Source organism: Chitinophaga niabensis, from assembly GCF_900129465.1.
Classification (GTDB): Bacteria; Bacteroidota; Bacteroidia; order Chitinophagales; family Chitinophagaceae; genus Chitinophaga; species Chitinophaga niabensis.
Map to the genome: position 1 here is coordinate 634385 of NZ_FSRA01000002.1, position 115343 is coordinate 749727.

101 protein-coding genes (2 of these 101 running past the window's edge) are annotated in these 115343 nt (G+C 45.4%); 38 read left to right on the plus strand and 63 right to left on the minus strand.

All coding sequences use genetic code 11. The features are described from left to right. The 7 genes from BUR42_RS19495 to BUR42_RS19525 form a co-directional block, all read right to left on the minus strand. Positions 1-344: the 5' portion of a YceI family protein gene (locus BUR42_RS19495; RefSeq protein WP_074241166.1), read on the minus strand. It extends 184 nt beyond the left edge of the window; 344 of the gene's 528 nt are visible here — the first part of the coding sequence; the start codon lies at positions 342-344; its stop codon lies off the left edge, out of view. Between the two features lie 46 nt (positions 345-390). Then, on the minus strand, positions 391-1266 hold the full coding sequence (locus BUR42_RS19500; protein ID WP_074241168.1) for a pirin family protein: 876 nt from the start codon (positions 1264-1266) through the stop codon (positions 391-393). Positions 1267-1372: 106 nt separating this feature from the next. Then, the gene (locus BUR42_RS19505; protein ID WP_074241170.1) at positions 1373-2287 is read right to left on the minus strand and encodes a helix-turn-helix domain-containing protein; all 915 of its coding nucleotides are present in this window, start codon (positions 2285-2287) and stop codon (positions 1373-1375) included. 5 nt (positions 2288-2292) lie between these two features. Further along, positions 2293-3084, minus strand: a complete 792-nt coding sequence (locus BUR42_RS19510) for a segregation and condensation protein A (protein WP_074241172.1) — start codon at positions 3082-3084, stop codon at positions 2293-2295. A gap of 66 nt (positions 3085-3150) precedes the next feature. Next, positions 3151-4095: a DUF3078 domain-containing protein gene (locus BUR42_RS19515; protein ID WP_084185713.1), complete on the minus strand. Its 945-nt coding sequence runs from the start codon at positions 4093-4095 to the stop codon at positions 3151-3153. Positions 4096-4173: 78 nt separating this feature from the next. Then, on the minus strand, positions 4174-4548 hold the full coding sequence (gene mscL, locus BUR42_RS19520) for a large-conductance mechanosensitive channel protein MscL (RefSeq protein ID WP_074241174.1): 375 nt from the start codon (positions 4546-4548) through the stop codon (positions 4174-4176). 62 nt (positions 4549-4610) lie between these two features. Beyond that, the gene (locus BUR42_RS19525) at positions 4611-5384 is read right to left on the minus strand and encodes a PPK2 family polyphosphate kinase (RefSeq protein WP_074241176.1); all 774 of its coding nucleotides are present in this window, start codon (positions 5382-5384) and stop codon (positions 4611-4613) included. 70 nt (positions 5385-5454) lie between these two features. On the opposite strand from BUR42_RS19525, the gene BUR42_RS19530 reads away from it, so the two are divergent. Continuing rightward, positions 5455-6321: a DMT family transporter gene (locus BUR42_RS19530; RefSeq protein ID WP_074241178.1), complete on the plus strand. Its 867-nt coding sequence runs from the start codon at positions 5455-5457 to the stop codon at positions 6319-6321. Positions 6322-6373: 52 nt separating this feature from the next. Here the strand turns inward: BUR42_RS19530 and frr are convergent, their stop codons facing one another. Continuing rightward, a complete protein-coding gene (frr, locus tag BUR42_RS19535; RefSeq protein ID WP_074241180.1) occupies positions 6374-6937 on the minus strand; it encodes a ribosome recycling factor in 564 nt (187 codons plus the stop codon). Between the two features lie 104 nt (positions 6938-7041). Further along, the gene (locus tag BUR42_RS19540; RefSeq protein WP_074241182.1) at positions 7042-8184 is read right to left on the minus strand and encodes a glycosyltransferase family 4 protein; all 1143 of its coding nucleotides are present in this window, start codon (positions 8182-8184) and stop codon (positions 7042-7044) included. A gap of 158 nt (positions 8185-8342) precedes the next feature. Between BUR42_RS19540 and BUR42_RS19545 the strand changes: the two genes are divergently transcribed. Then, positions 8343-9182, plus strand: coding sequence for a transketolase (locus BUR42_RS19545; RefSeq protein WP_084185714.1), 840 nt, complete (start codon positions 8343-8345; stop codon positions 9180-9182). 55 nt (positions 9183-9237) lie between these two features. Here BUR42_RS19545 and BUR42_RS19550 read toward each other — a convergent pair whose 3' ends face one another. Both BUR42_RS19550 and rbfA read right to left on the minus strand, forming a co-directional pair. Continuing rightward, complete coding sequence (locus BUR42_RS19550; protein WP_074241186.1) at positions 9238-10470, minus strand: ABC transporter permease; 1233 nt, start codon at positions 10468-10470, stop codon at positions 9238-9240. Between the two features lie 8 nt (positions 10471-10478). Then, a complete protein-coding gene (gene rbfA, locus BUR42_RS19555) occupies positions 10479-10844 on the minus strand; it encodes a 30S ribosome-binding factor RbfA (protein ID WP_074241188.1) in 366 nt (121 codons plus the stop codon). 113 nt (positions 10845-10957) lie between these two features. Here rbfA and BUR42_RS19560 point away from each other — a divergent pair, with 113 nt between their 5' ends. The 3 genes from BUR42_RS19560 to BUR42_RS19570 all read left to right on the plus strand — a co-directional run bounded on the left by BUR42_RS19560 (position 10958) and on the right by BUR42_RS19570 (position 14884). Continuing rightward, complete coding sequence (locus BUR42_RS19560) at positions 10958-12781, plus strand: ABC transporter ATP-binding protein (RefSeq protein ID WP_074241190.1); 1824 nt, start codon at positions 10958-10960, stop codon at positions 12779-12781. A 119-nt stretch (positions 12782-12900) separates the two neighbouring features. Further along, complete coding sequence (locus tag BUR42_RS19565) at positions 12901-14448, plus strand: glycosyltransferase (RefSeq protein ID WP_074241192.1); 1548 nt, start codon at positions 12901-12903, stop codon at positions 14446-14448. A 160-nt stretch (positions 14449-14608) separates the two neighbouring features. Beyond that, on the plus strand, positions 14609-14884 hold the full coding sequence (locus tag BUR42_RS19570) for a hypothetical protein (RefSeq protein ID WP_143197523.1): 276 nt from the start codon (positions 14609-14611) through the stop codon (positions 14882-14884). A gap of 183 nt (positions 14885-15067) precedes the next feature. On the opposite strand, the gene BUR42_RS29595 is transcribed toward BUR42_RS19570, so the two are convergent. Continuing rightward, a complete protein-coding gene (locus tag BUR42_RS29595; RefSeq protein ID WP_143197524.1) occupies positions 15068-16084 on the minus strand; it encodes a TraR/DksA family transcriptional regulator in 1017 nt (338 codons plus the stop codon). A 5-nt stretch (positions 16085-16089) separates the two neighbouring features. Then, positions 16090-19416 carry an isoleucine--tRNA ligase gene (gene ileS, locus BUR42_RS19585; protein WP_074241196.1) on the minus strand — a complete coding sequence of 1109 codons (3327 nt, stop codon included), beginning with the start codon at positions 19414-19416 and terminating at the stop codon, positions 16090-16092. A 230-nt stretch (positions 19417-19646) separates the two neighbouring features. On the opposite strand from ileS, the gene BUR42_RS19590 reads away from it, so the two are divergent. Beyond that, entirely contained in the window at positions 19647-20120 is a 474-nt protein-coding gene (locus BUR42_RS19590) for a PepSY-like domain-containing protein (RefSeq protein ID WP_074241198.1), read from the plus strand. A gap of 486 nt (positions 20121-20606) precedes the next feature. On the opposite strand, the gene BUR42_RS19595 is transcribed toward BUR42_RS19590, so the two are convergent. After that, on the minus strand, positions 20607-21533 hold the full coding sequence (locus tag BUR42_RS19595) for a helix-turn-helix domain-containing protein (protein WP_074241200.1): 927 nt from the start codon (positions 21531-21533) through the stop codon (positions 20607-20609). A 104-nt stretch (positions 21534-21637) separates the two neighbouring features. Between BUR42_RS19595 and BUR42_RS19600 the strand changes: the two genes are divergently transcribed. From BUR42_RS19600 to BUR42_RS19615, 4 genes are all read left to right on the plus strand, one after another. After that, a complete protein-coding gene (locus BUR42_RS19600) occupies positions 21638-23320 on the plus strand; it encodes an AsmA family protein (RefSeq protein ID WP_074241202.1) in 1683 nt (560 codons plus the stop codon). Positions 23321-23464: 144 nt separating this feature from the next. Continuing rightward, positions 23465-25444 (plus strand): DNA topoisomerase (ATP-hydrolyzing) subunit B, encoded by a 1980-nt coding sequence (gyrB, locus tag BUR42_RS19605; protein WP_074241204.1) that lies wholly within the window; start codon positions 23465-23467, stop codon positions 25442-25444. 71 nt (positions 25445-25515) lie between these two features. Further along, positions 25516-26172: a hypothetical protein gene (locus tag BUR42_RS19610; RefSeq protein WP_074241206.1), complete on the plus strand. Its 657-nt coding sequence runs from the start codon at positions 25516-25518 to the stop codon at positions 26170-26172. 137 nt (positions 26173-26309) lie between these two features. Next, positions 26310-26666 carry a hypothetical protein gene (locus BUR42_RS19615; RefSeq protein WP_143197525.1) on the plus strand — a complete coding sequence of 119 codons (357 nt, stop codon included), beginning with the start codon at positions 26310-26312 and terminating at the stop codon, positions 26664-26666. Here BUR42_RS19615 and BUR42_RS19620 read toward each other — a convergent pair. Next, the gene (locus BUR42_RS19620; protein ID WP_074241211.1) at positions 26663-27112 is read right to left on the minus strand and encodes a DUF6756 family protein; all 450 of its coding nucleotides are present in this window, start codon (positions 27110-27112) and stop codon (positions 26663-26665) included. The two genes, BUR42_RS19615 and BUR42_RS19620, sit on opposite strands and share 4 nt — an antisense overlap. A gap of 37 nt (positions 27113-27149) precedes the next feature. Between BUR42_RS19620 and BUR42_RS19625 the strand changes: the two genes are divergently transcribed. From BUR42_RS19625 to BUR42_RS19630, 3 genes are all read left to right on the plus strand, one after another. Continuing rightward, the gene (locus BUR42_RS19625) at positions 27150-27530 is read left to right on the plus strand and encodes a hypothetical protein (RefSeq protein WP_074241213.1); all 381 of its coding nucleotides are present in this window, start codon (positions 27150-27152) and stop codon (positions 27528-27530) included. A 21-nt stretch (positions 27531-27551) separates the two neighbouring features. Further along, complete coding sequence (locus BUR42_RS29600) at positions 27552-27902, plus strand: hypothetical protein (RefSeq protein WP_143197526.1); 351 nt, start codon at positions 27552-27554, stop codon at positions 27900-27902. A gap of 270 nt (positions 27903-28172) precedes the next feature. Further along, the gene (locus BUR42_RS19630; RefSeq protein ID WP_074241215.1) at positions 28173-28673 is read left to right on the plus strand and encodes a hypothetical protein; all 501 of its coding nucleotides are present in this window, start codon (positions 28173-28175) and stop codon (positions 28671-28673) included. A gap of 242 nt (positions 28674-28915) precedes the next feature. Here the strand turns inward: BUR42_RS19630 and BUR42_RS19635 are convergent, their stop codons facing one another. Both BUR42_RS19635 and mfd read right to left on the minus strand, forming a co-directional pair. Then, complete coding sequence (locus tag BUR42_RS19635; protein WP_074241217.1) at positions 28916-29638, minus strand: SIMPL domain-containing protein; 723 nt, start codon at positions 29636-29638, stop codon at positions 28916-28918. Between the two features lie 152 nt (positions 29639-29790). Continuing rightward, on the minus strand, positions 29791-33162 hold the full coding sequence (mfd, locus tag BUR42_RS19640) for a transcription-repair coupling factor (protein ID WP_074241220.1): 3372 nt from the start codon (positions 33160-33162) through the stop codon (positions 29791-29793). 129 nt (positions 33163-33291) lie between these two features. Between mfd and BUR42_RS19645 the strand changes: the two genes are divergently transcribed. Then, on the plus strand, positions 33292-34008 hold the full coding sequence (locus tag BUR42_RS19645) for a ferredoxin--NADP reductase (RefSeq protein ID WP_074241222.1): 717 nt from the start codon (positions 33292-33294) through the stop codon (positions 34006-34008). On the opposite strand, the gene BUR42_RS19650 is transcribed toward BUR42_RS19645, so the two are convergent. The 4 genes from BUR42_RS19650 to dtd all read right to left on the minus strand — a co-directional run bounded on the left by BUR42_RS19650 (position 34005) and on the right by dtd (position 36806). Further along, positions 34005-34412: a hypothetical protein gene (locus tag BUR42_RS19650; protein ID WP_074241224.1), complete on the minus strand. Its 408-nt coding sequence runs from the start codon at positions 34410-34412 to the stop codon at positions 34005-34007. The genes BUR42_RS19645 and BUR42_RS19650 overlap by 4 nt on opposite strands. Positions 34413-34525: 113 nt before the next feature. Beyond that, positions 34526-35956 (minus strand): glycine--tRNA ligase, encoded by a 1431-nt coding sequence (locus BUR42_RS19655; RefSeq protein WP_074241226.1) that lies wholly within the window; start codon positions 35954-35956, stop codon positions 34526-34528. 69 nt (positions 35957-36025) lie between these two features. Next, on the minus strand, positions 36026-36352 hold the full coding sequence (locus BUR42_RS19660; protein WP_074241228.1) for a nucleotide pyrophosphohydrolase: 327 nt from the start codon (positions 36350-36352) through the stop codon (positions 36026-36028). A gap of 1 nt (position 36353) precedes the next feature. Next, positions 36354-36806 carry a D-aminoacyl-tRNA deacylase gene (dtd, locus tag BUR42_RS19665; RefSeq protein WP_074241229.1) on the minus strand — a complete coding sequence of 151 codons (453 nt, stop codon included), beginning with the start codon at positions 36804-36806 and terminating at the stop codon, positions 36354-36356. Positions 36807-36856: 50 nt separating this feature from the next. Between dtd and arfB the strand changes: the two genes are divergently transcribed. Both arfB and BUR42_RS19675 read left to right on the plus strand, forming a co-directional pair. Continuing rightward, on the plus strand, positions 36857-37258 hold the full coding sequence (gene arfB, locus BUR42_RS19670) for an alternative ribosome rescue aminoacyl-tRNA hydrolase ArfB (RefSeq protein WP_074241231.1): 402 nt from the start codon (positions 36857-36859) through the stop codon (positions 37256-37258). A 33-nt stretch (positions 37259-37291) separates the two neighbouring features. Continuing rightward, a complete protein-coding gene (locus BUR42_RS19675) occupies positions 37292-38779 on the plus strand; it encodes a lipopolysaccharide biosynthesis protein (RefSeq protein WP_084185715.1) in 1488 nt (495 codons plus the stop codon). Here BUR42_RS19675 and BUR42_RS19680 read toward each other — a convergent pair. Further along, positions 38762-39424 (minus strand): MBL fold metallo-hydrolase, encoded by a 663-nt coding sequence (locus tag BUR42_RS19680; RefSeq protein WP_074241233.1) that lies wholly within the window; start codon positions 39422-39424, stop codon positions 38762-38764. The two genes, BUR42_RS19675 and BUR42_RS19680, sit on opposite strands and share 18 nt — an antisense overlap. A gap of 57 nt (positions 39425-39481) precedes the next feature. On the opposite strand from BUR42_RS19680, the gene BUR42_RS19685 reads away from it, so the two are divergent. Continuing rightward, positions 39482-42844 (plus strand): TolB-like translocation protein, encoded by a 3363-nt coding sequence (locus BUR42_RS19685; protein WP_074241236.1) that lies wholly within the window; start codon positions 39482-39484, stop codon positions 42842-42844. Between the two features lie 54 nt (positions 42845-42898). Here the strand turns inward: BUR42_RS19685 and BUR42_RS19690 are convergent, their stop codons facing one another. The 3 genes from BUR42_RS19690 to BUR42_RS19700 are packed head-to-tail and all read right to left on the minus strand — an operon-like array spanning position 42899 to position 44211. Beyond that, on the minus strand, positions 42899-43249 hold the full coding sequence (locus tag BUR42_RS19690; RefSeq protein WP_074241238.1) for a diacylglycerol kinase family protein: 351 nt from the start codon (positions 43247-43249) through the stop codon (positions 42899-42901). 3 nt (positions 43250-43252) lie between these two features. Continuing rightward, a complete protein-coding gene (locus tag BUR42_RS19695; RefSeq protein WP_074241239.1) occupies positions 43253-43549 on the minus strand; it encodes a winged helix-turn-helix domain-containing protein in 297 nt (98 codons plus the stop codon). Positions 43550-43578: 29 nt separating this feature from the next. Then, positions 43579-44211: a hypothetical protein gene (locus BUR42_RS19700; RefSeq protein WP_074241241.1), complete on the minus strand. Its 633-nt coding sequence runs from the start codon at positions 44209-44211 to the stop codon at positions 43579-43581. A gap of 207 nt (positions 44212-44418) precedes the next feature. Here BUR42_RS19700 and BUR42_RS19705 point away from each other — a divergent pair, with 207 nt between their 5' ends. Next, positions 44419-46926, plus strand: a complete 2508-nt coding sequence (locus BUR42_RS19705; protein WP_074241243.1) for a DUF5686 family protein — start codon at positions 44419-44421, stop codon at positions 46924-46926. 99 nt (positions 46927-47025) lie between these two features. Here BUR42_RS19705 and BUR42_RS19710 read toward each other — a convergent pair whose 3' ends face one another. The 5 genes from BUR42_RS19710 to BUR42_RS19730 all read right to left on the minus strand — a co-directional run bounded on the left by BUR42_RS19710 (position 47026) and on the right by BUR42_RS19730 (position 49539). Then, entirely contained in the window at positions 47026-47460 is a 435-nt protein-coding gene (locus BUR42_RS19710; RefSeq protein WP_074241245.1) for a helix-turn-helix domain-containing protein, read from the minus strand. Between the two features lie 190 nt (positions 47461-47650). After that, the gene (locus BUR42_RS19715) at positions 47651-48031 is read right to left on the minus strand and encodes a VanZ family protein (RefSeq protein WP_159442308.1); all 381 of its coding nucleotides are present in this window, start codon (positions 48029-48031) and stop codon (positions 47651-47653) included. A 35-nt stretch (positions 48032-48066) separates the two neighbouring features. After that, positions 48067-48447 (minus strand): glycine cleavage system protein GcvH, encoded by a 381-nt coding sequence (gene gcvH / locus BUR42_RS19720; RefSeq protein WP_074241249.1) that lies wholly within the window; start codon positions 48445-48447, stop codon positions 48067-48069. Positions 48448-48534: 87 nt separating this feature from the next. After that, complete coding sequence (locus tag BUR42_RS19725) at positions 48535-49197, minus strand: peptidylprolyl isomerase (RefSeq protein WP_074241251.1); 663 nt, start codon at positions 49195-49197, stop codon at positions 48535-48537. Between the two features lie 9 nt (positions 49198-49206). Then, on the minus strand, positions 49207-49539 hold the full coding sequence (locus BUR42_RS19730) for a hypothetical protein (RefSeq protein ID WP_074241252.1): 333 nt from the start codon (positions 49537-49539) through the stop codon (positions 49207-49209). Between the two features lie 270 nt (positions 49540-49809). On the opposite strand from BUR42_RS19730, the gene BUR42_RS19735 reads away from it, so the two are divergent. Genes BUR42_RS19735 through rsgA form a run of 5 tightly spaced genes read left to right on the plus strand, consistent with a single transcriptional unit; the run spans position 49810 to position 54696 of the window. Continuing rightward, positions 49810-50811, plus strand: a complete 1002-nt coding sequence (locus BUR42_RS19735) for an AAA family ATPase (RefSeq protein WP_074241254.1) — start codon at positions 49810-49812, stop codon at positions 50809-50811. A 24-nt stretch (positions 50812-50835) separates the two neighbouring features. Beyond that, on the plus strand, positions 50836-51708 hold the full coding sequence (locus BUR42_RS19740; protein ID WP_074241256.1) for a DUF58 domain-containing protein: 873 nt from the start codon (positions 50836-50838) through the stop codon (positions 51706-51708). A gap of 44 nt (positions 51709-51752) precedes the next feature. Continuing rightward, positions 51753-52727: a hypothetical protein gene (locus BUR42_RS19745; protein WP_234979724.1), complete on the plus strand. Its 975-nt coding sequence runs from the start codon at positions 51753-51755 to the stop codon at positions 52725-52727. A gap of 10 nt (positions 52728-52737) precedes the next feature. Next, a complete protein-coding gene (locus tag BUR42_RS19750; RefSeq protein ID WP_074241260.1) occupies positions 52738-53748 on the plus strand; it encodes a vWA domain-containing protein in 1011 nt (336 codons plus the stop codon). 18 nt (positions 53749-53766) lie between these two features. Then, positions 53767-54696: a ribosome small subunit-dependent GTPase A gene (gene rsgA / locus BUR42_RS19755; protein WP_074241262.1), complete on the plus strand. Its 930-nt coding sequence runs from the start codon at positions 53767-53769 to the stop codon at positions 54694-54696. Here the strand turns inward: rsgA and BUR42_RS29800 are convergent. The 3 genes from BUR42_RS29800 to BUR42_RS19760 are packed head-to-tail and all read right to left on the minus strand — an operon-like array spanning position 54693 to position 55595. After that, positions 54693-54860 (minus strand): hypothetical protein, encoded by a 168-nt coding sequence (locus BUR42_RS29800; protein ID WP_159442309.1) that lies wholly within the window; start codon positions 54858-54860, stop codon positions 54693-54695. The two genes, rsgA and BUR42_RS29800, sit on opposite strands and share 4 nt — an antisense overlap. Positions 54861-54873: 13 nt before the next feature. Next, positions 54874-55023, minus strand: coding sequence for a hypothetical protein (locus BUR42_RS29805; RefSeq protein WP_159442310.1), 150 nt, complete (start codon positions 55021-55023; stop codon positions 54874-54876). Between the two features lie 50 nt (positions 55024-55073). Then, entirely contained in the window at positions 55074-55595 is a 522-nt protein-coding gene (locus BUR42_RS19760) for a gamma carbonic anhydrase family protein (RefSeq protein WP_074241264.1), read from the minus strand. A gap of 34 nt (positions 55596-55629) precedes the next feature. On the opposite strand from BUR42_RS19760, the gene BUR42_RS19765 reads away from it, so the two are divergent. After that, entirely contained in the window at positions 55630-56811 is a 1182-nt protein-coding gene (locus BUR42_RS19765) for an aspartate aminotransferase family protein (RefSeq protein ID WP_074241266.1), read from the plus strand. Positions 56812-56880: 69 nt separating this feature from the next. Here the strand turns inward: BUR42_RS19765 and BUR42_RS19770 are convergent, their stop codons facing one another. The 3 genes from BUR42_RS19770 to prfA all read right to left on the minus strand — a co-directional run bounded on the left by BUR42_RS19770 (position 56881) and on the right by prfA (position 59461). Continuing rightward, on the minus strand, positions 56881-57582 hold the full coding sequence (locus BUR42_RS19770; protein WP_234979726.1) for a YiaD family glycine zipper/OmpA-like lipoprotein: 702 nt from the start codon (positions 57580-57582) through the stop codon (positions 56881-56883). Positions 57583-57737: 155 nt separating this feature from the next. Then, positions 57738-58313: a hypothetical protein gene (locus tag BUR42_RS19775; RefSeq protein WP_074243105.1), complete on the minus strand. Its 576-nt coding sequence runs from the start codon at positions 58311-58313 to the stop codon at positions 57738-57740. 77 nt (positions 58314-58390) lie between these two features. Further along, positions 58391-59461: a peptide chain release factor 1 gene (prfA, locus tag BUR42_RS19780; protein WP_074241268.1), complete on the minus strand. Its 1071-nt coding sequence runs from the start codon at positions 59459-59461 to the stop codon at positions 58391-58393. 96 nt (positions 59462-59557) lie between these two features. Here prfA and BUR42_RS19785 point away from each other — a divergent pair, with 96 nt between their 5' ends. Next, positions 59558-60703, plus strand: coding sequence for an amidohydrolase family protein (locus tag BUR42_RS19785; protein ID WP_074241270.1), 1146 nt, complete (start codon positions 59558-59560; stop codon positions 60701-60703). Positions 60704-60749: 46 nt separating this feature from the next. After that, positions 60750-61853, plus strand: a complete 1104-nt coding sequence (locus tag BUR42_RS19790) for a mechanosensitive ion channel family protein (RefSeq protein WP_074241271.1) — start codon at positions 60750-60752, stop codon at positions 61851-61853. A 134-nt stretch (positions 61854-61987) separates the two neighbouring features. On the opposite strand, the gene BUR42_RS19795 is transcribed toward BUR42_RS19790, so the two are convergent. From BUR42_RS19795 to BUR42_RS19805, 3 genes are all read right to left on the minus strand, one after another. Next, on the minus strand, positions 61988-62488 hold the full coding sequence (locus tag BUR42_RS19795; RefSeq protein ID WP_143197527.1) for a thioredoxin domain-containing protein: 501 nt from the start codon (positions 62486-62488) through the stop codon (positions 61988-61990). A 10-nt stretch (positions 62489-62498) separates the two neighbouring features. Then, entirely contained in the window at positions 62499-63038 is a 540-nt protein-coding gene (locus BUR42_RS29460) for a MerR family transcriptional regulator (RefSeq protein WP_234979728.1), read from the minus strand. A 120-nt stretch (positions 63039-63158) separates the two neighbouring features. Beyond that, entirely contained in the window at positions 63159-64133 is a 975-nt protein-coding gene (locus tag BUR42_RS19805; protein WP_074241275.1) for a M23 family metallopeptidase, read from the minus strand. A gap of 322 nt (positions 64134-64455) precedes the next feature. On the opposite strand from BUR42_RS19805, the gene alaS reads away from it, so the two are divergent. Both alaS and BUR42_RS19815 read left to right on the plus strand, forming a co-directional pair. Then, positions 64456-67071, plus strand: a complete 2616-nt coding sequence (gene alaS / locus BUR42_RS19810; RefSeq protein WP_074241277.1) for an alanine--tRNA ligase — start codon at positions 64456-64458, stop codon at positions 67069-67071. A gap of 126 nt (positions 67072-67197) precedes the next feature. After that, the gene (locus tag BUR42_RS19815) at positions 67198-68178 is read left to right on the plus strand and encodes a PDZ domain-containing protein (RefSeq protein ID WP_074241278.1); all 981 of its coding nucleotides are present in this window, start codon (positions 67198-67200) and stop codon (positions 68176-68178) included. Between the two features lie 181 nt (positions 68179-68359). On the opposite strand, the gene BUR42_RS19820 is transcribed toward BUR42_RS19815, so the two are convergent. Beyond that, positions 68360-69733, minus strand: a complete 1374-nt coding sequence (locus BUR42_RS19820) for an aldehyde dehydrogenase (protein ID WP_074241280.1) — start codon at positions 69731-69733, stop codon at positions 68360-68362. Between the two features lie 99 nt (positions 69734-69832). Here BUR42_RS19820 and gatB point away from each other — a divergent pair, with 99 nt between their 5' ends. Together gatB and BUR42_RS19830 are read left to right on the plus strand one after the other, a co-directional pair. After that, on the plus strand, positions 69833-71290 hold the full coding sequence (gene gatB / locus BUR42_RS19825; protein ID WP_074241282.1) for an Asp-tRNA(Asn)/Glu-tRNA(Gln) amidotransferase subunit GatB: 1458 nt from the start codon (positions 69833-69835) through the stop codon (positions 71288-71290). A 212-nt stretch (positions 71291-71502) separates the two neighbouring features. Then, positions 71503-72648, plus strand: a complete 1146-nt coding sequence (locus BUR42_RS19830; RefSeq protein WP_074241284.1) for a TlpA disulfide reductase family protein — start codon at positions 71503-71505, stop codon at positions 72646-72648. Positions 72649-72686: 38 nt separating this feature from the next. On the opposite strand, the gene BUR42_RS19835 is transcribed toward BUR42_RS19830, so the two are convergent. From BUR42_RS19835 to BUR42_RS19870, 8 genes are all read right to left on the minus strand, one after another. Then, entirely contained in the window at positions 72687-74111 is a 1425-nt protein-coding gene (locus BUR42_RS19835) for a RagB/SusD family nutrient uptake outer membrane protein (protein WP_159442311.1), read from the minus strand. A 23-nt stretch (positions 74112-74134) separates the two neighbouring features. Beyond that, on the minus strand, positions 74135-77269 hold the full coding sequence (locus tag BUR42_RS19840; RefSeq protein WP_084185719.1) for a SusC/RagA family TonB-linked outer membrane protein: 3135 nt from the start codon (positions 77267-77269) through the stop codon (positions 74135-74137). Positions 77270-77626: 357 nt separating this feature from the next. Further along, complete coding sequence (locus BUR42_RS19845) at positions 77627-79009, minus strand: RagB/SusD family nutrient uptake outer membrane protein (RefSeq protein ID WP_074241290.1); 1383 nt, start codon at positions 79007-79009, stop codon at positions 77627-77629. 4 nt (positions 79010-79013) lie between these two features. Next, positions 79014-81854: a SusC/RagA family TonB-linked outer membrane protein gene (locus tag BUR42_RS19850; protein ID WP_074241292.1), complete on the minus strand. Its 2841-nt coding sequence runs from the start codon at positions 81852-81854 to the stop codon at positions 79014-79016. A gap of 231 nt (positions 81855-82085) precedes the next feature. Beyond that, the gene (locus BUR42_RS19855) at positions 82086-83552 is read right to left on the minus strand and encodes a SusD/RagB family nutrient-binding outer membrane lipoprotein (protein WP_074241294.1); all 1467 of its coding nucleotides are present in this window, start codon (positions 83550-83552) and stop codon (positions 82086-82088) included. 24 nt (positions 83553-83576) lie between these two features. Continuing rightward, a complete protein-coding gene (locus BUR42_RS19860; protein WP_074241296.1) occupies positions 83577-86834 on the minus strand; it encodes a SusC/RagA family TonB-linked outer membrane protein in 3258 nt (1085 codons plus the stop codon). Between the two features lie 503 nt (positions 86835-87337). Further along, complete coding sequence (locus BUR42_RS19865; protein WP_074241298.1) at positions 87338-88039, minus strand: hypothetical protein; 702 nt, start codon at positions 88037-88039, stop codon at positions 87338-87340. A gap of 243 nt (positions 88040-88282) precedes the next feature. Further along, complete coding sequence (locus BUR42_RS19870; RefSeq protein ID WP_074241300.1) at positions 88283-90685, minus strand: efflux RND transporter permease subunit; 2403 nt, start codon at positions 90683-90685, stop codon at positions 88283-88285. A 120-nt stretch (positions 90686-90805) separates the two neighbouring features. On the opposite strand from BUR42_RS19870, the gene porZ reads away from it, so the two are divergent. Both porZ and recO read left to right on the plus strand, forming a co-directional pair. Continuing rightward, positions 90806-92977 carry a type IX secretion system anionic LPS delivery protein PorZ gene (gene porZ / locus BUR42_RS19875; protein WP_074241302.1) on the plus strand — a complete coding sequence of 724 codons (2172 nt, stop codon included), beginning with the start codon at positions 90806-90808 and terminating at the stop codon, positions 92975-92977. 18 nt (positions 92978-92995) lie between these two features. Beyond that, positions 92996-93730: a DNA repair protein RecO gene (gene recO, locus BUR42_RS19880; RefSeq protein ID WP_074241304.1), complete on the plus strand. Its 735-nt coding sequence runs from the start codon at positions 92996-92998 to the stop codon at positions 93728-93730. Here recO and BUR42_RS19885 read toward each other — a convergent pair. From BUR42_RS19885 to rsfS, 4 genes are all read right to left on the minus strand, one after another. Continuing rightward, positions 93727-94491 carry a UDP-2,3-diacylglucosamine diphosphatase gene (locus BUR42_RS19885; RefSeq protein ID WP_200798340.1) on the minus strand — a complete coding sequence of 255 codons (765 nt, stop codon included), beginning with the start codon at positions 94489-94491 and terminating at the stop codon, positions 93727-93729. The genes recO and BUR42_RS19885 overlap by 4 nt on opposite strands. Before the next feature lie 76 nt (positions 94492-94567). Next, positions 94568-95203 carry a LutC/YkgG family protein gene (locus tag BUR42_RS19890; RefSeq protein ID WP_074241307.1) on the minus strand — a complete coding sequence of 212 codons (636 nt, stop codon included), beginning with the start codon at positions 95201-95203 and terminating at the stop codon, positions 94568-94570. A gap of 1 nt (position 95204) precedes the next feature. Continuing rightward, a complete protein-coding gene (gene ftsH, locus BUR42_RS19895) occupies positions 95205-97241 on the minus strand; it encodes an ATP-dependent zinc metalloprotease FtsH (protein ID WP_074241309.1) in 2037 nt (678 codons plus the stop codon). A gap of 71 nt (positions 97242-97312) precedes the next feature. Continuing rightward, a complete protein-coding gene (gene rsfS, locus BUR42_RS19900; RefSeq protein ID WP_074241311.1) occupies positions 97313-97717 on the minus strand; it encodes a ribosome silencing factor in 405 nt (134 codons plus the stop codon). A gap of 160 nt (positions 97718-97877) precedes the next feature. Between rsfS and BUR42_RS19905 the strand changes: the two genes are divergently transcribed. Both BUR42_RS19905 and BUR42_RS19910 read left to right on the plus strand, forming a co-directional pair. After that, on the plus strand, positions 97878-98618 hold the full coding sequence (locus tag BUR42_RS19905) for a biotin--[acetyl-CoA-carboxylase] ligase (protein ID WP_074241313.1): 741 nt from the start codon (positions 97878-97880) through the stop codon (positions 98616-98618). 340 nt (positions 98619-98958) lie between these two features. Continuing rightward, complete coding sequence (locus BUR42_RS19910; protein ID WP_074241315.1) at positions 98959-99942, plus strand: aldo/keto reductase; 984 nt, start codon at positions 98959-98961, stop codon at positions 99940-99942. A gap of 91 nt (positions 99943-100033) precedes the next feature. Here the strand turns inward: BUR42_RS19910 and BUR42_RS19915 are convergent, their stop codons facing one another. The 4 genes from BUR42_RS19915 to BUR42_RS19930 form a co-directional block, all read right to left on the minus strand. Beyond that, on the minus strand, positions 100034-100366 hold the full coding sequence (locus BUR42_RS19915) for a translation initiation factor (protein ID WP_074241317.1): 333 nt from the start codon (positions 100364-100366) through the stop codon (positions 100034-100036). Positions 100367-100377: 11 nt separating this feature from the next. Continuing rightward, positions 100378-101262 (minus strand): diacylglycerol/lipid kinase family protein, encoded by an 885-nt coding sequence (locus tag BUR42_RS19920; RefSeq protein ID WP_074241319.1) that lies wholly within the window; start codon positions 101260-101262, stop codon positions 100378-100380. Further along, on the minus strand, positions 101259-102119 hold the full coding sequence (nadC, locus tag BUR42_RS19925) for a carboxylating nicotinate-nucleotide diphosphorylase (RefSeq protein WP_074241321.1): 861 nt from the start codon (positions 102117-102119) through the stop codon (positions 101259-101261). The genes BUR42_RS19920 and nadC overlap by 4 nt, the downstream gene beginning before the upstream one ends. A gap of 121 nt (positions 102120-102240) precedes the next feature. After that, positions 102241-102636 carry a DUF4783 domain-containing protein gene (locus BUR42_RS19930; protein WP_084185720.1) on the minus strand — a complete coding sequence of 132 codons (396 nt, stop codon included), beginning with the start codon at positions 102634-102636 and terminating at the stop codon, positions 102241-102243. 235 nt (positions 102637-102871) lie between these two features. Between BUR42_RS19930 and gpmI the strand changes: the two genes are divergently transcribed. The 4 genes from gpmI to uvrC all read left to right on the plus strand — a co-directional run bounded on the left by gpmI (position 102872) and on the right by uvrC (position 108276). Beyond that, complete coding sequence (gpmI, locus tag BUR42_RS19935) at positions 102872-104395, plus strand: 2,3-bisphosphoglycerate-independent phosphoglycerate mutase (protein ID WP_074241325.1); 1524 nt, start codon at positions 102872-102874, stop codon at positions 104393-104395. A gap of 237 nt (positions 104396-104632) precedes the next feature. Beyond that, positions 104633-105784 carry an LVIVD repeat-containing protein gene (locus BUR42_RS19940; RefSeq protein ID WP_234979746.1) on the plus strand — a complete coding sequence of 384 codons (1152 nt, stop codon included), beginning with the start codon at positions 104633-104635 and terminating at the stop codon, positions 105782-105784. A 120-nt stretch (positions 105785-105904) separates the two neighbouring features. Then, complete coding sequence (locus tag BUR42_RS19945) at positions 105905-106468, plus strand: hypothetical protein (protein WP_143197528.1); 564 nt, start codon at positions 105905-105907, stop codon at positions 106466-106468. Further along, the gene (gene uvrC, locus BUR42_RS19950) at positions 106465-108276 is read left to right on the plus strand and encodes an excinuclease ABC subunit UvrC (protein WP_074241331.1); all 1812 of its coding nucleotides are present in this window, start codon (positions 106465-106467) and stop codon (positions 108274-108276) included. The genes BUR42_RS19945 and uvrC overlap by 4 nt, the downstream gene beginning before the upstream one ends. A gap of 261 nt (positions 108277-108537) precedes the next feature. Here uvrC and BUR42_RS19955 read toward each other — a convergent pair whose 3' ends face one another. The 7 genes from BUR42_RS19955 to BUR42_RS19985 form a co-directional block, all read right to left on the minus strand. Beyond that, a complete protein-coding gene (locus tag BUR42_RS19955) occupies positions 108538-109164 on the minus strand; it encodes a DinB family protein (protein ID WP_074241333.1) in 627 nt (208 codons plus the stop codon). A gap of 70 nt (positions 109165-109234) precedes the next feature. Beyond that, positions 109235-109807 (minus strand): Crp/Fnr family transcriptional regulator, encoded by a 573-nt coding sequence (locus BUR42_RS19960; protein WP_074241334.1) that lies wholly within the window; start codon positions 109805-109807, stop codon positions 109235-109237. Positions 109808-109896: 89 nt separating this feature from the next. After that, positions 109897-110928, minus strand: coding sequence for a type IX secretion system ring subunit PorN/GldN (gene porN / locus BUR42_RS19965; RefSeq protein WP_084185721.1), 1032 nt, complete (start codon positions 110926-110928; stop codon positions 109897-109899). A 23-nt stretch (positions 110929-110951) separates the two neighbouring features. Then, positions 110952-112490: a type IX secretion system motor protein PorM/GldM gene (gene porM, locus BUR42_RS19970; RefSeq protein WP_074241338.1), complete on the minus strand. Its 1539-nt coding sequence runs from the start codon at positions 112488-112490 to the stop codon at positions 110952-110954. Between the two features lie 54 nt (positions 112491-112544). Next, the gene (gene porL, locus BUR42_RS19975; protein ID WP_234979757.1) at positions 112545-113276 is read right to left on the minus strand and encodes a type IX secretion system motor protein PorL/GldL; all 732 of its coding nucleotides are present in this window, start codon (positions 113274-113276) and stop codon (positions 112545-112547) included. 97 nt (positions 113277-113373) lie between these two features. Then, on the minus strand, positions 113374-114654 hold the full coding sequence (porK, locus tag BUR42_RS19980; RefSeq protein WP_074241342.1) for a T9SS ring complex lipoprotein PorK/GldK: 1281 nt from the start codon (positions 114652-114654) through the stop codon (positions 113374-113376). A gap of 407 nt (positions 114655-115061) precedes the next feature. After that, on the minus strand, positions 115062-115343 hold the 3' end of the coding sequence (locus tag BUR42_RS19985) for a thioredoxin domain-containing protein (RefSeq protein ID WP_074241343.1). It continues 1737 nt past the right edge of the window; 282 of the gene's 2019 nt are visible here — the last part of the coding sequence; the start codon falls outside the window, past its right edge; it ends in the stop codon at positions 115062-115064.

Below are 115343 nucleotides of genomic sequence, written 5' to 3' on the forward strand. Positions count from 1 at the left end.
TTCAGCTCAACAGGGCGGGTATTGCCACGGATCGTCAGATCACCTTTCAGTACAAAGTTTTCAGCATCTTTCTTCTTTACTTCGGTAGAAGCAAAAGTAATTTTAGGGTGGTTCGCCGCATCAAAGAAATCTTCGCTTTTCAGGTGTTCATCACGTTGTGCATTCTTGGTGCTGATGCTGCTTACGTTTGATTCGAAAGTGATCTTTGCATCACTGAAATCCTCTTTATCTCCACTGAGGGTAGCGTCGTACTCTCCGAAGTAACCGGTTACGTTAGTGATCATCAGGTGTTTTACTTTAAATTCTATTTCGCTATGTAAAGCGTCAATTTTCCAGGTTGCCATTTGTTTGCAGTTTTAATTTTTTATGAATGATTAGTGTTTATTGGTCTTAGTTCAGTGAGCCCATTTTGCCGTTGTTGTAATCTTCAACAGCCTGTATGATCTCTTCTTTCGTATTCATTACAAAGGGCCCATATGCGAAGATGGCTTCGTTCAAGGGTTCGCCGTTCAGCACCAGCAGGCTGGTATCTGTGAGTGCTGTGATGGTAATGGTTTCGCCGGCTGTTTCAAATACAGCGATCTCCACTCCCTTTGCATGATGTGTATCATTAAACCGGGCTTCACCTTTCAGGGCAACAATGCCCGTGGTATAACCCTCAGGTAAATGCAGTGTGATGGTTTTACCCTCCTTTAATTGTATATCGAACAAATTCACCGGGCTAAAAGTTTTTGCCGCGCCCTTTTGTCCATTATAATCTCCGGCAATAATGCGCAGGTAACTTCCTTCACCAAGGTCCACTACCGGAATATCTTTCTTCTCGAGGTTCTGGTAACGGGGCGGGTCCATTTTATGTGCTTTGGGAAGGTTCACCCAGAGCTGTACCATTTCAAGGATACCGCCGTTCTTTGTGAATTCCGTTTCATGCTTTTCTTCATGCACCACACCGGAAGCAGCAGTCATCCATTGCACATCTCCTGCCGCAATCTTACCTGCATTTCCACCGGAATCGCGATGTTCCAGCGCGCCCTGATAGGCAATCGTTACTGTTTCAAATCCACGGTGCGGATGTTCTTCCACACCACGGGGTTTGTCAGATGGAGGAAAGTAGTTAGGGGCTGCATAGTCCAGCAGGAAGAAAGGGCTTAACTGCTTTTCGAGGCTGCGATTGCCATTCGGAAAGAGGTTCTGCACTTTAAATCCGTCGCCAACCATATGTGATTGTGCGCCCTGGTAAATACGTGCTACTTTTTTGAAGGTTGTCATTTGTGTGTTCTCCTTTTAAAGACAACACAAAATTACATGTTGCAACATCTAACTGAAATGGATAGAACACTTTAAAAGGTGGACATTTTTACCCCTTCATGTTAAATTATTGATTTACAGGAACTTTTGCCAACTCTTTAAACTCTGAGGGCGACTGGCTGGTGTATTTCTTAAAGAACCGGGAGAAATAGTGGGGATCGTCAAAACCCAGTTTATAGGCGATCTCCTTAGCGGTGAGGTCTGTATTATATAACAGGCGCTGGGCTTCCAGGATCACGCGGTTGCGGATATGCTCTCCGGCTGTGATGCCGGACAGTTGTTTGCTGATCTCATTGAGCAGTACGGGCTTAATATGCAGCAGTGCGGCATAGTCAGATACGTTCTTCAACTGCTGGTATTTTTCCTCTATAAGTGATTTGAAGCTGATGAACAGGGCACTGTTATGTTTAGCGTGGTATTCCGGAATTACGGAAATAGGTTGTGGTGCGTTACGGGAGGCCACTACCAGGAAGTATTGTAACAGGTTCTGGAAGGCCACTTCGTAGTTAGGTTGTTTATTTTCCACTTCCTGCATCATACGCCCAACCATCCATTCCAGTTCTGATTCATCAGATTTGCTGGCGATATGGATCACGGAGCTGAAATGATCGTTTACAAAAAGGCGGTTCCTCACTATGGACATCTTCGACTGATCGCTGGGGCACATGAGGGAATCGTGAAAAGCGATCATATAACCATCCACTTTCTCAGAGAAGTTCATCTGGTGTACCTGGCCAGGGGCCAGGAAAAACAGGGTATTGTCCTTTACCACATGCGTAACAGTATCGATGGTATGTGTAAGCTGCCCGTTTTTGATCCAGTAAATGGTATAAAAGTTATGGCGGTGGGGAGCTTCCTGGTGTTCAAAGAAATTAGGTCCCATACCGCAAAGGGTGGATACACTGAAATCCGCAGCTTCTTCTGCACTTTGTGCATATTCCGGTAGAGAAACGATCTCTATATGTTCTTTCTTTTCTGCCATTTTATTTATTCTTCGAATACTACTGGTTCTCCTTCCGGTCTTTCAGAAGGATCAACATAATCGATGATAAAGTTATTCCGTCCTTCGCCTACCATAATACTGAGGAACCTGGCCTGCACCAGTTCCAGCATACCCAGGAACAGGAAGATCGCATGCACACGGTCCTTACAATGATCGAAGATCTTTTCAAAGGCCATGGTCCTTTCCGTGCGCGCCAGGTCCAGCATATATTCCCGGGAGCCTTCCATGGTATAATCATATTTATATACCACGTGCTGGGGTTTATTGTTGCGTTCCTTGACCCGCTGCATGATCTTTTCAAAGGTTTTGGTGAGTTTGAAAAGCGTAAGGGTCTGTACCTCAGTGCCTTCGCTGGTCACCTCTCCGATAATGGCCAATTCCCGGGCAATATTACCCCGTTTCATCTGCAACATACGGTCTGCCTCTTTCTCCGCCAGTTCTGCCGCTGCCTGTTTGAAACGCTTGTATTCCAGGATCTTATCTACCAGTTCCATCCGTGGGTCAATTTCATTACCTGCTTCGTCCAGCTCTTTGCGGGGGATCAGCATTTTTGCCTTGATCCGCATGAGGGTGGAGATGAAGAGGATGAATTCGCTGGCCAGCTCAATGTTCAGTGTTTCAAGGTGGTGGATATAATCCAGGAAGTCGTTAGTAATACTGGTGATGGGGATATTATAAATATCCAGCTCATCTCTTTCAATAAAGAAAAGCAACAGATCGAACGGCCCCTCGAACTGGGCTAATTTGATCTTGTATATCTCTTGGTCGTTAGCCATAATTAAATAATAAAAACCTGCCGGTAGGCCCGACAGGTTTATCAAAAATAAGGAAAATCCCCTGAATCAGAATTTAGCGGTAAGACCTATGCCCAGCACCTGTTTTATTTGTAGCCGGGGGCCTTTAACACCGGTTTTGGTGTTTTCAAACTCCTTCACATCGTCGTCATAGATCATATCTACGTTCACATTGGCACTGATCCATTTATTCACTTTCAGGGCCAGGGTATTGGTCCAGAATACGTCTATATTCTGCGGATTATGCTTGTAATTGGAAAAAAGCTCCAGTTTTGAACGGAATGTGATGTTCTTCACTATTTCCTTGTTCCAGGTGGCGGCCAGGTAAGCACCGAATTCTCCTTTTACATGTTTCCCGGTATCTACTCCATACGCTCCATGGGCAGATAAGGTATCGTCCATTACTACAACCCAGCGGGCTGTGATGGGAGACATGAATAATGAAAACTCCTTATTGGGCATATAATCAATACCCGGAGATAATACTATATATGCGGGAGCAAAGAATTTAGATGTGAGTTGTTTGGTAGTGTCAGTAGGATACAGGTAACCATTGGCAAACTGGGTACGGAGGTTGAATAAAGCACCCAGGTACCAGCTTTTCCCTATTTCGTACCCATATTTGGAGGTCATATCTATCCGGTCGTCGCTTTTACGGCTGCCAAGGCTGGTAGTGTTCACATAACCGTAAGCGAGGTCAATATTATTATCCCAGGAATGTTTCCCCTTTTTGTAATTCGCGAAACCATTGAGGGTACCCAGGAGGGAAAGTGATAATTTATCACCACCCGCAGCCCAGTTCGTTAAAGATCCCTGGTTGAACATAAGGCCAAAATTGCCTCCTTTCTTCCATAATCTGCCAGTGGTATCTTTCTCTGCATTCTTAATTTTGGCAGCCGCTTCTTCCCTTATCTTCTTCATGCTGTTGTCTTGCGCCTGCACAGTAAAAAAGGTCAGCAGGCATACAGTGACTGCTACATAAAACTTCTTCATTCTCAAATTGGTTATATAGATTAAATAGTGAACGGTTGGCCGTTGCCCGGCCAACCGTCTATCTTAAACAAGGTTGAATTATTTTTGTTTAATGGCATCACGGATCTCCATCAGCAACTTCTCTTCAGTGGTAGGTCCTGCAGGGGCAACGGGGGCTTCTGGTTTTTTCAGACGATTGATGGCCCTTACCAGGAGGAAGATAGCGAAGGCTACTATGATAAATTCTACCGTTGCCTGGAGAAACATGCCGTACTTCACTTCGGCGGTCCCTACTTTAATCATCAGGTCTTTGAAGTCAAAACCACCGATCAGGATTCCTACCAATGGCATAATGATCGCATCTACAAGAGAACCTACAATCTTTCCAAAAGCAGCGCCGATCACAACACCTACTGCGAGATCGATCACATTGCCTTTCATGGCAAAGGCTTTAAATTCACTGAGAAAAGACATACGCTGAAATTTTAGTGTTAAAGAAATAATGAATGGTCTATAATGACCGCTATATTAAGAATTTACGACTTGTTATCCTCATTATTTTTTGGCGCCGGCAATTTAGGAAACTTCATTTTCAATGATTTTAGTGTATCCCTTACCGTTTTAGCAATCACATATTCCTTATACCAGTTCTGATCTGCAGGCACTATGATCCAGGGCACTTTGTTACAATTCTCAAATACATCTTCATATGCTTTCCAGTATGTTTTAAAGAGCTTGGCCTCCGCAAAATCCTTTTCGTTGTACTTCCACATTTTCGTGGGGTCCTGCGTACGTTCTTCCAGCCGTTGTTTTTGTTCTTCCGGTGAAACGTGTAAATAGAATTTCAGGATGTGGGTGTCATTATGCTCCGTCAACAGTTTCTCAAAATCATTGATGGCATCAAATCTTCTTTTGATCGTTTTCTCATCTACCCATTTATGCACGCGTTGTACGAGCACATCTTCGTAATGAGAACGGTTGAATACCTGGATCATTCCCTTAGCCGGCGCATGCTGATGGATCCGCCACAGGAAATCATGGTCCATCTGTTCTTCCGTAGGTGCTTTAAAAGGTTGCACCTGTACACCCATAGGGTTCATCATACCAAACACATTGCGGATCACGCCGTCTTTACCGCTGGCATCCATTCCCTGTAATACAACCAATAAACTATGTTTATGTTCAGCATAGAGGAGATTTTGCAGATCGTCCAGTTCATCCTGGATCCTTCTGAACTGCTCTTTGGTTTGCTCCTTCCCGAACTTCTGTGGGGCCGTAGTGGCTAATGATGACAGTTTTACAGTAGGCATACGCGTAAGATCTTTATTAAATTTAAGCAAATTTATTTAGCATACAGGGATTCGGTATCTTTACGGCCCTATGGACCAACGCTTATTAAACTGGGGGATCTTCCTTCTCTTGTCCCTTACCTGGGGCAGTTCTTTCATACTGATGAAGCTGGGTTTGGAGTCCTTTAACCCTTACCAGGTAGCTAGCCTGAGGCTTATTTCAGGTGGTCTGGCATTACTCCCTTTTTTCCTGAAAGCGATACGTGAAGTACCTAAAAGTAAACTTCCCCTGATCATTGTTTCCGGCCTGCTGGGTAATGGTATCCCCGCTTACCTGTTCTGCATTGCGGAAACCAGGATAGACAGTTCGCTCGCAGGTATGCTTAATTCTTTCACGCCGGTATTTGCTTTATTCTTTGGGCTGGTGATCTTTCGCGCCCCTGTAGCTAAAAGGCAACTGATAGGCCTCGCGATAGGTTTCGTTGGCGTGATCTGCTTGTTCCTTGCCAAAGGGATCAATACAAATGAGTACTGGTACTATGGCTTTTTTGTAGTGCTGGCTACGGCCTGTTACGGGTTGAACATTACCATTGTACATCATTACCTGAAGGGTCATGCTTCTATGCACCTGGTAGCCATCTCTCTTTTCTTTATGGCCGTGTTTGCCTTGCCTATCTTATTATCCGGCAATTTCTTCTCTTTATTCCAGGGAGATGATAAACCCTGGATGAGCCTTGGTGCAAGTGTATTATTAGGTGTGATGGGAACAGGTATTGCTTCTATACTTTTCTATCAGCTGATCAGGTCTGCCGGAACTATTTTCGCTTCCATGGTCACTTACGGTTTACCTATAGTGGCCATTGGCTGGGGCTTATTAGCCGGTGAGGTTATCAATATGCTGCAGGTATTGTGTTTGTTTGGGATCATGGGAGGCGTTTACCTGGTGAATCGTAAATAAAAAGAGGCTGTTCCTTAACGGAACAGCCTCCTGAAGATCTTTATCCCCGGGCTTAAATAGCCATAATCTCTTTGTCTTTAGCTGCGCAATGCTTGTCTATTATCTGGATGAATTTATCCGTCAGCTCCTGTACATCAGCTTCTGCGTCCTTCGCAGTATCTTCACTCAGTCCGTCTTTCTGTAATTTCTTGATAGATTCGATAGCGTCCCTACGGATATTCCGGATAGCTACTTTTCCATGTTCTCCTTCACCATTCACTTTCTTCACGAGTTCTTTACGGCGTTCTTCTGTAAGCGGTGGCAGGAAGAGGCGTATAATGATACCATCGTTCTGTGGATTGAGACCAATATTGGAAGCAATGATAGCACGTTCAATAGGTTGAAGCATGTTCTTTTCCCATGGTTGGATAGTGAGGGTACGGGCATCGGCCACACTTACGTTTGCAACCTGGTTCAAAGCAGTGGGGGCACCATAGTAATCAACATAAATACCATCCAGGATCTGCGTATTCGCTTTACCTGCCCTTATTTTGGTGAGCTCGGTTTCCAGATGCGAAATTGAATGCTGCATGGTTTCCTTTGCATCCTCCAGGATTAAATTAAGTTCGTCTTGCATAAGAAATAATACTTAAAGTGCATGCAAACCTACATGAAATCTTTTAATCATCAAAGGATGAGCCAGGATAGAAAAAGTAAATGGAGTTTGTGCAGGTTGCAATATTATTTATCCTGCAACATTCCTTCCGTATTGATACGCAGGATCTTAGGTTTGGTAATGGCAGGCGCCACTTCTACTTCTTCCGCTAATGCCACTGCCGGTTTGGGCGTTTCTTGCCGTTTCTTCAACACGAAAAGTATAGCGGTGAATCCTAAGGCCAGGGTGCCGATCAGGCCCATGAGGTAAGTTGTACCTATATTTTGTAATGAAAAGGCTAAAGTGATAAATCCTACATTGAATGCCACGGCCACCAATGTTGCCTGACGGTGTGAAAGCCCCAGCGCCAGCATATAATGGTGAATATGATGCCTGTCTGCTGTAAAAGGAGACCTGCCGCGACTCATCCGGATAGCAAATACCCTTAAGGTATCAAACAAGGGAATGATCAGAATGGCAAATGCGATGGCAGGAACTGCCTGTAACGGCATTTTGCCTATCGGGTTACCCGCTACTTCAATGAATTTAACGATCAGGGTTGCGTTCACTAGTCCTACCAAAAGTGAACCGGTATCTCCCATGAATATTTTAGCGGGGGTGATATTAAAGATCAAAAATGCGGCAAGGCCTGCGGCAAGACTGAACCCCATTACGGCAAAAGTAACTTCATTCACATAAAGGAAGTAAGCACCCAGCACTGCTGAAACCAACATACCGATGCTACCTGCCAGCCCGTCGATACCATCGATCAGGTTGAAGGCGTTGATCACTACTATGAAAGTAAAGTAAGTAAGTAAAAGGCTGAAATGGTATGGCAAAGTTTCGATGCCGAACATTCCATACATATTGCGGATCTGGAGATTACCCAGGTAAATAATAGCAAAAGCAGCTACCAGCTGTCCTACCAGTTTCTTAACAGGGGAAAGGCCGGTAATGTCGTCTTTCATACCTACGATGAATATGACAAAGAAAGCCGCAACAAGGTATTGAAGAGGAAAAGTTTGCTGCGAAGGGGCGCAAACCAGTGTTGCCAGCACAAAGCCGGCAAAGAAACCCAATCCACCGAGCGTGGGGATACGGGATTTATGCGATTTGCGCTCGTCTGGTTCGTCATATAGATGTTTCAATTTGGCCACCCGGATCAAAACGGGTATGGCAAAATAGGTTATAACGAAACTCAGGACAGTCGCGATAATTACATTCTCCATACGGGGGGTTGTGGTGCAAAGATATTAAATTCAGTGATATGCGTATCAACATTTTATAAAAACTATGGTTTTTAACCATTCTTCTAAAAAAAGGCGGAATACGCTGAGAATCTGGGCAATTTCTTATTACTTTTGCGGCTTATAAAATGCCAATTATCATGCCAGAACTGAAAGATATAGCCACGCAGATCAGGCGGGACATTGTACGGATGGTACATGCTGTGCAAAGCGGACATCCCGGAGGATCCCTGGGCTGTACGGATTATTTTACGGCCTTGTTCTTCAAGGTGATGGAACATCGCCCCGAACCATTTGATATGGACGGTAAGGATCAGGACCTTTTCTTCCTCTCCAATGGTCACATTTCCCCTGTGTATTACAGTGCACTGGCGCATTCCGGCTATTTCCCCAAAGCGGAACTGGCTACTTTCCGGAAACTCAATTCCCGCCTCCAGGGGCACCCCACTACGCATGAGCATCTTCCCGGTGTTCGTATTGCCAGTGGCTCCCTCGGCCAGGGTATGAGCGTTGCACTGGGTGCGGCCCTCTCTAAAAAACTCAATAAAGATAGCAAACTGGTATATTCCCTTCACGGAGATGGTGAACTGGAAGAAGGTCAGAACTGGGAAGCCATTATGTTTGCGGCGCATCATAAAGTGGACAACCTGATCGCTACAGTGGATTATAATGGTCAACAGATCGACGGCCCTACAGATAAAGTAATGAGCCTGGGTGATCTTGGTGCTAAATTCACCTCTTTTGGCTGGGTTGTGCTGAATCTTGATAAAGGTAATGATGTGGATGAAGTGGTAGCCACCCTGGAAAAGGCCAAAAGCCTTACCGGTAAAGGCCAACCTATTGTAATCATCATGAAGACCGGTATGGGTAAGGGAGTTGATTTCATGGAAGGTTCCCATGAATGGCATGGCATTGCTCCTAATGATGAGCAATTAGCAAAGGCCCTGGCACAATTGCCGGAAACACTGGGAGATTACTAAACTTAAAGTAAGTATAAAAAAGGCGCCGTGTCAATTGATACGGCGCCTTTATATTTTAAGTGGCTTTCAGTGCTATTTCCTGGCTGGCGGCCCTTTTGGCGGGATACCAACTGGCCAGGACCCCAATAACGAGGATGGTTACACTCACCAGGATAAAGTCATCTAAGTGCATCTCCACGGGGAAAGCATCTATCAGGAAAGAACCGCCTCCCAGCTTTACCAGGCCAAAATGCTGCTGTAATAAACAAATGGTGATGGCCAGGCTGAACCCTATGACACTCCCGGTCCCTGCTATGATCAGTCCTTCCGTGAGAAAGATCCGCTGAACAAGGCTATTGCGGCTGCCCATGGCTTTCAGGATGGTGATGTCTTTCTGCTTTTCTATCACCAGCATAGACAATGAGCCGATCATATTAAAAGCAGCAATTACCAAGATAAAGCTCAGGAACACATACACCACCCACTTTTCAGTTTGCATAACATTATATATGGTAGCATTCTGTTCCACCCGGGTGAGCACTTTCACGGTATCTCCCAGTAGTTCCTGCACCTTCCGTTTCACCTTCTTTTCCGAATATCCCGGCTTCACGGATAGTTCCAGGGAAGACATTTCCCCGGGGCTCATATTCAATAGGTTCCGGAGGAAGCTGATATCTGTGAGGATATATTTACTGTCAAACTCCTGCTGGATGGCAAAAGTGCCTACAGGATAGATCACCCCGGTATTCAGGGCCTGTTCCGGAAGCGCTGCATTCAGGTTACTATTCGCATCCCTTTTAGGCATGTATACGTTCACCGGCACCAGGCTATGTTCCACATCCACACCCAGCGCAGTTTCTATTCCCATTCCAAATATTGCCTGGTAGCCATTTTCGTGGCTAAGGTCAAACCGGCCCCGTACGATCTTGTCCTGCAAACCTGCTACAGATCTGAACGCAGTGTCTACTCCTTTCAGTACGGCAATTGTCTGCTCATTACCAAAACGCAGCACGGCCTTTTCCTCGATGGACTGTGAATAATGCGCCACGCCCGGGATAGCTGCTATCTCTTTGAGCTGGCTGGCAGTTAGTATAATGGTTTTGCCGGTAGCCGGCGCTACTTTGAGGGTGGGGTAAAAGGAAGAATACAGTGATTTAACAAGACCGGTAAATCCATTGAAAACACTCAAAACGGTGATCAAAGCGGCAGTACCTACTGCGATTGCGCCCACGCTAACCCATGCAATGATATTGATGGCACTGGTGGATTTGCGGGCCCGGAAATAACGAAGTGCGAACTGCCAGATCATGTTGTAATTTACTTCTTGTCTTTATCCTCGTTGATCTTCTTAAAGAGTTCCTCCATCTTGAACACATGGTCCAGCGTATCGTCCAGGAAAAAGTTGATGTAAGGCACACGACGTAATTGTTTGGCGACCCTGTTGCCCAGTGCGCCCCTGATCTCGCCCATCCGCTCATTGATCTTTTCCAGCATCTCCTCGGGGGATTTGATCTGGAACATGCTTAAATATACCCTTGCTTCCAGCAGGTCCGGTGTCATTTTCACGGAAGAGATGGAGATCATGCCTCCTTCTGTAACGTTGAACCCCATACGCATAAATATATCACTCAATTCCTCCTGCACAAGTTGCCCTACCTGCTTTTGCCTTTTAGTTTCTTGCATTTTACTTAATTTAAGCCGAACTCCCCTCCATGGGAATCCGCCCAAAATTAACCATTTTATATGGTTATCCGCCCCGCTTTTAATGTACTTTTGCAGATCATCAATTTACAGGAATGAAGACTTTTAAGCGTTTGCTGACATTTGTGAAGCCCTTGCACCATTATTTCCCGGAATACATCATCTATTCCATCATCGGGATCATATTTGGGCTGGTGAATTTTGCTATGCTGATTCCTTTGCTGAATGTGCTGTTTGGTGCGGAAAAGCCAGCAGTGCCCACTATGCCTGAATTTGCTTTTACTATCAGCTATTTTAAAGATCTGTTCCAATATCACTTCCTGCGGATCAGTGAAACAAGTGGTGAGTTAAAAGCCCTGGGATTTGTATGTATAATTATTGGAGTGGCTACAGTAGTTGCTAATGCTGCCCGTTATCTCGGTATGAGAGTAATGATCCGGCTGCGGATGAATATACTGGAAAGGATAAGGAACAAATTATACGACCGGGCCACCACTCAGTCCCTTTCATTTTTCAATAAGCGCCACAAAGGAGATATTTTATCTGTTATGACGAATGATGTTTCTGAAGTAGAATACATCATCGCTAACTCTATCCAGGTATTACTACGCGATCCGCTGATCATCATCTCTACTTTCATCGTATTGTTTTATATATCTGTGAAGCTTACATTGTTCACACTGATATTCTTTCCCTTGTCCGGCCTGCTGGTCTCTTATATTTCGAAACAACTCCGCAAGAAAGGTTATTACAGCCAGGAAATGTTAGGTAAAATGCTCAACGTATCTGAAGAAACATTGGGTGGCGTACGGATCATTCAGAGCTTTACAGCGGAAAAGTATATGCAGCAGAAATTTGGTGCCATCACCCGTGCATTTACCCGTTTAAGTAAAGCTATTTACAACCAGCGGGAAATGTCTTCTCCTATTTCAGAGGCATTAGGTGTGATCTTAGTGATAGTCCTCGTGATGGTGGGTGGCTATATGGTATTGGGTGAAAACAAAGAACTTGAAGCGGCCGCATTTATCACATACCTTACCTTTTACTTCACCATCCTTCAACCCGCAAAGAACATATCCGCTGCATTCACTTCCATGCAAAGAGGCCTGGTTGCAGGTGAACGGATCTTTGCTATATTGGATGAACCGGTGGAGATCGAAGAAAAGCCTGATGCAATAGCTGTGTCTGCCTTTAAGGATAAGATCTTTTACCAGGACCTTTCTTTCAAATATGAAGAACAATATGTATTAAAGAATATCAATCTCATTATCGAAAAAGGAAAGATGATTGCATTGGTAGGAAAAAGCGGTGCAGGAAAATCCACCATGGCTGATCTGCTCCCCCGTTTCTATGATGCGAGTGAAGGAAAGATCACCATAGATGGAAAAGATGTGCGTGATCTGAAGTTGCATGATCTGCGGCAATTGATGGGTATTGTTTCGCAGGAGGCCATATTGTTCAACGACAGTGTTTTCAACAACATCGCATTCGGGCAAACAGATGCAGATCCGGCTAAGGTAATAGAAGCAGCGAAGATTGCCAATGCACATGAATTCATTACACAACTGGAAAATGGTTATGATACACCTATCGGGGACAGGGGTAGCAAACTCAGTGGAGGACAGCGTCAACGCCTCACCATTGCGCGTGCCATTTTTAAAAATCCTCCGATTCTGATCCTGGATGAAGCTACCTCTGCATTGGATACGGAATCTGAAAAGCTGGTACAGGAGGCGCTGGACAAGCTGATGCAGAACCGCACCACTATTGTGATCGCACACCGGCTTTCCACTATTCAGCATGCCCATGAAATAATTGTTATGGATAAAGGTGAGATCATGGAAAGAGGGCAGCACGATCAACTGCTGGCCAACAACGGTATCTACAAAAAGCTGGTAGAAATGCAGGAATTTAAATAGTATAAAAAAATACACAACATTAAAAAGGCATTCCTGTTGCGAGCGGAATGCCTTTTTTTATGGTATCATTTTTGGAGCTAGGAGGTACCTTATTTCTTCATTAAAAATCATTGAGACCTATGATTTCCGTAATTATACCAGTACTCAACGAAGGGGCTACTATCAGACAGGTGATCAAGGTGATCAAAAAAACCGCCCGTGTTATTGAGATCATTGTAGTGGATGATAATTCAACAGATAATACCGTTGAGGAAGCGCTGAAAGAGAAAGTGCGTGTGATCACAAGCAGTCAGCGCGGTAAGGGCATTTCAATGCGGGAAGGCATGATGGCCGCCAAACATGATATTATTATGTATGTGGACGGGGACATCCTCACGTATCCTGAAAACCTGGTGGAATTACTTACAGATGCGATCGTCAACGATGAAGCAGATTTTACCAAGTCGTATTTTGAACGGCAGGCAGGCAGGGTAACGCAGTTAGTGGCTAAACCGCTGCTGAGCATCTTGTTTCCCGATCTTGCACATTTCGAGCAACCGCTGAGTGGCATGATCGCTGCGCGGAAATCTTTGCTGAAGCAGGTGCATTTTGAAAATGATTATGGTGTGGATATAGGCCTGCTGATAGACATGCATCTATTACAGGCACGTATCCGTGAAGTGAATATCGGCAAGCTGGAAAACGCGATGCAAACATGGGAACAGCTGAGTAAAATGAGCCGGGAAGTTTCCCGTACCATTTTACGAAAAGCAGAAAGCATTCCGGTGCAGAACCTGGAAACGCTGGGTAATATCAATATCATCCGTGAGCAGATGGAGTTCTCCATCCTGGAGTCCATAGACAAGTTGCAGAAGATGGTGATCTTTAACCTGGATGAAACAGTATTCACGCAAAACTACACCTACCTCGCCGCATTGGCATTTGATAAAGAGGATGCGCTGTACCAGATCCTTGAGCATTATTCAGATCCTGTTATCAGGCTGGAACGTTCTGCAGCCCTTTTCCAGGGCCGCAACCTGGCTGAACTGCTGGAAGTGGCAGACAGTATTCCGGTAACGCCAGACATCCGGCATGTGATCCGTGAATTAAAGAAACGTGGTTATGTGTGCGGTTTTATCACAGATGGCTTTGAGTGTGTGGCAAATCATATGAAGAATAAACTGGGGGCTGATTTTGCATTTGCCAACAGACTGCACCTCATCCACAGCGTATCTACCGGTGAACTAACCATCCCTGAATATTTCATGGACGGGAATAATCCATCCGCTACTTACGATAAGAGCAATATCCTGAAATATATTTCAGACAAATACCACATCTCCCCACAGAATGTGATCTATGTGGGGAATGGTGAAAGCGACCGCGTTATGTTGCAGGAAGCGGGTGTTGGTGTGGCGTACCATCCACAATTTGTGGAAGTGGAAACCATGGCGGATAAGGTCATAGAAGATATATGCATGGCCCCTTTGCTGGATATTGCACAGGCCGGAAGCGCGGTACGGAAGAATAACCGCTGGCCGAGTAAAAAGGTGATGCGGAATATCGGGATAGGAAGCCTGGCCGCAGTAGCAACAGCGGGACTTATTTATTTAGCAGCGAAACAAATTAAAAAGGCTTTTGAAGCGGATCGTGATGATGTAGATGTGAAAGCATTAAAGCCTGCATAAAGATTATCATCCGGAAATACCCTAAGTGCTTGCCGCGTTTTGCGGGAAGCACTTTTTTTTGTTTTAAACCCTGAGAAAGTATCGGTTTCACTTAACAAAGTGTTGCCGTGTTTTCATGGCGTTTCTCGTTTAGACTTCTACATTCGTAAAAATGAAAATCATGAAAGTAAAGACTATGCGGGAGCGATTGCATGAAGCAATTGACCTGGCCAATGACGAGAAGATCATTGCCACCTTCAGATCTATTCCATTAGAGATCAGCAGGAGTAAACATTTGTCCTTATCAGAAATACGGGAGCTGATAAAGGATGCGGAGAAAGAATTCAGTGGATCTTCTTCATCGGAAGATCTGGAGGATATGCTTAAAGATGCGCACAGGTCCTTTTTTGCGCTGTTGAGAAAGAAGCATGAAAATAGTGAAGGGGCATCTGCCTGAGCAAAGATTTCCATTGTAGATTGATCATCTCCCTATATCTCGTTGAGGGGTTTTTTGCTTTACGAATGATCAATTTTACATTTCATTTAAAAGGGCCGGGGTCTCCCGGCCTTATAGAATTGAGGGAATAAAAAAATGGCCGCCCGGTTATCGGACAGCCATTTACAATTATATAGTTGTTCACTATTTGCTTTTGGACAGCTTTGCCTCGATGCTTAAGGTAGCATGTGGCACAGCTTTCAGGCGCGCTTTATCGATCAGCTTACCTGTAACACGGCAGATACCGTAAGTTTTATTCTCGATCCGCACAATTGCTTTCTCCAGGTGATCAACGAACTGGATCTGACGGCTGGCCATTTGGTTCAGTTGCTCACGCTCCTGGGAACCGCCACCATCTTCCATACTCATGTATTTATTTTCAGTATCGTCAGTACCTGCTTCATCCTTGCGGGTGATCAGGCCCTGGAGATATACGAGTTCTTTTTTCGCAGCGTCCAGCTTTTTCAGGATGATCTCTTTGAACTCCTGTAATTCGCTATCGCTGTAGCGGTAGATCGGACCAACCTGTGCATCTGGCTGATCTAATACGGATTTAGTAAACTCAGGCGTATAAGTGACGGTTTTCATCACTGGTCTGCTGCCTGAAGATTTAGAAGCAGTTCTGGAAGTCGGTCTTTCCGTAAGCCGTTTAGCAGGTTCCACAACAGTGGATTTTTTAACTGTCTCCTTTTCTGGTTTGTCCTGTTTATTCTTTGCTGGCATTATATCTACTTTTTCTACGGGTTTAGAAATAACCGGTTGGGCAGCAGCTGATGATTTAGCTGCGGGCTTGGTGGTAGCTGCCGGAGCGGGTTTGGCTTTAGGCGCCGGAGCAGCAGGTGCTGCTTTCTTTACGGGCGCTTTTGGAGCCGGAACGGGCTTCTTAGCGGCAGTTACAGCCGGCTTTTTAGCCGGAGCAGCCTTTGCAGGCGCTGCTTTCGCCGTTACCTTATTTACTACGGCTTTCTTAGGAGCGGGTTTTGCCGCTGCCTTTGATGCCGCTTTTTTAGGAGCCGCCTTCGCCGGAGCTGCTTTTTTAGCAGGTGCCGGTTTAGCAGCCGATTTTTTAGCAGCAGGAGCGGGCGCCTTTTTAGCTACAGCTTTTTTGGCCGGAACCGCCTTCTTAGTAGTCTTACTAGCAACTTTCTTCTTTGTTGCCATGGGGATTAGCTTTTTTTGTTAACTAATACGTTGAACTTAAGATCGTTAACCTCTACCTCAATGCCCTCCTGTAATTGCGGCACTACATCCAAACTATCTGCCAAAATTTCCGTGCAAATATAATCATTAAAGTTTATTATCGCTGTTTTCAAAGTCGCCACATCTGCCACTTTTACCGAAATCCGGTCAGTTAGCTCAAATCCGCTATCCTTCCGTATCTTCTGGATCCGGTTAACCAGTTCACGGGCATTGCCCTCGTCCAGTAATTCAGGAGTAATTGTAATATCTAAGGCCACGGTAAGCGAACCTTTGTTAGCTACCGTCCATCCCGGAATATCTTCCGAGATGATCTCGACATCGGATAATAGTATTGGAATTCGTTCAGAATCAATAACTAAGCCAAATTCACCATCTTTTTCCAACGTGGCAATGTCATGTTGAGCAAATGCATTGATGGCGTTAGCTACTGCTTTCATCTTAGCCCCCATCCTACTGCCCAGGGTTTTAAAGTTTGGCTTGATCTTTTTCTTGATGAAACCTTCCGTTTCCGTAAGGTACTCAATACTTTTCACATTCACTTCGCTTTTCACCAAATGTTCCACTAAAGTCAACTGATCCCGCATATGAGGGTTCAGCACAGGTATCAGGATCTTCTGAAGTGGCTGACGGACCTTAATATTCATTTTCTTACGCAAGGATAATACCAATGATGAAATATCCTGCGCCAGTTGCATTCTTTCTTCCAGATCTGTATCTATCGCAGCATTATCTGCTACCGGGAAATCTGTCAGGTGAACGGACTCAGATGGCAACCTTCCACTCACTTCATTTAGGTTGCGGTACAGCCAGTCTGTGAAGAAAGGAGATACCGGGGCCATCAGCCGGGCTACTTTTTCGAGGCATTCATATAAGGTCTGGTATGCGCAGATCTTATCATGCTCATACTCCCCTTTCCAGAACCGGCGGCGGCAAAGACGTACATACCAGTTACTGAGATGTTCGTCCACAAACTCCTGAACGGCACGCCCGGCCTGCGTTGGCTCATATTCTTCCAGGCTGGCGCTCACCTGTCTTACCAGGGTATTCAGCGAGGAAATGATCCAACGGTCAATTTCCGGACGTTGCTCCAGCGGGATGTATGCTTCTTTGAACCTGAAATTGTCCAGGTTGGCGTACATGGCGAAGAAGTTGTACGTATTATATAATGTACCGAACAGCTTCCGTTGTACCTCTTTAATACCTTCCACATCAAACTTCATATTATCCCATGGAGAGGCATTGGTGATCAGGTACCAGCGGGTAGCGTCTGCTCCGAACTTATCGATGGTTTCAAAAGGGTTTACCACGTTACCGAGGCGTTTACTCATTTTGTTGCCATTCTTATCTAATACGAGGCCGTTGGATACTACTGTTTTATAAGCTACACTATCAAACAACATCACACCCAATGCGTGAAGTGTGTAAAACCATCCACGGGTTTGATCCACGCCTTCAGCAATAAAATCAGCAGGGAAAGCCTGGCCTTTATCTATGGTGTCTTTATTCTCGAAGGGATAGTGCCATTGCGCTACAGGCATGGCCCCACTGTCAAACCAAACATCCACCAGGTCTGGCTCACGGCGCATGGGTTTGCCGGTGGAACTTACCAGGATGATATCATCCACATAAGGTTTATGAAGGTCCAGGATGCCCTCATGCAGGTAATGTTTATTCACATCTCCTCCCAGCACTTCATTCGCGAGGCGGATACCGGCATTCAGTTCCGCTATACTGCCAATGCAGATCTCTTCTGTACCATCCTCGGTGCGCCATATCGGCAGCGGGGTTCCCCAATACCGGCTGCGGCTCAGGTTCCAATCCACCATATTCTCCAGCCAGTTACCAAAACGGCCTGTGCCGGTGGCAGCGGGCTTCCAGTTGATGGTCTTGTTCAGTTCCACCATCCTGTCTTTCACCGCGGTGGTTTTGATAAACCAGGCATCCAGGGGATAATACAGCACTGGCTTATCTGTACGCCAGCAGTGCGGGTAGGTGTGTTCGTATTTTTCTACTTTGAAGGCCCGGTTCTCCTTTTTCAGTTTCACGGCGATGTCTACATCAACATCTTTATATCCGGGTTCATTTTTATAATCCTTTACATAACGGCCTCCGAATTCACCCACGGAATCCAGGAATTTCCCCTGCCTGTCTACCAGTGTGAGGATACCGATACCATATTTTTTACCAACGCGATTGTCGTCTGCACCAAAAGCAGGTGCGGTATGAACGATACCGGTACCATCTTCTGTGGTCACAAAATCTCCCAGCAGTACGCGGAAGGGGTCTCCCTCTTCCGGCTGAACATATGGCAACAGCTGTTCGTAGCGGATATTTTCCAGTTCACTGCCTTTGAAGGAAGCCAGTACGGTCCAGGGGATTATTTTGTCATCCGGCTGATAGGCAGCAAAATCGCCATGCTCTCCTTCCGGTTTGAAATATTTGCCCATCAGGTCTTTTGCAAGGACCACATTGATCGGCAAATGGGTATATGGGTTAAAGGTTTTCACCAATACATATTCAATATTGGCACCTACAGTAAGACCAAGGTTAGATGGAAGCGTCCAGGGGGTGGTGGTCCAGGCCATGAAGAATACTTCTTCAGAACCGGCAGCATCAAATAAGAATTGGGACTTCTCTCCGGCGATGGCCTTAAACATGGCCACCACAGTAGTATCCTTCACATCTTTATAAGTACCGGGCTGGTTCAGTTCGTGAGAGCTAAGGCCAGTGCCGGCAGCCGGAGAATATGGCTGGATGCTTACACTTTTATAAAGGAAGCCCTTTTTATAGAGCTGTTGCAAACACCACCAGAGGCTCTCTATATAATTATTATCGAAGGTAATGTAAGGGTCCTGGAGGTCTACCCAATATCCCATTTTACGGGTAAGGTTCTCCCATTCTCCTTTATATTTTAATACCTCTTTACGGCAGGTATCATTGTATTCGGCAATAGATATTTTTTTTCCAATATCTTCCTTCGTGATACCCAATGCCTTTTCTACTCCTAATTCAACAGGGAGGCCATGGGTATCCCATCCGCTTTTGCGTTTTACCTGGAAACCCTGCATGGTTTTATAACGGCATACAAGATCTTTTAAGGCACGTGAGATCACGTGGTGAATGCCAGGTAATCCATTTGCACTGGGCGGGCCTTCATAAAACACGAATGGCGCTGCCCCATCACGATTGGTGACGCTTTTTTCGAAGATCTGCTGCTGATCCCATGCTTGCAGTATATCCTGTTCTATTTGTGGTAAATTCAGCTGACTGTATTCACGATATTTACTGGACATATAAAAATCCCTCTTTTCGGGCTATTAATTGTGGCTATAAAATTCTGCGAAGTTACGAAAATACAGGGAGGATTCAGAGCCCTGCTACCATTCATAAAAAATAACGTTTTTATGAAAAAAGTGACCCGGAAATTGAGTAATTTACAATAAAGTATAGTTACTTTGCGTTTTTGGCATTGTTTTGGTTTAAGATTTAGAAGAGTATAACGCAGTAAAAACCATATCTTTTTATGAAAAAAGTAACCGTATTCATGTGCGCTGCTATCCTCACTTCTGGATTAGCTTTTGCGCAGCAAAAAACTTCAGCAAAAAAAACCAAAGCAGCAGCAACAAAAAAAATAGAAGCTCCCGCAAACGTGAAAGACGCATTTCAGCAAAATGAACAATTTGCAGGAACAACAGATGCAGTATGGGCAAAAACATCTGCTGGTAACTGGATCGCTTCTGTAAATAAAGAAAATGTGAAGACTGCCGTTGAGTATAATGCTGAAGGAACCTGGATAGCTACCCGTAGCGAATTCCCCGCAGGAAATGTACCTGAACCAGTTTTAGGAACTTTGAAGAACAAATATCCTTCCGCAGTTGTTAAAGAAGGATGGAAGATCGAAAGAGCGGATGTGGCATCTTACTACAAAATAAATATTGACGATAACGGGACTGCCAAAACCGTACTTTTGAACGATGCTGGCACTATTGTTGATTAAAGAAATTCGTATAAAGAAATTAATTAAGTATTTCATAGGTATAGGGATAAATAGGACAGACCCTGCTCTTTTGGGCGGGGTTTTTCATTTTTAGTACATGCCGAATGGCTGAGCATAAAAAAAAGCCGTCATCAGAAAGATAACGGCTTATGCAAATTACAAGGAAAAACTTACGGACTCACAGGGCAATTCTTTAGGTCATTGTGGTGTTTGATACTGCCCTGCTTTATAATGGCTTTACTATCGTCTGCAAGCTGATCCTTAGGTCAAATCTGATAAGGAAGCTTATGAGGAACAGTGAATAGATATTCATTGATCGTGATACAAAGAAAGAACAATCTCTCCGAAAGCACTTTTCAAATCGGGAAAACAAATGATCATAAAGGGAAAAATGAAAAGAGTGGGAGATCGCTTACACGTTACATTCACGTAAACAGCCGCTATAGCGGGTTTCACAGTTACTTTAAAATTTCTTTAGATTTACTGCTAGCGCAACAAAAGCTCACATGGCTTGAGACCAGTATGTTTTTTGAAGGCAGTGGAGAAATGAGAGATACAGGAATAGCCCATCATGATGGCTACTTCTGAAACGGAGAGCCCTTTTTCATAAAGTAAACCCTTTGCCTTTTCCATTCTTTCTTTCTGGAAGTAATCATAAATGGTAGTACCGAACATGGCTTTAAAACCTTTCTTCAGGTAACATTCATTCATGGCCACGCGGCGTGCGAGGTCGCGGATGGTAATAGGTGCATCCAACTGATCCAATAATATACTACGGGCTTTTTCGATCTTCTCCCGGTCTTCCATATGTGTGAGGAAGCGGCAGCCATATCTTTCATCCGTATCATTCTGGATAAACTGATCAGAGCTGAATAACAACAGCTCCAGGGCTTTACTTTGTAAGAAGATATTTTTAAGGATGCCTTCGTAATTATGATGTACCATTTGCTCCAATACCGTTTTGGATTTGGTACAGGGCTGAATGGTTTTTACAAAAGGTTTCTTGGATTGCAGTTCAAAAAGGGAGAAGGAAGTATTTCCTTTTTGCAGGGATTGGATGAAAGCTGGTTGAAAGCGAACGGTGATCATGTCTACAGAAGGCATTTTCTCCTTACAATCATCATTCTTTTTCCCTTCAGCACAAAGCTGATCTGTACACGAAGGGTTTTTGCAATACTTACTGCCTGCTACGCAATACCGGAGTTCGATCATGGCAGACTGGCCACGTTTGGCAGGCTGATAAACCACCATCGCCACATCCTCTACGGGCAGCGGACGATCAAATACATACCGCTGGAGGTTATAGTCCAGGCAGTCAGGAACCGCCACAGTATCAGCTTCCGCCAATTGAAGGTGGTCGCTCAGTGCCGGTTGCGGGATGGCCAGTGATAATATCTCGTGTACTTCCTTCATCGTTTGCAGCACAAAACTAACGAATCGTTGTTATAATATTATTAGTTTGACAAACAGGTTACAAACCAAGGGAATTGGTACAAATTTAGCAACATCTTATAATAATGAAAAGAACCTGGAAGATCATCATAACGGTAGCGGTCGTACTAATATTTGCTGCGGCAGGCGTAACATGGTACCTGAGCGTACACTGGAAGGGCATTCTGGACAAAGAGCTAAGGCGGTATGTACAGGAAGGATCTGACAGTCTTTATACACTTGCCTATGGCCGGCTGGACCTCAACCTGCTGAATGGCAGCCTTATCATACATCATGTAGCCCTCATTCCGGATAGCGCTGTTTATCAACGACTTGTGGCGCAGCAAAAGGCCCCAAAAGTACTGATCAATGCCAAAATGGAGCGGTTACAGGTGAGCCGGATGAAGCTGTGGCGCTATTTCCTGAACAAAGAGGTGGACGCCAGCTCATTCTCACTTGTTGATCCTGAACTGGTTATCACGGAAGATCAGCGGAGTGTGGATACCACTACCCAGCAACGTAGTTTTTACGAAGTCGTGAATAAGAACATCCGCCATTTCAGCATCGGCAGGGTGTACATGGATAAGATCAAACTAACCTTTACCCAGATCGGGAAGGATAGCAGTAAAGTGATCAGCAAACTGGAAGACGTGGGTGTAAATATCCGCGGCCTGCAGATAGATTCCCTCAGCCAAAGTGACCCTACCCGCTTTTTATATGCCCGGGCCTTTGACGTGAGCCTGGAAAAATGGGACCACCGCACGCCGGACAGTTTGTACTGGCTGCATGTGAAGAAGGTCACCTACCATGCTACTGATGAAATACTGGATGTAGGAGAAGTAGAACTGAAGCCGCGATACAACAGGGCGGATTTCGACAAACAGATCAAAACACAGAAAGACATGTTCCAGCTGGTTTTCAGGAATATCAACCTGAAAGGACTGTCCAGGTTTGACCTTCAACGGCAAAGGCTCCATATACAAAGTGGCAGTATCAATGGCGGAGAATTAAATGTCTACCGCAACAGGGCACTCCCCATGCCGCCAGGGGATAAATATGGTCAGTTCCCCAACCAGTTACTGGCCAAACTGAAGCTGCCGCTGCAAATAGATACCCTGACTGCCAGCGGGGTGGATGTGAGCTATACAGAATTGAACCCTAAAAACGGCGAAACCGGCAAGATCCAGTTCCAAAGGGCCGGGGGCACTTTCAGGCATATCACGAATATTGATTCCCTGGTTGCTCAGAACAAACATTGCACCGTGGACCTTCATGCCATCCTGATGAAAAGTGGTAAGCTCAGGGCCAGCTTCGATTTTATCCTGGGAGATGAGAGTGGGGCTTTTAGCGTTTCAGGGCAGTTGAATAATATGGACGGGAAGGAATTTAACCCCGTTACAAAACCTTTGGGCATGGTAGAGATCAGGTCTGCCCAGATAAAAGAGCTGGAATTCAACTTCCAGGGTAATGAAAGAAGTGCCAGCGGCACCTTGAAATTCCTGTATTCCAATCTAAAGATCTCCATGCTGAAGGAGGAAAAAGACCCTAACGGGAATCAAAGGAAAGGGCTTGCCAGCCTGCTGGCCAACCTGATGGCCATCAAAAATGAAAACCCCTCTCCCGGCGAGGCAGTGAGAATTGTAAAACCAAGGTTTCAGAGAGATCCTAAAAAGTCCTTCTTCAACCTGGTTTGGAAGACCATTTTTACGGGTGTAAAAGAGACGGTTGGAACCGCTTTGCTCGCCAGTATGGATGAGAGAAAAAAATAATGCATCCCCATATTGGTTTTTTGCTATTCACATACTATCCACCTACCTCAAATATGCCGTATTATTCATGGGAATTAGGCCGATTTTGCTTACATTTGCATGATTGTCTACTGATTTGTTTAAAAAAGATTTTCAGCTAATAATATGAGTGAAGAACTAGCGCAAGCAACTACCTCTAGCAATAGCTATGATGCGGGTAGTATTCAGGTATTGGAAGGGTTGGAAGCCGTACGTAAACGTCCCGCCATGTACATTGGCGATATTGGGGTAAAAGGTTTGCACCACCTTGTATATGAAGTAGTCGACAACTCAATCGATGAAGCCCTGGCCGGATATTGCAAAAACATTGAAGTAACGATCCTGGAGGACAATTCCATCCGGGTTAGTGATGACGGACGGGGTATTCCTACCGGCATCCACGCCAAAGAAAAACGCTCCGCCCTGGAGGTTGTAATGACCGTTCTGCACGCAGGTGGTAAATTCGACAAGAATACTTACAAGGTATCCGGTGGTCTCCATGGGGTGGGTGTAAGTTGCGTGAACGCCCTCAGCGATCCTTTACATGTTACCGTACGCCGCGAAGGCAAGATCTTTGAACAGGAATACAAAATGGGAATTCCCCAATATCCTGTTCGTGAGATCGGCGAAAGCGATGCTACCGGAACAACTACCCATTTCAAACCAGACGCCACCATTTTCACAGAAACCACTTATAACCGCGAAACCTTAGCAGGCAGATTGCGCGAGCTGGCCTTCCTGAACAGGAAGATCCGCATCACCCTCACTGACGAGCGCGAAAAAGATGAAAACGGCAACTCTTTCAATGAAGTTTTCTACAGTGAAGGTGGTATCATCGAGTTCGTACAGCTGATGGACCAAAACGGCCGCCGTAATTCCATCGTGCCTGAACCTATCTATATTGAAGCACACGATCCCGTTTCTAATGTAGTAGTAGAAGTGGCGCTGTTATATAATGACTCTTTCCACGAGAACATCTTCTCGTACGTAAATAATATCAATACAATTGAAGGCGGTACCCACGTTGCTGGTTTCCGCAGGGCCATCACCCGTGTTTTCAAATCCTATGGCGATAAGAACAAAATGTTCGAAAAGTCTAAGGTAGAAGTAACAGGAGATGACTTCCGCGAAGGCCTCAGCTGTATCGTGAGCGTAAAAGTTCCTGAGCCACAGTTTGAAGGTCAGACCAAAACCAAATTAGGTAACTCAGACGTAATGGGTGTGGTGGACAGCGCAGTGGCCAATGTTCTGGACCACTTCCTGGAAGAACATCCCCGTGAAGCCAAGATCATTATCAATAAGGTAGTATTAGCCGCCCAGGCTCGTGAAGCTGCACGTAAGGCCCGCCAGATGGTGCAAAGGAAAAGTGTAATGACCGGCAGCGGATTACCAGGTAAACTGGCAGACTGCTCTGATAACGATCCTACCAAATGTGAACTGTACCTGGTGGAAGGGGACTCGGCAGGTGGTACGGCAAAACAAGGCCGTAACAGGAATACGCAGGCTATCCTCCCACTCCGTGGTAAGATCCTGAACGTAGAAAAAGCATTGGAACATAAGATCTACGAGAACGAAGAGATCAAGAATATATTCACCGCTCTGGGTGTTACCATTGGTACACCGGAAGATGAAAAAGCATTGAACCTCAGCAAGCTGCGTTATCACAAGCTGATCATCATGACGGATGCGGACGTGGATGGAAGTCACATTGCCACCCTGATCCTCACTTTCATCTTCAGGTACATGAAGGCGATGGTGGAACAAGGATATGTATACCTCGCTCAACCACCTTTATACCAGGTGAAGAAAGGTAAAGATCATATCTATGCATGGACTGATGAACAACGTAAAGCTGCTGTTACTAAACTTGCAGGTGGTGGTAAAGAAGAGAGTGTTACCATCCAGCGTTATAAAGGTCTTGGAGAGATGAACGCCGAGCAATTGTGGGATACTACCATGAACCCTGAAGTGCGTACGCTGAAGCAGGTAACGATAGATAGTGCTTTTGAAGCAGATCGCGTGTTTACGATGCTGATGGGTGATGAGGTTCCTCCACGTAGGGAGTTTATTGAATCGCATGCGAAGTATGCGAGGATTGACGCTTAATTGAATGTTTTGAGAATATATGAAGTCCCGGTTGCGTGAGCGGCCGGGATTTTTTTGTACCTTAAATCACTATGGAATTACATACGATCATCAGGCCGTTGCATACAGATGAAATAGCTACCCTGAAAAAACTGAAGAAGGAAGCAACTAAAAAGCTGAAAAGTAAAAAGATCATACATTACCTGATAGCGCTTCTTATTGGTATAGCTACTACGTCCATTGCTATGTACTTAAAAGCTTATGATCTGGCAGTATTTGTTTTTGGGACAATTGCCGTATTCGCATATGGCTATGTAATTTTTGTACCGTATGAAATATATAAATTAAACAGGGAAACGAAGAAAAAGCTCAAAAGGATAGATGATTTTCTTGAGAGCAATGCGTTAAAAGTAATTCCGGTTAATGCTTTACGGATCGCCCATGCAAAAGAATATGAAGACGAAGGAGACCTGTATATCATTGAGTACAAACCGGATCATCTCCTGTATTTTAATGATCTAGATGGTGAAAGATCTTTTCCCTGCCTCAGCTTTGAGATCTATGAGGAGGATTACTCCTGGCTAACATGGCAGCATATCAGGGCATTGAGTAAGGAGATTGAGCCCGTGTTGATTTCAGGTAAGGCAAAATGGGCATATGGCAAGGAACATGGCTTGCCGGAACATCTTGCAACGGAGGTCCGTAGTTTTGAAGAGGTGATGGAAGACTTTGCAAGTATTAATAAGTAACATATACCTACACTTGTACATTTAGCAGATGAAAAAGATGCAAACAGCATCATGCATGTAGGAATAAAAGCGGTAAGTACAGTGCTGGCATTTACTGCATGCCGGTATTGCAGAATTTCTATGTGAACCATCAATGGTTGAGAGAACTTAAACGCAATGGTGCTAAAACATATGTAGGAATTTATTTCCGTATTGCATCAGGTGAATTAGTTTACGCTGGCAGATACAATCAGCCACACCGGCATATTACTTTGGGTGAAGCCATAAAAGAGATCATGGAATTAGAAGATCCATTAGGCTATGAACTTATTATAGACAAAAAGATCGAACCGAAAGAAATTACCAGTATCAAACATCTTCCGCAGAATATCGGATGGCGCTACAAGCCGGGGAGTAAAGGAACAAAGCCCTGTCCCTGTGGTTTTTGCTTAAAGGGAACTATTAAAGGGAAGCGGACTCAAAAGCGGCTTGATGAAGAAAATGGAGACAGTTAGCCTGACGCTCTTATATCAAAAGGAGAATTTGTGATACCGCTTTTATATAACGTTATCTTTTCCGTACCACATTTAAAATAAGTTAGCCAGTTGTATTTTTTATCTACAATATAGAAATCATACTTACTCAAACTGATCAGATCTTTAAGCGCTGCGATGTTGCAGTCATATATCAGACGTTTTGCTGTAGGATAATCTCCCATCATCATCACTAACCAATAGTTTTTATCAGGTAATGATGACAGTAACGTATTCAATTCTTTTATTTCAATTATAGCCAGTTCTTCTTTTTGTTTTACATTATCTTCCCAATTGGAATCATAGGTTCTGATAATAAATTTATCCTCAATATTCTTAAGGATTTCAGGCCATGCAGTAAATGGATTCTTAAACCCATCCGGGCCGTGCTTTTTTGCTATCAGGTCTATTTTCTCTTCCCAAAACATATTTTTGTATCTTATGCTTTCACAATTTAATTGATCGATGTTCAATTTTTTCAGAAAAAAAGAACGGGTGCTTCCTCCCTTTGAGTCCCTTGCCGCCTATCCGTATAAAGACAAATATTTTTACCGTGTAGCATCCTGGCAAGGGAAGGATAAGGAAAACATTCTTATCCTTGACCCTAATAATCCCAGGGTGATCACACTTGATCCCTGGCCCCAGATTGTATTTTTAGCCGCAAAGGGTAAAATGACAGTACAACAATATATTGAATACATGGCTTCAACATATACCTCTAAGATCCCGGCAGCCTTAGATGACACGATCATTTATCAGATCAATCAGCTATTGGAAGAAAGATTGCTCCGGTTCTCTGATGTGCCTGTTGATCTTGACCCACAGCATGATAAACCCAGACAATAATAACATGGCAGGTTAAAACTTATGAATACTTATCAATACAACGATTTCAGAATTGAAGTGTTTGATGATCAGACTTTTACACTTGATAGCGCAGATAATAAAAACAGCTATTTACATCATTATTTTGGTGACCATGCAAAAGATTTCCCCATATTAAAACACGGCATCAACGTATATAAGGAAGAAGAGATAATTGTCAGTTGTATAGTAATCTCCAGCGCAGGTGCAACTGGCATTCACGAAAACTCCTCTCTTTTATGCAATGATCGACTTTTAGTTTGTTGCTGTGATACCGTCTTTTGTTTAGCGCTTCCTCAAATACATCTAAACTGGCATGTAAGATGTGATATGGCAACCTGTTTTCAAATTTAAAACTCTATCCGGGCCACATTCAATTAACTGATTATCAACATAATGTGTATAAGCTACCCTTTGAAGGAGAGCTATTGGAATAACATATTCTTCCTATTCCTTAAACCTATATCAACCCTATGTCAAGCCTATCTCAGATATACGAATACCGAATGTCAACCATCTGAATCCCCAACAATCCCCCTCGGCTAACAAAAATTATCCATAATATATTTTTTTAATCTATATATGTGTATTATATTGCACTTGTCTTTGTAACGCTTATATCCTATGAAATTGAAACAATCCTTACTGGCGCTGGGCCTCCTGGCTACTGCTGCACTGAGCGCATGTGAAAAAGATAAAGATGTCGCCGCGGGCACCTGCTCGGTGAAAATTGATGACGTTCTCGTAACTATTAATAAACAACTTACCGCTACCTATTATGATACCGGCAGTGTTAACTCTTACCTGATCATTTCAGGATTAGGAGCTGATAACCAGGGTATTACTATAAATGTGGTATTCCCGGACACCCAACTGAAGCCAGGGACCTACGTTTTGTCCAACAGCACCTATAATTACCTGGCCTGGTATAAATCAGGATTCTCTGAGGCTTATTCTGCAGATGATGTGAACGATGGCGGTATTGCTACCATCACGCTGGAAACTATTTCCGAAACTAAAGCCAAAGGCACTTTCTCCGGTAAACTGATCAATGATGTGGATATATCTCAGTCGAAGATGATCACGGAAGGCAAATTTGATGTGAATGTATTACGCATGAAATAAACTCATTACCATATCCTATAATTCCCTATTTATCCCTGTTACCTATTACCTGATGCACTAAGTCTTATAACTCCGCCGGGCGCAGTTTATAAGAAAATAGCAAAATAGAAGTGAATAGACAAGTTTAATTGACAGTAGAACAACGCAAAGCCATGCGTCTTCAGCCGCAGGCGAAATGTTTCAGACAAGAAAAAGGCTACCAGTGACGACTGGCAGCCTTTTTTTTATATTTAATGTTATTATTACTTAATTCCGAATACGGCTCTGATCTCTGCGCGGATCTTGATGGTCTTTACATCAATGTTTGAATCCGGAACACCAGCACCTACTGCATCCGCCTTAGCAAACATTCTCATGTTGGCAGCTTCAGGACGGATATCACTGTACTGATCGTTGTTGAACTCCTGGATCTCTATCACACCACCAATCTTTTCATCAATGGCAGACAACAGGTATTCTGCTTTTGCTTTCGCCGCTTTCAGTGCATTTGTTTTTACCTGCTTGCGGTATTCTTCCATCTTGGAAGAGTTGAAAGAAGCAATGTTCACACTTTCGATACCTTCTTCATCTACCGCTGCAAGGATGCCATTGATCTTGTCCAGGCGGTTTACTTTCAGCACATATTGCTTACGTGCCAGGAAGTCTTCTGTAGTCTTTTTCTTTTTCCACCACTGATCGTAGTTATAACCAAATACATTTCCGATGGTGAAGTTCTCTTTGCTGATACCGGCGTCCTGTACAGCTTTTTGCAACTGCGCTTCGAGGGTAGTGATCCCTACTTTGTTGGTTTTATTCTTATAATATTCACGCAGGGTGATGTTGATGGTGATCTCGTCCGGTGTGATCTCCATCTCGGCTGTTCCGGTCACTTCAATTTTCTTTACCGGGGGTTTGTTGTCCGTTGTTTGTGCAAAGGATGTTGCTGTCATAAAGAGTCCCATTAATAATACGGTTAATCTTTTCATTGCTTTCAGTTTTAAATTCAAGTACAGGATGCAGGGTTTTGGTGTGTTTCCATATGCCCTTGCAGGCTTTAACTTTTCTTTTTGTTTTTAGTTAGGTAATGTGCATGTAACGTACAACTCACGCATTTGTTACAATGATAATGCCAATCGGGTTAATTACGGGCGTCGCTCATCTTTTTCAGGAAGCTGTACAGATCGTCCATGGTCTTGATCCGGTCTACTACTAACATAAAGTTCTTTCCTACCTGCTTCAGTTTTGCATTGTTGGTCCGCGTCTGTATATAAGACAGGATATGCTGGAAAGTGGGGGATTCGAAATACGGGCTATCCGGGTTATTAATAAAATAACAACGTAATTTTTCTTCTTTCAGGATCATCTTTTCAAAACCTAAAGCGATCGCTTCCCAACGGCAACGGATGGTGGTGAACAGGTCTCTCACAGGTTCCGGATATGGGCCGAAACGGTCTACCAGGCCCGTCTCAAATTCTACCAATTTACTTTCCAACGTAATGTTATCCAGTTCCTGGTAGAGGTTCAAACGTTCCTGTATACTTTCTATATATGAATCGGGGATCAGGATCTCCAGGTCTGTATCTATCGTACAATCGCTGATGAAATCTTTCTTTTCTTCGAGTTGCTCTTTGAAGAGGTCCTTAAAGTCGGTTTGTTTTAATTCGCGGATGGCCTCATCGAGGATCTTGGTGTACATGTCGAATCCGATCTCTGAGATAAAACCGCTTTGCTCTCCGCCTAAGAGGTTACCGGCTCCTCTGATATCAAGGTCGCGCATGGCAATCTGGAAACCACTGCCTAATTCACTGTGTTGTTCCAGTGTTTGCAGGCGTTTGCGGCTATCGGACGGCAAGGTGCTCATGGGAGGTGCCAGCAGGTAACAGAATGCTTTCTTGTTACTTCTTCCCACTCGGCCGCGCAGCTGATGCAGGTCACTTAAGCCAAAGTGGTTCGCACTGTTGATGATGATGGTGTTGGCATTGGAAATGTCCACACCGCTTTCTACGATATTGGTACATACCAGCACATCGTATTTACGGTCGATGAAATCCATGATCACCTGTTCCAGCTGATGGCCTTCCATCTGGCCATGCGCAGTGGCAATGGAAAGATCCGGGCACAGTTCCTGGATCAGGCCTGCCATCTCACGCAAACCGTTCACACGATTGTGAATGAAATATACCTGGCCGCCACGTTCTGTTTCATAATAGATCGCATCGCGGATCAGGTCTTTATCAAATACATGCACTTCTGTTTCAATCGGCTGGCGGTTAGGCGGCGGCGTATTGATCACAGAAAGATCACGGGCACCCATCAGGGAGAACTGTAAGGTTCTCGGGATAGGTGTTGCGGTGAGTGTGAGTGTATCTACATTTACTTTGAGGGTTTTGAGCTTCTCTTTCGCTGTTACACCAAACTTCTGTTCTTCATCCACTACCATTACACCGAGGTCTTTGAACTTCACTTCTTTTCCAAGCAGCGCATGTGTACCGATAATGATATCGATCTTACCTTCTGCCAGCCTTTGCAGTGTTTCCTTTTTCTCTTTGGCGGATTTAAAACGATTGATGTAATCTACGGTACAGGGGAAATCCTTTAACCGTTCAGAGAATGTTTTGTAGTGCTGGAAAGCGAGGATGGTGGTGGGAACTAACACAGCTGCCTGTTTGCCATCTACCACTGTTTTGAAAGCAGCACGAACAGCCACCTCTGTTTTACCAAAGCCCACGTCTCCACATACCAGCCTGTCCATCGGCGATGGTGATTCCATATCCCGCTTAACATCTGATACGGCTTTGCTTTGATCCGGTGTATCCTCATATATGAAAGAGGACTCCAGTTCTGTTTGCAGGTAAGTATCAGGCGTATGCGAAAATCCCTGTTGGGCTTTACGCGCGGCGTATAGTTTAATGAGGTCTTTCGCGATATCTTTTACCTGCGTTTTGGCTTTCTCTTTCAGCTTATCCCAGGCATCGCTGCCCAGTTTATTCACTTTCGGAGAAACGCCTTCCTTGCCGGTGTATTTGCTGATCTTGTGCAGAGAGTTGATGTTCACATACAAGAGGTCGTTATTCTTGTAAATGATACGAATGGCTTCCTGCATCTTTCCATTCACTTCTATCTTCTGTAATCCACTGTATACGCCCACGCCGTGATCGATGTGTGTTACATAATCTCCGGACGATAATTCCCTTAATGTTTTGAGGGTGATGGCTTTGTTCTTGTTGTAAGCCTGTTTCACCTTGTACTTGTGATAACGCTGGAAGATCTGATGGTCTGTATAACACACCATTTTCAGATCGTTATCTATGAAGCCGTTGCTGATTGCGGCGGGAATGGGATAGAAACTGAAATCCGCTTTCAGGTCTTCAAAGATACTACGCAAACGTTCCAGCTGGCGTGGGTTTTCAGCAAAGATGAAGAGGGCGGATTTAGCGGCATTATGTTTAGCCAGGTCTTTGATCAGCAGATCAAACTGGCGGTTAAATACAGGTTGTTCTGTGGTGCTGAAAGCAATGGATTGAACAGCTGCGGGTACTTTCTCAAAACTAAAATGAGGGCCAAATACGATGCAGGAACGTTTTAACAACTGTTCCATGATCTCATTTCCTTTTACAAAATCTTCTTCCCCTAACAGCAATTCTTCTTCCTCTCCTACTTTTACTTTCTGGCCGGTCTGCAACCAATCCTCCAAACGTTGTTCCATCTGGTTGATCACACCCTGTACGTAAGCAGGGTCTTTGATCCATACTACGGTGTTTTCCGGCAGGAATTCCGGCAGGCCCATTTTGCTATGGGTAACTGCACGTGTATCCATGTTAGCGATCAGCGTTACCTGGTTCAGTTTTCTTTCACTGAGCTGGGTTTCGGGATCAAATAAGCGAATGGAATCCACTTCTTCCCCAAACAGTTCAAAACGGTAAGGCTTTTCATTCCCGAAAGAATAGATATCCAGGATCCCTCCTCTTACGGCATACTGGCCGGGGCCGTATACAAAATCGGAATGTTCAAATCCCCAGGTTACCAGTTTCTGCAGGAGTTCATCTACCTTAAGTGTTTCGCCAACTTTCACATGGATCATGTTGGCATTGTAGGCAGTATTACCGGCTACTTTCTCAAAGAGTGCTTCCGGGTAAGTGACGAGGATCTTTTTATGTACATGTTTGCCGGTTAGTTTCATCAACGCCTCTGTACGAAGCATACTATGACTGCTGTTGAATTCCTGGAACTGGCCGGTTTTTTTGAAAGAATCGGGGAAGTAGAAAAGGTCCAGCGCCTGTGTGAGTTGTTCCAGGTCGTTATGGAAATAGGCAGCTTCTTCTTTGTCGTTGAGAATGAACAGGTGGTTGACGTCTGCGCTGTTCCAGATGGTGGCTCCCACAAAAGCAGGCGCACTTCCCGAAAGGCCTGTGAGGTGAAAATATCCGGGACCAGGCAATAGGATTCCGGCCGCCAGTGATTTCAGGCGGGAATCTCGCTCGTACAACTGTAAAACACCCTGCAAATTCATGAAGATGGCAAAGATAAGGCTTTTTGCTTTCCGGGAGGCAGGGTAGCTTATTTCATATATTGTCGTTTTTTATGTAAATTGATTGAACTGATAAGGAAGCAACGAACATTTTACATAAATCCTATATACATGCCCGAAAAATGGTTCACCGGCGTGGTAACAAAGATTGTGGAAGAGACGTACAATACAAAAAGGTTCTGGATCCGCGTTCCCGATAGAAGTTCTTTTGATTTTAAACCTGGTCAGTTTGTAACCCTCGATCTGCCGATCCACGAAAAAATGAATAAGCGCTGGCGAAGTTATTCCATTGCCTCCCATCCCAACGGGACGAATGAAATAGAACTGGTGATCGTGCTGCTGGAAGGCGGGCCTGGTTCCACTTATCTTTGCACACAAGTTACGGAAGGCACGGAACTGACCATGCGTGGCCCTCTCGGCGTTTTCACCTTGCCGGAAGTATTGGAGAAAGATCTCTTTTTCATCTGCACAGGAACAGGCATTGCTCCTTTCCGCTCTATGACGCATCATTTGCATAATCACGGCATCGCACATCCAAACATCTATCTCATTTCAGGCTCCCGTTACGAAAAAGATCTTTTGTATAAGGAAGAAATGATGAAACTGCATGCAGAGATGCCGGGGTTTCAATACATCCCCACTTTATCCAGGGAAGACTGGAGCGGTAGAAAGGGATATGTACACGCGGTGTACGAAGAACTGCTCGCAGATAAAAGACCGGCGAATTTTTTCCTCTGCGGATGGAAGGCCATGATCGATGAGGCAAAACAGAAGATCGTAGCCATGGGGTACGACCGGCATGATATCCATCTTGAATTATATGGCTAGTGAATATCGGTTACCACAGGTGCGCTTTCGTAAGCATTTTTTTCATACATGGTTAGTTTACTGTACCCATTCAGCTTGTTGAATGTATAGATGGCCCGGATGTGCATCAATGCATCCTTATCCATGCCATACATGGCCGTTAAAGGATTCCTGGGGAAAACTGCGTTCTCCTTTTTATCAAAGATCACAATGAAATGGAAAAAGCCGCTTTTGAAACTATCCTTTTTCTCTTTGCAGAATTGCTGTAAAGTGGCTGGATTGATAGAATCGTTGTAAGCGAATAAGAGCATTTCATTACTTTCTTCCTGTTTGGTTTCAACATACTGATAAGGATAGTTATTAAGGGGTTGAGGTTGTCCGCAGCTGAAAACAGCTGTTAAAGCTAAAAGGAGTCTAAGGTTCATTGTTAGGGTCTTAAGTTTGTCTCCCTCTAAAATATACATTTAAGTGAAAGTCTTATATTATATGTTTTAAACGAGCATAAAAAAGGCCGGATGATCATCCGGCCTTTTGAAATTTATTCGAGGATCTTTTTCATTACCATTTCTTTTACGCTGGCAAGAGGAATCCTTTCCTGTTCCATGCTATCCCTGTAACGCACAGTTACGGTACCATCTTCTTTTGTTTGGTGATCAATGGTTACACAGAAAGGTGTACCGATCGCATCCTGGCGGCGGTAGCGTTTTCCGATGCTATCCTTTTCTTCGTAATAGCAATAGAAGCTCTTTTTGCAGTCTGCCATTAATTCCTTGGCCAACTCTGGTAAACCATCTTTTTTGGTGAGCGGGAACACAGCCAGTTTGATAGGTGCCAGTTTAGCGGGGAACTTTAATACTACACGGCTATCCGGTTTCTCCGGCGTGCCGAGGTCCTGCTCTTCATAAGCTTCACTCAATACCATCAGGCAGCAACGGTCTAAGCCGATAGAAGTTTCAATTACATAAGGAATGTAATTCTGATTGATCTCTGTATCGAAGTATTGCATCTTCTTACCAGAGTATTGCTGATGTTGTTTCAGGTCGTGGTCTGTGCGGGAGTGGATACCTTCCACTTCTTTAAATCCTATCGGGAATTCATACTCAATATCCACGGCTGCTTTTGCATAGAATGCCAGTTTTGCGTGATCGTGGTATTGGAGCCTTGCAGGATCGAGGCCAAGGCTCTTGTGCCACTTCATACGTTCTTCTTTCCAGTAGGCATACCATTCATCTTCAGTGCCAGGGCGGATAAAGAACTGCATTTCCATCTGTTCGAATTCGCGCATGCGGAATACGAACTGGCGGGCTACGATCTCATTACGGAAAGCTTTACCAACTTGTGCAATACCAAAGGGAATTTTCATCCGGCCGGTTTTCTGCACGTTGAGGAAGTTCACAAAAATACCCTGTGCTGTTTCGGGGCGCAGGTAGATCTCATTGGCATCTTCCGCAACACTACCCATTTGCGTGGAAAACATCAAGTTGAACTCCCTTACATCCGTCCAGTTAACAGTGCCGCTTACGGCGCATTTGATCTTATTATCTTCTATCAGTTTCTTCAAACCGGGGTAATCGTTTCCTTTCAGCAGCTCTTCCATTTGCTGGATCAGCGCTGTTTTTTCTGCTTCGGGCAGGGTATCTGCATATCCTTCTATGAGGTGATCTACACGATAACGTTTTTTGCTATCCTTGTTATCGATCATGGGATCGCTGAAATTATCCACGTGGCCGGAGGCTTTCCAGATAGTAGGGTGCATGAAGATCGCAGAATCGATCCCCACGATATTTTCGTGCATTTGCGTCATGCTCTTCCACCAATAATCCCGTACGTTCTTCTTGAGTTCCGCACCATACTGGCCATAATCATATACTGCACTCAACCCATCATATATTTCACTGGACTGAAAAATAAAACCGTATTCTTTACAATGCGAAATGATCGCCTGGAACTTGTTCTGATCTGTTGCCATAGTCGCGCAAAGATAAATTTGAAAATTGAAACAACGTATTGAATTAATATCGAAACTGTAATTTATTAATTACTTGAGCTTTTCATTGTCTTTATGCCGGGTTGCATCCCGGATGTTCTTTTTCTCGAAATTCTTTTCGAGGGCGGCGGTAAGGTCTACCCCGGTTTGATTGGCCAGGCAAACCAGTACCCATAGAACATCTGCGAGTTCGTCTCCCAGGTCTTTATTTTTATCGGATTCCTTAAAGGACTGGTCCCCGTATTTACGGGAGATCAGGCGGGCTACTTCTCCCACTTCTTCCGTGAGTATAGCCATATTCGTTAGTTCAGAGAAATACCGTACCCCGGTGGTTTTGATCCACTGGTCTACACGTTCCTGGGTTTCTTTGATGGTCATATTATTCCCTGTTTTTTGTATCTATTATAATGGTAACGGGTCCGTCGTTGAGGAGGGCTACTTTCATATCTGCTCCAAATTCCCCGGTACCGATGTTTTTTCCCAGGTCCTGTTCCAGCCGGGCCTTCATTTTTTCATATAAAGGAATGGCGATGTCTGGCTTACTGGCTTTCAGGTAAGATGGGCGGTTCCCTTTTTTGGTGGAGGCATGGAGGGTGAACTGGCTCACGAGGATCAGATCTCCCCCTGTTTTCAATACACTTTTATTCATCACCCCGGCATCGTCATTAAAGATCCGCAGGTTAACGATCTTATTGCTGAGCCAGGTGATATCTTCCTCCCCATCTGCATCCTCTATCCCTACCAGCACCAACAAACCCTCTTCTATGGCCGACTTCACTACTCCATTGATGGTAACGCTGGCATTTGTAACTCTTTGGATCACTGCTTTCATAATATCGCCGGATTCGGTTTACTTTTGTGTTTAAAGATAAGAAATGCTTTATGCTGGATGTAGCATCGGAAATTAAATTTAAAACAGCCCGCAGCGGTGGCAGCGGCGGACAGAATGTGAACAAGGTGGAAACCATGGTGGAAGGCTATTTTAATGTTGCGGAGTCTGCCATTTTAACCGAAGAGCAGAAAACCCGGATCCTGTCCAAACTGGGTAGTAAACTGAATGCAGAGGGGCTTTTACAGGTGAAGAGCCAAACAGAACGCAGCCAGCTGGGTAATAAGGGAGAGGTGATCAAAAAGATGAACCATCTTTTGCAGCAGGCGCTTATTGTTCCAAAGAAACGCATCAAAGTGAAACCTACTAAGGCCATGATAGAAAAGCGCATTCAATTGAAAAAGCGGTTGAGCGATAAAAAGAACAACCGCCGGAATAACTTTGGAAACGAGTAAGCCAACATCTATTTTTGAATCAAATTCAGCGCATTGGGAAATATTAAAAAACTGGCGGGACAAACGATTTGGTACGGTTTACCTACTATCACCAGCAGATTCCTCAGCTTCTTCACCTCCATACTTTTTACCGGCTTCCTGGTGCCCTATGATTTTGGGCAGATGTCCCTGGTATACCAGGTGATCCCTTTCCTGAATGTTATTTTCACTTACGGCCTGGAGACCAGTTATTTCCGGTTTGCCCAAACTACGGATAAATCAAAGCTGTATAATACCCTCTGCGTTTCCATGCTGGTGAGTACATCTGTATTCACCTTCTTCCTGTTAGTGAGTGCCTCCCCTATTTCGGAATTGCTGAAGCTGCCTGGCCATGCTGATTTCATTTATTATACGGCTATTATCATCTTCCTGGATACCCTTTCCACTTTGCCTTTTGCCCGTTTAAGGCAGGAGGGCAGGCCCCGGAAATATGCTTTCATCAAACTGATGAACGTGGTTTCCAATCTCGTTTTTTCCATGTTCTTCCTGATGATCTGCCCCATGCTGCAAAAAGGCAACCCGGACTGGATGAGCTGGTACAACCCGCTCTACGGGGTAGGTTATATATTGATCGCCAATTTACTGGCCTCCCTGCTCACCCTGGTACTTTTATCGGCTGAGATAAAGGTCATCCACTGGTCCTTTGACCAAACGCTTTGGAAGGAGGTGATGCGTTACAGCCTTCCCCTGGTGATCGTTGGGTTTGGTGGGATGATCAATGAGCTGATGAGCCGGCTTTCTTTTACTTATCTATTACCCGGGGCGCAGTTCGACGTGCAGGGTATTTTTTCTGCGAATTACAAGCTGGCCCTGCTGATCGTTATTTTTATACAGGCCTTTAAAATGGCGGCGGAACCCTTCTTTTTTAACATGAGTAAAAATGAGGACGCCCGGTTTACCTATGCGCGGATCATGAAATTCTTTGTGATGGTTTGTGGTGCGGTGTTCCTGGGGGTTGCGCTTTTCCTGGATATCTGGAAACTCCTGATCACTACCAAAGACCCCTCCTATGCGGATGCCCTGGATATTGTGCCTATTATTACCATGGGCACGGTATTCCTCGGGATCTATTACAACCTCACCATCTGGTATAAGCTCACGAACCAGAACCTGATCGGGGCCTATATTACTGTGGCCGGAGCTGTGATCACCATTGTACTCAACATCTGGCTGATCCCCCGGTTCGTTTACATGGGAGCTGCCTGGACGACCCTGATCTGTTATGCTTTTATGATGGTTACTTCCTACCTCTTCGGGCAGAAATATTATCCTGTTCCTTACCCGGTAGGCAAGATCCTTTCTTACCTTGGCCTGGCAACGGTTATTTTCCTGGCACATCATTATCTCCGTTCCCGGCATCCGGGCATGCTTTTACTGCATGCAGCGGGCCTTGCGGGTTTGGGTATATACGGGGCCGTTATCCTCTTTATGGAAAGGGCAGAATTTGGCAGTCTCCTTTCCCGCTTACGCAAAACGCGTTGAGGGATCTTCCGGCACAAAAGGGTTGTGTTTCTTTTCAAAACCTATGGTGGTGGAAGGGCCATGACCCGGATAAACAACCGTTTCGTCCGGCAGTTTGTATAGTTTTTCCCGGATACTGCTGGTTAATACTTCTAAATTACCTCCCGGAAAATCGGATCGGCCAATACTCTGTTTAAATAACACGTCTCCGGCAATCACAAAACCCTGTTTGGCGCAATAGAAAGAAATGCTGCCAGGGGAATGGCCGGGAGTAAGGATCACTTCCAGTTCATCTTCTCCCAGCACCACTTTATCCCCCTCTTCCAGGTAAGATGCCGGCATGGGGGATGGCTCAAAGGGAATGTTATACATCAACCCCGACTGGCTGGCGCGATCCAGCACCACCTGGTCTTTCTGGTGAATTTCCAGCCCTACATTAAAGGTTTTGGCCACCAGCTGATTGCTGAAAATATGATCAAAATGGCAGTGGGTATTCAGCAGGCGGGCAACGTTCAGGCTATTATCCCGTATAAACTGAAGGAATTCATCGCGTTCATTTTGATAATAATAGCCCGGGTCTATAATGATACAGTCCTTTTTGTCGTTAATAAGAACGTACGAGTTTTCCTGTAAAGGATTCACCGTGAAATATTTGATTTCAAACATTGTTGACCGATTTTTGCTAATTTTAATTCAGAACACAATATTATCAATACTTTCCGTATGAACCGATTTATTACCAGGTCATTCTTATTCTTCACTATCCTATTGATTGGCACGTTTCACGTTAAGGCTCAGACTAATACGGTGGAGTTTGGTCAGAACCGGGTTCAGTTCAAGAACTTCAAATGGCGGTACTATACGACCCGGCATTTTAACACCTATTTCTCACAAAATGGGCTGGAACTGGGAAAGTATGTAGCGCAGGCTGCTGAGAAGGAATTACCGAGCCTGGAGGAATTTATGGAATATACTTTCCGCCAGAAAGTGAATATTGTGGTGTACAATAACTTCGGGGAATTCAAGCAATCCAATATAGGGATAGGGATAGAATGGCAGAATACGGGAGGGGTCACCAAACTGGTGGGTAATAAGCTCCTGGTATATTTTGACGGGAACCACGAAAATCTGCGTCGCCAGATCCGCCAGGGTATTGCCCGGGTGATGCTGGAAACTTTGCTTTTTGGAGAGGATATCGGGGAGTTTGCCGGAAATGCAGTGTTGATAGATTTCCCGAACTGGTTCACGGATGGTTTTATTGCCTATGCGGCAGAAAACTGGAACCCTCAGCTGGATGAAGAATTAAAAAGCATATTCGCCTCTAATAAATACTCTTCTTTTAATAAACTGGCTTACGATAAGCCCCTGCTGGCGGGGCAGGCTTTCTGGTATTATGTGGAAAGCAAGTACGGAAAAGATGCGGTGCCTTACCTGATGTACATCACCCGGATCAACCGTGGCCTGAAAAAAGGTTTTGAGCAGGTGCTGCACATGACCCCTAAAAAGGCCATGAAGGATTTCATGATGTACACCACCAAACGTTACCAGGAAGATAACCGCAAACGCCGCCAATATACCCGCGGGACCGGTGTTATCTCCAATGAGATCGGCAAATCCAATTTCTATCGTTACCAGGCGAACCCTAAGAACAGCATGTATGCGGTGATCGAATACCGTAAAGGACTGTACAAAGTAGAGATCAACCTGGGTTATAATACTTCCAAAGTATTGCTGAAAAGCGGGGTAAGGCAATTATCCTCCAAACTGGACCCGAACTATCCTCTGCTGGCCTGGAACCAGAAAGGTAACAGACTGGCCATCATCTATGAGCATGAAGGTAAAACCAAACTCATGGTGTATGACCTGATCACCAAACTGAAGATCTACCAGGACCTTCCGCAGTTTGACCGGGTAATAGACTTCAAATATTTCTTTGAATTTGATAACTCCCTGCTGCTTTCTGCGGTGAAAAATGGGCATACGGATATTTTCACTTACAGCATCTCTAACGGTAAGGTAGAACAGATCACCAACGATGTGTATGATGACCTGGACCCTTCATTTGTAGCTTTCCCCGGCAAGAGCGGGATCATTTATTCCTCTAACAGGCCTTCTCCAAAGGCCCGTGGCGGAGATACCGTATTACCACACAACCGTTACAATATCTTTTTGATCGACAACTGGAACAAGTCTTCCGAAAAGCAGGTGTCTCAATTAACAGACCTGCCTTATGGTAATGCACGCCTTCCGGTACAATATAATGGTACCCACTTCACCTTCGTAACAGATGCGAATGGTATCAACAACCGTTATGCCGGTTTTTTTAAAACAGAAAGGGCAGGTGTGGATTCCCTCTTCTTTGTGGGCGCGGAAATACTGCATAACCCTGATAAGGAAGAACTGGATTCTGCATTGGCAGAATATGGTTCTACGGCTCCGGATTCTGTTCAGGCCATTACTATTACCAATGATTCCACCTACGTATTCCCGGTTACCAACTATCAGCATGGTATCAAGGAATCACGTATTGCAGGCGACCAGGGAATGGTTTCTGAAGTAGTGCAGATCGGTGATTACAAACGCCTGTACAAACTGAAAGTGGATACGAACACTTTGCGCAGAAGGAATGTGAATGCAAGGCCTACACGTTTCCGTGCTGCCCAGATGCATGCGGACAGTCTCAAGTTAGGATTGCCCAGTGTGTATAATCAGAAGGACACTTCAGCTGCCAAGCAAAACGATTTCTTCCAGAATGAATTTGGCAATGAGCCGAAAGATACTACCAGCCAGCAAACCGTTGATGCCCGGGCTGCCAGGGATGAACCACCTGTACTGAAACTGGCCAGGCTGAGCAATTACAAGCTCAAGTTCGCATCGGATTACCTGGTGGCACAGATAGATAACTCCGTGCTCATGAGTAAATACCAGGCATTCGGCGGTAAACCCATGTCACCTATCCGGTTAACAGATCCTATTAACGGGTTGATCCGTATAGGGGTGAGTGATCTGATGGAAGATTACAAATTCAGTGGTGCCTTCCGTATCCCGCTGGGATTGGATGGTACGGAGTATATGTTCTCCATGTCCTACCTGAAAAAACGGTTCGACTATAAGTTCACTTATTACCGTAAAGTAGATAAGGGAGACCTGGTGTCTGATGAAGTAGCCTACCCGGTAAAGAACAAGACCAATATCTACCAGGGCGAGGTGAAATATCCTTTTGATGTGGTGCGCAGCCTTCGTTTGCAAGCCGGCATCAGAAGAGACGAGTTGGTGATATTGGCTAACGATATCCCTTCCCTGAACCAGAAATCCTTTGTTCAAACTTACGCACTGGGCCGTTTGGAATATGTGCATGATAATACGCTGAACCCTGCCATCAATATTTATAAAGGAACCCGTTACAAGATCTACGGAGACCTGATGGCACAGATGTCCAGCAACCGGAATACTTTGTTCGGACAGGTAACACCTAAAGGCAAACTGACCTATAACATGGGCATCGATGCAAGGCACTATGAGCAGATCCTGCGTAATTTCATCTGGGCTACCCGTTTCTCTGCGGACCTCTCCTGGGGTAGCAGCAAACTGGTGTACTTCCTGGGTGGGGTAGATAACTGGACGTTCACGCCTGACATTCACAAAAACACACCGATGACGAATGATAACTATGCCTACCAAACCCTTGCGGTTAACATGCGTGGTTACAAACAGAATATCAAAAACGGTAACAATGTGATGTTGCTGAATACAGAATTACGTTTACCGGTATTCACCACTTTCATTGACAAGCCGATCAACTCTGCATTCCTCCGTAACTTCCAGCTGACCACTTTCGTAGATATCGGAACTGCCTGGAACCAGAAGCTGAGCTTCAAGGATGCGAACTACACTACCTACACCAGTAATGATGGTCTTATTGTGAAGATCAAAGAAGGGTTCCTGGGACCATTTGTAGGTGGTTATGGTTTTGGTGCGAGAACTACATTGCTGGGTTATTTTGTGAAAGCAGATGCGGGCTGGCCAATGACTGGTTTCTTCCGCGGCAAACCCCTGCTTTATATTTCAATGGGTGTAGATTTCTAAGCTTACTTAATGATATAATATAAAAAAGGCTGTCTCAGATCGAGACAGCCTTTTTTATATTATCCTGGGAATAAAGATCAATGCGCCAACTACAGCAGCTGACAATGCAGCTATGAGCACAGCCCCGGCTGCAATATCCTTGATCCTTTTCACGCCGGGATGTTGTTCCGGTGTGATATGGTCCATGATCTTTTCGATGGAAGTGTTGAGCATTTCTGTTAACCATACCATGGCCATCACAATGATCAGCATAGCCCATTCCGTGATGCTGCAACGAAACCACACCCCTGCAATGATCACCACAATCGTAGCCACAAAATGGATACGGCCGTTGGGTTCACTGCGGAGGAATGACCTGATGCCGTTAAAGGCATGCCGGAAACTTTGCAGGCGTTTGGAAAACATAAACTAAGAACTGAATTTGATCATTGCTTCCAGTGCGGCAAGATGCCCTTTGAAGGCTTTTTCTCCTGCTTTGGTAATGGAATAGGTAGTATTGGTTTTTCTGCCGATGAATCCTTTGTGTACTTTGATATAAACATTTTCCTCTAAGGTGGCCAGGTGGGAAGCCAGATTACCATCTGTTACTTCCAGCATTTGTTTGAGGTCATTAAAGCTGACCTCTTCATTTACCATAAGCACGCTCATCACCCCCAGGCGAATGCGGCTTTCAAATATTTTATTCAGGTTACCGATCGGATTCATGACCATACTTTTTAGGGATCAGGCGTTCATTATTCTGCCGTCACACGTTCATACTTCCACCACATCAGGGCACCATAAATAATGTGCATCACTCCGAAACCCAACGCCCAGAATAACAGCCCGTGGTAAAGATTGAACAGTGCCAGGATTCCAAGCAGGATCTCTGCATATCCCAGGTACCGTATATCCGTTACCGTGTATTTGCTGGCATTTACCAGCCCAAGGCCGTAAAACACAAGACAGCTGGGCGCTATCAGTGCCAATTGATCATTATATAACAACCCAAATATAAACAATCCCCCTGCAGCGAGTGGGATCATGAGGTTAATAAATACTTTCCGGGCCACAACGTCCCAAACGGGAAGGCCTGCCCGTTGCGCTTTTCTCCAGGTGAAATAAAATCCTGCACCTAATGCGGCTACTAATACAGCCGCGGCAATCATGAGCAGGCGTATCACCAATAAAGATTCACCTCCCCTGGCCACGCCATCGTAGCTACTGCTGCCACGTGCTTCCAGGATATTCCAGGCAAAATATGCTCCCACCAGGGCACTGATACCAGCCCCTATACCTCCAAGGCCGCTGAGGGACATGAAGCGGGTGGATCGCTCCATGATACGTTTAATGTCTGTGAGTGTTTCGAGATGTTGTTGCTCGTTCATAAGAAAAGCACTTTGTCCAATAAAGTTAAACGAATATCGGAGATTTTACGTTTAAAGTTTGTTATGTTATTAATGGTATAGGGGTAACAGGAAGGAAGGGCCGTCTAATTAGATGTGCTCTTTTATCATAAATATTTGTTATAAAAGTGTCGCTTTTACCCGTGCCTTAACGTAATTACTGTGAATTTTATCTAATTTGCTGCCTGTATGACCGGCTGGAAACGAACCATAGCTTTAGTTATTTGCATCATCAGCTTCTTACCCCTTAGCGCTCAATTCAAGATTAGTGGCATCGTTAAGGACGCGCATACCGAGGAACTGATCCCCTTTGCAACCTTGCAGTTTGTTGGCACCAATACCGGCATGGTGACTGATGCGGAAGGTCATTTCGTATTCGAACTCCCCGTTATTCCTTCTGACTCATTACTGGTGAGGGTAATGGGTTATCGCAGAACGGTACTTTTTGTAGATAAAAATTTAAAGGACCAAACGCTCAATTTTGAGATCAGCCGTTCAGACGTTTCCCTTAAAACATACGAGATAAAAGCCAATGTGAATTTTGCGTTGGTGTTGCTGCGTCATATTATCCGAAGAAAACCGGAAAACAACTATGACCGACTGGAGAGCTATAAATATGAGATCTACAATAAACTGGAACTGGACCTTAAAAACCTGAACACGGTAAAACTTTCCAGGAACCGCTTTACCAAACCGTTCTCATTTATTCTCAAGAATATAGACAGTACTACGGAAAACCAGCCCTTCCTGCCCGTTTTTCTAACGGAAAGCATATCCGATTACTATTACCAGAAAAGCCCCAAGCGAACGAAAGAAGTGATCAAGGGCAGCCGTACATCCGGTATTGATAATGAAAGTGTAACGAAGTTCCTGGGTGGCATGTACCAGAACATCAATGTGTATGATAACTATATTCCTGTATTTGATAAGAACTTTGTAAGCCCTATTGCCAATAACGGCACTTTATTCTACAACTACCGCATTACGGATACACAATACATCAGTAATCATCGTTTCATCAAGCTAAATTTTGAGCCCCGCCGTAAAGGAGAGAATGTTTTTATCGGGGAAGTATGGGTGCAGGATTCGACGTACGCGGTACAGAAAATGAGTTTATCTGTTCCCGGCGATGCAAATATCAACTTCGTCAGAAAGATCAGCCTGGTGCAGGAATACAAACAATTCCCGGATAGCAGCGGATGGTTCCTGGCTAAAGATAAATTCATTGTAGACTTCTGGACGCCCAGCCCTAAACCTACCAAAACCCTTGATTTCATTGGCCGCAAGACCACTTCTTATAACAATGTGATTGTGAATGATACAGCGGCTACGAATATCTTCACGGAGAAACGTTACCCGCAGAACATTGTGGTAACGGACAGTGCCAACCAGCGCCCGGATTCTTTCTGGCACAATAACCGGCACGACCGTCTCAGCAAAAATGAACAGGCTATCTACAACATGGTGGATACCTTGCAGAAGATGCCCCTGTTCCAGAAATATTCCAACACCATCCGTTTCCTGGCTACGGGTTATAAACCTTTCGGGCCTTTGGAATGGGGACCTTACTTCTACCTGTTCTCCCAGAACAGACAGGAAGGTTTCCGCCTCCGGCTGGACCTTGGTACCACGCCTAAATTCAATAAGGACCTTTACCTGAATGGTTACCTGGCCTATGGCTTCGGAGACGACAGGTTCAAAGGCAAACTTTCCGCACTCTGGTTACTGCAACGCCATCCCCGCATGTATGTGTACGGTTCCTTTGTGCGCGATATTGATAATGGCGCTACTTATTATGATGAAGTGGGAACGGATAACATCTTTACGCTGGCTATCCGCAAACCCAATGTACCACAGAAGTTCATGCTGATAGATGAAAAGCGCGCAGAGTTCTTTAAAGAATATTACTCCGGCTTTTCTCATCATTTTTCCATTGTGCATAAACAGTTCATCCCCTATGCACCCTTGCCTTCCGGCAGCTTCTTCCACAGCAATGGAGAAGGACTTGACCCTTTAACCAATATGGAAGTAGCGGTTAAACTGCGTTATGCTTTCCGGGAGGAATTCCTCGAAGGGAATTATTACCGTTACAGTCTTGGCAGTAAATACCCTATTGTGGAATTTAAATATGCCATGGGTGTTAAAGGCATTTTAAAGAGCAATTATAACTACCACAAAACATCCATTACCATATCAGACTATGTAAAGCTTCCTCCTTTTGGCAGCCTGTATTATAACTTCTTTGGCGGTAAGATCTTTGGCTCGGCCATGCCTTATCCATTGCTGGAAATACATCCGGGTAACGAGATCTACTACTATAACAAGTACGCCTTCAACATGATGAACCGCTTTGAATTCATCAGTGACCAATACGCCGGTTTCAACCTGGAACATACGCTTGGCAGTGGTTTATTCAACTACATTCCACTTGTGCGCAGATTAAAGCTGCGCCAGTTCTGGACGGCCAAAGGTATTATCGGCAAACTCTCTGAGTCTAATAAAAACCTGAACCTTAACGCGGGTTATCCTTTTAAAACACTTCAAAGCCATCCTTATGTTGAAGTAGGTACCGGCGTGGAGAATATCCTCAAATTCATCCGGATAGATTTCGTGTGGCGCCTAGCACCGAAGCCACTACCGGATGAACCTTATGAAAAAAGGTTTGGCATCTTCGGTAGTTTCCGGCTTCAGTTCTAGCTTGGGTAGCAAAGGAATTAAAGGTTAACTGCAATGGACGAACGCATTGTTATATGCCTAAACTTTGACGGATCTTTTAACAAACAATGGATGCATGGGTTATGCTGAACTTAAACGTTGCTGATGCATCTCCAGCTGCATTTCCATCAGGCGGTGAATGGCTGCCGTATTCTCCTGCACCTGCTGCCTGAGGGCATCACTTATTTCTTTCAGGATGCTTAACGCCGCATGTAAGATCTCTTTATCTTTTCTGAAGTAATGTAATACTGCGAGCAGGTTGATATCACTGAACGCATCGCTTTGTTTCTTCTTATTGGCCAGGAAGACGTCTCTTTCTGAATAACCAAATAATTCAAATACATGTACCTTGAGGATGTCCGCTATTTCCTTTAACCGGTCGATGGTGAGCCGCTTCACATCATTGCGCTCTATATTTCCATATGCCGTTACGCCGATGTTCAGTTTTGAAGCCATGTATTCCTGCGTAACATTTCTTTCTTCCCTTAATCTTCTGATGATAGATCCAGCATTCATGGGTTAACAATCATTTCTTGAAAATAAAATTAGGGGAAAGGAAAGTCGCTGCCAAATGATATGGCCTCATTCGGAGAAAGTGTTTGTTTCAGTTCACAAAAGTTTTCTCATTCCGATATTCAGCACCTCATTATAACAAAAATGCACTCATTTTGAGTGCATCAGAATCATTACAGGGGAGCAACAGTAGTTATTTGAGGAACCTTTTACCGATCCAGCGGAAGATCAAAGCGCCCACCGCTGCGCCTGTACCATCAGCCAAAACATCCATCATATCAAAGCTCCTGTTGACCACGAGGTATTTTTGAATGAATTCTATTGCCAGGCCATACAAAGTAACAACGAGTACAATACTTAAAAGCCCAAGGCCACTAAGACCATTATTCTGTTTATAGTAACCATAAGCCAGTAAGATCACGGTTCCGCCAAACAGCACAAAGTGCACCACTTTATCTACATGTAGTTTATCCAGGATCGAGATCTTGGGGATCTCTGAGCCGGGCAGGGTGCATAAAAAAAGAATGAGAACGATCCAACCCATTGCTGGTAAGTAATAAAGGATCGTTCTCATGCTAAATTTATTATTCGTATTCAATTCGTTCATACTTATTCTCCGATCAGTGCTTTGTAAGCATCTGCGGTTAACAATCCATCCACATCAGCAGCATTACTTACTTCAATGGTTACCATCCAGCCTTCGCCATATGGGTCTGTGTTCACCAGTTCAGGGCTGTTTTCCAGTCTTGGGTTTACGGCACCTACGGTACCGGCAACAGGCAGGAACAGATCAGACACTGTTTTTACCGCTTCCACGGTACCAAAGATCTCTTCAGCATTCAGTGTTTTACCGGTTGTGGTGATGTCCACAAACACGATATCACCCAGTTCACGCTGAGCAAATTCAGTAATACCCACTTTAGCAGTGTTTCCTTCTAACAAAACCCATTCGTGGTCTTTTGTGTAACGCAGTTGTGACGGAAAATTCATGTCAAGTTTGATTTTGAGCCGTAAAAATAAAGATTGTGGGGTGAATTATAAAAACTTCTTCCCCCCGAATATGTTAAAATTCAATGATTAAAAGAAGAAGAACTTCCTTTTCAGCCTGATCTTCATCCGTACATCCTGTAAGGGGCGATTGTTCCTGTCTGTCTTCACCATGGCAATACTGTCTACCACATTCAGCCCTTTGATCACTTCTCCGAAGATGGTGTAATTCTGGTCCAGATGCGGTGTTCCGCCTATCTTTTTATAGATCTCCCGTTGGTCTACCGGTAATTTCCGGCCGCCCAGGCGGGTTTGTTCCAGCGTATCCAGTTGCCCGTCTGTGAATTTCTTGCCTTGTACAATGTAAAACTGGCAGCCATCGGATGCTTTTGTAGGATTATTATCCCGGGCAGCTGCTAATACACCCTTTTTGTGAAAGAGGTCCAGTTGAAATTCTGCCGGTACGGTGTATCCCACGCCTCCATTCCCTAATTCCGTGCCGGGTTTGGCATTCTTAGAATCGGGGTCGCCTCCCTGGATCATAAAGTTGTGGATCACGCGGTGGAACAACAGGCTATCGTAAAAATGCTTTTTTACGAGTTTGATGAAATTGTTACGGTGCAGCGGCGTTTGGTCATACAACCTGATCACCATGGTACCGTATTCCGTAGTTACTTTCACTTTACGGTTACGCTGGGCATTCACAGAGATACAGAACAATAAGGAAAAAGACAGCAGTAGTGCTCTATGCATATGGATGGTTTATTCTTCAAAATAGGCGATTATATGCTCCTTCAGGAACCTTTCCTGTTCTTCCATCCCCATTTTGGGTACCGGCTGTACTTCTTTAAAGTGAGGCCAGCCATCCCTGTCGCGCCCCTCCGGTTCAAAATATCCGCTTTGGCTCAGCAGGGAACAAACAGCAATGTGCATGAGGTCCTGCTTCTGTTCTTTGGTGAACTTCGTTTTTGGGCTATTTAATTCCTGTATACCTATCAACAAAAGTGTGGCCTCCATGTTCGGTGTTTTACCGAATCGTTCTGTGAGCATATCTTCCACCCTTTTCCATCTTATTTTGAAATCATCCTGATCCATTTCTTTATTTTTTTAATGGTTCCTGCTGCTAATCAAGCATATGGCATATAGATTGCAGACCGGTAACGAACAGCAAATGTACGGTTTACATAAAAAATTGATGTAAATATCGCTGCCCTTTATTAAATTGGATTTTTTTTTAAACCATATCTGTCTACCGGGGAAGCTGTTCAGGGTCGTTATTTAACAGCACTTTAACTGCGGATGCCCGCCATGGCAGTATGTTTAAGGAAGGGAATCAGTATTTTAGCACCCTCGAAATGTAAATACATGGAAAATACATCGTACGATATTCGTCAACTCAACGAAAAGATCCACCAGGCCAGCTCTTTTGTTGATATCCTCAATCTGGAGATCAACAAAGTGATCGTAGGGCAGAAGTATATGGTTGAACGTCTGATGATCGGCTTACTGGCTCAGGGGCATGTGCTCCTGGAAGGGGTACCCGGTTTGGCTAAGACCTTATCCATCAAATCTTTGTCTTCTGCCATCAATGCACGTTTTTCACGGATACAGTTCACGCCGGACCTTTTACCGGCAGACGTTGTAGGTACCATGATCTACAATCAGCAAAAGAATGAGTTTGTGGTACGCAGGGGTCCCATCTTCGCCAACTTTATCCTGGCGGATGAGATCAACCGTGCCCCGGCGAAAGTACAAAGTGCCCTGCTGGAAGCCATGCAGGAAAGGCAGGTGACCATAGGTGATACTACTTTTAAACTGGATGAGCCTTTCCTGGTACTGGCCACCCAGAACCCGATAGAGCAGGAAGGTACCTATACCTTACCGGAAGCCCAGGTAGACCGTTTTATGTTAAAGGTGGTGATCGGGTATCCTACCAAAGACGAAGAACGCCACATCATCCGTCAGAACCTGCAACCGGAAGGCCAGGTAAAGATCAATCCCGTGGTAAGCCCTGAAGACATCCTGGAAGCACGTAAACTGGTACGCCAGGTGTATATGGATGAAAAGATCGAACAATACATCATCGATATCGTGTTCGCCACCCGTAATCCGGAAGATTACAAACTGGGCAAACTGAAACCACTGATCTCCTACGGGGGGTCACCACGTGCCAGCATTAACCTGGCCCTTGCTTCCAAAGCTTATGCCTTTACAAAACGCAGAGGATATGTGATCCCTGAAGATGTACGCAGCATCTGTTTTGATGTAATGCGCCATCGTATTGGCCTTACTTACGAAGCGGAAGCAGAGAACGTAACCAGCGAAAACATCCTGAGCGAGATACTCAACGCAGTTGAAGTGCCATAAGCCGAATTTAAACCTGCAACAAACATGGAGACTTCAGAAATACTCAAGAAGGTCCGCCAGCTGGAGATAAAGACCAAAGGCTTAACGAATCATATCTTCGCAGGCGAATACCACAGCGCTTTCAAGGGCAGGGGTATGTCTTTCAGCGAAGTGAGGGACTATCACTTCGGGGATGACGTGCGGTCTATCGACTGGAACGTAACGGCCCGTTTCAATCATCCTTTTGTAAAGGTCTTTGAAGAAGAACGGGAGCTGACGGTAATGCTGCTGGTAGATGTGAGCGAAAGTGAAGCATTTGGTACCGCCCAGCATACCAAACGCAGCCTCGTAACAGAACTCTGTGCAGTACTGGCATTTTCTGCCATCAAAAATAACGATAAGGTTGGTGTGATCTTTTTTAGTGACGGGGTGGAGAAATACATTCCGGCTAAAAAGGGTAAATCACATATCCTCTTCATCATCCGCGAACTGTTATCCTTTACACCTAAAAAGAAAGGGACTAATATCGCGGAAACGCTGCGTTTCTTTAACAATGCAAACAAGAAGCGCAGTATTATGTTCCTGCTAAGCGATTTCTTTTCCGGTAATTACCAGGATGCACTGAACATTGCTGCTAAAAGGCATGATGTGGTGGGTGTGCAGGTATATGATCCACGGGATAAGGAATTGCCTTCCGTGGGTATAATGAAGATGACGGATAGTGAAACGGGCGCCACACAATGGGTGGATTCCAGCGATAAGAATGTGCGGAAATATTATACCCATCAATTCCAGCAGCATGCGCAGTATTGCCGTAACGCATTTATGAAGAGCGGGGCAGACCTGGTCAGTATACGCACGGATGAAGATTATGTAAAAGCACTACAATCATTTTTCCTGAAAAGGGTTAAAGCATAAACTGAGCACTGCCACACCGGATGAAAGTTAAAAAGAACATATTCGTGTATACCTTGCTGGGATGCCTGCTTGCAACAACTCAATTGTTTGCGCAGGAGCAATACCAGGATTATTTTAAGGTGAAAGCGATCCCCGATACTACGCAGATCCGAATTGGTGAACCTATCAGATTAGAGATCACTGCCAAGGTGATGATCTATGCCCTGAAAGGTGCTAATTTGAAAGTAGTGTTCCCCAATCTGCCGGATTCCCTCAATCATATAGAGATCACAGACCGTACGCAGCTGGATACTTCCGGTTCCAATGAACAGCAGAAGTTATTCAAGCAGATCATTACGCTCACGAGCTTTGATTCCGGCCGTTGGGAAATGCCCCCTATGAAATTTGAAGTGTTCTCTGTAACGGATGGTTCTTATGATTCCGTTTTTACAGAGCCCTTTTTCATTGATGTAAATACAGTACCGGTAGATACAACCAAAGCATTCAAACCTATCAAAGCATTGCGCTCGGTGGGTTGGAACATACTTGACTACTGGCCTTACCTGCTGGCCTGTTTAGCTTTGAGCGCGGCCATCGTGCTGTATTTCGTATTCTGGCATAAGAAACGTAAACCTGCTGTGGTGGCACCTCCCGCCAGGCCAGCCAAAGCTCCTTACCAACTGGCCATGGAGCAACTGGAATTACTGGAAAAGGAAAAGCCATGGAACAGCGATGTGAAATTATATTACACACAACTCACGGATATCCTCCGGCAATATTTTGAACAGCAGTTCCATATTGCTGCACTGGAACAAACCAGTGCAGAGTTGATGCAAAACATTAAACCTGTAACGGTGCTGAACCAGCAACGGGATAAATTGCAGAGCATCCTTACGTTGGCTGACCTGGCTAAGTTTGCCAAGCTGCAGCCCTCTCCGCAAGAACATGAGGATTGCCTCCGTAAAGCGATAGCTGTGGTAGAATGGACAAAACCATCTGCTGTTGCTGCTGAACAACCTGCATCTAACAGCACAAATTAGTAACTGACGCATGAACCCGGACATCTGGAAACATATTGAATTTGCTTACCCGGCCTTCTTCTGGCTGCTGCTACTCATTCCCGTAATGGTATGGTGGCAATTCAGCGCTGGCCGCAAGTTCCAGGGATCTATCCAGGTATCTTCCCTGCAAGGCCTGAAAGGTTTACCTGTATCCTGGAAAGTACGCTTCCGCCCATTATTGCTGGTATTGCGCGTTCTTGCTTTTGCGGCATTGGTAACTGCGCTGGCACGCCCTCAAACATCCAATACTTCAGAGAATATAGACAGTGAAGGGATAGACATTGTATTAAGTATAGACATTTCCGGTAGTATGCTGGCAGAGGACCTGCTGCCCAACAGAATGGAAGCGGCCAAAAAAACCGCGATGGATTTTGTGGACAGCCGTATCAGCGACCGCATCGGGCTGGTTATCTTTTCCGGTGAAAGCTTTACGCAATGCCCCATTACAATGGACCATGCGGTATTGAAACAACAGATCATGACCATCCGCAGCGGTTTGTTGCAGGACGGTACTGCTATAGGAATGGGATTAGCTACTGCGGTAGACCGTTTGCACAACAGCAAAGTAAAAAGCAAAGTGATCATCCTGCTAACGGATGGTGTGAACAATACCGGCCTTGTAGATCCGCTCACTGCACTGGAGATTGCCAAAGCTTATAAGATCAAAGTATATACCGTAGGTGTTGGAACGATCGGTAAAGCCCCCTCTCCTGCTACAATGCCCGACGGTACTGTGCAAATGCAAATGGTGGATGTGCAGATAGATGAGCCGCTGATGAAGAAGATTGCTTCTGAAACCGGTGGCCGTTACTTCAGGGCTACAGATAATACTTCCCTCAAAAACATCTACGGAGAGATTGACAAACTGGAACGTACAAAAGTGGAGATCACTTCCTACAAACGTTACAAAGAATATTTCTTCCCGCTGGCCATGATTGCCCTGGCTTGTCTTTTACTGGAAGTGGTGCTGCGGTACACACTCTTCAGGAGACTCCCTTAATTGGCTTATCTTTACGCCGTGCAAGCAACGATCTACAAATCAACAGGCAGCTGGTATGCTGCCAAAACTGAAGCAGGTGACTTTCTTCAGGCCCGCATCAAGGGCATCTTTAAGAAGGATGATGATATCACTTCCACCAATCCCATTGCGGTAGGTGATGAAGTAACGCTCAGCCTGGAACAGGATGAAGAAGCGGCTGCTATGATCACGGGCATCAGTGACCGGAAGAATTATATCGTGCGGGCCTCTCCGCATGGCAAGCATAAAAAACATATTGTTGCCGCTAATCTTGATCAGGCGGTATTGGTTTGTACTGTGAAAGAACCCCGTACTTCCCAGGGGTTTATAGACCGTTTTCTTGTAACCGCTGCTGCCTATCATATCCCTGCCGTACTCATCTTCAATAAAATGGATGTGTATAAGGATAAGGAAATGGAAAAATTCGAACACTGGAAAACGGTATACGAATCCATGGGCTATCAGGTATTACTAACGGCTGCAGGAGCCGGTGCGGGTATGGAAGAGGTCCAGGCCATGCTGCATCATAAAACAAGCCTTATTTCAGGGCATTCCGGTGTGGGCAAATCCACTATCATCAACCGGTTATTGCCAGACCTTAAACTGAAAACAAAAAATGTGAGCGGTTGGAGCGGGAAGGGTTTACATACCACTACTTTCGCAGAGATGTTTGATCTGCCGGATGGCGGAAGATTAATAGATACGCCGGGGGTGCGGGAATTTGGGATCGTTGACATTCCCAAAACAGAATTATCCCAGTATTTCCTGGATATGCGGCCTTTTCTTCCTAACTGCCAGTTCAATAACTGCCAGCACCTGGATGAACCTGATTGTGCTGTGAAAGATGCGGTGGAAGCGGGGATACTGGATATGGAAAGGTACCTGAGCTATGTAGCTATCTGGCACACGATAGAAGACAAATCTTATTAACCACCCCTGTTGAACAACCCTTTCTTCCTGGGTGCGTTCATTTCGTCCATCACCTTTTCAGCACCCATATTACGTTTGGAAACTTTACAACCTGTTTTTTGCGTGCGGCATCCTATCGCCAGGATACCTGCTGCCAGCATCAGTAAAAAGCAAAACCTGCGCATAATAAGATCCAGTTTAGAATAATTTCATTTGTTTACCGGCCTTTGAATTTTGCTTGGCATTTCCCTTGTTGTAATAGGTACTGCCGGGGCAGCCATATTTCTGAGATGCGCAACTGGTCAGTAGAAAAACTGCCCAAAGCAGGAATAACCATTTTCTTTTCATAGGGACAGGGTATTTTATCTTATGCAATATAGCATTTTTTTCTCAAGTGATCATACCTGGTCCCGGAACCAGTCTGCATACATGATATAGTTGTTTGCTATCCTGTCAATCTCCCCATGGATCAGTTCCTGGCTGATGGTTTTCACCTTTTTAGCGGGTACGCCTGCATAAATGGTCCCGGCCTCTACCTGCGTTCCTTCCAATACTACAGCACCGGCGGCAATAATGGTATTGCTGCCGATATGGGCATTGTCCATCACAATCGCGCCCATGCCGATCAGTACATTATCTTCTACGGTACAGCCATGTACAATAGCATTGTGGCCAATGGACACATTATTGCCGATGGTGGTTTTGGTTTTCTCGTAAGTAGCGTGGATCACGGCACCGTCCTGGATATTCACCTTATTGCCCATACGAATGCTGTTCACGTCTCCCCGTACAACGGCATTGAACCAAACGCTGCAATCATTGCCCATTACCACATCTCCTACGATGGTAGCATTGGGGGCTATAAAACTATTTTCACCCATTTTAGGGTATACTCCTTTTACTGGTAATATTACTGGCATGTTACAAATATAGAACTTCACTAACTTCGCGGCAATGAATAACAGGCAGCTTTTTTTACAACATGTGGCTCAAACCTCGGATGCCCCGCTGGCATTGGAGATTGTAAAAGCAGAGGGCATGTATATGTGGGATGCGGATGGCAAACAATACCTCGACATGATAGCAGGGATCAGCGTTTGCAACATAGGGCATTGCCATCCTGCGGTGGTAAAGGCCATCCAGGAACAGGCACAGACCTATATGCATCTGCTGGTGTATGGGGAATTTGTGCAATCTCCCCAGGTAGCTTATGCCACTTATCTCACACGGCATTTGCCATCTTCCCTGAACAGCGTGTATTTCACCAATTCCGGCAGTGAAGCCACGGAAGGTGCTATGAAATTAGCGAAACGCCATACCGGACGTACAGAGATCATTGCCTTTAAGAATAGCTATCACGGCTCAACACAGGGTTCGCTGAGTATCATGGGAGATGAATACTGGCGGAACGCTTACCGGCCATTATTACCGGATGTGCAGCATCTTTTGCATAACTCCATGGAAATGCTGGACAGCATTACAGAACGTACGGCATGTGTGATCGCAGAAACCATACAGGGCGAAGCCGGTGTGCTGGCACCTGCGGTGGAATGGTTGCAGGCTTTGCGTAAAAAGTGTACAGAAACCGGCGCTCTCCTCATACTGGATGAGATACAATGCGGCTTTGGCCGGAACGGTACCTTATGGGCATTTGAGCAATATGATGTGGTACCTGATATCCTTTTACTGGGAAAAGCATTGGGGGGCGGCATGCCTTTAGGTGCTTTCATTGCCAACCGGGATGTGATGTGGAGCCTCACCAATCAACCGGTATTGGGCCATATCACTACATTTGGCGGACATCCTGTTGCCTGTGCCGCCGGCCTTGCAGGAATGAAGGCATTGATAGAAGAGAATATGATGAAGGAAGTAGCGGCGAAAGAAAAGTTATTCCTGGAGCTGTTACAACATCCGCGCATTAAAGCAGTGCGCTCAAGAGGTTTGATGTTGGCTGTTGAACTGGAAGACTTTCCTGCGAATAAAAAAGTGATCGATCATTGTATAAAAAACGGTGTGATCACAGACTGGTTCCTGTTTGCACCACAATGCATCCGGCTGGTACCGCCATTAATTATTAAGGAAGAAGAGATCCGCACTGCCTGTAAGATCATACTGTCGGGGCTTGACACCCTGTAAAAGAAAAATCCTCCCGGAAAACCGGGAGGAAGATTTCAAATGCTTATGAGAAAATTCAACTAAATACTTTTATTGTTGACCTGCTTCTTTCTTTGCATCCTGCTTCATTTTATCGTTCGCAAAGATGGAGAATTCCACACGGCGGTTCTGTGCACGGTTAGATTCTGAATCGTTTGGTACTTTAGGTTGGGTTTCACCATACCAGAAGGTCTGGATACGGTTAGCGGCCACACCTTGTGAGCTGAGATAAGCTGCTACTGCTTTTGCGCGGCGTTCAGACAAACTGTAGTTGTAAGCATCTGCACCGGTATCATCCGTATGTCCTTCAACACGTACGTGCGTATCAGGATATTTATTTAATACCTGTGCCAGTTCCTGGATATTGGATTGTGCAGTAGCGGTAAGGTCTGATTTATCAAAACCGAACAGTACACCGGAGTTAAAGGTAACGTTGATACCTTCCCCTACTCTTTCCACGGTAGCATTAGGCACTTCGTTTTTGATCTCCTGTGCCTGTTTGTCCATTTTCTTACCGATCAGTACACCGGCAGTTCCGCCAACGGCTGCTCCGATAATAGCACCAAGGGCTGTATTACCGGCAGCTTTACCAATAACAGCACCTGCTGCTGCTCCACCCCCGGTTCCGATCACTGCTCCTTTTTTTGTGTTATCCATGCCCTGCCATGTACTACAGCTCCCGAGTAACAGTGTACCGGCTAAAGCTATTGCTACAAATGCATTCATTCGTTTCATCATAATTAATTTTAACATAGTGAGATTTTTGCCAGGTTTTGCTGCCTGCATATAGTTTATACCATAGCCCTAAACAAATAGTTTGCCAAGAAAGCGGTTTCCCCTATAAATAATTGAGGAGCAGTATTTTAAAAACGGACAGGAGACGATGCTCACCTGTCCGTTTAAGGTAGTTATTTTCCAAAGATACCGCCTAAAAGGCCGCCTAATCCTCCGCTGCCCTGTTGTTGTTTTGCGCCATTGCTGATCATTCCCACCATATCCTGCAGATCCACATCGCCATCACCGTCTTTATCGAGGCCGCCGGCAAATTTGCCAAGCAGGCTGCCCAAATTGAGGCCCTGGGTAGAACCTCCGGTGAGGGAACTGAAAATGCCGTCCAGTGAAAAACCATTGTCGCTTGGGTCGTTGGTCTTTTTCACCAGGGAACCCAATACGCTGGGGATGAGAGATCCCGCGATAGCTGCTGCTGTGCTGCCATTGAGGTTAAATTTCTCCGTAAGGCTGCTGATAAGGTTACCGGAAATGTTGTTGACCACGGGGTTACTGTTATCTACCTGGCCATTGGAATTGAAAAGGCCCATTACGTCCTTTACATTTCCACTGGCGAGCGCTTCCTGTAAACCGGAAGCGATGGAGTGAGAAGCCTCTCCGATCACTGCATCGTTTTGCTCATTAGGTATAGCTGGATTGGCTACCACTGTTTCCTGTGCGCTATCACGCACCAGTTGAACTAATTGATCAAGCATTTTGATATGGTTTAGGGTGGAAAGATACTTAACTGTAGAACATAATAACATTCCCCGCCGCAAATTGTTTGCTGAAATCAGACCTGGTCTCCCATCTTCATTTTCTCGGCATTCTCGGCAAACTGGAGGGCGTCGATCATGTCCTGGATGTCTCCATTCATGAAAGCATCCATATTATAGGCGGTCATTCCAATACGGTGATCTGTGATCCGGCCCTGGGGATAGTTATAGGTGCGGATCTTGGCAGAACGGTCCCCGGTGGAAACAAGACTTTTACGTTTGGAGGCAATGGCATCTTCATGTTTGCGTACGGCTGCTTCGTAGATGCGTGTACGCAACATCTTCATGGCAATGTCTCTGTTGGAGTGCTGGCTACGGCCCTCCTGGCATTCCACGATCACCCCGGTTGGAATGTGGGTAAGCCTTACGGCAGATTCCGTTTTGTTTACGTGCTGTCCTCCAGCTCCTGATGCACGGAAGGTATCCATTTTGATATCCGCATCACGAACATCCACATCCACTTCATCTGCCTCCGGCAAAATAGCCACGGTAGCGGCAGAGGTATGTACCCTTCCTGAACCTTCTGTTGCCGGCACCCTTTGCACACGATGTACGCCGGATTCGAATTTGAGGGTCCCGTATACATCATCACCGGTCACTTCCACTACTACTTCTTTATAACCACCCACTGCACCTGGGTTTTCGTTCATGATGGTGGTTTTCCAACCTTTGTTCTCACAATAACGGAGGTACATCCGCAGGAGGTCTCCTGCAAAAAGACTGGCTTCGTCCCCACCAGTACCACCCCGGATCTCAAGGATGGCATTCCTTTCGTCCTGCGGGTCTTTCGGGATCAGGAGGTTGCGGATCTCCGCTTCGGCCTGCTCTTTCTGTTCGTTCAGGCTTTCGGTTTCTTCCTTGGCCAGTTCTCTCATTTCATCGTCTCCGCTTTCCAGCACCTCTCTGTTAAAAGCAATGGCATCCAGCAACTTACGATAATTATCGTAAGCCTTCACGATCTTCTCCAGCTGGCGGTATTCTTTGCTCAGCTTGCTGAATTGCTTATTATCCTTTACCACTTCGGGGTTGGTGAGAGCCAGGGATACCTGTTCGTACCGGCCCTTGATGGCGTCTAATTTATCTATCATAATCAGTGACGAATTAACAATTACGAACTAAAAGAGCTTATTTCGCAATTACTTCGGGTTGCAAAATTACATTTTTGCCCCTAAAAAAAGACAAAGATGATAAAGCTGGCAGCAGACGACATTTTTGATGGCCAACGGTTCCATGGGCCAGACAGGGTATTGATCCTGGACGATACGGGAAAAGTATCTGCCCTCGTTCCAAGGTCCTGGGCAGGCGAAGATATTCAACAGGTTGAGGGATGGCTTTCCCCGGGATTCATTAACACCCATTGCCACCTGGAGCTTTCGCATATGAAAGGCAAAGTACCGGAGCATACAGGACTACCTGTTTTCCTTCGGACGGTGATGGAACAAAGGCAACCTCCCACTGCGGAAACATTGGAGGCGGCTATTGCTGCCGCCGGGAAAGAGATGGAAGAAGAAGGGATCGTAGCCGTGGGGGATATCTGTAATACCCCTGCCACCCTGGAACATAAGTTAAGATCTCCGCTCTACTGGCACAGCTTTGTGGAATGCATGGGTTTTATCGACGCCGTAGCCCATCAGCGGCTGGAACATTCTGCTACCGTGTTTTCACAATTTGCCGCAAAAGAACAACCTGTTTCGCTGGTACCACATGCCCCTTATTCCGTATCTGCTACTTTATTCAAATTATTGGGTAGTATGGAAGGGAATGCACCGGTGAGCATTCATAACCAGGAATGCCCTGCGGAAGATGAATTGTACAAGCACAAAACAGGAGATTTCCTGGGTTTCTATCAGCATTTTGGAATTGATATCGCTAAGTTCTCTGCTACGGGTACCAGCAGCCTGCAAAGTTATCTCCCCTATTTCTCCCATACGCCCAAGATGTTACTGGTGCATAATACGTATACAACAGAAATGGATATACGCTTTGCTAATTCAAGGCCACAGGAAATATTCTGGTGCCTCTGCCCTAATGCGAACATGTATATTGAAAACCGTTTGCCGGACATTCCTGCATTTCTGCAACTGGGTGCCAGGATGACGTTAGGTACGGATAGCCTTGCCTCTAATCACCAGTTATCTATCTGGGCAGAGATCAAAACCATACGGGAACAATATCCGCATATCCCGCTGACAAATATTATGCAATGGGCTACCATCAATGGTGCGCAGGCATTGGATATTGCAGATCTGTATGGAAGTTTTGATAAAGGGAAAAAGCCCGGGCTGGTGCAGATCGTGAATGATGAAGCAAGGGTTTTCCGAATGGCGTAAGCGGAAGGGTTTTCCGGTTTTAGGCTATTTACTACATTTGCAAAGTATGGAAGACTTCTTAAACAGTATCATCTTTAGCAATCCTATCCGCAATTACCTGATTGTGCTGGGCATTGTATTGTTTGTATTCTTTATCCGGCGTGTGTTATCTAAAAGCCTGGCATCAGGGCTTTTCAAGCTGATCAAACATTGGTCGCCCACCATTCAGCAACATGAATTTGTTGAACTTTTATTACGCCCCTTAGAATACTTCCTGCTGCTCACTGCTTTTATCATGGGCAGTAATCACCTGGTATTTCCACCGGAATTAAACATCACTATCTATAACCGCAGCAATGATCCGTATACTTTACACATGCTGCTGCAAACCTTGCTGCAGATCACTTTCAGCCTTACCGTGATATGGATCTTACTCCGCCTGATGGATTTTGTGGCATTGATCCTTGAAAAGAAGGCAGACCTCACGGAAGACAAAACGGATAACCAGTTCATTGTTTTCTTCCGGGATTTTTTCAAAGCCATCATGATCATTATCGGGGGGATGGTATTGATCAATATATTATTCGGACAGCACATTGTAGAGAAACTGGTGGCCGGTCTTGGAATTGGTGCGGCTGCGCTGGCATTAGCTGCTAAAGAAAGCATTGAAAACCTTATCGGTTCTTTCATCATATTTTCGGATAAACCTTTCCGCGTGGGCGACAGTGTAAAAGTGGATGCCTTCCAGGGAACGGTGGAAAAGATAGGACTCCGCAGTACACGCATCCGTACATTGGAAAAAACGTTTGTAACGGTGCCGAATAAAAAGATGGTGGACAGTGTGCTGGATAATCTATCGCTGCGTACCCAGCAAAGGGTAGCGGTGAAACTGGAACTGGCTGCAGATACACCTTCAGACGGTGCTGCTAAAGTGGTAAGAGGGATCCAGGATTATCTCTCCAAACATGAAGATGTGGAGCCCGGTTATTCTGTGAGCCTGTTTGATTTCACAAAAGATTCCTTTGTATTGCAGGTCATTTATATGACCAATATCCTGGAGAATGCAGCTTATGTGAAACTGCGGGAAGATGTGAACTTTGCTGCGATACGGATACTCCAGGAGAATGGAGTAAAGCTGGCCATGAAAACAGATACACCACCCGTTCAGTAATACTAAAAGATCCCAGGGTATAGGAGTAGTAATGGAATGACGAACAAGTACCCTATGTGAAGGGTTTACCGGCACTAAACAAAAGCCTCGCTGAAATAATTTCAGCGAGGCTTTTTAATTGGGTCCATATCGAACTAATCTTTCTTATTATTCATTTTCATAATGATCTGAGCCAGGTCGTCTTCAACGGTTTGTTTGGGACTTCCGGAGATCCGTCCTTCTTCTTTACCGTCGCGCATTACGAGGATCACGGGTACTCTTTTCACTTTGTATCCATCTGCCACGGCGTTTCCTGTATTGCCACTGTTATCTGCGCCGTAGAGGTGAATGCTTTCTTCGGGCACACTGGCCAGGATCATCACTTTATAGAATGCAGGCAATAATTTTTTGCTGGCATCGTCTGTAGTGTTCACGAGGGCTACCAACTGGATCTTGTCTTTATTTGTTTTGATATAGTTTACCATATTGGTGTTCGCATCATACCTGTTCACACCGGTATAGAACCATGCAAAAGCGGAATCGCTGGTCAGCTGTTTCATTTCTATCTTTCCTTTCAACTGCCCTTTAACGGATTGCGCCATCGTCACGGAAGACAACAGCAATCCACATCCTAATAATACTGTGTGTAAACGCATAATTTGTATTTTATAATTGATCTTTTAACTCTGTTAAAAATGCTCTCACTTTTTGCAGTGATTTCACCATTTCAAAATTACGGGAGGCGGAGCGTTTATCTTCCCTCAGTTTTTGTTTAGCTCCTTCGATGGTGTATTTGCGTTCGCGCAGTAAATGATAGATCAGCTTCAGGTTCTGGATATCTTCCTGCCGGAAAAGGCGGTCTCCCTTACGGTTCTTTTTGGGTTGCAGAATATCGAATTCATTTTCCCAATACCTGATCAGGGAAGTATTTACCCTAAACATACCGGCCACTTCGCTGATGGAATAATATTGCTTATCCAGTGTGAGTTTTTCCAGTTCCTGGATCACATGCGGATCACTGGCCAGTTCTTTCAGGCTTTTGCGTCCACGCTTCTTTCCCTTTAAAGGCAGGTGATCGATGGGTTGCGCAGGTTGTTCTTCTCCGCTATCGGCCACGTTCGTTTTTTCCAACTCCTTTTTAGGTGCAGGCTTGCCGGGTGCGGGCTGTTGCGGCTCGGCTCCAAATAAGTCCAGTTGCTGCATCATAACCGATATCAATTAATTGAAAGAGAATATGGATACAATATTACGGAATCACCTACGCATCCTATCCTGCACAGCTATCTAATTTTATGCACACGGGCATTTCCTCCAATAATCATTCCATTAATCGAAGGACTGGTTGCCGGAGCGGGCGATCTTCAGCATGCGGTCGAACTGTTCGGGCGTAAGGTCGTTATAAAAAAAGTACACAGGATCTACCCTGGTTCCGTTCTTGCTCACTTCGTAATGGCAGTGCGGGCCGGTTGATTTTCCGGTGCTTCCTACCCAGCCAACCACATCTCCTCTTTTTACTGTCTGCCCGCGTTTTACTTTCATCCTAACCATGTGGCCGTAGAGCGATTTGTAACCATAACCGTGATTTACAACCACGTGATTACCGTACCCCACATCACTCAGGCTGGCTTCTTCGATCACGCCATCTCCTGTGGAATAAATGGGTGTGCCGGATGGAGCGGCAAAATCGAGTCCGCCGTGAAATTTCATGGTCTTATAAATAGGATCGATCCGGTAACCAAAACCGGAGGCTATCCTGTCGAGGTCTTTATTGGATACCGGCTGGATGGCGGGAATAGAGGCCAGCATTTTTTGTTTGTTCTTGATCAGGTCTTCTATCTGCACATAGGATTTCTCCTGTACCTTCACCCGGTTGATCAGTTCCTGCAGTATTTTAGCGGTTGCCCTTATCACTTCGTGGTTGTCTTTGGACTGCAGCTGCTCCATTTCCTGTTCCGTTTTTTCCGGTTTTCCTGCCCTTACGCTGTCCGGGATGGGAGCGGCTTCGAAGATCACGCGGTAGATTTCATTGTCCCGGTGCTGCAATTCGTCCATATGGCCTTTCAGTTCATTCATCCTTCCCTGGAGGGCATCGTATTCTTCTTTCATATTATCGATATCCGCGCGCAGGAGCTTTTCTTTAGGAGAATCCAGGAATCTGTAGGCAACAGAGAGGAAGAGGATACCTGTAACGATGGCTGCCGAGATAAAACCCAGCACCCTTAATATTTTAACCCGCAGGGACACTACGAGCTTTTCGTATTTTAGTGTTTGTGTATTATAAAAATATTTGATCTTCTTCATGAACCTGTTTGGGTTGATATGGTACGCGACCGTTTAACGTAGCGCGGTCAATATTATTATCGCTGCTTTTTTTTAAGGAAAACTGCGATTATCGCTTGTTTTTGATTATTTCGATATTTTTGCACCGCGTTCATTTTGTCCCTTTGCATTGCACAATTTAAAAACGGGGTGCACAAACCTAAGCGAAATAGGCTAAAACGGCAACCTTTTGAATGTCAATTTTAAGAACAGACCAATTTTTCATTAATTACAAATTAAAGTCAAATTTAGAACTGACGCAATTATAAAGTTAAAATTAGATATTAATACGTAGTAATATTTTATGACCGCAGCCGAGATCAGACAACAGTTCCTGGATTTTTTTGCTTCCAAAGGCCACCAGATCGTGCCTTCAGCCCCAATAGTGGTAAAAAACGACCCCACCCTGCTTTTTACCAATGCGGGGATGAACCAGTTCAAGGATATTTTCCTGGGAAACAAGCCTGCGGCCTATAAAAGGGTGGTAGATACTCAAAAATGCCTCCGGGTAAGCGGCAAGCACAATGACCTGGAAGAGGTGGGTATTGACACTTATCATCATACTATGTTTGAAATGCTGGGGAACTGGAGCTTTGGGGACTATTTTAAGGCGGAAGCCATTGCCTGGAGCTGGGAATTGCTGACGGAGGTATACAAACTGCCCAAAGACCGTTTGTATGTAACTGTTTTTGAAGGAGATACGAAAGAAAACCTGGCGTCTGACACAGAAGCCATGGAACACTGGAAGAAATATATTGCGGAAGACAGGATCCTGATGGGTAATAAGAAGGATAACTTCTGGGAAATGGGAGATACCGGTCCATGCGGCCCCTGTTCTGAAATTCATGTGGATTGCAGAACGGATGAAGAAAGGGTACAGGTTCCGGGAAAAGACCTGGTGAATAATGACCATCCCCAGGTAATTGAGATCTGGAACAATGTATTCATGCAGTTCAACCGTCTGAAAGATGGCAGCCTGGAGCCACTTCCGGCTAAACATGTGGATACCGGGATGGGGTTTGAGCGGCTGGTGAGGGTGTTACAGCAAAAACAGAGTAATTATGATACGGATGTGTTCATGCCGGTGATCCATGCTACAGAAAAACTCTGCGGTAAGGAATATGGACGCACGGAAAAGATAGATATCGCATTCCGGGTGATCGCAGACCATATCCGTGCCATCTGTTTCACCATCGCAGATGGTCAACTTCCCAGCAATACGGGGGCAGGATATGTGATCCGCCGCATCCTGAGAAGAGCCGTACGGTATTACTTCTCTTTCCTGGATGTTAAGAAACCTTTGTTGCATGAACTGCTGCCGGTACTGGCGGGCCAGTTTGCAAAGGTGTTCCCGGAATTGCTGCAACAGGAGGATTTTGTAAAGAAGGTAGTGTTTGAAGAGGAAAGCAGTTTCCTCCGTACACTGGATAGCGGCATCCGCAGAATGGAAGATTTTATGGGTGGCGCTCCTTCCAAAAATGTAGATGGTAAAACGGCCTTTGAACTCTATGATACTTTTGGCTTCCCGCTGGACCTTACCATGCTGATAGCCAATGAGAACGGATTTAAAGTAGATGAGCCAGGCTTTGATGCCGAAATGAAAAAACAGAAAGACCGTTCCCGCGCAGCTACAGAACTGGATATGGGAGACTGGAATATTCTGCAGGACCAGCCTTCCGGTGTTTTTGTGGGATATACTGAGTTGCAGTCTCCCGCCAAAGTGCTGAAACACCGCAAGATCAAAGCCAAAGGGAAAGAGCAATACCAAATAGTGTTGGACAGAACTCCTTTTTATGCAGAGAGTGGCGGACAAGTGGGAGATACCGGTACACTGGATTTTAATGGAGAACTCATTACCGTTACGGATACCAAAAAAGAGAATGACCTGATCGTTCATTTTGTTGACACTTTACCGGCTGTTCTTACCGGTACTGTGCAGGCAACGGTGGATGCATCCAAAAGGAAGAACACAGAACGCCATCACTCTGCCACCCACTTATTGCATGCTGCTTTAAGAGCTGTGCTGGGAACACATGTTGCACAGAAAGGTTCCCTGGTAAATGCGGATTACCTGCGTTTCGACTTCTCTCATTTTGCGAAGGTAACAGATGAAGAACTGGCTGCGATTGAAGCGATCGTTAATGAAAAGATCCGGGAGAATATTCCTGTGGTGATAAAAGAACTGCCTCGTGAAGAAGCCCTGAAACTGGGTGCTATGGCGCTTTTCGGGGAGAAATACGGTGAAACTGTCCGGGTGGTGACCATCGATCCATCCTACTCAATTGAACTTTGTGGCGGTACACATGTTGGGAATACAGGTGAATTAGGATTGTTCAAGTTCATTGCTGAAAGTGCTGTGGCTGCTGGTGTTCGCCGTGTTGAAGCAGTGACGGGTGCAAAAGCGGAAGCGTTTGTAAATGAGCAATTGCAGCAACTGAAAGAAGTAAAAGCGCAACTGAAAAATCCGAAGGATATTGTAAAAGCCATTGAGAACCTGGCGAATGATAAAACGGCCTTAGAGAAACAGCTGGCATCCATGGAAGCCAAGCAGGCACAGCAATTGGCTGCTACCTTGCCGCAGCAGGCAGTGGCTGTGAATGGGGTGCATTTCCTGGGAGCAGTTGTGGAGGTGGGTAGTGCAGACATGGTAAGACAATGTGCATCCAACGTTAAAGACCTTCTTACGGCACCTTATGTGATTGTACTGGCTGCGAACATAGCCGGGAAAGCACAGGTAGCTGTTATCTTATCGGAGGACCTGGTGAAAGATAAAGGGCTGAATGCACAGAAGATCATTAAAGAACAGGTGGCGCCGTTGATCAAAGGTGGCGGTGGCGGACAACCTGCTCAGGCCACAGCGGGGGGACAGGATGTGAGTCAGTTGCAGCAGGTGATAGAGCAGGTGAAAAGTATTCTTTAATTAGTATAATTATCCATAACAGACAGGCGGGCCGGGTATAAGATACCTTTGCCCGCCTGTCCTTTTTTTAACATTTTATTACCCCGATTACCCCCTAAATTTGCTGTACATAAAACCGGATATTGTATGCGTAAACTATTATTCGTATTCAGCCTAGGGGCTATTACAATGGCTCTGCCGGCTTTTTCCCAGGAAAGGTCTTCTGGTAAACTGGGTGAATATGATGAGATCATCATCAAACGAAAAGGCGCTGACAAGAATGCAAAAGTGACCATTGAGATCAAAGACGGAGAGGTGTTTGCAGACGGGAAGAAATTAGATGAATTCAAGGATAATGATATCATTGTCCGCCGCCGGGTGATCATTCCAAGGAATGGCAACCTGCCGCCGGGTTCTCCTTTTGAAGAGCAGGAGCTTTCTATCTCACCAAACCCGGCAGTACTGGGTGTTATCACCAGGAAGGAAGATGCCAGAGGTGCTACGATCACTGAAGTAGCAGAAGGCAGTGCCGCAGAAAAAGCAGGATTGAAAGATGGGGATGTGATCACGGGCATTAATGATAAAAAGATACTCGAGCCACAGGAATTGTATGAAGCGATCGGAGAACTGAAACCAGGTGATAAGATCACTGTTTCTTACCTGCGCAATGGTAAAGAGCAAAAGGCCACCGCAACGCTTGAGAAAAGGCAGGATGCTCCCCGTTCTTTACGTTCAGGGCCCGGTGGTGGTAATCAATATCAATTCAGGATGCCGGATGGCAGGAGCCCTTTTGGCAACACGCCTGATGGACGGGAATATCCTTTTGCGGAGTTTTTTAAAGACAGGAATTCCACAAGGCTGGGGCTTTCCGTGCAGGATACAGAAGAAGCGAATGGTGCTGTTGTATTGGATGTAGCGGACGGTACTGCTGCTGATAAAGCAGGGTTCAAAGAGAAAGATGTGATCACGGAGTTAGCAGGCAAACCTGTTAAGGACGCAAAGGATGTAGTGCAGTTATATAGAGATAGTAAAGAAGCGAAAAGTATTACGGCAAAAGTGAAAAGGAATGGAAGTACACAAACGCTTACGATTAAAGTTCCGAAGAAATTAAATACAGAGAACCTGTAGTTACATATAGTAATGAAAGGTGAAAATTTATAGTTTAGTTTAGTGTAAAGCAAAAAGAAGCGGCTCGCGTAATGCGGGCCGTTTTTTGTTAAAGCCAGGCAGAAACCTTGCCCGCGCTCTTTTGGCAGGTAGCAATACTTTTTGTTGTGGAAAATATCTGCTCAATACTATATTAATCCATTTACCGCATCAGCAGTTTCGCCAGTTTCAGTTTATTCTTAAACGGCGGATATTTCACCGGCACATCCAGCCAGGTAGCTGTTTTCATCACGCCTTTAAAATGCGTGAATTCATCAAAACTGGAACGTCCGTGATAACGGCCCATGCCACTATAACCGATGCCTCCGAAAGGCAGATCTGCATTGGTAAAATGCACCAGCGTATTATTGATGCATCCGCCACCAAAAGCCACTTTATCTATAAAGGTTTTCTCCGTGCGGCGGCTGTTTGAAAAGATGTATAACGATAAGGGATATGGGTTCTTCGCGATCATCTTTATGGCTTCCTCTGCCGCGTTGTAGGGGATAACGGGCAGGATCGGTCCGAAGATCTCGTCCTTCATTATAGCCGCATCAAATGAAACATTGGTGAGGATGGTGGGTGCAATGTATTTATTCGATCTGTCTGTTTGCCCTCCTGCTACAATGGTTCCCTGCTGCAGGTATGAGGTCAGCTGATCAAATCTTTTTTCATTGATGATGCGGGGATAATCTTTGCTGAGCGAAACATCTTCTCCAAAGAAACGGGTAATGGCTGCTTTCATTTCTTCTATGAGGTTGCTCATTACACTTTCATGCACTAATATATAATCCGGCGCAATACAGGTTTGGCCTGCATTCCAGCATTTACCCCATATGATCCTTTTAGCGGCGGTTTTAATGTCTGCCCCTTTATCTACAATGCAGGGGCTTTTTCCACCCAACTCCAATGTTACCGGTGTTAAATGCGGAGCAGCCATTTCCAGGATCTTCCGCCCAACGGGGATGCTGCCGGTGAAGAAGATATGATCGAAACGGAACTGCATGATCTCAGGGATCACAATATGGCCTTCCCCGGTAACAACAGCCACAAACGCAGGATCGAAAGCATCTTTGATCACTTTTTGGATAATGGCCTCCGTCTGCGGAGCCAGTTCCGATGGTTTGAGGATGGCGCAATTCCCTGCTGCTATGGCTCCTATCAGGGGATTGATGAGTAACTGGAAAGGATAGTTCCAGGGGCCTATCAGCAGCGTAAGCCCCTTTGGCTCCCGGTAGATCTTGCTGGCAGAGGGATAATGCATGAGCGGGGAACTGACAGCCTGGGGGCGCATCCATTCCCTTAAATTGGTGAGGGTATGGTCTATTTCATCGAATAATAACCCCACTTCACTCGAAAACGCCTCCAGCGGATGTTTGGCCAGATCGGCCTGTAAAGCTTCCAGGATAGCTGTTTCGTGTTTTTTCAGCGTGGTTTTCAGCTTTTTCAGCTGTGCTTTGCGGAATGCATAGGAACGGGTGGCACCGGAATCAAAAAAGCTGCGCTGGGCGGCATATACATCGGAAATAGAGGCCATAACGATAGAATTATAGAAATGATATGTTACAATTTCGCGAAAATTCCCTGCTTTTTTGCAGTTTGAATATCTTTGTGCGAATCAGTACGGATTAATAGTATGAGCGCGAGCATCGATTATAACAAATATGAAGCAGTGATAGGCCTGGAGGTACATGCCCAGCTATTGACGCAAAGCAAGCTTTTCACCAGTGACAGTGCGGCATTTGGCGGTTTGCCCAATACGCATATCAGCCCGATCACCCTTGGGCACCCGGGAACGCTACCCTTTCTGAACAAGAAAGCGGTGGAACTGGCGGTCCGTCTTGGATTTGCCTGCCATTGTGAGATTGAGCGGGAAAACTTCTTTGCCCGTAAGAATTATTTCTACCCTGATCTTCCGAAAGGCTACCAGATCAGCCAGCATACTGCACCTATCTGCATTGGAGGCCATGTGCCCATTTTTGCAGAGGGTAACAGCCGCAATATCCGGCTGAACCGTATTCACCTGGAAGAAGATGCCGGAAAATCCATACACGACCTGGACCCTCAGAATACCATGGTGGATTACAACCGTGCAGGAGTACCCCTGGTGGAAATTGTAACAGAGCCGGACCTTCATACCAGCGATGAAGCATATGCTTACCTGACAGAAATGCGCCGCCTGGTACGTTGGCTGGATGTCTGCGATGGTAATATGGAAGAAGGCAGTATGCGATGCGACGCGAACATTTCTATCCGCCTGAAAGGTGATACCAGCCTGGGAACCAAGGTGGAAGTAAAAAATATGAACTCTATCCGCAACGTTAAACGTGCCATAGATAATGAGATCAAACGCCAGATAGAACTGGTGGAAGGCGGAGAACGCATTGTGCAGGAAACACGCAGTTTTGATGCGTCCAATGGCAGTTCTTTCCCACTCCGTTCCAAAGAAGAAGCCAACGACTACCGTTATTTCCCGGAGCCGGACCTGGCACCATTCCGCATTACAGAAGCTTACCTGGATGAGGTACGCGCTACTTTACCTGAACTGCCGGAAGAAATGCTGGCCCGCTATACACAGCAACTGGGGCTTCCTGAATATGATGCCCGTGTGATCTGTGATGATAAAGCCACTGCCGTTTATTTTGAAGCACTGATCAATGCTACCCCCCATCACAAGGCTGCGGCCAACTGGATGCTGGGACCAGTTAAATCATGGCTGAATGAACAAAATGCCGGCATGGAAGCATTTCCGCTTACACCCGCATCCCTGGCAGCTCTTATTGCATTGATCGCAGACGGGAAAGTGAACTTTTCTATTGCTTCCTCCCGCATCCTGCCGGCTATGATCACAGCACCGGATAAAGATCCACTGGCGATTGCCACGGATTTGAACCTCCTGCAGGACAATGATGCCGGGAACATTCTGCCCGTGATTGAAGAAGTACTGGCAAAATACCCGGGCAAAGTAGCCGAGTTTAAAGCCGGAAAGAAAGGCCTCATCGGGCTTTTTGTAGGAGAAGTGATGAAGCTGAGCGCAGGGAAAGCAGATCCGAAACTCACTAACGAACTCTTAATGAAACGGTTGAACAGCTAAATAAGCCGTTCATCCAAATTGGCGTGAATGGGAATATTGCTACTGCAATGGCATTGCCGTCTATTGCTATAAGTTACAAAGCATTAACCCGGAAATGGATATATTCCCATAGTAACATGCCCGAACCGGCTACATAATTTAACAAAACCGCTGGGGAGCATCCGATTAATTAACCCTAATTTTAGTCCATCATATAGAAAAAAGAAAAGCCCATGAAAAAATTAGCCATATGGTGTGCCGGCGCAGCTTTGCTGGCCGGATGTAGCAGCCACCCGGAAAAAGGCGGATTCAAGATTGATGTACAACTGGCCAATGCCCCGTTAGAAAAAGTTTACCTGGAAGAAATGGCCATGCAAGGCCCTAAAATAGTTGATACCACGGCTGTAAAAGATGCCAGTGGCAAGTTTGAGCTGGATGGCATGGTTACCGAGCAAGGTTTATACCGCATCCGTTTTGAAAATGGAAAATACATTGTGCTGGGACTGGATGCGGGAGACATGAGTATCCACGGAGATTACAATGAACTGGAAAAGATAGACGTGAAAGGCTCTGAAGCCACTTCAGAGATCCAGCAATTACTCAATCACTACAGTGAAAAAGCACAGGTGATGAGTAAAGAGATCCAGGCGATAGACAGCCTCCGCATGGCTAAAACGTCAGACAGCCTGCTCACAGCAAGACGGAATGCATTTGAACAGGAAGCAAAAAACTCCCGCCAGTTCTTTATAGATGCCGCACAAAAAACAAAACAACCCGTAGCCGCCGTATTTGCCATGCAACTGGTGCGCTTTGATGATATCACAGAATTCCTGGAAAATAAAGGGATCTTTGAAAACATTGCGAAACGTTTCCCTGATAACGCTATGGTGAAGGAAATGATGAAGTCTGTTGAAGAAGCAGAGAAAGAATCCAAACAGGGAGCAGCCAGCGGGCCGGAATCAAAGGTTGGCCAGTTAGCACCGGACTTTGTATTACCTGATCCCAATGGCAAACAGGTTAGCTTAAGCTCTTTCAAAGGAAAGTTTGTACTGGTTGATTTCTGGGCAAGCTGGTGCGGGCCCTGCCGCCAGGAAAATCCAAATGTGGTGAATGCTTACATGAAATACAAGGATAAGAATTTCACCATCCTGGGTGTTTCTCTTGATAAAGCAAAGGAACCCTGGTTAAAAGCTATCGCTGATGATGGTTTGATGTGGAACCATGTAAGCGATCTGAAGTTCTGGGAATCTTCCGTTGTTCCTTTATATGGTATTACGGGTATCCCTACCAATATCCTCGTAGACCCGCAAGGCAAAATTGTTGCGGCTAACCTGAGAGGTAAAGCACTCGAACAAAAACTAAGCGAAGTATTGCAATAATAAAAAAAGGAGCATCTCTACGATGCTCCTTTTTTTTGTTAGTACCCTTTATTCTGTGCTAACTGTTTATTTGATTGTGTTTCCAGCAATGGGATGGGAAAGATCACATAATCTGTTCCCGCAGCCTGTGCCAGGTGTTGCGGACGAGCCGGAATAGCTCTGCCGGTACGAAGGAAATCCATCATCCCAAAACCTTCAAACGCCAACTCCATCCTTCTTTCATTCAGGATCAGCGTAATCAGTTCTGCCTGTGTTACCGGTGGAACAATTACAGATGCGCCACGTATGGTACGGATATCCATTAACTGGGTGAGTGCGCCTGCACTTACCAATGGGTCCAGCCTGGCCATGGCTTCTGCTTTGTTTAATTTTATTTCTGCCAGCCGGAGTACCGGAACCCATTGCTCCCTTGGATTGAGATAATATTTACCGGTATAGGTGGATGCTCCGGAAGTGCGGATCATGGCTGCATTCCTGCGTTTATCTGTTGCAGCGAAATTAGGAATGCCAAAGTAACCTGCAGTATTAACGGAAATATCCCCCCTGCCCAATGGGCTGTAGTGCTGACCAATGGCATTATTGGTGTTGGGATTGTCCGCACTGTTCATGGCTACAGAAAAGATCCTTTCTACTGTGGCATTCATATTAGCGAAGGTCCAGTTATCTATCGGTTCTGTTGCCAGTTTAAATGCAAGCGGAGAAGCGATCACGGCATCTGCGCTGGTATTAGCATTAGGCCAGTCTCCTTTGTTGAGATATACCCTGGATAACAAACCATCCGCAGCTGCCTTTGTAGCACGTGCACGATTAAAGTATGCATCATTCCAGTTCGGTGGCAATGCGGCGGAAGCTTCTGTAAGATCTTTGATCATCTGATCGTAGACTTCTTTTACGGTATTCCTTTTTACCCTGTTGACGGCGCTGAGTGCCTGTGCCCCATCTTCTGCAGCATCCAGGATCAATGGAACACCGGGGTGCCCCGCATCTCCCTGGAAGTTATAAGGCTGCGCATATAAACTCACCAGGTAGAAATAACACAATGCCCTGATGAATTTTGCTTCCCCGTAATACTGGGTTGCTTTGGGTGTACCTACTACGGCTTCATTCTGCTGTAGTTTTTTCATGAAGAGGTTGGCTTCATAAATGGTACGGTAACCACCTGTCCATGCATTCAGTGCAATAGCATCTGCGGAGATCATATTGAAAGAACCCACATTACCAAAGAAGGAAGCTACGTTCACATCGTTGCCGCGCTGGTCTGCATAAATGAGGATCCGGCCACCAAAGAACTCTGCATTCTGCAAAGCATTGTACATACCCAATGCTGCTTTTTCCACACGGGAAGGATCGCTGAAGATCTGTGCCGGATCAATGGCACTAAAGGGCTTCTGTTCATCTACTTTTGAACAGGCGCTGCCCAGCAACAGGCCCAGTACAAGTATATATTTAGAAAACGTTGTCATAATTGTAAGTTTTAGCTTAAACATTAGAATCCTGCTCTGAGACCCAGTGTAAATGTGCGTGGCAATGGTACACCGCGGCTATCCACACCAAAGGCAACGTTGGCCTGGCGGTTGGTATTGATCTCAGGATCTGCACCTGAATAGCCTGTGATGATGGCAGCATTGTTTACAGATGCAAACACCCGCAAGGCCGTCATGTTTAATTTCTGCTTCACATTCGGGAAGAGATAGGCCAGCATGATCTCCTGTACACGCAGGTAGTCTGCTGATTCAAGCCAGCGTGTGGATGTTTGCGTGGTGATATTATCCCTCAGGAATAATTTGGGTGTGATGGTATTGGTGTTGGTAGGTGTCCAACGGCCTTTGATCTCTTCAATATTATTCTGGAAGAAGTTGGTCATCATCCCCTGCCTGGTGGCATTGATCACGTAGTTACCTCCGCTGTATTGCAACGTAATACCTAATTCAATTCCTTTGTAAGAGAAGGTGTTGGTCCATCCGCCATACCAGGTTGGATAACCTGTTTTATCATCCAGGTAAACAGCATCTGCTCCTGTGATAGCGGTCACTTTGGCCGATCCGTCAGGAGTTGTCCAACGGTCTGCTGTAGCAAGGCCGGGGCTTGGATTGTACATTTTAACGGTACCGTCTTTCGCCAGGAATTGTCCGTAACCTGTGGTGGGGTTTACACCTGCCCAGCGGATCATATAGAACACGCCTAAAGGTTTACCAACACTGGCCCTGCTGGACCCGCTCACGATATCGTTCTCATCCGCGAGCTTAGTGACCCTGTTCTTCAGGATAGTGAAGTTGGTGGAAGTGGTCCAGTTGAAATCCTTCTTTGAGATGGGGTTTGCTATAACAGTCAATTCAAATCCCCTGTTATACATAGCGCCGATATTGGTGGTTACAGAAGAGCCCGGAACACCAACGGTACGTAATACCGGGGCGGCGAGGATCAGATTGTCCACATCATTATTAAAGTAATCGAACGTGATGCCTAACCTGTTATTCAACAGGGACATATCAAAACCGATATCCAGCTTCTTGGATGTTTCCCATTTAAGGTTAGGGTCTCCGATCTGTGATACGGATAAACCATTCACATCAGCATACTGACCGCCGCCATACAAAGTTCTCCATGCATATGCACCTACTTCAGAGCTACCAACAAGCCCATAGCTTGCACGGACCTTGAAATCGTTGATGGCTTTGATATTATCCCTGAAGAAAGATTCTTCGGAGATACGCCATCCTGCGGATACGCCGGGGAAATAACCACGCCGGTTATTGATACCGAAGCCGGAATAAGCATCAGCCCTGAATACGCCTTCAATGTAATACTTGCTCAGGTAATTATAGGTCAGCCTTGCAAAGTAAGAGTCAAAAGCATCTGCCCTTGCCACACCACCCGAGAAAGTATTGGTGGTGCCAGCATAGAGGCCATCATAAATACTGGTAAAATATCCGTCTGCCAGGTTACCCTGGCCGGTATATAATTCTGTACGTTTACTATACTGGTATTCCATCCCCGCTGTTAAAGCAACTGTATGTGCCTGATTGAATGTACGGGTATAGGTAGCGAAGTTGGACCAGTTCCATTGGTTGATGCGCAACAGGTTTTCCTGTACAAGTCCGTTAAGACCAAAACCATTACCGGCCTGATCAGGTCCACTATACTGGTCTTCAAAGTTCTGAATGAAGTCCACACCAAAACGGGAAGTGATCTTTAAACCTTTAATGGGAGAAAGTTCTCCATAGATGTTACCCATGGTACGGTTAGAGATATTATCGTTCCGGCCCATGTACACAGTGGTGAGCGGATGGAAGAAACGGTTCAAACGGTTCGTAGCTACGTTCACGTTATTACCGTCGGCAAGATCGCGGTTAGCTGCAGAGAGGTAATATCCGCCATAAAGACCAGTGTTATTATAGATCGGCACATTGGGCGGAGCATTGTAACCGGCAAAGGTGGCACCTGCAAGTAACCCATCAGACAGCACACCATTGTTCACACCTTTTGAAGAGTAGAGGCTTACCCCCACTTTCAGCCAGGTTTTAGGTGTAACATCCAGGTTGATGCGTACGGAACCGCGGCGCAGCCTGTTAGTGATCACAATGCCATTCAGGTCAGCATAATCAAAAGCACCATAATACTGTGCTTTTTCATTACCACCGGAAACGGATACACCATGATTTTGTGCAAAGCCAGTTTTAAATACTTCTTTTATCCAGTCTGTACGATCCGGCTTGCCATCGTTATTCACATCAATATCAACGGCAATGGGTGCCAGGCCTAAGTTGGCAGCCTTTTCATTCTGAATGGCGGTAAAATCTTCCCCGTTCAGTACTTTAGGCAGCCGTGCGGCTTTTGCCCAGTTGAAATCACCATTATAGGTTACGGCAACAGTGCCTTTTTTACCTCTCTTGGTAGTGATCACTATCACGCCGTTGGCTGCACGTGAACCATACAGCGCAGCGGCTGCAGCATCTTTCAATACGTTAATGGATTCGATATCATTTGGGTTGATATCTGCGAGGGGATTAAAGCGGGTACCATTACCACTGTTGAACACGTTCAGGTTGGTACCGCTGATCAATGGAATACCGTCCAGTACGATCAATGGAGCGGTTGCGTTGCTGATAGAGTTCACACCGCGGATACGGATAGTAACAGCATCACCAACAATACCGGAAGTAACATTCACGTTTACGCCGGCAGCCAAACCATCCAGGGCCTGGTCGAAACTTTGTACCGGTTTGTCGTTGATCTTGTCTCCGCCAATAGTAGTGGCAGCCACTGTGGCATCTTTCCGTTTAATGTCCACATACCCTGTTACGATCACTTCCTGCAGCGTTTTATCGTCAGTATTCAACTGAACGTCCCTGCTGTTGCCTGCAGGAGCAGGAAATTCTACATTACCGTAACCAATGAACGAGTAAACCAATACATCGTTGGGTCTGGTAATTTCAATCCGGTACTCACCATTTGCGTTGGTGATAGTTCCTTTGGATGTGCCTCTAATGGAAACAGTTACCCCAGGCAGCGGGGCACCATCTTTTGCGTCGGTTACTTTCCCTGTGATAATGCGGGATTGGGCGAGGAGTTGCCCACAAAGCATAACCGAAAAGAAAATGAGGAGTATCATTCTTTTCATAATCGATTAGATTTTGGTTGTAAACTTATCTTGTCAAGAAAGGCCTGGCGCTGTTGAAATCTGGGTTCTTTTGGTGGAAATAGCCGGGTTAAATACAATTCCTTACTGATGTTGCTTTGGGTCGTTGAAATGCTCTATAATAGTAATTTACGAAACATTTATCAAAAAGCTATCTTGATCAGTGAAAACAGCATGATTTAAATAAATAATATTTGATATATCTGATTATTTATGTATCTGTGAATCTGCCTGGAACATGCTATAGTTATCATGATAGCGCGGATTTTCCCTGCAAGCAGAAAAAGCTGATCTTCAGACAGATCAGCTTTTTAAATATTTATTTGACACTAGATAAGATTAATTGTATTTGGGGTGTTGGGAGATATTTTCATTTGCCTGAATTTCCCTGAGCGGAATAGGCAGGTAATATGCTTTATCCGCAGCCGTTAGTTTGGTTGCAGCGGGTGCCTGTATAGCATCTTCGGGTAAACGGGTAATATCCATGTTCTTTCTGCGGAGGTCTAAATAGCGATGTCCTTCAAAAGCGAGTTCTTTAAATCTTTCGAGCAGTATGGCATCCATCAGGCTGGCGGGATCTGCAAAGGTCTGTGGCGTGTATCCATTGATGCGTTGTGTGCGTAATACATTGAGGTCTGCAGTACCGGCATTTAATCCTGCAACACCTTTTGCTGCATAGGCTTCTGCACGGATCAGGTACATTTCAGCTACACGGAAAAGTTTAATATCCACGAGGTTGGCCAGTGCAGGTTGCCCGCCAACATACTTTACCACAGCCCATCTTGCCGGTGAAAGTTCTCTCATGTAAGTATTGAAACGTACATCATTCACTGCATCCATTGTATTTCTTAATTCAGCAGATGGGGCGAACAAGATCTTATCTGAACCATCGCGATAGAAGTCTCCGAACTTGGCATCCTGTGCTTCCCGCTTCAATTCCCATACTACTTCCACATTGTTCTTATCCAGCCAGATGTCCGGGAATTGTGCTATGGTAGCCAATGGCATCGCATTGATCACTTCACTTGCATAGGTGATCGCTGCATCCCAATTCTTTTGCCATAAAGCGGCCCTTGCCTGGATAGCAGATACGGCCTGTTTTGTAATACGGCTACGGTTCGTAAATGTAGCGGGGATCATACCTTTTGCCAGTTCCAGGTCTGCATTGATCTGTTCAAATACCTTAGCTACTGTTTCCCTTCCAGGTTTTCCTATCGCAGCTGTTTTCATTAAGGGCACACCGGGAGAGGCAGGTTCATAGTCCACCGCATATAACCGCAATAATTCAAAATGACAATAAGCACGCAACGCCAGCAGTTCTCCTTTGTATTGATTGCGCAAGGTCTCTCCCTGTGGTGTGGTATACACTTCATCAATTACATCCAGGATACGGTTAGCACGGTCCAGTACCTGGTAAAAACTTTGCCAGGGTGCAATAGCTTCAGGATTTACAGGATCCTGCCGCCAGCTGTACATCAATGTACCGCGGCCTGTATTATTTTCCAAAGACCACATGGCTTCATCTGCGATCAATGTATTGGTGCTGATGGTGTGCGTGGATAAACCTGCGTACACTCCCAATACACCGGCATTCACATCGTCTATAGATTGGAAGGCCAGTGTTTGATCTATTATTTCCGTAGGTTTAACATCCAGGTCTGCAAGGCAGGAGGATGCAAATACCAGGAACAGGATCGGCCACTGTTTATTTAATATTTTCATTTCCTTAGAATTGTATACTCAGCCCTGCCGTGATGGTGCGCGCAGCAGGATATTCAAAAAAGGCGGTACTGTTATTATCTTCCGGATCAAAACCCGTCCAGCTGGTGAACGTCAATAAATTCTGGCCCTGTACATAGATCATGGCGCTACGCAGCAGGTGTGTACGTTTTACGATCTCAGCGGGTATGCGGTAAGCCAGCTGTGCATTCCTCAACCTTACGTAAGAAGCATCCTGGATATCACGGGAAGTGAAATTACGTGGTTCAGAAAACGAAGGCTGATCGGTAATATCACCTGGTTTGCGCCAACGGTCCAGCCATTTCCGGGATTGATTGCTGGATGCAAACTGATTACTGTTAAGCAGGTAATACTCTTCTGAATTATACCTGTAAACGTTCTGTGCAAAAGAGAAAAATACTTCTGCAGAAAAATCCTTCCAGTTCAGCCTGCTGGTAATACCACCTGTATACAGCGGATCTATTGTTCCAAATGTTGCCACACTTTGTGATACCACATTGTAGTTAGTGGTCAGTGATCCATCCCTGTTATAATACAGCGCCTTTCCTGTTTGCGGATCTACACCTCCCCATTTTACAATATAATGGGTATTCACGGGTAAGCCTACACGTACTATACTGGCGCCCTGCGTAAATTCATTTACACCGCCAAGGCTGAGTACTTTATTCTGGTTGTAGGCTACATTAAATCCTGCAGACCAGGTAAGGTTTGCATTCCTGATAATATCTCCATTCAGGTCTATTTCAATTCCCCTGTTACGGATAGCACCCGCATTGATCTTGCGGCTACTGAACCCACTCGTTTGAGAAATCTGCTGATCTAAAAAGATCCCTTCCGTGCGTTTATTATACCAATCTGCGATCAGGCGCAGCCTGTTATCCAGGATAGCCAGATCTACTCCGGCATTAAATATCTTCATATACTCCCAATCATAATCATCATTGCCTACAGCGCTGGGTATGATTGCGGGCGAGCCATCATAACGGCTGGCGCCATAACCTGAAGCATAGGCAAAGTTGGAAGAGAAGGGAGAAGCAGATGTTCCATAACTGCTGCGGAAACGAAGGGTGTTGACCCATTTAGCTGAAGTGAGGAAGGCTTCTTTTTTCAGATCATATCCTGCTCCCACTGAATAGAAATTATGCCAGCGGTTGCTCTCCGGTACAGTGGAAGAACCGTCTCTGCGGAAGGTAACATTCAGGGTGTATTTGTCTTTATAAAGATACCTGGCCAATGCAATCCAGGAAGCTAATGCAGAACCTGTTCTGCCTCCTTCCACTTTAGGGATAAAACCATTCAATGCAGAACCGGGTGTGATGCCTGAAATAGTTCCTGCCAGGCCGGGTGTGATACCATAACCGGTGAGCTGCATGCTGGAATATTTCATCCTGTTAAACTCGTAGAATCCTGCTACGGTAACCTGGTGTACATCCTTCAGTGTCCTGGAATAAGTTAATCCGCTCACTGCGGTGAACTGGAAATAACGGGCCATTCCTTCCGCATGCATTCCCTGCCGTCCCGGAATGGAAGACTGCCCTCCGCTGTATGTTCCGGGTTTGATGGTACGTACCTCTACATTCTCCCTGTAATCAAAACCCATGTTGCTGCTGGCATAGAGGTAGTCTGTAAAATTATATTTCAGTGCTGTAGTGAGTGTGCCTTTTAATTGATTGACGTTATAGGTGGAACTCTGTAATCTTTCCAGTGCATCTGAGCCTTCCCTTGTATCATACGTTCCTCCGAAACGAGCTTTGTTACCGCTATGTACCAGTTGCCCGTTCACATAAGGTTGTTCATAGGGCAGGGCATAATAAACTGCCGCCATTGTATTGGTGGTACCGGGAGCGCCTTCGCTTTCTATGAGTTTATTATTCGTATATCCTACGGCAGTATTAATAGCTGCTGTAAAACGTTTGGAAGTAACATCCAGGTTTGTACGGAAGCTGTAACGTTCTATACCGGAGCGAAGAGCAATACCTTCCTGTTTATAATAGTTTGCGGCTGAGTAAAAGCGGATGCCTTCTGTTCCGCCGGAGGCACTCAATTCATATTCATGAAATGGTGCTGCGTTACGTAAAAAAATATCTCTCCAGTTGGTATGAATATTCCCAAGGCTGTCCAGGATCCTCGCGTAACGCTGTTTTTGTGCCGGTGGTAATGCTGCGTTGGCGGGGTTCTTGTCCGAAAAGATCCAGCCGGCGCCAGTGATCCTGGCTGTTTCCAAACCTACTTCTTCTTCAAATTGCAGGCGCTCTTCGGTGTTCATTACATTGAAGCGGGAACGTGTTGGCTGGGAGATGCCATGCTGCGTGTTAAATGTAAAAGAGAGATCGCCTGCTTTACCTCTTTTAGTAGTGATCAGTATCACACCATTTGCACCACGGGAACCATATAGCGCTGTAGCATTTGCATCTTTAAGCACGCTGACGGATTCAAAATCTCCGGGATTCATGGTCATGAAAACACCACTCTCCACTGCAATTCCATCTACCACATATAATGGTGAAACAGCACCTGAGATAGTAGCCTGGCCCCTGATGACCACTTTTGCGGCAGCTCCCGGCTGACCGCTACCGGATGCAACATACAATCCGGGGGCACGGCCCTGCAGCATCTGGTCGAAAGAAGCCATAGGGATCTTGTTGAGCTTGCTTCCCTGTATAGTAGATACAGCTCCTGTGTACTCTTTACGTGTTGCAGTATTGTATCCCGTGATCACTACTTCTTCCAGGATCTTCTTTAACGTGTCGGTTTTTCCCTTATACTGTTGTGAAACGCCGGGAATGCTTATAGCTATGGCGAGCCATAAGAGTAGCGCTTGTTTCATATGATTTGCTTTATGCCTCGTTCCAGAAAATGAATGTGTTTAACCCCCAAGCGTACAAGATACTGATTTTCAATTGATAGAGTACTACACAAAGATGTTATGGTTTTATTATGCAAAAAAAAGCCCGGCTGGCGGGGCATTTGCTTATTTTTTACTTAAATATTAAGGGGTTGCAATAAGCATTTTACGCTTATTGCAACCCCTTAATATTATCTAGTGAAAAATCTAATCTTATTTATCCCACCAAACCGGAACATCCAATTTTATGGCGCCGGGGAATTTAGCGTTTGTAGTGAGCTCTGTGTTAGGATAAGGCAAACGTAAAGGGAATTTACCAGCTCCCAGTGCCCCTACTTTAGAGACAACAAAGAAGGATGGGAAACCGGTACGGCGCCATTCTGTCCAGGCTTCGAAAGTTTGTTTACCATTCATGGCATAATATTTCTGCGTGATGATGGCTTTGATCTGCGCATCGTTCGCATTAGTAGCAGGCCATTGTGCATCAGGTGCAGCTGCAATGTATGCAGGTGCTGCTGCTGTGAGGTTATTAGCAGTAAAGCTGGCTGTGATACCACTACGGAAGAGTGTTGCAGGTGTACCTGCTAACCATCCGCGTACTGCTGCTTCTGCCTGCAGGAAATAACTTTCTGCTGCAGAAATGAATATTACAGGAGCCAGCGCAGAGTTGTTATCATCACCTAAACCACCAGTGGCAGCACTTGGGAAAGAAACCTGGAAAGGAGGAATAGTTCCGTATGAACCTTGCGGAATACCAACGATCGTGTCTATATCAACACCATTGTATTCGTTTGTAACAGTGGTGTACAATACTTTCAAACGGGGATCCTTATTAGCAGTCATGGCATCTATTGCCGTGGAACTGGCTACCAGGTTCTGCGTTCTGCCTAAACCAAGGATCTCAGCGAACATTGGGTTTTCGTTACCTCCTGATGAAGAGTAAGTGATCTTTGCATCTTTCTCCAGGAAAGTAGCATTAGCAGTCTGCAATGCTCTGATACCGGCTTCCGCTTTACCAGGGGCTGCTTTAACAATACGCAGGTATGCTCTCAGTTTCATAGTGTTTGCAAATCTTCTCCACTGGTCCATATCTCCGTTGAAGAACAGATCTTCCGCACCAGGTTTGAACTGGTTAGCGGGATCGATCAGTGCCTGACCTTTACTGATCCAGGAGAATACACTATCGTACACCGCTTCCTGCGTATCATATCCAACGGCCAGGCTGTCTCCGCCCTTCAGTGCTTCTTTTAATGGAATATCACCCCAGGCATCTGTGGCCATCTGGAAAGTATATGCTTTCAGCAGATATGCGATAGCGCCGTGTTGAGAGAATTGGCCATAATTCTGGATCACATTCTCATAGTTCTGCAATGCATTCCTCCAGACAATAAGCCAGGGCCTGTCCTGAGAAGTACTGGTGTTCAGGTAACGGTCATTGGTTTTGTATTGGGAAGAATACGGGCTTTGCGTCCAGTATTGTGCCCATAAACCAGAGTTGATACCGAGCTGGTTGCTTAAAACATGGCTGGTGGAGGCAGCAGCCGAAGGCAGCAGCAATTTAACGTCTGCTGTAGTAGGCTTGTTGGGATTCTCATTCACATCCAGGAATTTGCTACACCCGGTGCCCATTATCGCCAATGAAAGCGCTACTGTTGCTATTTTGATTTTCAATTTTGTCATTTTCAGATAATTTGCTTTGAACTATTAAAATGAAACCTTCAGGTTAAAGCCAAAGTTCCTTAAGGATGGCTGAGCTGTAAAGTCAAGGCCTTGTTCGTTAGATGCACCACCTGAGTTCACTTCCGGATCTACGTATTTGTTAGATTTCGGTGTCCAGAGGAACAGGTTGTTTCCGAAGAGACCGATGGATACATCTCCAAAAGGACCTTTGTTCAGCAGTGATTTTGGCAAACGATAAGAAAGGCTTGCTTCTCTCAATTTAACGTACGAAGCGTCTACAATATGTTGACCAGAAGGGATCAGATCTGTCCAGTAGTCGATCATGCCATAATTTACTGTGTTGGTTTTATATTTACCGGAACCAACTGGATCTTCAATAACAGAGTTCGGGAATGGATGATCAAGGCGATGGCCTTCAGCAGTTTCTGCGGAAGCACCAAAGAAAGCCAGGTCATCTTTTACTTTAGAGAAGAATACGCCACCTTGTTTTGTATCGAACAATGCGCTGAAGCTCCAGTTCTTGTAACTGATGTTAGTTCCAAGGGAAGCCTGGTAGTCAGGATTGTAAGAGCCCAGGTACTGTGGTAAAGTAGTGAGCAAAGGCAAACCGGTGTCTTCATCAACTATTACCTGGCCACCTGGTGTTGTTTGCAGCGTTTGTGCATAGAATGTACCGTAAGGTTTTCCTACAGCAGCAACGATGCTCATACCACCAAATCCTCCGATCACAACCTGGTTAACACCTGGAAGCAATTCTTTTACTTCACTTCTGTTGCGGGTATATGTACCGAAGAGTTCAACAGTAAGGCCATAAGATGTTCTTATTGGCGTTCCGCGTAAACCTAACTCAATACCTTTATTCTGAATAGAACCAGCGTTGATGCTTTTGAAGGAGAAACCTGTTACTACAGGGATCGGGATATTGAGGATCTGGTTCTTTGATCTGTTCTCGTAGTAAGAGAAGTCAACAGTTAACCTGTTATCAAAGAAGCCAAGTTCAGTACCTACTTCAAATGCCGTAGTGATCTCTGGTTTCAGATTAGGGTTACCGATGTTGTTAGACTGCATTAACCCTGGTATACCATTGAAAGGGAAAAGGGTTACTCCAAAACCACCGGTATTGATGCTGGTACGCTCATAATAAGTGTTCAACTGATAAGGAGGAGCATCGTTACCTACCTGTGCCCAGCTGGCGCGGATCTTACCATAATCCAGGACCTGTGCAATTTTGGAATCCTTCATCAGTTCTGTGAATACGAATGAACCATTCACACTTGGATAGAAGAAGGAGTTGTTGCCTTTAGGCAAAGTAGAAGACCAGTCGTTACGTGCAGTAGCACCTAAGAACAACATGCTCTTATAAGCGAGGTTCAGGTCAGCATACACACCAACGAGGCGGCGGATATTGTAATCGTTCACTGCCTGAACAGGACCATTACTGTTACCCAGGTTATACCATCCTGGAACTACCAGGCCACCTGATGTGTTGGTTTGTACTTCTGATATAGAGAACTGACGCTGACGGATGTTATTACCCACCATCAGACTTGCCTTGAAATCTTTACTGAAGTCTTTCCTGGCAGTGATCATGAGGTCGTGTGTGATCTCATTCAGGGTGTAGTTATCTTCTTCGTACTTACCGTTATTGGTTTTAATGTTCTGTGCTAAAGTGTATTCACCGGAAGTAAGGTCAGCAGGTTCAAACCTAAACTTAGGATATTTGAACTTACGACGGTCAGAATAAATATCAGCACCCAATCTTTCCACTACATCCAACCATGGCGTTGGTTTGTAAGTGATAGCGAAGTTACCGTTCATACGGTCAACATTCTGCAGGTTCCTGTATTCCCTTAATACCCAGTAAGGATTATCTGTATAAGCGCCATAGTAACCATATGTTGGGTTACCTGCTGCGTTTGTGGTATTACCATAACTGGCGTATGGATTATCGAGGTTTTTCAGTGAGCTCAGCGGAATATCACGGGGAGTTCCGAGTACATTGGCATAAACAGAACCGGGACCTTGTCCACCCTGCACCATGTCTCCATTGATCTTGGTGTAGTTAACGTTCACACTGGTAGAGAACTTGTTGTTCAGTTCGGCGGTACCGTTAAAGCGGATACCATATTTGTTGAACTTGTCGTAGTTACCAGGCATTACTCCATCTGAGTTCAATGCGTTCAGTGACAGGAAGTAGGTAGTTTTATCACCGGAACCGGACAGGGAAAGGTTGTTATTCATTGCCTTACCTGTTTCGAAGAAATCCTTCACGTTATCAGGGATAGCAGAGTAAGGTTTTGATTGCCTTACGCCATTGATCTCCTGGCCCCATTCCTGGCTCTTGCCATCAAATGGTTTACCCCAGCTCCAGTTTTCTTTTGGATCGTTGTGATAACCATCGGGATAACCAGCCTGAGGATAACCTTGTCCGAATTCATTTTGGAAGTCAGGCAGTTTCAGGATCCTGGAGAAAGTGGTGGCATTGTTGAAAGTGATCTGTTGTTTAGCACCTTTTTTACCGCTTTTGGTAGTGATGATCAAGGCACCGTTAGAAGCGCGGGAACCATAGAGTGCCGCAGCAGCAGGACCTTTCAGGATAGAGATAGATTCAATATCGTCCGGGTTGATATCATTTCCCCTGTTACCGAAGTCAACAGAAGAACGGCTGTCCTGTGCCAGGGTAGCAGAAGCGCCACCACCCATGATGTTGGTATTGTCGATGGGCACACCATCTACTACCATCAGGGCCTGGTTGTTACCAGAAATAGAGGAACCACCACGTAATACGATGCGGGAAGAACTACCCGGTGCAGAAGCTGTACTGGAGATATTTACACCGGCAACTTTACCGGCCAGGCCATTCAAAGCACTGGTGCTTTGGCCTTTAGTAAGTTCATCGCTCTTTACAGTAGGTGCTGCATAACCCAGCGAACGTTTATCCCTGCGGATAGCGTTTGCGGTAACAACAGTTTCAGTCAGTGTTCTAACATCCTGACTTAATACAACGTCCACTTGTGTGCCGTTGATCTTTGCTTCGACATCTTTCATGCCGATAAACTTAACTACAAGCGCAGTTACGCCGTCTGGTACGTTCAGGGAATAAACGCCATCAGCATTTGTGACAGTTCCAACATTTGTTCCTTTAGCTAAAATAGTAGCGCCGATAATGGGCGTACCGTCCTCAGCAGCCGTAACCTTTCCTTTGATGGTTCGACTCTGCGCCAAGACCTGTCCTGATAGGGATATCAGGATCAGGAAAAGTGCGGTTAGACCTTTCCTCATAAGCATAATTTAGTTGTTTAACGAAATTTTAACACTCAAATATAAATTACTTAACGGTTTTTTAACGCAATGAGTTTGTAATTTTTTTGGAGGAGCCATAGATTTTTTTTTAAGTAATGAATAAATACTAGATAAGTTCTTTATATGGAAGGAGTGCCTGCTTCCAAAGCCGGGGAGGCTTTAGGGGGTTCTTAAAAAAGAAAAAGCAGGCGACAAGATTATCACCCGCTTATCATCAACCAAAATCTAAATCGAGATTCTTTATGATATTTTCATTGCCGGACCAAGGTTCGGCTATATGTCTTCTATTGGCTGTAATGGCTAACAGCAAAGGGTCTACGAACATGTACAATTGGGTTACACGGCCGCAGGATGATATAGCATTATTTGGCCATATCAGGTGAAATGATAATGTCTTTTTCATAAGCGGTGAGATCTTGGTTACTCCAATCTAAGTTTTCAGGATTGAAAAACCATCACTGCTTATTCAGGAAATTACCCGGTCACGATAAGTTCAAAGGGAATGTTTTCAAGAGATTCATCAGAACATTGTACAGGTCATCATTCCGGTAGTTGTAGCGGAATTCGCATTCTTTGAGGTGCAGATAAGCTGTGTTGCGGTTCAGGCCCTTGAATTTGGCCAACCGGTGTTTGGTGAGCCCCCAGAATCCATCTACGTCATCCAGCAATGCCTTACCGGCATCCGCATCATGATGCCCGTTCCCCAGATGGTACAAGCGGTACTGCCCAAGGTCCACTACTCCCTGAAAGCGACGGATACGTTCCGTACTGCCTACGGTTTCCAACACACTGCGCCCACGCGCAATGGCCTGGATCATAGACCTGCTTACATCGGGAAGGATCTCGGTGAATACTTTGTTGTCCTGCTTGTAGATTCCAAAGATGACGGGCTTGATAATACGGTCCACGTCTGCCTTAACAGCAATGGCCGTTTCATGAGCGTCTGTGTGAGAGTGGCTCCTCTGCAGCCATGTAGCTGCATTGGGTGTAGATTCAGGTTGCAGCGACTCGCAATATTTTACGATCTGCAATCTTATCTTCTTCAGGTAACTGTTGATAGTTACTCTGCTAACCCCGCTGATATTTGCAATCTGCGTGGCGGTCAAGTCTTCGGAGAATAACTTAAGTATCTCCTTAAACTTGCGCTCGGACAAATGAGCGCCTTTTAGGAACTTATTTTTCATGGACTAAGAGGTTAGAATGGCATTATAAACCTCTTACTTTTTCTTCTGTATATATAATGCTTTATTATAAACGGCGATTAGCAGATGATGAACGTACCCCACTAGATTATTTTAGGAGAGGGATCAAAAAAAATCCGTGGCATTGAGCCACGGACTAAGGTTTTATGGGGAACACATCCAAAAAAATTATCATGCCCCTTTTATATTAATTTGTTTGAACGGTAAAATTGCAGGATGAACGTTCTAGTCATTTTTCTCATCCAGGCCTATCTGACCCAGCTCAAGATCAGGCTCTTCGTCCAGCGGCGTCCAATCCTTCTTCTTTGCCCTCTTTTGAAGGGCCTTTTCCATCCATAACAGCATGGCCGGCAGAATGGTGAGGTTGGTGATCATGGCCATTACCAGGGTCAGGGAGGTTAACCAGCCCAGCGCTTTTGTTCCCTGGAATTCAGAGAAGGCAAAGATCATAAACCCGGCAAAAAGGATCAGCGAAGTATAGATGATGCTCAGCCCGGTTTCATTAATTGTCTGCCTAACGGTAGCGGATATATCCAGGTTATTCTGTGGCAATTCCTGTTTGAAATTCACGAGGAAACGGATAGTAACGTCTATGGCTATACCCAAAGCAATACTGAACACCAATACGGTAGATGGTTTAATGGCAATGCCCATCCAGCCCATCACTCCGGCTGTAACAACCAGTGGTATGATGTTAGGGATCAATGAGATCAGCAACATCCTCCAGGAACGGAAGAGGTATAACATACAGAAGATGATCAGCACAAATGCCAGCAGGATACTTTCCATCAAACCGTTGATAATGAAACGGCTTCCTTCGAGGAAGATGATGCTGGTACCGGTGAAGGTCACTTTATACTGTGCCGTATCAAAGATGGCATTTACCTGCGGGCGTAACGAATCTATCAGCCTTGGCAATTCCACGGAGCCGATATCAGCCATGTTCACACTTACACGCGCTACCTGGCGGGTACTATCCATAAAGGAAGAAACCAGTTTGGTGAAGGTGGAAGCCTCTCCGGATGCACCTTTCATCCGCAGATAGGGAGCCAGGAAGCCAATATCAAACTGGTTTGGCACAGCATAGTTCAAACTATCCCCTCCATAATAAGCCTGTTTCGCAAACTTGATACCTTCTGCCACAGAAAGCGGACGGGCACATACCGGTTGCTCTGCTATTAACTTACTTACTTCATCGAGCTTACTGAGGGTTTGCAGGTTTACTACCCCGTTCTTCTTTTTGGTATCTACCACTATTTCCAGCGGCATCACTCCTTTGAAATTCTTCTCAAAGAACTTCAGGTCTGTATAGAGCTTATCTGATTTCGGAATGTCGTCTACAATAAACCCTACAGACTTCAGGCGCATCATACCCAGGATAGCAGCCCCTACCATTAATATGGTTACCAGGTATACCATGGGCCGGTATTTGAACACCAATGTATTGAGCAGGTCCAGCACGGAACAGAACATCTTGTTTTCCAGGTAGCTGGTATGTTTTGTTTTGGGTGGCGGCAGATAGCTCAGCACAGAGGGCAGGAAGATAAAGGAGATCAGGAAGATGAGCATGATGTTCACACCAGCTACTACCCCGAAATGTTTGAGGATAGCACTATTGGTGAAATAGAACACACCAAAACCAATAGCCGCCGTGAGATTGGTGAAGAGGGTAACGATACCCATCTTTTGTACCATGCGCACCAGAGCCTTTGATTTGTTGCCATGCAAGGCATATTCCGTATGATATTTATTAAGGAAGTATACACAGTTGGGGATCCCGATCACCACAATCAGGGGAGGGATCAGCCCCGTAAGCAAGGTGATCTTGTATCCGCAAAGCACAATCGTGGCCACAGACCAGATCACACCAATGGCCACTACGATCATACTCATCAGTACGGCACTGAAGGAACGGAAGAAAACGAGCAGGATCAAAGCAGTGAGTACAAAGGAGATCTTCAGGAACATCTTCAACTCATCGGCTACCTTGGTGGCCATGATGGTACGGATCATCGGAAGACCGCTCAGCTTTACATCCAGATTATGCTTTTTACCAAAAGCTTCGGCTGTTTTAGTAATGGCCTCTACTACTTCTATCCTTTTTGCGGAATTGAGGATACCTTTATTAATATGTACGGCCATCAGGTAAGAATGGCTGCTGGCACTGTATAAAAGTCCTTTATAGAAAGGGAGGGAATGAAAGATTGCAGCAAGACTATCCAATGTGGCCTGATCCTGTGGTACAGGCTGGAAGAGTGTTACGGCTTTGAGCTTGCGGGTACTGTCGTCCTTTACAAGATTTATAGCAACGGGGATGCTGAGGGTATTTTCCACCGCAGGGATCTTCCGCAGGTCGTCATTCAGCTTCACGTATTCTTTAAAGAATTCCAGCTGAAAGAGGCTGTCGGTTTCAATGCCCACTACCATCATATTGCCATCCTCGCCAAACTTGCTTTTAAAGTCCTGGTACTCAAGGAATTTAACATTGTCGCGGGGAATTGCGCCTGTAAATTCGTAGGACAATTCTACCTTGCTGGCGTAATATGCCATGATGCCTGTGCCTGCAAATAACAAAGCCAGTAGCCATAAACGGTATTTCAGTACAAATCCTGCCAGCCGCTGCCACATATATATTATATGTTTTGGTAAGGTCACAAAGGTAATAATGAATTTATGAATTTTGAATTATCAATGATGAATTGAACGATTTATGCATAAAGGATTATTCGTAATTGTTATTTTTGAGATATGCGTATAGGTTCCTTTTTCCTTTCGCTCCTGTTGTTTTCTTCCCTGGGAAAGGCGCAATCCGTTCCCATAGGGCAATGGCGGGAACATTTCCCTTACCGGCAGGCAGTTTCCATTGCCGCAGGAGAGGACCATGTTTATTGTGCCAGCCCTTTCAGTTTGTTCTCGGTTTCTCTGCAGGACAATGAAATCACCCGTTACAGTAAAGTGAACGGGCTCCATGATGCGGGCATTGCCGGTATCGGGTATCATGAAAGCAGCCAGGCCCTGGTGATCGCTTATAATAACAGCAACCTGGATATCCTCCGGAAAGAGAACATCATTAATATACCAGATATCCTGCTCAGGCAAACCTCCGGGGACAAACGGATCTATCATATTGCCTGCTGGGGCAACCATGCTTACCTCTCTACGGGCATTGGGATCATTGCCCTGAACCTGGAAAGGTATGAGATCACAGACACTTACCTGAACCTGAAAGTCACGGCGGTGGCAACAGATGACCGCTATTTTTATGCCGCTACCGCTAACGGTATCAAACGGGGATTGCTGCAGGGCAGTAATCTTGCGGACCCGCAGAACTGGATGGACCTCCCGCAACCGGGTATTGTGACCACACTGGCCAATATAGGGCAAAGGGTGATCGCGCAGGTGAAGGATACTTTATTTATATGGAACCAAACACAGTGGGACCGCTGGTATGCAGATGGACAGGCGATCAGGGGACTTACTTCTTCCGGTAATTCTCTTTTTGTGAGCCAACCGGGGCGTGTGTTACAACTTTCCGCTGCAGGCGCAATCACCGCTACTTTTCAAAGTACAACTCCTTCAGGCGCAGTGAATGCAGGGAACAGTATATGGATAGCGGATAATGGAAAAGGACTGCTGCAATATAATAATGGTGTTTACCAAAACCTCACGCCCAATGCTCCCCCGGATATCATAAGGGGAGAAATGATCATTCATCAGAATGCGCTCTGGGCTGCGGCAGGAGCAGTTACAACCAACTGGCAGGGCACTGGCAACAAGAGCGGTGTATTTAAGTTTGAAGGGGATGAATGGCAAAGTTACCAGGCCACTGATTCTCTTGCTGATATTGTTACTGTTGCCGGCACCGCTGATGTGGTATATGCCGGCTCTTTTGGCCGCGGGCTTTGGACGGTGGGTAGTACTGCTTTACAAGATCCGCCTGTACAGGTAAGCGGCTTAGCAACCGATAAAGATGGAAATCTTTGGGTGAGTGATTATGGTGCGCAGAATAATTTACTGGTGAAAAAGAAGGACAACAGCTGGTTGCAGTTTTCCATTCCGGTTTTTCATATAGCCAGGGCAGTTAGTCAGATCCTGGTAGATGATGCTGATCAGAAATGGATTGTTTCCCCTCGCGGGAACGGGGTGTTTGTTTTTAATCATGGCAGTAGTCTCGACAATACACTGGATGATCGCTGGAAACTTTATCAAACCGGAGCAGGCCGCGGAAATCTGCCATCAGATGAAGTGAAGTGCATTGCGAAAGACCTGCAGGGCTGGATATGGATCGGTACCACCAGGGGCGTTGGAGTTGTACAATGTGCTACGCAGGCACTTTCACCGGGAGGTTGTGAAGCGGTGCTGCCTATTGTACGGCAGGATAATTTTGCAGGTTTCCTTTTTCAGAATGAACAGGTGAACACGATTGCCGTAGACGGTGCTAACCGTAAATGGGTGGGTACACAGAATGGTGTATGGCTGATCAGCCCCAACGGGGAGAAACTCATTCAGCATTTCAATACAGGCAATAGCCCATTATCCAGCAATATCATATACCGGATAATTGTACATCCTGTAACCGGTGAAGTTTTCTTTGCCACTGCCACGGGACTTATTTCCTGGAGAGGTACGGCCACGGAAGGAAGTACCACCCAGGGCAAGGATGTACTGGTATTTCCGAACCCGGTACCAAGGGGTTATGAAGGGACCATTGCCATCAGGGGGCTGGTACTCAATGCTATCGTAAAGATCACAGACATTACGGGTAAACTTGTATTCCAGACCCGTGCCCATGGCGGCCAGGCTGTTTGGAATGGGGTGGATTACACAGGTCATCGTCCGCAAAGCGGTGTTTATCTTGTTTTTGCTTCCAATGAAGACGGCCAGGAAAAATTGGTCACGAAGCTGGTATTTATCCATTGATGTACGACTTTTGCAGATATGCTGCACAAAACACCCGGAATAGTTCTGCGTACAGTAAAGTATGGCGATGCCAGCGTTATCCTGAGTATTTTCACGGAACTATTCGGGATACAATCCTACATCGTAAATGGCGTGCGTTCCTCCAAACCCAAAGCAGCAAGGGGGAATATCCTGCAGCCGGGGAACATCCTGGACCTGGTGGTATATCATAACGAGCAGAAAAACCTCCACCGCATTTCCGAATTCAAGCTGGGGCATGTATATACTTCCATGCATGTGAACATTGTAAAGAACACGGTAGCATTATACCTTATTGAACTCTTACAGAAAGTACTGCGGCAACCGGAACATAATCCGGAACTCTATCAATTTGCAGAGAGCGTATTCAAAGCCTTGGATACGGAACCTACTGCGGTAGCCGCCAATCTTCCTTTATACTTTACGCTCAAACTGGCTATACACCTGGGATTCCATTTCGGTGGCCATTATTCTGAATACACCCCTTACCTCGATCTGCAGGAAGGTGTATTCACAGACCTGCCACCCCATCACAGTAATTACCTGGATGAGGTTTCCAGTGAAATAACAGACCGCCTGCAACAAGTGGTATATGCAGCTGATCTTGGGAAGATTGAATTGAATAAGGAAAGAAGAAGGAATATGCTGTACGCTTACCTGGATTTTTACAAAGTGCATCTTCCTGATTTTAAGGAATTACACTCCCCTCCTATATTACATGAGATCCTGGGTTAACGTTTGTAGTATTTCAGTTCCAGCGTATGGCCATCAAAAACACCATAGGAATTATAATTCAGCCAGTCGCCCAGGTTCACATACTGACTGTTCTCTCCTACTTTCAGGTCCAGCGGCAGGTGGCGGTGACCGAAAATAAAATAATCGAAGTGTTCTTTCTGCAGTATTTCTTTACTGTAAATAGCCAACCATTCATCCTGCTCTCCCAGGAACTGTTCCAGTTGAGAACCTGTAGCAGCACGGCTTTTGCGGCTCCAGTAATTGGCCATAGAAATCCCCCACCTGGGATGCAGGCAGGAAAATAGCCAGCGGCAAACGGGGTTGCGAAATACTTTCTTGAGGAATTTATACCCATGATCGCCGGGGCCTAAACCATCTCCGTGGCCGATATAGAATTTCTTTCCGGCAATGGTATAGGTCTGTGGCTCATAATAAACGGGGATCTGCAATTCATCTTCAAAATACCCATTCATCCACATATCATGGTTGCCGATGAAAACGGAGATGCCGATGCCCTTGTCCCGCAATTCTGCCAGTTTACCCAGGAGGCGGGTATACCCTTTAGGGATCACATCTTTATATTCAAACCAGAAATCAAAAAGGTCGCCTACCAGGAAGATGTGCTGTGCATCTTTTGCCGCTTCGTCCAGCCACTGTACTATCAGTCTTTCCCGCTCGCGGCTCTTTTCCATAGTGGGAGCGCCGAGATGAAAGTCCGAAGCAAAGTAAATACGCTTGTCTGCAGGCAATAACAATTCCATGATCCAGCTTAAATGTAAAATGCAAAAGTGAAAATTTCCTTTTGCATTTTACATTGTTTGTATTGATTAAAAATTTCTATTCGTCCAGTAAGAATACATATACCTCTTTAGGGCCGTGTACGCCCACTACCAGTGTTTTCTCAATATCTGCGGTACGGCTTGGGCCGGTGGCAAAAGAGATCATGGATGGAAGCTGGCCTGGATATTTCTCTTTCATTTTGCTGATGCCATCTTTTACATCCAATACCAGTTGATGCGTGTAGGCAATCACAATATGGATGGGTGCAAAAACCGGCAATGCTCTTCCTGAAGGTTGCGCTGCGCTCATGATGATGCTTCCTGTGCGGGCTACGAGCCATTCGCAATCTGTGATGGCTGCATCCAGTGTATGTTCATCACCTACGTTGAGATAGGCTGGTTTATATGGCTGCAGGATCTTTTCCAGCGCAGGTGTTTTACAATGAACGTGCGTCCATTCTTTATTCACTACCAGGGCCTGCAGGTTTTCTGCCAGCTCATCGCGGGAAGAGCAGAAGATAAACTTGCCTTGCAGGCGGGTAAATTCTTCTGCAAACTTCATTTCCAAACCATCATGTGCTGTTTCAAACACGGAGTTGTTTCCTTCCGCATGCGGAAATGGCAACTGCACCGGTTGGCTGAGCGCATTCCTGACCCTCTTCAGGATATTTTCTTTGGCAGGAGATACTTTCATCCTATTCTGAGATCACATTTGCCGGTGAAGGATTGATGATATCTGTAGGATGAACCCCGTCAAAGCTGGTACCTTCCTTATTAGGAACGATATGTTCTTTGTGCGTTTCGTAAGGGCGTTTGCCGATGAGGCGCTCCAGGTCATCTTTATACAGTACTTCTTTCTTCAGCAGTTCGCCGGCCAGTAATCTTACGTTATCCATTTTATCAGCCAGCAGTTTTTTAGTACGCTGGTAGGCTGTTTCTATCAGCAAACGAACTTCGTGGTCGATCATTTTGGATGTTTCCTCAGAATAAGGTTTGGTGAAAGCCTGATCGCTGTTAGGATCGTAGAAAGAAACGTTACCGATCTTATCGTTCATACCGTATACAGTGACCATAGCATAGGCCATGCGGGTAATTACCTGCAGGTCGTTCTGTGCACCGGTAGATACTTTACCAAATACCAGGTCTTCCACTGCGCGGCCGCCGAGGGTCATGCAGATATCATCCAGCAGTTGTTCTGTATTGTAGAGGTATTGTTCTTTCGGCAGGTACTGAGCATATCCCAAAGCAGCAACGCCGCGCGGAACGATGGTCACTTTTACCAGCGGGTTAGCATGTTCCAGGTACCATCCGCAGATAGCGTGGCCAGCTTCGTGGTAAGCGATCACTTCTTTTTCTTCGGGAGAAATGATCTTGTTCTTTTTCTCCAAACCACCGATCACACGGTCGATCGCATCATTGAAATCGTCCATTTCCACTTGCGTTTTGCCTTTACGGGCAGCGATCAAAGCTGCTTCGTTACATACGTTGGCAATATCCGCTCCGGCAAAACCGGGTGTCATGGATGCGAGTTTTTTGATATCGAGGATAGGAGAAGTTTTGATCGGTTTCAGATGCACATCAAAGATATGCTCACGGCCAGCCAGATCTGGTTTATCGATAGAGATCTGACGGTCGAAACGGCCGGGGCGCAATAAAGCGCTATCCAGTACATCCGGACGGTTGGTGGCTGCGAGGATGATGATACCACTGTCTGTACCGAAACCATCCATTTCTACCAGTAACTGGTTGAGGGTGTTTTCGCGTTCGTCGTTGCTCATCATTACGTTCTTACCACGGGCGCGGCCGATAGCATCTATTTCATCGATGAAGATGATACAAGGTGCTTTTTCACGTGCTTGTTTGAACAGGTCACGTACACGGCTAGCACCTACCCCTACGAAAAGTTCCACGAAATCGGAACCGCTCATAGAGAAGAAAGGTACCTGTGCTTCACCGGCCATGGCTTTCGCGAGCAGGGTCTTACCTGTACCCGGAGGGCCTACCAGCAATGCACCTTTTGGTATTTTACCACCTAATGAGGTGTATTTCTTTGGGTTTTTCAGGAAATCCACGATCTCCATCACTTCCACTTTTGCTTCATCCAAACCAGCTACATCGTTAAATGTGATGTTCACCCTGGTGCCTTTATCAAATAAAGTGGCTTTTGATTTGCCGATATTGAAGATGCCGCCTGGTCCGCCACTTCCACCGGAAGGGCCGCCCATTTTACGCATCAGCAGGATCCACATACCAATTAAAAGCAGGATGGGCAATAATATCTGCATCAATGGATCGAACCAGTTCTGACGATCCTGGAAGGATACGTTCATCTGATCCGCCAAAGGAACATCAGCTTGTGCTTTGTCCAGTTCTTTCTGGAAACCTTCCACGCTACCGATGGTGAATTGATAGTGCGGGCCGGGATTAGGCTGACCGAAACGATTTTTGTTCACTGCATCATACTTCGGATCGTTTAGCCGATCTTTCTTGATGTAGATCTCCACCACCTTTTTGTTCACTACAACAAGTTTGTCCACATCTCCTGTACGCAGGAATTCCTGCTGGAATTGTTTAAAACCGGTGAGTTCTTTCGGTTGGTTCTTTAAGTCGATAAAGTTCATAGCCAGCAGGGCTATCCCTATAAAGGCATAAACCCAGTATATATTGAACTTTGGTCCTTTTTTTGGAGATTTATCGGATCCCTTGTTATTGTTGTTGCCTCCTTTTTCCATGATCGTTCGCTCCTTTACGAATGAGTGTTGTCTTTTTATACAAATAATTAATACAAAACCGGCGGTTTTGTTCAGTTTTCAAGGTGTTCCATGCTTTCCGCATCACTCCACATCTCTTCCAGTTTATAGAATTTGCGTGTTTCAGGTATGAAAACATGCACTACAATATTCACATAATCCACCAGGATCCACTGTTGGGCAGTAAAACCCTCGTGTTTGTAAGGTGTTTCTTCTGTTGCGCGCCTCACTTCTTCTTCCACAAAGTCTGCAATGGCTTTAACCTGGGTGTTTGAATTGGCCTCACATAAGATAAAAAAATCAGCAACAGCTTCAGGGATCTTGCGCAGATCAAGGGAAACGATATTCTCCCCTTTTTTGTCCTGTATGGCCTTTATGATGGTAGTAAATATCTTGCTGTTCCTGTTTATGCGTGTTACCGCTTTTTTCCGGGTATTTAGAATGGTTAAGGGTGCCAATAAATGCTGTTTTTGTTAAAAATAAACTTTAATCTTCAAAATTACTAAACCAGCCACAAAATATCACAACTGCTTCACATCTGTAGACGATTGAGCCGGTAAAAAATTGTTAAAATGGTGTTACTTTGTTTCAGATCGTTTTAAAGATAAAAACAGACTTGTGATCGGCAACCCATTTCATGTGCTGTCAACTGTAGATAGCACCAATAACTATGCCATGGCCCAGGTCAATGCAGGGCCTGTGGCAGACGGCAGCACCTGGTTCGCCATGGAACAAACGGCCGGAAAAGGACAGCGTGGTAAACAATGGCTTTCAGAACCGGGAGAGAACATTATGCTTACTACCGCTCTTCAACCCGCGCTGGCATTGCCTCAACAATTCATGCTCAGTGTTGCCGTAGCTTTAGGCGCCTATGATTTCTTCCTTAAATACGCCGGAGACGACACGCGGATCAAGTGGAGCAATGATATTTACTGGCGTGACAGAAAGGCAGGGGGTATTCTGATAGAGAATGTTTTACGCGGAAATGTATGGCAATATGCCATCACAGGCATTGGCATTAACATCAATACGCCGCATTTCCCACCGAGCCTTATCAATCCTGTATCCTTAAGGCAGATCACCGGTAAGAACTGGGACAGCCTTGCATTGGCACACGACCTCTGTGCCTGTCTTGAACAACGTTACAGCCGTTTGCACCCTGCGGTATTTGATCAGTGGCTGGAGGAATATAAGTCTTACATGTACCGCTTTAAAGAACCGGGCTTGTACAAAGTGAACGGGGAGATCTTCCAGGGTATTATCATGGATGTATTACCAGATGGCCGGTTGTGTCTCGAAAAAGGGAAAACTATGCTGGAACTGGGATTTGGGGAGGTAGAGTTTGTGATCGTGAAATAACGATATGAAGTAAAAGCCTTTATTAAAACAAATTAAAAAAGCCAGTTTGTCAACTGGCTTTTGGAGAAGTGGAATTTGTAAAGACAAATCAGTCTGCTTCTCCAAAAACGCCAGTCATTGGGCAAGGCCCGCTGATTTTGGTCAATAAATGGAGGCATACAAGATGGAGTTTCTTTTTTAACTAGCCAAATATAAAAGTGCAACACATGTTGCAATTCCTATGAAACCTGCTGTAGTTGCATAAGATCCCTGCCCTCTGATATTTGCAATTTCCCGTTTGAATCATGCAATTATTGATCCTTCATCCGCCATTACATTTGTGCTATAAAATCCTATTACAATGCAATACAGAACACTTGGTAAATCTGGAGAAAAGGTATCCGCTATCGGCCTGGGATGTATGGGTATGGCCTTTGCATACGGGCAACGCGATGACCAGGAATCTCAAGCCACACTGGAGCTTTCACTGGACCTCGGCGTTAATTTCTGGGATACCGCAGATATGTACGGACAGGGCCTGAATGAAGAACAGCTCGCTAAAGTATTGGCTACCCGCCGCAAAGATGTTTTCCTCGCTACTAAATTCGGTTTCCGCGTAAGGGAAGATAATTCTACTTACATAGATTGTTCCCCCGCTTATCTCAAAAAAGCCTGTGAAGCAAGCCTGAAAAGACTTGGCACAGATCATATCGATCTTTATTATGCCCACCGCGTGGATGTTAATGTACCGATCGAAGAAACCGTAGGCGCCATGGCGGAACTGGTGAAGGAAGGTAAAGTGCGCTACCTGGGGCTTTCTGAAGCTTCCGCAGCTTCTCTTCGCAAAGCGGATGCTGTGCATCCTATTGCCGCCCTGCAAAGTGAATATTCTCTTTTTGTAAGGGGTATTGAACAGGAGATCCTTCCTGTTGCAAGGGAATTGAATATCGCGATGATACCTTATAGCCCATTGGGCAGAGGCGCGTTGACGAATACAATAAAAGATGTGAAGGGCCTGGATGAAAATGATTTCCGCCGCAGCCTGCCCCGTTTTCAGCAGGAAGCTTTTGAGAAGAACCTGGCTATTGTAAATGCACTGGCAGAATTGGCCGCAAAGAAGAATATTACTACCGGTCAACTGGCGCTGGCCTGGTTACTGGCAAAAGGAGAGGATATCATTCCCATTCCGGGAACCAAAAGAAGGAAATATCTGCAGGAGAATGCTGCCGCAGCGGATGTTAATCTTTCATCCGATGATGTACTGGCAATTGAACAATTGATGGAGGGGTATGAGATCAGCGGAGAGCGTTATTCAGAAGGTTCCCTTAAGTTGGTTAACAGATAAGTATAGGATCAACGAAGGATTACCCTATGTTGAGCCTATGTCAAGCCTATGTGAAGCATTCTCTGATCCTTCTCATAGGCTTGATATTTCCTTATTTAGCTTTATAACCCCAGTCCTGTAACCATTTCACTATTTTATCCTTATAGTCGCCCTGGATAAGGACCTGGCCGTCTTTTACACTGCCTCCGGTACCACATTTGGTCTTCAGGTCTTTCCCCAGTTTTTCGAGATCACTTTCAGTTCCGGTAAATCCGTCTATTACGGTCACTGTTTTACCTGCACGCTGCTTTTTATCCAGCGTTACTTTCAGTTGCTGCTGGGCGGGCGGCAAAGTGGTTTGTTCCTCCTGTTCTTCCTGCGGGTAGGAATAATTGGGATCTGTGGAATATACGATGCCGCCGGAGCTGTTTTTCTTCTTACTCATATCAAGGTTTATTATTCAGCAGGAACGATCACCTGTAATGCACCTGCCGCTATGCGAAAATACACCGTTTTCCCATTGGTCAAAGGCACAGCATCCCCATCTACCTGTAAGCAGTTCAGGTCGGTACTGCTTACTTCAATTTCCTTGCCGGTTAAGTGTTCCATGTAGCGGCTTTCGTCAATATTTCCTTTTAACGAATGGATACTGAGCGGTAGCAGGTCCCAGAAACGCACAGGCGGAACCAGGCATATATCCAGCAAACCATCAAAAACACTGGCTTTGGGAGCAAGTTTGAATTCGTAGCCAAACTGGTTGCCATTGGCCACCGTCATCAGGAAGGCTTTTTGTGTTTTTTCCTGCCCGTCTATTTTGATAGCATAGGCAGCGGGTTTGTAACTGGTAAAACCTCCTATGACCAGGCGGGCATAGTTGACGAGGCCGCGCTTTTTGCTATGCCTGAAACGGTCTGCGATGAGTGCATCGAAACCAACGCCCGCATTACTCAGGAAAAGATGTTCGTTGGCAAAACCGGCGTCCATGGGCTTTCTTGCGCCATTAGCCACAATCTGTAAAGCGGCTGTGGCATCCAGCGGAATGCGGAGGGCACGGGCAAGGCCGTTGCCACTTCCTAAAGGCACAATGGCCAATGCCGTCCTGGAACCTAAAAGGCCCTGTGCAATTTCATTGATGGAACCATCGCCGCCTACAGCTACTACGGTATCTACTCCCCGCTGAACAGCTTCACGCGCAAGGTCTGTTCCATGGCCAAGGTATTGCAGGTAGGTGGTTTCAACTGCAAACCGGTCTGCCGGGAGTTGCTGGCGGATAACCAATCCCAGTTGCTTTTCACGATCGGTACCGGCTTTACGGTTGATGATGATCAGGATCTTTCTCATTTGTTGGGGTGGATAACGGCTTTAAGGCTCAGATCAAGACTTACGGCATGGTGAATGATAGCACCTACGGAAACAAAGTCCACACCCGTTTTTGCATAAGCTTCCACATTCGCTAAAGTGATGCCGCCGGAAGCTTCCGTTTCATATTTTCCATTGATCAGTTCCAGTGCGGCGGGGATCTGTTCCGGCGTGAAATTGTCCAGCATAATGCGGTGTACATTTCCTACGGCCAGTATTTCCCGTACATCGTTCAGGCTGCGCGCCTCTACTTCTATCTGTAAGTTCAGTCCTTTCTTTTGCAGGTAATCCACCACATTATTTACTGCCGGTGTGATGCCTCCGCAGAAATCTATATGGTTGTCTTTCAGCATCACCATATCGTACAAGCCCATGCGATGATTTACGCCCCCTCCTATGCGTACGGCTTCTTTTTCCAGCATGCGGAAATTGGGAGTGGTTTTACGGGTATCGAGCACTTTGGTATGATAACCTTTAAGACGGTCTGTGTATTGCCGGGTGAGGGTGGCAATGCCACTCATCCGCTGCATGCAGTTGAGTACCAGGCGTTCTGCCATGAGCAAAGTATGTACGGCAGCATCTACCTCAAAAGCCAGTTCACCGGGCTGCATGGTATCGCCGTCGTTTTTGAAAGGGCGGAACTCCGTGAACATATCCAGGTAGCGGAAAACAGCTTCGGCCACTTCCATGCCTGCCAATACCCCGGCCTCTTTGATCTTCAGCTGCGCGGTGCCTTTTGTGGCAGGGGGAATGGAAGCCATTGTGCTATGGTCTCCATTGCCAATATCTTCTGCCAGCGCGCTGCTGATAAAGTTGTTCAATGCTTCTTTTTGTAACATGTAAACTGCTGGTTTGAAATAAAGCGGCAAGTTACATAAATCCCTTTGAGATAAAGCCTGGCACAAAAAAGGCCGCCTGCCGGCAGCCTTTCAATCTCTCTCTTCTTAAGCTAAATTTCCGTTATTTATTTTCGAACCTTAATTCATTCAGTACAAACGTTGCTCCTTTCTTTTGGAGAAAAAATGAGATACGATAACTTCCTGCTGAAGTTACGAGGGTACCCACGCCAAAGAATCCGCTGCCTTCCTGACCACCTTTGTGGATGAGCTCGAAGGACTTCACATTGTTTTTGCTAAAGAAATCTTTCAAAATGATCTCGGCTTGCGCTTTACTGTAGGAATTTGACTTCCCCATCATGTTGATCTCCACAGTGTTATCCAGATTCTTGCCCAGGCTGGCGGCATCCCCTTGCTTGATGGCGCTGATCACATCTTCAAATGGCCCGGCCATCAAAGTGAAGGCCGTAAACATTCCGCATGCTATCAGTACCCCCAGTGCAAAGATTAACTTTTTCATTATCCGTTTTTTTGATCGAACTATACTTTTATCAACTGTAGCAGGTGCCAAAACTATGCCAAATTGCTGATGTTCAATAATATCCCATCATTGTGCTATGTAGGTTTCAGGCTTATTATTCTAAATAATTGATATATGTGTAGTTGGGTCTTTCTTAAAAATTTAACCCTTAAAAGGGATGTTATTATTAATTTCACGACCCGATTCATTCATTCACACAACGGACAAAAACTGTATGGAAAACAAAAGAGCGATCCTGGTTATTATGGACGGCTGGGGGCAGGGTCAGGTTCCTGCCGCAGACGCTATAGCACACGCAAACACCCCCTTTGTAGATAGTTTATATGAGCAATACCCCCATGGCCAGCTGATCACCTGTGGTGAACAGGTAGGCCTTCCGGATGGCCAGATGGGCAATTCAGAAGTAGGGCACCTCAATATTGGCGCAGGCCGTATCGTATACCAGGAGCTGCAACGCATTAATGTAGCCATCCGTACAGGAGAACTGGCAGCCAGCAAAGTATTGCAGGCCTCTATGGATTATGCGCTGAACAACGATAAGGCCCTTCACCTGATAGGTCTTGTCAGCGATGGCGGCGTGCATTCTCACATCTCCCACCTGAAAGCCCTTATCAGCATTGCACATCAGCGTGGCCTGAAAAAGGTGTTCATCCATGCATTTACAGATGGCCGTGATACAGATCCCAAAGGTGGTTTTGCCTACCTGGAGGACCTACAGCAACATTTACAACAAACTACCGGGCAGATTGCTTCCGTAACAGGGCGTTATTATGCCATGGACCGTGATAAACGCTGGGAGCGTGTGAAACTGGCTTACGATGCTATGGTGCATGGTACCGGTACTCCTACACAAAATGCCCCCCTGGCCGTAAAAGCTTCTTATGCAGACGGGGTGACGGATGAATTCATCAAACCGATCATTACGGTAAATGACCAGCAGCAGCCTATTGCCACTATCAAAGAAGGCGATGCGGTACTTTGCTTCAACTTCAGAACAGACCGCTGCCGCGAGATCACAGAAGTACTTACCCAGCAGGCTTTCCCTGATTTCGGTATGCAACCGCTGGCCCTGAACTATACTACCATCACGGAATATGACAAATCCTTCAAGGGAGTACATATCATTTTCGATAACGACAACCTGGTGATGACACTGGGCGAAGTATTGGAAAAACATGGTAAAACCCAGATCCGTATCGCAGAAACCGAGAAATACCCACACGTTTCCTTCTTTTTCTCCGGCGGCCGCGAAACGCCGTTTGTTGGTGAAAGACGTTTACTGGCCCCTTCTCCTAAAGTAGCCACTTACGATCTGAAGCCGGAAATGAGTGCCCCGGAGCTGGCAGACCTGATCGTTCCTGAACTGGAACAACGGACTACAGACTTTATCGTACTCAATTTCGCGAATGCGGACATGGTAGGGCATACAGGTGTATGGCCTGCTGTGATCAAAGCAGTAGAAACGGTGGATGCCTGTGTGGCAAAAGTGGTGACCACTGCCCTGCTGAACGACTACGTGATCTTCCTGACCGCAGATCATGGTAATGCGGATTACATGATCAATGAGGATGGTACCCCTAATACGGCACACTCCCTGAACCCTGTTCCTTTCTTTATCATCAGCCAGGACTTTAAGGGTGATGTGAAGAACGGTAAACTGGGAGATATTGCGCCTACTATCCTGCATTTCATGGGTCTCCCCATTCCCCCTGAAATGACTGGTGATCTATTGGTTTAACAATCATATTCTTATCAGGAAGAGTTGAGTTGCTGTCAGTTGCAACTCAACTCTTTATATTTTAGCCCTCCTGTAACTTTTCTCTCCCCAGCCCCGTTTTACTTTCAAATTCATCCCCCTATGCGTACCATGCTGTTTAAACTCCCCGTTATAATAGCCGGTTTTCTGGCTTTTAGTGGATGTGTTAAGGAAAAGTGCAGCAGGATCACCACGACAACTATTTATACGCCGGTATATATGGCGAAAGCTGATTATTGGGCAAGCGTAAAATCAGAAACACCCAAGGAAATAGGTATTCCGGGCAAGATCTACGTGAAAGACCAATACATCTTTGTAAATGAAATACAGAAAGGGATCCATGTCATAGACAACAGCAATCCCCGGGAACCTAAGAATGTAGCGTTCCTGAACATCCGGGGAAATGTGGACATCGCTATTAAGGGGAATACTTTATACGCAGACAGTTATGCGGACCTCGTTGTGTTCAATATCATCGATCCGCTTCATATTTCATTTGTTAAAAAACTGGATAATATCATTGCTTACCCGATCAATTCCGCTGGGTTAATGATGGGTCAGTCTGTCCGGAACAATGATAGCATAGTGGTTGGGTATACTACCAGGGATACCACTTATGAGTGTGAATGTGCGAAGAGGGATGAATACCTGGTATATGATGCCGCTTACAGTTCTAACTCCGCTGCTTTTAAATCCAACAGCGGAACAGGAAAAGGTGGCTCCATGGCGCGTTTCACCATTGCAAAAGATTATTTATATACGGTTAACTGGAGCCAGGTGAAGGCATTCGACATCAGTAATGCAGCCAATCCGGTTCACAAAGGAGAACAAAATATACCAGGCGGAGGCATTGAAACGATCTTCCCATATGGCGAATATCTTTTTATTGGCAGCAGCAACGCCATGCACATTTATGATATCATCGATCCGGCAGCTCCGAAGAAACGCTCTACGGCTACCCACTTCAGGGCCTGCGATCCCGTGGTGGTGGAAGGAACAAAAGCTTATGTAACCGTAAGGAGTGGCGCGGCCTGTGGTGGTAGTATTAATGAGCTGCAGGTTTTTGATGTGTCCAATGTAGACCAGCCGGTTAAGCTGGCCAGCTACCAGATGAAGAATCCCTTTGGCCTGGGCGTAAGCAATGGCAAGTTGTTCATCTGCGAAGGAGCTTTCGGATTAAGGTTCATGCAGGGAGCAGACTTCGCTTCCATCAGCACTACCAAGCTCATAGAAGGCCTGACCACCTACGATGTAATACCTTATAGTGACAAGAACCTGCTGGTAAGTGCGGCGGACGGAGTATATCAATATGACTACTCCGCCATGAATAACCCGGTATTATTAAGCAAGATCAATATTAAAAAACGCTAGTTTCTACATAGTTGAAAATTTTAGTGCTCTCGACAGATTTGCTCATGCATCAGATGCGCCGTTTTCACGGCGCATTATTTTTTTATGGGGGATTGTGGATTCACCATTAAATTTGCTGACATGAGACCATTGTTATTGTGTATGTTAATGGGCATGGCAGGTTGCAATCTTCAACAGGAGAAGCCAGCTGTCACAGCAAAAGATACCAGTTACCGCGCACTTGGCAATTATTGCCTGGAAGAAATTGCCCGTTTAAAGGAACAGCAGATGCAAATGACAAAGGTCGTGCGGCTCAATGGTGTTACCGATTCTGTGAAAACAACGGACCTTGAAAACCTGTTCCGCCCCCTGATGGATGCAGATATCAGCAAAGCTTCCCTTTCAGACGCTTATTCCCGGGATACTATCGCTGACCAGTTAGGGGCAGACACCACTTTCATCTTTCTTTCCAAAGGCAAGCAAACCCGCCCTTACCAGCTGATCCTGGATGTGGACAAACAAGGTTATATCAAAACCGCCCATGCCACTTCCCATACTTCCAACCTTGTATATGAATACCGGCAGGAAGTATTTTATGAACGCAATAAGCAATTAAGGGTGGTCACTTATCAAAAGATCGTTTTCATGAAACCGGAGAATATGGAAGTACAAACATTCTTCCATCCTTCAACGCATAAGATATGACAGCAGCGGAATTTCAACAGGTAGCACATACATTACCTACGGATGCCGGCATTTACAAGTATTTTGGAGCAGACGGCGAACTACTCTATATCGGTAAGGCTAAAAGCCTGCGTAAAAGGGTGAGTTCTTATTTTGTTAAAAACCACGACAACTATAAAACACGTAAACTGGTAGAAACAATTCACCACATAGAGTTTACGATCGTTGATTCCGAACAGGATGCCTTTTTGCTGGAGAACTCACTGATCAAACAGTTCCAGCCCAAATACAACATTAACCTGAAGGATGATAAGAGTTATCCTTTCATTGTTATCAAACATGAACCTTTCCCGCGCATTTTCCTGACCCGCCGCATTATCCGCGATGGTTCCGAATACCTTGGCCCTTTTACTTCTGTAGGCCGTGTGCGCGAAGTGCTGGAGCTGATCAAATACAGTATTCCTTTGCGGACCTGCAGCCTCAATCTCAGCCAGCAGAACATCAATAAAGGTAAAATGAAAGTTTGCCTGGAATATCACCTGGGTAACTGTAAAGGGCCTTGCGAAGGATTGCAGACAGAAGAAGATTACCGGGAAGGTTTGCAGCAGGTGAAAGAGATCCTTCGCGGAAACCTCACGCCCGTTCTCAATATTTTCCGTACACGCATGCAGGAGCATGCGGCTAATATGGAATTTGAAAAAGCAGAAATAGAACGAAAGAAGATTGAAGGCCTCCAGGCTTACAAAGCGAGATCCGCCATCGTTAGCGCAACAGTTGGGAATGTAGATGTATTCACCATCCTCAGCGAAGGTAACTTTGCTTACGTGAATTACCTGCGGGTGCTGAACGGTACCATCGTAGATACTAAAACAGTAACGCTGGAAAAGAAACTGGAAGAATCAGATGAAGAAGTGATGGCCTACGCCATTGCTTATCTACGGGAAGCTTTCCAAAGCCTTGCCAGGGAGATCATCCTACCCTTTGCTGTAGAGTTTCCGGAAGAAGGTATTACTGTCACCATTCCCAAAGGAGGAGATAAAAAGAAATTGCTGGACCTTTCCACCAAGAACGTTAACTACTTCACGGAAGAACTCAAGAAGAAAAAGATGTTGCAGCTGGAAGGGAAAAGTGATATGGAACGGAAAAAAGTGCTGTACCAGTTACAGGCAGACCTTGAACTGCAGGACCTTCCCGTACATATTGAGTGTTTCGATAACTCTAACTTCCAGGGTAGTTACCCGGTTTCCGCCTGTGTGGTATTTAAAGATGGGGTGGCTTCCAAAAAAGATTACCGCCACTTTAATATTAAAACAGTGGAAGGTATTAACGACTTCGCTTCTATGTCTGAAGTAGTATACCGCCGTTATAATCGTTTGCTGGCAGAACAGCAACCTTTACCACAGCTGGTGATCATAGATGGTGGTAAAGGTCAGCTGGGCGCGGCGATGGATAGCATTAACAAATTAAACCTGATTGGAAGTATGACGGTGGTTGGCCTTGCGAAAAATGAAGAAGAGATCTTCTTCCCCGGCGATAAGGAAAGCATTAAACTTCCTTATGACAGTGAAAGCCTCAAGCTGATCCGCCGCATCCGGGATGAGGTACACCGTTTTGGTATTACTTTCCATCGTTTAAAAAGAAGTAAAGGCACTTTCAAGAATGAACTGGAAGAGATCAGGGGTATTGGTGAAAGTACGGCCACACAACTATTACAGGTCTTTCGTTCTGTTAACAAAGTAAAGCAGGCTTCGATGGAAGAATTAGTGAAGGAAGTGGGTCAAAAGAAAGCACAGTTGATCTGGCAACATTTTCATGAAAACTTACGTTAATGAGAGAGCCCGGTTTGAGAACCAGGCTCCTTTCCCCAAGTTAACCATTAAAAGACACAGATTTATTTTTGAATTCCGGTGATCACCGGAAGATTCGGCGGTGTTGTTTTCAGCACAATTTCTACCCCTCCTTCCGCTTACTAAAGTAGGATTCGCCTCGTATAACATTTGTTAAGAATTTGTTATCGGTGAAAAATAGTAACAAGCATTAAACCTTCTCCCAATACGGGTTTACAGGGCTTTTTCCAACAGCAGTAGTTATTAACCAACATTCCCTGTCAGGTACTGCATAGATACCGCAGTGAAGCCTCCGCCACCATAAGCAAGCATTGCACGAAGCGCCTGTAACATGTGCCGTTGCTGATGTGCGATAAGGAATCGGAAAGTATCGCCGGCGGACATTTTAATGAAACGTGTTAATGAAGTGGGAATGCGGAAATGCCCGATATCAGTAGTTTCTGCGCGACGCAGTAATTCCAGCATCTGCTCCTGCTGCGAAATAAATTCTTTTATTACCAATGCTGCATCCGGTTGCTGCACGGGACGATATCCCTGGGGTGCCTGCATGCGCGACCGCAAAGCACCGTCTGGCTTGGGCTGCATGAGATTGGTAAAATAATTTCCTAACCAGCCGCTTTTAAATAAAGGTTTTGCGGGAATGCGTTGCTGCTCTCCTTTGCTGATCGCTTTATGCAATTGAGGCAGGTAATAATGGCCATAGCTGTTGAGGTGATCAAGGCATTGGATCACACTCCAGCTACCGGGAGCAGGTTGCTGCAATAGTACAGCATGGGGCTGCTGCTCTATGCGCGTACGCATTACATGTAACAGGTTGTTAACATCGTTACTAAGGTCCTGTAATAAATTGGCAGCGTTAAATGTGGGCATAATGTATTGTTTAGATCTGGTTACAAAATTACGCCTTGCAATTATCGGAAATCTTGATGCAGGCAAAGATTTATATGCGAACAGCTCCTAAGAGCTTGCTGAAAGTGGCGGGATCTATTCCCAGGTAAGATGCCAGGTATTTATGCGGTATCAGCTGTAATACATGGGGGCTGCGTGATAATAAACGGCGGAACTTTTGTTCCGCACCCAGGGTGAGTGTTTCAATATGCCGTTCCATCAGGCCGGCCATGGCATGTACGGTACTGATATGTACCCAATGTGCTATCAGGGGATACTGTTGCATCAAACGGGAGAGATCGGCGAAAGAAAGCCTTAAAAAGGCGCTTTTTGTAAGTGTTTCCAGGTAATACCGGGAAGGCTGCTGTAAAAAGAAGGAATCAATGATCCCTGAAAAGGAACCCGTGTAGGAAAAAATAAGTGTTGCATCCTTTTGCCCCTCATCTAAGCAAAAAGCGCGCTGCACACCTTCCAGTACATAATACAAATAACGCTCCGTGTCCCCTGCTGCAGTAAGTACTGTTTTACGCCTGGCGTTCATGGGTTGCCAGCAGGCGATCAATGCCTCCCATTCTTCATCAGGAAGAGGCACAACAGCATTTATAGTGGTCCGCAACGCTTGCATGCTCACAAGATATCATAAAAAAAACTGCCTCCCATGCAGGAAGGCAGTTTTTCATTATTGTTCGAAAGGATTTGAACGTTGTTAACAGATCAATACTGCCACAAGTCCTGCTCTTTGTTGAAGATCTTGTCTTTGATAGCCTGCCCTTCCAGGAGACGCATTACACCATCTTTGATATAGTGCTGGATCTCGCGGTTGTAAGCATTCTTTTCTTTCACTACAAAGCTGGAGAAGAAGCGCATTTCAAAGAGGTCTTCCCAGGTCATGGTAGATGCGTCGTTGTTTTGATTGTACACATCGTACTTGGCCAGAACGGGGCGCAGATCAGGGTAGTAAACCCAGAACAGCGGAATGGATGCACGAACAGAGCCATCGTCGTTGATACGGGATACCATGGGAGCGATACCCAGGATACGTACCTTCAGAGCAGATGCTTCACGATCGAAAACCCAAACTTCCTTGATCTTGTATTGCTTGATGGTTTCAGGGTTGAATTCATCCCTTGTTTCCACCATTTTCTCTTCCCCGGTTACAGGGTCGATACTTCTTACAGTCCTTACTTCACCGGTCAGGCGGGTCATGATCTCCTGGTAAGGCATCACGGTGCTGAAACGGTCGTCTATGGGACTGAAGGCTTCTACTTCCTTATTTTTAATGGAATTAAGCAGGATATTGATGAGCAGTTGGTTGGTGCCATTCTCATCTTCCACGTTGTACTGGAAGGGAATGTTCATTTTTTCCCGCACGTCTATCACTTGCCAGATCTGTTTTTCCCAGAATTTATCGTCTTCGCGGATGTGATCATATGTGATGGGCACACGGTCGCGGATAGGACTTTTCTCGGAAACACCATCTACGCGTAATGATTTACGTGGTGTATCAACCGGGGTACCTACTCCATCCTGTCTTAAAGAAGGGGGAGGTGTAGCAGGTGCCGAAGGCACATTTACAGGGTTACCGGTTGCCGGGTTTGTTACCGGTGGGTTATTCTGTTGCGTTGCAGGAGCATTACCTGCAGGCTCAGCTGTTCTTCTCCGGCGGGATTGTGCATCCGCAGAAGAAGCCAGAACTACCAGCAAAAACGCACTCCAACTGATTCTTTTCAATATTACTGCTCGCATAGCCCAGTAATTAATTTGTGTTATTAATTGATCTTGATATTAAAGTTCTGCATGGAACGTACTCTGCCATCAGGACCTTTTACTTTAATGTTCTCAAAGTAGATGAGGTCGCCTGGTTTAGCAGCGCGGATAGCTCCCTGGATATCAGATTTGTTAGGCCAGTATTCAGAGGTGGACTCACCTTCTGCATACTCACGACCTCTTGAATCGATACCCATACGGTAACCTACCACGGAGTATTTCACGCCTTCAAACAGGAAGTCTTCCAGGTCAGCACGCAGACCGCCTTGTGCTTTAAAGTCTGCTGCCTTCATAGTAGATCCTTTATTGAAACCAATTTTCATTACAGGGTCAGGAATTTGTTTCACGCGGAATTCTTTTGAATCCAGTGATTTTACTTTTCCGTCTACTTCTGCAGAAACATTGATGGTGGCTTTACCGGTCTGGCTTACTGTTACAATAAATTCGCCGGGGCCTTTTTTGGTGATGGAACCACCTCCGCCGCTGATAGAAGCCTGGATCTTTTCTGCAGGAACACCAGCCGCCGTAATGGTGATGGGGTTTTGCAGGGCAATATACAGTACGTTCATTTTATCAGCAGAGATAGAGGTAGCTGATGCACCTACTTTATAGGTCTCCGTGAAAGGACTTGTTACTTTCTGACCGTTAGGTTTTACCAGTTCCACCACACCGGAAATAGTGTGTTCACCGATGCCACCTACAGTAGTGGTGTAAACACCTTTACCTTCAGAAGCTGTAACGGGCTGGCCGTTGATAATGATAGTAGGATTTACAGTACTGCTGTAAGCACCCATTACCACTTTTGCTTCGAGGGTCTGGCCGGCAGTGAAGTTCTTAGAGTTCAATGATACGAATGCTTCCAGTTTATCGAAAACGAAATCGTCTTCAGATACTTCTTTCAGCAGTTTATCGATGATCATTGCTTCTGAGTTCTTGATATCGTTCTGGAACTTACCAAGGATAGTGATAGCTGCAATGCTGGGCACCATGTTAAAGTGGTAGGTTGTCCAGGTTTTTTTAGCTGGTCCTTTTTGTGGAGGCTCAATGATCTGCAGGGGAAGGTTGGCTTCAAAAGCAGCGCGGTCTTTAGGATTGATGAGGTCCAACATAGACTTGCGCAGTTCGGCCAGTTCTTTCTCCAGGGCAGGTCCTTTCTTCTGGTTTTCCATTACGCGGGTTGCCGCGTCCAGATTGTCCTTCCCTTTTATTTCTTTGTGTTCATTAAGGCCACCGCTTTCCTTAATGATTTCATTCTTAAGATTTTCGATATAGGTATAGGCTGCGGCTGACAAGGATTTTACCTTGTTTGCTTTTTCATTAAGCGGACCAACTTTAGCAGCATCAGATGCCATTAATTTGGCAAACTGCTTATAGGTAACAGTGTTTTTACTGTCAATAGAATTATTGGAAGTTCTGATTGAATCGTTAACGATATCAAAAGCGTTCAAAATCTCGGCGGATACGTTCATTGCTAACATAGCTGTTAGCACCAGGTACATGAAGTTGATCATCTTCTGCCTGGGGTCTTTAGGTAAAGCCATAGTTGATTACAAGTTTTTAATGAATGATCTTGTTTGGGTCACTATTGCGTTACCTTATCTGCCCTGCATTGCAGTCAGCATGTTACCATAAACGGTGTTCAGGTTACCAAGATTACGTGCCAGCAGAGAGATCTGCTCCTGCGTTTTCTTAGCATCATCAACACTGCCGCTCATAGCCTGGGAAGCACTCAACAGGTTGCTGTAGAAGCTGTTCATAGCTTTGAGGTGGTTATTGGTATCCTGCAGTTCCAGTTCATAGATAGCGTTCAATGAAGCCAGGTTTTTGGTCATTGATTGTACCTGATCGTGGAAGTGGCGGGTAGATTCGGATGCATTATTAAAGCTGGAAACGGCTTGTGCTGCGCTGGTGTAAGCTTGCGTTACAGAACCAATAGCAATAGACGCTTCGCGTGTTTTTTGCGTGTAATCTCCTGTTGCGGCAACCACGTCACTGATATCCCGCATTTTATCTACGGTAGTACCAAGTTTAGAGAAGTTTTCGCTCAGGCGTGCCAGGTTAGTTGGCGTAATGTCTGCTTCCTGCAGCATTTTGTCCATTCCTGCCAATGCCGGGCTACCTGCTGCTGCTGCAGCTTTAGGTGCTGGTGCATGGTCATCCGGAACGAATGCATATGCAAAGAAGATTGCTGCTTCCACACTCAATCCGAGGATCAGCGCTACGTCAGCGCCTGGCCAGTGTTGGATTTTAAACAGTGCACCAACGATCACTACAGATGCGCCGATACATACAAAGAAGTTTAGCCATTTCGCTGTGTTAGGATTCATAGCCATAGGTTAAAATTTATTTATGGTGATTAAAAGGTAAAAAGCTCTTTTCAAATGTGCCATGTCTGTGATTTTTCAGAGGATTAGCTATTCATTCCTATTTTCTGTTAAAGTCGTTTTTAGACCTGCTCAGGAAAGCGATCGTACAGCGGAAGCCGATGTATGATTTAGCACTGTCCTGGTACTCGTAAGAACGGGTACCATTTTGCAGGAAGTATCCTATATCTTTCCAGCTGCCACCTCTAACGGTTTTACGTTTCATCTTTGGTGCCGCGTTATCCGGAATGTCCATTTTCAGATAAGGGTTCATATCGGATGTGAAAGAATAAGCATTTTGATAGAAGATGTCCTGCGTCCATTCTGCTACGTTACCGGCCATGTTGTATAAGCCGTAATCGTTAGGCCAGTAAGCATCTGCGCGTACGGTGTAGAAACCACCATCTTCAGGATAGTTACCACGGCCGGGTTTGAAGTTGGCGAGGAGACAACCTTTCTTGTTACGCAGGTAGTAACCACCCCATGGATATGGCGCTTGTTCACGGCCGCCACGGGCTGCATATTCCCATTGTGCTTCAGAAGGTAACTGGAATTTATCTTCCGTGAATTGCTTCTTGGAGATGCGATAGTCTTCCCAGAATTTACTCCGCCATTCGCAGAAGGAATTTGCCTGGTGCCAGGTAACTCCTACTACAGGATAGTTATCAAATGCCGGGTGCCAGAAATACATCCGGGTCATCGGCTCATTATATGCATAAGAGAAGTCGCGGATCCAGCATAAGGTATCAGGATAAATGGCCACGTCTTTTCTTTCAATGAAAGTAGAACGGGGTTTATCCTTCAGCTCACGCTGTTTTGCTTTCTCCCAGTTAAATGTTTCCTGGTGGTACAGCAGTTTGCGTACATCTATCTCTTTACGGCCGTACAGGCGATCATCTGCAGAATAGATCATAGCGTCTACTTTTTCGTAGGTGGCTTTATCCTTCCAGTTGATCTTCTGTTTCCAGTCGATATAATCCTGTCCGTCTACATTCTTCACATGCCCTAAAAGGATATGTGCGATGGAATCCGTTACCCAGTTTACGAACTGACGGTATTCGTTGTTCGTGATCTCGGTGGCATCCATGTAGAAACCGGAGATGGAAATGGACTTGTTCCTTGCTGTGTAAGCATAGTTTACATCCTCATCACTCGGACCCATGTGAAAGGTTCCGGAAGGCACATACACCATTCCGTAAGGTACAGGGGGGGAGTACTTTGGTCTTGGACTAACACCTATCAGCTGTCCCTGTGCGTTCTTTGGGGTCTTACCACCACCGCAACTGGCCAGCAGGACCGGCAGCAGTACAACCAGCATCGCACTACAATAATTAAGCTTCATAAGGGTGACTTTCATTAGAATACGATTTTTCTTGAACCTGCCAGATGTTATGGCCAACACGCCTGATATCTTTTTAGTCACACTTTTCACCTGGTTGTTTATCAGAAAGATAGCAAATGTAATAATTAATTTTAATCCGTAGTTAGTTTTCAGCCAACTTTTTCAATTCAACATCTTCGGTCTCGGTAACACATTTAAACGTTGGTTTTAACATTTTATTATGTAATTGTCCACTCCTTTTAATAATTAACCATGGCGAGATATCTTTTTGGGGATATCGTAAACTCTTGCCCCTCAAGGCTATAGACACATACAATATAAATATAATACTTATTTGTGAATATCCAACGTCCTATTTTTCTCGTTAACACTAAATTAATCAAAGGGATAGCAATTTACAACAAATATCATATTAAATTAAGTATTTCTGATATATCTTCTGTAGGTTTCATACAATGATAATCTTCACATAGGTATATCAGTGTTTTTCCGGCCTGCGTCCTTTGCTGCAAAAGCGGCATGTCTTTTTGGTCTGCCTCCGCTCCCACCAACACTTTACCGGGAATATACAGTTTATTTATCTCGCTCATTTGCGCTTTATACCCCGCTCCTGCCACCGCCAGTTCCTTTGTTCCCTGCACGATCCGGAGGATCATTGCTGCCCAGATCCCGAAGGAAGTAGGGTACCG

Excerpts from the sequence above, each read along its gene's own strand:
- BUR42_RS19500 (WP_074241168.1), bottom strand. The coding sequence starts at position 1,266 with ATGACAACCTTCAAAAAAGTAGCACGTATTTACCAGGGCGCACAATCA.
- BUR42_RS19505 (WP_074241170.1), bottom strand. The coding sequence starts at position 2,287 with ATGGCAGAAAAGAAAGAACATATAGAGATCGTTTCTCTACCGGAATAT.
- BUR42_RS19510 (WP_074241172.1), bottom strand. The coding sequence starts at position 3,084 with ATGGCTAACGACCAAGAGATATACAAGATCAAATTAGCCCAGTTCGAG.
- BUR42_RS19515 (WP_084185713.1), bottom strand. The coding sequence starts at position 4,095 with ATGAAGAAGTTTTATGTAGCAGTCACTGTATGCCTGCTGACCTTTTTT.
- mscL (WP_074241174.1), bottom strand. The coding sequence starts at position 4,548 with ATGTCTTTTCTCAGTGAATTTAAAGCCTTTGCCATGAAAGGCAATGTG.
- BUR42_RS19525 (WP_074241176.1), bottom strand. The coding sequence starts at position 5,384 with ATGCCTACTGTAAAACTGTCATCATTAGCCACTACGGCCCCACAGAAG.
- BUR42_RS19530 (WP_074241178.1), top strand. The coding sequence starts at position 5,455 with ATGGACCAACGCTTATTAAACTGGGGGATCTTCCTTCTCTTGTCCCTT.
- frr (WP_074241180.1), bottom strand. The coding sequence starts at position 6,937 with ATGCAAGACGAACTTAATTTAATCCTGGAGGATGCAAAGGAAACCATG.
- BUR42_RS19540 (WP_074241182.1), bottom strand. The coding sequence starts at position 8,184 with ATGGAGAATGTAATTATCGCGACTGTCCTGAGTTTCGTTATAACCTAT.
- BUR42_RS19545 (WP_084185714.1), top strand. The coding sequence starts at position 8,343 with ATGCCAGAACTGAAAGATATAGCCACGCAGATCAGGCGGGACATTGTA.
- BUR42_RS19550 (WP_074241186.1), bottom strand. The coding sequence starts at position 10,470 with ATGATCTGGCAGTTCGCACTTCGTTATTTCCGGGCCCGCAAATCCACC.
- rbfA (WP_074241188.1), bottom strand. The coding sequence starts at position 10,844 with ATGCAAGAAACTAAAAGGCAAAAGCAGGTAGGGCAACTTGTGCAGGAG.
- BUR42_RS19560 (WP_074241190.1), top strand. The coding sequence starts at position 10,958 with ATGAAGACTTTTAAGCGTTTGCTGACATTTGTGAAGCCCTTGCACCAT.
- BUR42_RS19565 (WP_074241192.1), top strand. The coding sequence starts at position 12,901 with ATGATTTCCGTAATTATACCAGTACTCAACGAAGGGGCTACTATCAGA.
- BUR42_RS19570 (WP_143197523.1), top strand. The coding sequence starts at position 14,609 with ATGAAAGTAAAGACTATGCGGGAGCGATTGCATGAAGCAATTGACCTG.
- BUR42_RS29595 (WP_143197524.1), bottom strand. The coding sequence starts at position 16,084 with ATGGCAACAAAGAAGAAAGTTGCTAGTAAGACTACTAAGAAGGCGGTT.
- ileS (WP_074241196.1), bottom strand. The coding sequence starts at position 19,416 with ATGTCCAGTAAATATCGTGAATACAGTCAGCTGAATTTACCACAAATA.
- BUR42_RS19590 (WP_074241198.1), top strand. The coding sequence starts at position 19,647 with ATGAAAAAAGTAACCGTATTCATGTGCGCTGCTATCCTCACTTCTGGA.
- BUR42_RS19595 (WP_074241200.1), bottom strand. The coding sequence starts at position 21,533 with ATGAAGGAAGTACACGAGATATTATCACTGGCCATCCCGCAACCGGCA.
- BUR42_RS19600 (WP_074241202.1), top strand. The coding sequence starts at position 21,638 with ATGAAAAGAACCTGGAAGATCATCATAACGGTAGCGGTCGTACTAATA.
- gyrB (WP_074241204.1), top strand. The coding sequence starts at position 23,465 with ATGAGTGAAGAACTAGCGCAAGCAACTACCTCTAGCAATAGCTATGAT.
- BUR42_RS19610 (WP_074241206.1), top strand. The coding sequence starts at position 25,516 with ATGGAATTACATACGATCATCAGGCCGTTGCATACAGATGAAATAGCT.
- BUR42_RS19620 (WP_074241211.1), bottom strand. The coding sequence starts at position 27,112 with ATGTTTTGGGAAGAGAAAATAGACCTGATAGCAAAAAAGCACGGCCCG.
- BUR42_RS19625 (WP_074241213.1), top strand. The coding sequence starts at position 27,150 with ATGTTCAATTTTTTCAGAAAAAAAGAACGGGTGCTTCCTCCCTTTGAG.
- BUR42_RS29600 (WP_143197526.1), top strand. The coding sequence starts at position 27,552 with ATGAATACTTATCAATACAACGATTTCAGAATTGAAGTGTTTGATGAT.
- BUR42_RS19630 (WP_074241215.1), top strand. The coding sequence starts at position 28,173 with ATGAAATTGAAACAATCCTTACTGGCGCTGGGCCTCCTGGCTACTGCT.
- BUR42_RS19635 (WP_074241217.1), bottom strand. The coding sequence starts at position 29,638 with ATGAAAAGATTAACCGTATTATTAATGGGACTCTTTATGACAGCAACA.
- mfd (WP_074241220.1), bottom strand. The coding sequence starts at position 33,162 with ATGAATTTGCAGGGTGTTTTACAGTTGTACGAGCGAGATTCCCGCCTG.
- BUR42_RS19645 (WP_074241222.1), top strand. The coding sequence starts at position 33,292 with ATGCCCGAAAAATGGTTCACCGGCGTGGTAACAAAGATTGTGGAAGAG.
- BUR42_RS19650 (WP_074241224.1), bottom strand. The coding sequence starts at position 34,412 with ATGAACCTTAGACTCCTTTTAGCTTTAACAGCTGTTTTCAGCTGCGGA.
- BUR42_RS19655 (WP_074241226.1), bottom strand. The coding sequence starts at position 35,956 with ATGGCAACAGATCAGAACAAGTTCCAGGCGATCATTTCGCATTGTAAA.
- BUR42_RS19660 (WP_074241228.1), bottom strand. The coding sequence starts at position 36,352 with ATGACCATCAAAGAAACCCAGGAACGTGTAGACCAGTGGATCAAAACC.
- dtd (WP_074241229.1), bottom strand. The coding sequence starts at position 36,806 with ATGAAAGCAGTGATCCAAAGAGTTACAAATGCCAGCGTTACCATCAAT.
- arfB (WP_074241231.1), top strand. The coding sequence starts at position 36,857 with ATGCTGGATGTAGCATCGGAAATTAAATTTAAAACAGCCCGCAGCGGT.
- BUR42_RS19680 (WP_074241233.1), bottom strand. The coding sequence starts at position 39,424 with ATGTTTGAAATCAAATATTTCACGGTGAATCCTTTACAGGAAAACTCG.
- BUR42_RS19685 (WP_074241236.1), top strand. The coding sequence starts at position 39,482 with ATGAACCGATTTATTACCAGGTCATTCTTATTCTTCACTATCCTATTG.
- BUR42_RS19690 (WP_074241238.1), bottom strand. The coding sequence starts at position 43,249 with ATGTTTTCCAAACGCCTGCAAAGTTTCCGGCATGCCTTTAACGGCATC.
- BUR42_RS19695 (WP_074241239.1), bottom strand. The coding sequence starts at position 43,549 with ATGAATCCGATCGGTAACCTGAATAAAATATTTGAAAGCCGCATTCGC.
- BUR42_RS19700 (WP_074241241.1), bottom strand. The coding sequence starts at position 44,211 with ATGAACGAGCAACAACATCTCGAAACACTCACAGACATTAAACGTATC.
- BUR42_RS19705 (WP_074241243.1), top strand. The coding sequence starts at position 44,419 with ATGACCGGCTGGAAACGAACCATAGCTTTAGTTATTTGCATCATCAGC.
- BUR42_RS19710 (WP_074241245.1), bottom strand. The coding sequence starts at position 47,460 with ATGAATGCTGGATCTATCATCAGAAGATTAAGGGAAGAAAGAAATGTT.
- BUR42_RS19715 (WP_159442308.1), bottom strand. The coding sequence starts at position 48,031 with ATGAGAACGATCCTTTATTACTTACCAGCAATGGGTTGGATCGTTCTC.
- gcvH (WP_074241249.1), bottom strand. The coding sequence starts at position 48,447 with ATGAATTTTCCGTCACAACTGCGTTACACAAAAGACCACGAATGGGTT.
- BUR42_RS19725 (WP_074241251.1), bottom strand. The coding sequence starts at position 49,197 with ATGCATAGAGCACTACTGCTGTCTTTTTCCTTATTGTTCTGTATCTCT.
- BUR42_RS19730 (WP_074241252.1), bottom strand. The coding sequence starts at position 49,539 with ATGGATCAGGATGATTTCAAAATAAGATGGAAAAGGGTGGAAGATATG.
- BUR42_RS19735 (WP_074241254.1), top strand. The coding sequence starts at position 49,810 with ATGGAAAATACATCGTACGATATTCGTCAACTCAACGAAAAGATCCAC.
- BUR42_RS19740 (WP_074241256.1), top strand. The coding sequence starts at position 50,836 with ATGGAGACTTCAGAAATACTCAAGAAGGTCCGCCAGCTGGAGATAAAG.
- BUR42_RS19750 (WP_074241260.1), top strand. The coding sequence starts at position 52,738 with ATGAACCCGGACATCTGGAAACATATTGAATTTGCTTACCCGGCCTTC.
- BUR42_RS29800 (WP_159442309.1), bottom strand. The coding sequence starts at position 54,860 with ATGCGCAGGTTTTGCTTTTTACTGATGCTGGCAGCAGGTATCCTGGCG.
- BUR42_RS29805 (WP_159442310.1), bottom strand. The coding sequence starts at position 55,023 with ATGAAAAGAAAATGGTTATTCCTGCTTTGGGCAGTTTTTCTACTGACC.
- BUR42_RS19760 (WP_074241264.1), bottom strand. The coding sequence starts at position 55,595 with ATGCCAGTAATATTACCAGTAAAAGGAGTATACCCTAAAATGGGTGAA.
- BUR42_RS19765 (WP_074241266.1), top strand. The coding sequence starts at position 55,630 with ATGAATAACAGGCAGCTTTTTTTACAACATGTGGCTCAAACCTCGGAT.
- BUR42_RS19770 (WP_234979726.1), bottom strand. The coding sequence starts at position 57,582 with ATGTTAAAATTAATTATGATGAAACGAATGAATGCATTTGTAGCAATA.
- BUR42_RS19775 (WP_074243105.1), bottom strand. The coding sequence starts at position 58,313 with ATGCTTGATCAATTAGTTCAACTGGTGCGTGATAGCGCACAGGAAACA.
- prfA (WP_074241268.1), bottom strand. The coding sequence starts at position 59,461 with ATGATAGATAAATTAGACGCCATCAAGGGCCGGTACGAACAGGTATCC.
- BUR42_RS19785 (WP_074241270.1), top strand. The coding sequence starts at position 59,558 with ATGATAAAGCTGGCAGCAGACGACATTTTTGATGGCCAACGGTTCCAT.
- BUR42_RS19790 (WP_074241271.1), top strand. The coding sequence starts at position 60,750 with ATGGAAGACTTCTTAAACAGTATCATCTTTAGCAATCCTATCCGCAAT.
- BUR42_RS19795 (WP_143197527.1), bottom strand. The coding sequence starts at position 62,488 with ATGCGTTTACACACAGTATTATTAGGATGTGGATTGCTGTTGTCTTCC.
- BUR42_RS29460 (WP_234979728.1), bottom strand. The coding sequence starts at position 63,038 with ATGATGCAGCAACTGGACTTATTTGGAGCCGAGCCGCAACAGCCCGCA.
- BUR42_RS19805 (WP_074241275.1), bottom strand. The coding sequence starts at position 64,133 with ATGAAGAAGATCAAATATTTTTATAATACACAAACACTAAAATACGAA.
- alaS (WP_074241277.1), top strand. The coding sequence starts at position 64,456 with ATGACCGCAGCCGAGATCAGACAACAGTTCCTGGATTTTTTTGCTTCC.
- BUR42_RS19815 (WP_074241278.1), top strand. The coding sequence starts at position 67,198 with ATGCGTAAACTATTATTCGTATTCAGCCTAGGGGCTATTACAATGGCT.
- BUR42_RS19820 (WP_074241280.1), bottom strand. The coding sequence starts at position 69,733 with ATGGCCTCTATTTCCGATGTATATGCCGCCCAGCGCAGCTTTTTTGAT.
- gatB (WP_074241282.1), top strand. The coding sequence starts at position 69,833 with ATGAGCGCGAGCATCGATTATAACAAATATGAAGCAGTGATAGGCCTG.
- BUR42_RS19830 (WP_074241284.1), top strand. The coding sequence starts at position 71,503 with ATGAAAAAATTAGCCATATGGTGTGCCGGCGCAGCTTTGCTGGCCGGA.
- BUR42_RS19835 (WP_159442311.1), bottom strand. The coding sequence starts at position 74,111 with ATGACAACGTTTTCTAAATATATACTTGTACTGGGCCTGTTGCTGGGC.
- BUR42_RS19840 (WP_084185719.1), bottom strand. The coding sequence starts at position 77,269 with ATGAAAAGAATGATACTCCTCATTTTCTTTTCGGTTATGCTTTGTGGG.
- BUR42_RS19845 (WP_074241290.1), bottom strand. The coding sequence starts at position 79,009 with ATGAAAATATTAAATAAACAGTGGCCGATCCTGTTCCTGGTATTTGCA.
- BUR42_RS19850 (WP_074241292.1), bottom strand. The coding sequence starts at position 81,854 with ATGAAACAAGCGCTACTCTTATGGCTCGCCATAGCTATAAGCATTCCC.
- BUR42_RS19855 (WP_074241294.1), bottom strand. The coding sequence starts at position 83,552 with ATGACAAAATTGAAAATCAAAATAGCAACAGTAGCGCTTTCATTGGCG.
- BUR42_RS19860 (WP_074241296.1), bottom strand. The coding sequence starts at position 86,834 with ATGAGGAAAGGTCTAACCGCACTTTTCCTGATCCTGATATCCCTATCA.
- BUR42_RS19865 (WP_074241298.1), bottom strand. The coding sequence starts at position 88,039 with ATGAAAAATAAGTTCCTAAAAGGCGCTCATTTGTCCGAGCGCAAGTTT.
- BUR42_RS19870 (WP_074241300.1), bottom strand. The coding sequence starts at position 90,685 with ATGTGGCAGCGGCTGGCAGGATTTGTACTGAAATACCGTTTATGGCTA.
- porZ (WP_074241302.1), top strand. The coding sequence starts at position 90,806 with ATGCGTATAGGTTCCTTTTTCCTTTCGCTCCTGTTGTTTTCTTCCCTG.
- recO (WP_074241304.1), top strand. The coding sequence starts at position 92,996 with ATGCTGCACAAAACACCCGGAATAGTTCTGCGTACAGTAAAGTATGGC.
- BUR42_RS19885 (WP_200798340.1), bottom strand. The coding sequence starts at position 94,491 with ATGGAATTGTTATTGCCTGCAGACAAGCGTATTTACTTTGCTTCGGAC.
- BUR42_RS19890 (WP_074241307.1), bottom strand. The coding sequence starts at position 95,203 with ATGAAAGTATCTCCTGCCAAAGAAAATATCCTGAAGAGGGTCAGGAAT.
- ftsH (WP_074241309.1), bottom strand. The coding sequence starts at position 97,241 with ATGGAAAAAGGAGGCAACAACAATAACAAGGGATCCGATAAATCTCCA.
- BUR42_RS19910 (WP_074241315.1), top strand. The coding sequence starts at position 98,959 with ATGCAATACAGAACACTTGGTAAATCTGGAGAAAAGGTATCCGCTATC.
- BUR42_RS19915 (WP_074241317.1), bottom strand. The coding sequence starts at position 100,366 with ATGAGTAAGAAGAAAAACAGCTCCGGCGGCATCGTATATTCCACAGAT.
- BUR42_RS19920 (WP_074241319.1), bottom strand. The coding sequence starts at position 101,262 with ATGAGAAAGATCCTGATCATCATCAACCGTAAAGCCGGTACCGATCGT.
- nadC (WP_074241321.1), bottom strand. The coding sequence starts at position 102,119 with ATGTTACAAAAAGAAGCATTGAACAACTTTATCAGCAGCGCGCTGGCA.
- BUR42_RS19930 (WP_084185720.1), bottom strand. The coding sequence starts at position 102,636 with ATGAAAAAGTTAATCTTTGCACTGGGGGTACTGATAGCATGCGGAATG.
- gpmI (WP_074241325.1), top strand. The coding sequence starts at position 102,872 with ATGGAAAACAAAAGAGCGATCCTGGTTATTATGGACGGCTGGGGGCAG.
- BUR42_RS19940 (WP_234979746.1), top strand. The coding sequence starts at position 104,633 with ATGGCGAAAGCTGATTATTGGGCAAGCGTAAAATCAGAAACACCCAAG.
- BUR42_RS19945 (WP_143197528.1), top strand. The coding sequence starts at position 105,905 with ATGAGACCATTGTTATTGTGTATGTTAATGGGCATGGCAGGTTGCAAT.
- uvrC (WP_074241331.1), top strand. The coding sequence starts at position 106,465 with ATGACAGCAGCGGAATTTCAACAGGTAGCACATACATTACCTACGGAT.
- BUR42_RS19955 (WP_074241333.1), bottom strand. The coding sequence starts at position 109,164 with ATGCCCACATTTAACGCTGCCAATTTATTACAGGACCTTAGTAACGAT.
- BUR42_RS19960 (WP_074241334.1), bottom strand. The coding sequence starts at position 109,807 with ATGCAAGCGTTGCGGACCACTATAAATGCTGTTGTGCCTCTTCCTGAT.
- porN (WP_084185721.1), bottom strand. The coding sequence starts at position 110,928 with ATGCGAGCAGTAATATTGAAAAGAATCAGTTGGAGTGCGTTTTTGCTG.
- porM (WP_074241338.1), bottom strand. The coding sequence starts at position 112,490 with ATGGCTTTACCTAAAGACCCCAGGCAGAAGATGATCAACTTCATGTAC.
- porL (WP_234979757.1), bottom strand. The coding sequence starts at position 113,276 with ATGAATCCTAACACAGCGAAATGGCTAAACTTCTTTGTATGTATCGGC.
- porK (WP_074241342.1), bottom strand. The coding sequence starts at position 114,654 with ATGAAGCTTAATTATTGTAGTGCGATGCTGGTTGTACTGCTGCCGGTC.